Origin of the sequence: Paraburkholderia atlantica, from assembly GCF_009362785.1 — a bacterium.
Lineage (GTDB): Bacteria > Pseudomonadota > Gammaproteobacteria > Burkholderiales > Burkholderiaceae > Paraburkholderia > Paraburkholderia atlantica.
Genome location: NZ_WHNQ01000012.1, coordinates 57,009 through 168,970, shown reverse-complemented (window position 1 = coordinate 168,970; position 111,962 = coordinate 57,009). Strand labels below are relative to the sequence as shown.

The window sequence follows — 111,962 nt, the reverse complement described above, 5'->3', positions numbered from 1 at the left end:
GCGCGCAGGTCCGGCAGTTCATGCCGAAGGGCCTGCGACGGCGCGTCGAAGTGCGGCTGCCCGCGTTGATCGCCGTCCATCCGCTCGCGAACGCCGCGACTTCGTACGCGTATGCGCGGCTGCGCGAAGGCACGATCGAGCGCACCACCGCGCCCGGCGCCACCGCGCCGCAAGGCATTACTCCCGAACAGTCCGCATGGACCATCGGCCCCGCCACCGCGAAACCGGTGCGGCTCGCCGCCGCCGAAAAGCGCTCGGGCCACGCGCGCATGCTGTCGGCGACGACGACCGAGAGCCGCGGCGGCAGCGTCGTAATTGAAGGGAGTTCCGTCGAAAAAGCACAAGTGATCCTCGCGTATTTGCGCGAGCATCAACTGGTGGATTACTGAATTCCGGCTCGGGCCAGCATGCGACCAGGAGGGCCTGGCGCGGCGCCAGACGTGACACGCAACGGAGCACACAATGAAAGTTTCCGCAGACGTTCGCGCAATGATCGAACGCCGCAAGCAGAATTACACGCTGGAAGCGCCGTTCTATACGAGCGAGGATATTTTCGCGCTCGATATCGACGCGATTTTCCGCCAGCACTGGATTCAGGTAGCGGTCGAGCCCGACGTGCCCGAGCCGGGCGACTACGTGACGGTCGAGATCGGCAACGACTCGATCCTGATCGTGCGCGACGACGACATGCAGGTGCGCGCGTTTCATAACGTCTGCCGCCATCGCGGCGCGCGTCTGTGCAATACCGGCAAGGGCTCGCTGGGCAATATCGTCTGTCCGTATCACAGCTGGACGTATAGCCTCAATGGCGACCTGATGTTCGCCGAACACATGGGCGAACAGTTCGACCGCTGCAAACATAGCCTGAAGGCGGTGCATGTCGAAAATCTCGCGGGGCTGATTTTCATCTGCCTCGCCGAGCAGCCGCCCGCTGATTTTTCCCTGATGCGCGCCGCGATGGAACCATATCTGTTGCCGCACGATCTGGCCGGCTGCAAGATCGCCGCGTCGATCGACATCATCGAGGATGGCAACTGGAAGCTGACGATGGAGAACAATCGCGAGTGCTATCACTGCGTCGCGAACCATCCTGAGCTGACCATCTCGCTGTACGAGTACGGCTTCGGTTATCAACGCTCGCCGGCGAACGAAGAAGGCATGGCCGCGTTCGAGGCCACCGTCGCGCGCCGCACCGCGCAGTGGGAGGCGATGCAGTTGCCGTCGGCGGAAATCGAGCGGCTCGCCGATCTGGTCACCGGGTTTCGCACGCAACGTCTGCCGCTCGATCGCGACGGTGAATCGCAGACGCTCGACGCGAAGGTCGCCTCGAAGAAACTGCTCGGCGGTTTCAAGGAGGCCGATCTCGGCGGCCTGTCGTTCTGGACTCAGCCGAATTCGTGGCATCACTTCATGAGCGATCACATCGTCAGTTTCTCGGTGATTCCGCTGTCGGCAGGCAAGACGCTGGTGCGCACCAAATGGCTCGTGCACAAGGACGCGCGCGAAGGCATCGATTACGACGTCGACAATCTGACCGCCGTGTGGCGCGCGACCAACGACCAGGATCGCGCGCTCGTCGAATATTCGCAGCGCGGCGCGACGAGCAGCGCATATGAGCCGGGTCCGTATTCGCCGTTCACCGAAGGACTCGTCGAAAAGTTCTGCGAGTGGTATATCGGCCGTCTCGCGGATTACGACGCGAACCCGCGAGCAGCGCACGACGAGAAAGTCGTGTCGTTCGCGCGCTGAGTGCAACACCGCAATGACGAGCGGGGGGACAACCATGATGCGCGATCAGGCCATGTTTCAAGCGGACATCGAGCAGACTTCACAGAATCCAGCGGGCGCATTGAGCCGTGTGACGCAGCCGCGCTTCTGGGACGCGCTGCCGGCACGCTGGAACAGTGACTCCGACGACACGCTGGAGTGCTGCCAGGTTCGCAGCGAAACGCACGACGTGAAGAGCTTTTTCTTCCGTGCGCCATCGGGGCGGGCATTCGTGTTCGAGCCGGGGCAGTTCATCACGCTGGAGCTGGAGATAGGCGGCGAGACGATCAATCGCTGCTATACGATCTCGTCGCCGCCCACGCGGCCCCATACGATTTCGATCACCGTCAAGCGCGTGCCTGGCGGCCCGGTGTCCAACTGGCTGCACGACCATCTGCACGCGGGCATGCAGGTGCGCGTGCTGGGGCCGGCCGGCGAATTTACCTGCGCGCGGCATCCGGCGCGCAAGTTCCTGTTTCTGTCGGCGGGCTCGGGCATCACGCCGCTGATGTCGATGAGCCGCACGCATCATGAACTCGGCGAGGACAGCGATATCGTCTTCGTGCATAGCGCGCGCACGCCGGACGACATCATCTTCGCGCGCGAGCTCGATCTGATCGCCGCCAATCAGGCGCATTTCCGCACCGCGTTCGTCTGCGAGCGCGTGGGCGCGCGCACCAATTGGCCCGGCATCACCGGCTTTCTGACGCTGCCGCTGCTGAAACTGATTGCGCCGGATTTTCTGGAGCGGGAGATTTTCACCTGCGGGCCCGCACCGTACATGCAGGCGGTGCGCAATCTGCTCGACGAAGGCGGCTTCGATCGCCAGCACTATCACGAGGAAAGCTTCTCGTTCGAGACCGTCAGCGAAGTCGCCGCGCAATCGGCCGAAGCGCATGTCGCCGACGCGCTGCGCGATGCGCCCGCCCCGGCGGAAACCGCGACGCGTTTCAAGGTCAGCTTTACGCGCAGTCATCGCGACATCGAGTGCGGCGGCAACCAGCATGTGCTCGAAGCGGCGAAGCAGGCGGGCGTGCGGCTGCCAGCGTCGTGCACGCAAGGCATGTGCGGCACCTGTAAGGTGAAGCTCGTGTCCGGCGAGGTGGCGATGAAGCACGCGGGCGGTATCCGTCAGCGCGAGATCGATCAGGGCATGGTGCTGCTGTGCTGCAGCAAGCCGCTGAGCGATCTCGTCGTCGACAAGTAATACGTAACACCACAAGAACGCGGCAAACACTGGGCGGATTTGCGTGGAAGTCGCATGCGGACAACTGCATGTCGCAAAACAACGCTACCCGGCAATTCTGGTTGGCGATTCTAAATGCGCGGTGTGCGGTTCGATGGCAAACGCGTCAATGGGCAAATGGATCAACGGGAGAACGTCGATGAGACTGATCGGAAAGGTAGTGGTGGCAAGCGCGTTGGGGGTGATGCTGGCGGCGGTCAGTGCGGGCGTGTCGGCCGATTCGAAGCCGACCATCAAGATCGGTTACGTGGAGGGCTGGGACGATAGCGTTGCGACGTCGAACGTGGCCGCCGAAGTGATCGAAAAACGCCTCGGTTATCAGGTGCAACTGGTGCCGGTCGCGGCCGGCGTGATGTGGCAGGGCGTGGCGCGGGGCGACCTCGACGCGACGCTGTCCGCATGGCTGCCGGTCACGCACGGCGCGTACTGGAACAACTTCAAGGACAAGGTGGTCGACCTCGGGCCGAACTTCAACGACGCGAAGATCGGGCTGATCGTGCCGGACAACGTGGACGTGAAGAGCGTCGGCGATCTGCAGGCGAAGAAGTCGGAGTTCGGCGCGCGCATCGTCGGCATCGACGCCGGTGCGGGCGTGATGCAGAAAACCAGCGAGGCGATCAAGGCCTATGGGCTCGACTATCAGCTGATGCCGAGTTCAGGCAGCGCGATGACCGCCGAGCTGGCGCGCTCGGAGGCGGCCAGCAAGCCGATCATCGTGACCGGCTGGAAGCCGCACTGGATGTTCGCGAAGTACAAGCTGAAATTCCTCGACGATCCGAAGAAGGTGTTCGGTGAAGCGGAGCACGTCGATAGCGTGGTGAATCCGGAGCTCGAGAAAAAGGCGCCGACGGTGGTCGCGTTCCTGAAGAAGTTCCAATGGAAGCCGGGTGAGATCGACACGGTGATGTTGGCCACGCAGAACGGCGAAAAGCCGGCCGCGGCGGCCGACGCGTGGATCAGCGCGCATTCCGACCGCGTGGATAGCTGGGTGAAGTAAGCCGGCAAGCGTCGGCGCAGCCTGATGAAAACGCCGCTTTTCAGCGGCGTTTTTCTGTTTACCGCAGCACGACGGTGCGCTCGCCGTTGATGAACACCCGCCGCTCGACGAACGCCTTCACCGCGCGCGCGAGCGTAATGCACTCTACGTCGCGTCCGGTCGTCAGCAGCCGTTCGGGACTGTACGAGTGATCGACCGGTTCGACTCCCTGCTCGATGATTGGGCCTTCGTCGAGATCGTCGGTAACGAAATGGGCGGTGGCACCGATCACCTTGACGCCGCGCGCATGGGCCTGGTGATAGGGTTTCGCCCCCTTGAACCCCGGCAGGAACGAATGATGAATATTGATCGCGCGCCCGGCGAGCGCGCGGCTCGTTTCGGCGGACAGGATCTGCATGTAGCGCGCGAGAATCAGCAGCTCGGCGCCGGACGAGTCGAACAGGTCGAGCAGTTGGGCTTCCTGTTGCGGCTTCGTGTCGGCGGTAATCGGCAGATGATGGAACGGCAGGCCGTGCTGCCGCGCGAGCGGTTCGAGATCGCGGTGATTCGAGCCGATGCCGACGATGTCCATCTTCAGCTCGCCCATGCGCCAGCGGAACAGCAGGTCGGCGAGGCAGTGTTCGAGTTTGGACACCATGATCATGACTTTCGGCCGGATCGACAGATCGTGGATCGCCCACGTCATCCGGAAGCGTTCGGCGATCGGCGCGAATTCCTGCTTCAGCGTGGCGATCTGCAGCGCGTCGTCGCGATCGACGTGGTGAAACACGCAGCGCACGAAAAAGCGCTCGCTGAGTTCGTCGTCGAATACGGTGAGTTCGTCGACATAGCAACGATGCCGTTCGAGAAAACCGGCGACGGCGGCAACCTGGCCCGCCGCGCTCGGACACGCGACGGTGAGGACCCCTTGAGCAGGACGGGAAATGGCGGACATGAGCTCTCCACATTGACGATCAGGCGAGGCCGCGGGGCGCGGCGCGCATCGTCGCAGTAGAGCAAATCGGGCGATCGCGGGGATAGAAGCTAACCGCCGTTGCGCTGGAATGGGAACGCCAGGCGGATCTGCGGCGCTATTCCGCAGGGTCCGCCGCGAGCCTTCGCTTCAGCGTATCGATCAAGGCGCGCACTTTCGCCGGCGGGTGACTCGTCGGCGGAAACACGGCCTGGATGCTCGCCGGCGCGGTTGCCCATTCGGGCAGCAACCGGATCAGCCGTCCCGCGGCGACGTCGTCCGCGATCGAAAAATCCGTCAGCAGACCGATGCCGCCGCCCGCGAGCGTCGCCGCCCGGCAGGCATTGGCCGTGTTGACACGCAACGCGGACTCGCATCGCACGCTCGCGGTTTTACCGTCGACGTGCCGCAGATCGAGCGTCAACGGATGCGGCAGCACCGACAACGCGCAATAGGGCAGCGTCTCCAACTCGGCCGGCGTGCTCGGCACGCCCCACGTGCGCAGGAACTCGGGACTCGCGACGAGCCATTTGACGAAGCTGCCGAGCTTCACCGCCCGATAGTTCGAATCCGCGAGACGGCCAAGCCGAATCGCGACGTCGATGCCATCGGCGATCAGATCGACGTAGCGGTCGCTGCTCAGCAGTTCGACGTCGAGCTGCGGATGCGCGCGGCGCAATTCGACCAGCGCGGGCGTGACGACGAGCGTGCCGTAGTCGTTCGGCGCACTGACGCGCAGCGTGCCGCGTACCGGCGAGGTTTCCCCGCCGAGCGCGTTGAGCGCGTCCTCGGCGGCGCGCAGTATCTTCACGCTCGCCTCATAGAACGTGCGGCCCGCCTCGGTGACGCCGAGCCGCCGGGTGGTGCGCACCAGCAGGCTCGCGCCGACCTCGGCCTCGAGCCGCTGCATATGCGTGCTGACCATCGTCTTCGCGAGTCCGAGCCGCGTCGCGGCGGCGCTCAGCGAGCCCGCGTCGATGACCGCGACGAAGATCGCGAGGCGGTTCAGGTTCACGTTGCGCACATCGGCCATGATCGATTGTCCATTCTCGCTTAACTGTGTTTCCGGGATTATCGGGCTTCCGCGCAACAGTGCCTACGCCATATGCTGGGCGTCTCATTCAACGTATCCGGAGACCTCCATGTCCGCCACCCGACCCGCCCAGCCTATCAAGCTGTATACGACGCGGCTTTCAGGCCACGGTCATCGCGTGAAGCTGTTTCTGACGCTGCTCGATCTGCCGTTCGAGGTGATCGAGCTGGACATGACGGCGGGCGACAACCGCAAGCCCGACTACCTCGCGCTGAATCCGTTCGGTCAGGTGCCCACGATTCGGGACGGCGAGCTCACGCTATTCGATTCGAACGCGATTCTCGTCTATCTGGCGAAGCGCTATGGCGACGCGTCGTGGCTGCCGGACGATCCACTCGGCGCCGCGGCGGTGCAGCGCTGGCTGTCGCTCGCGGCTGGCCAGATCGCATACGGGCCGTGCGCGGCGCGGCTCGTTACCGTGTTCGGCGCGCCGCTCGACCACGCGCGTGCGAAGCAGATCGCCGTCAAGCTGTTCGACGTGATCGACGAGGAGCTTGCCGGCAAGCCGTTCGTGGCCGGCGCGCACGTGACGATCGCCGATATCGCCGCGCATACGTATATCGCTCACGCACCCGAGGGCGGTGTGTCATTGCAGCCGTATCCGAACATTCGTGCGTGGCTGAGTCGCGTGGAGGCATTGCCGCGTTTCATCGCGATGCCGTCGACGAAGGCGGGTTTGCTGGCGGCGTGATTCGCGTTTAGAGCCGCGTCAGATCTTGCGAGGGAGTCCGGTCATGTCCGAATTCGTTCTGTTGAATAACTGGGGAACCGACGTGTCGCCGTTTCATGCCGGCGAGCAGGAGGCGCAGCAGCGCGCCGGTGTGCGTGACGTGGCGGAGTCGATGGGGCGTCGGGGAATTCGCCGTTTCATGCCGGAGCAGCATCGTGAGTTCTTTGCCGCACAGCCGTTCCTCGTGATCGGCGGCGTCGATGCGAGCGGACAGCCGTGGGCGACGCTGCGCGCGAGTTCGCCGGGCTTCGTCTCGTCACCGGATGCGCGCACGCTGCGCATCGAAGGCGGCGCCTTGGCTGGCGATCCGCTCGCCGCGGCTTGGCGCGAAGGCGCGCAGCTCGGTGCGCTGGGCATCGAGCTGCGCACGCGGCGCCGCAATCGGGTGAATGGCGTCGTAAGGTCCGTGCAGGGCGACACGTTGCAGGTCGAAGTCATGCAGAGTTTCGGCAATTGCCCGAAGTACATCCAGAGCCGTACGCCGTCCTTCATCGAACGGAACGCGGCCGCGACGCGCGCGCAACCAGAGATTGCCACGCATCTGAGCAGTGCCGACCGCGAATTGCTCGCGAGCGCGGACACGTTCTTTATCGCCAGCGCGAATTTGAGCGAGGAAGCGGGGGTGGGGAAGGGGGGCGACGTTTCGCATCGCGGCGGCGCACCGGGTTTCGTGCGCGTGGACGACGCAAATACGCTGACCACGCCCGATTACAGTGGCAACCGCTTCTTCAACACGATCGGCAACCTCGTGCACGATCCCCGCGCGGGCCTGCTGGTCATCGACTTCGCAACCGGCGATCTGCTTTATCTGGCGGTGCGAGCGGAGATTATCTGGGACGGCGACGAGCTCGCGGCATTTGCGGGCGCGCAGCGGCTCGTGCGGTTCCATGTGGACGAAGTGCGGCGCAGCCGTGGCGCGTTGCCGTTCCAATGGTCGGCCGTCGAACTGGCGCCGCAGTTTCTGCCAAAGGTTCGAGAAAGCGCCTGAGCCGATGCGCACGCGCGTGCGTTGGCTGGTGCGGCCGCCGTTTTAGTGCGCATTTCGGCCGAGCCGGTAAGACACGCCGAGTCTGGTGGCCAGTTGCCATACATAGACTCGCGAGTACGAAATGCCGAACTGACGGCTTATCAGCTCGCGCATGCGCGCATTGCTCCAGCCATCGGCGTCGAAGCCATAGTCCCGTGGCGAGGCCCTCAGCGCCTCGGCCAACCAGTCCAGATCCGCCACCGCGAGTGCGGAATGGCGGCCGCCGACGCTCATGTTTCTAAGCGCCTCGAGCCCACCTTGCTCCAATAGCTTGCGATAGCGCTCGACGGTGGTCTTTGCCATTCCCATCTGTTTCGCGACCTCGGCCGCAGCGACGCCATCGAGCAGTTTCTTGCCCGCTGTGAGACGCCGTGCGACGGTCGGTAAATCGTCATTCGGTCGATGCATTGGAGAACTCCGCCGTTGGGTCGCTGACCGGACTGCAATCGGTTGCTGGGATAGACAGAGAAGAGGCCACGCCACTTACAGATAATCGAAAAGTCGCCCGCTGTGTCCAAAAGAATAAAAAATCAATCGCGTCTTTCCTCTGATAGAAAAAGACCTAATCCTCGCGTAAGACGTTAGCACTATGTTTTCTTTCTGCATTCGTAAAAATCTTTCTTGCGATTGAATTTCACGTTTGCTAACCTGATTGAACTGATTTAAACAAAACATCAATCCGAACCTGTTCGCGCCGGCTGCCCGGACACCGCCAAGCCGCATAGAGCTTGAGGTCTGGAGCTTATTAGTAACGCGCGAGATGTCGGAAGACTGACTCGTTTGAATGCGTGGATTTCTGTTTTGCGAATGCCATTCGAATGCATTTTTGGATGCAGGGTGGCGTTCGCTGGAAATCTGCGAAAAAAGGGTTCTCAAGATTGAAAAAACCGTTTTTGCGGCGCTTTCCAGGCGGATTATCGAGAATGGGGACATTCGTGCGGAGTGTCGCTGTGAATCCCGACTCCAGTAACCATCTGCTTACTTTGAGTGCGTCGCTCAATATCCGGAAATATTTTTGCCGGGTACTCGATACGCATAAACACGATCAAAGATGACGGCGGGTGCCAGTGGGCATCTGCAAGCAGGCGGTAAGGAGACTGACATGAACACCGATAGGACCCGCGATATCGCCGCGATGCTATTGCGTGCCGCCAAGCGCAAGAGACTCGTGTCTTATCAGGAACTGCACGCGCTTTTCGGTCGCGAGGAACCGTTGCAAAGCCGTTATCGGGCATTGGCGGACGCGGCGCGCTCGCTGAGCGATTGTGCGTCGCTCGACTACGGCTGCCTGATGAGCCTCGATAACGGTCTGCCGGGTGATGACTTCTTTAACCGTTTCAGGCACGACAGGCCGCATGAATACGAAAAGGTGATGGGCTTCGGATCGGCGGGACGCTCGACGACCAAGAAACGACTGATCGCAGATGCCGAGCGTCTGCGGGTGTTCGAACATGCATCGCAGACCGAGGCAAACGGGAACGCGGCGAACTCGTTGTGCCCGTACGCCGCGTCGAAATGCACGTAACGCGACGAGACGCTCGCGGGTCGACAGAAAATGCGAAACGCCCCTAAGTCACAACGCAATCGCCGAGGATAAGAAATCCGCTGGAGCCGCGAGAGCGTTATTCGCGTTTGCTTCAAAGCTTATTCTCGTGGTGCACAGGGAAATATTTAACAATTGTCTAATTGCGGCATATGTCGCGCATGAATGAACCGATTTGCGCGGAGGGGCGTAATTCGGCAAGGGTGTAAATGCGCGCGCGGTAAATTTGACATTAAAATGTCGAGCCAGTTTGGTTGACGATCGCCGAACCGTGCGGGACGCATGAGACTGGGCGCTTGCGACATTTCGCGCACGCGACTGCGCATCGTCGTTCATCGGCAGAGGCAATTGTTGGCACGCCGTACGCGCACTGGCGACGGCAGCTGAAATGCCCAGTGGTGGGCCGAGGTAGACCCACACCACATTTGACATAATACAAATTATCACCAAAAAATTCGGATTTCGGGACGAAGTCATTATTTCCGCATTTCGTCAAACACCCGCGGGCATCTTTTTGCAGTCTGAGCAATTTCCAAATTCTCGTAACGAGATTAGAAAAGCAATCAGAGAAACCCGCTTTTAGATTTAATGATCGCAATCAATCACCTGAGAACTTTGTGTACGCTGCCGCACATTGTGCGCGGCTAGTAGGGAATATTTTTCATTACGGTTGTCGAACAAAAAAACGATTGGAAATTTGGGCTATGGACACCCTGACAGACGTGCGTGGGCACACTGAGACTAAGAGAATTCGAATCGACAAAAGCGTCGCCTTGAAATCTTTTGATGACGTGATTCCCCAGGAGACGATCGCCGAAATCAACCAGTTCATCGACCACCTGTTCGACACGACGGCACCGCGCTCGCAGTCCGGCGCGCAGATCGCCGAGATGCTGCGTCGCGCTCAGCCTTTTCGTGAACTCGAGCAGTCGATCTGCGCGAATGCGCGCGCGCTGGCCGCGAGGGTCGGGCAGACAAACTTACCGACCGAGCCGTTCCACGTACTGCGCTGTGCCAGCAAGACTTCGCTGGCGGAGAGCCACTGTCGCCACTACGATTCGCACCTGCTGACGCTGCTGATTCCGCTTCAGCTCGCACCCGACGGCGTTCACAACGGCGACCTCGTGATGTATCGCAAGCCGCGCCTGTCGGTCACGACGCTGACCAACCTGATCTGCAAGATGCGCCATGGCTTCCTGCACAGCCTGCCGCTCAGTTGGCGCAGTTGGCATACCCTGCATGATCTGCGCGTCGGCAACTGCCAGCGCATTCCGGTCAAACCGGGCAGCGTCTATGAATTCAACGGCTTCGCGCTTCAGCATGCGAACCTCGACGTACAGAACGGGCAGCGGCGCACGCTCCTGATTCACTATTACGACCCCGGTCACTCGCTCGGCCTGAGCGGCGTGCTGCGCCGCGGGCGTATCGGCTAAGCACACCGGCACACCGGCGCACAGCACCCCTGCCGCGCACGCCTGCCACGTCACTGCCCTATCACTCCGACAAACCAGGCGGATTTCACTTTGCTTTTAATCCGGCATAGACTGAACTCAGACTTTTTCCGTTAGACGCTTTCTTCGCACTTGCCGTGACCGTTGCCGTGCGCGGCGACGGATGTTTTTTGTCGTGCTCCGCGAGCCGATGGCAGTCTGACCGGTTCGTGCCTAATCAACACTGAAAAGGGACGACTCATCATGGCCGATACCGGTTACATGGCACGCAAATCCGTGGCTGAGATCATCGCCAGCGCCGACGTCGAAGAAGGCCGCCATCTGTCGAAAACGCTCGGCGCGACGAGTATCACCGCGATGGGCATCGGCGCGATCATCGGCGCCGGCATCTTCGTGCTGACGGGAACCGCCGCCGCGCAGTTCGCGGGGCCGGCCATCACGCTGTCGTTCATCCTGGGCGGCATCGCGTGCGCGTTCGTCGGCCTGTGTTATTCGGAGCTTGCGGCGATGCTGCCTGTGTGCGGCAGCAGCTACACGTACACGTATGCGACGCTCGGCGAGCTCTTCGCGTGGATCATCGGCTGGGACCTGATCCTCGAGTACGCCATGGGGGCCGCGACCGTAGCTGTGGGCTGGTCCGGCTATATCGTGAGCCTGTTGCGCAACGTCGGTATCGACATTCCACCTACCCTCGCCGCCGCGCCCGGCACCATCGTCAAGCTGGCCGATGGCTCGACGGTCACCGGCGTGATCAACCTGCCGGCGGTGGTGATCATCGCGATCCTGACCACGTTGCTGGTGTTGGGCACTAAGGAATCGGCGCGCCTGAACAACGTGATGGTCGCGGTCAAGCTGACCGTGGTGGTCGCGTTTATCGCGATCGGTCTGTTTTTCATCAAGCCGGAACACTGGCATCCGTTCATTCCTGCCAACACCGGCCAGTTCGGCAGTTTCGGCATGAGCGGAATTCTGCGTGGCTCGGCCGTGGTGTTCTTCGCGTTCATCGGCTTCGATGCGGTGTCGACCGCCGCACAGGAAGCGCGACAGCCGCAGCGCGACATGCCGATCGGTATCCTCGGCTCGCTTGTCATCTGCACGGTGCTGTACATCCTCGTCGCCGCTGTGCTGACCGGCCTCGTTCCCTACACCGAGCTGAACGTTCCCGATCCGATCGCCAAGGGTGTCGACACGATCGGGCTCACGTGGTTTGCGATTCTGATCAAAATCGGTGCGTTGACGGGGCTGACCACCGTGATACTCGTGCTGCTCTATGGGCAAAGCCGCATCTTTTTCACGATGTCGCAAGACGGTCTGTTGCCGCACTTCTTCGCGAAGGTGCATCTGCGTCTGCACACACCTTATCTGAGCCAGATCCTGATCGGTACGGTCGTCGCGATCGTCTCTGCGCTGACGCCGATCGGCGTGCTCGGCGAGATGGTCAGCATCGGCACGCTATTCGCGTTCGTGCTCGTGTGCGGCGCGGTGATCTATCTGCGGGGCAGCGACTCCGAGGCGGCGCGTCCATTCCGGGCGCCCGGCGTACCTGTCGTGCCAGTGCTCGGCATCCTGTTCTGCTTGCTGCTGATGGTCGGCCTGCCGCTCGTTACGTGGCTACGGCTCGTCGTGTGGCTCGTGATCGGCATGGTGATTTATCTGTCATACGGCCGCAACCATTCGGTGTTGCGGCATCCGGAGCGCAAGCATACGTGAGTGATTCGGTCACAATTGCATGCCTTTAAATAGCGGCAATTGCTGATGTCAATTGCGGGATCGCATTTGACATGTAATTGACGATTGCCATTCAACCTGCCGAACTCTCTGGACATGCGCGCTGCGTCTAGTCCCAGTCGCGACAACCAAGAATAAATTGACAAGCCACCCAGACACGGTAGGATCAACGGAAATCTTTTTCCGCGCATTAACGCGCCCACGCTCATTCCGAACAGTTAATTCGACCGCAAACCGTTAAAACCGTCACCGATCTCACGCGCAAAAAAGACTGCCTTGATCAAAGGAGTTTCTCTTGCCTTGCTCCGCATTCCGCCTGCGTAGTCGTGCCGTATCGCTGCTGATCACCGGTTTGCCGCTCCTGCTTGCCGCCTGCAACGACCGGTCCCAGACTCCCGCCACCGCGTCGATGCCGCCGCCGGTTCCGGTGCTGGTCGAAACGGTTTCCACCACCCCTGTCGCCGATGTCGTCGAGTTGCCGGGCCGCATCGAGGCCGTGCGCACCGCCGAGATTCGCGCGCGCGTCGATGGCATCGTCGAGCGCACGCTGTATCAGGAAGGCACTGACCTTCCAGCCAACGCCCCGCTCTTCCAGATCGACGCGAGCGACTATCGCGCGCAGTTGCAGCAGGCACAGGCCGCGCTCACGCGCGCGACCGCCGTGCGAGACAACGCGGCGTCGGTCGTGGAACGGTTCAAGCCGCTCGTCGGCCGTCATGCGGTCAGCGCGCAGGAATACGACGCCGCGCTCGCGACGATGCAGCAGGCGCAGGCCAATGTCTCAGATGCGCAAGCCGCGGTTTCGCTCGCGCAACTGCGGCTCGATCGCTGCATCATACGCACGCCGATCGCTGGGCGCGCGGGCCGCGCGCTCGTCACCGAAGGCGCGCTCGTCAGCGCGGGCGCGGCCACGCTGCTCACGCAGGTCAATCAGCTGACGCCGATCAACGCGGTGTTCACACAGTCGAACACCGTGATGCTCGACGTCGAGCAGCAGATCCAGTCCGGCGCGCGCAAGCCGATCAGCATGAAGCACGTCGAGGTGCAACTGATCCTCGCCAACGGCCAAGTCTACAACGAGCGCGGTTTTCTCGACTTCGCCGATCTCGTCATCGATCCGTCGACCGGCACGCAGACGGTGCGCGCGCGCTTCGCGAATCCGGACCGCACGCTGTTGCCGGGGCAGTTCGTGCGCGGGCGCATCATCGCGGCGGGCACGCTGCAGGGCATCCGTATTCCCGAGCGCGCGGTGCAACTCGACAACGGCATTGCGAGCGTCGCGCTGGTCGCCGACGACGGCACCGTGGTCCGCCGCAACATCGATCTCGGCGAACAGGGCGAAGGACGCTGGACCGTGCGTAATGGTCTGAAGCCCGGTGAGCGCCTGATCGTCGATGGCTGGCAGAAGGTGCAACCGGGTCAGCGTGTCGACGCGCGGCCCGCGCCCGAAGCTTCGTCGCCGACGGCGCAGCCGGCCGCGGCCCCCGCCCCCGCTTCTGCCGCGCACTGACGGGCGGATCGATGAATCGATTCTTCGTCGCCCGGCCGGTTTTCGCGTGGGTCATCGCCCTTTTCATCGTGCTGTTCGGCGCGATCGCGCTCGCGTTGTTGCCGGTCGAGCAGTATCCCGACGTCGCCCCGCCGTCGCTCAGCATCACCGCGGTGTACAGCGGCGCCGACGCGAGTACGCTCGAGCGCACCGTCACGTCGATCGTCGAAGACGAGATGAACGGCATCGACAATTTCCTGTACATGTCGTCGGTGAGCCGCTCGAACGGCACGATGCAGATCACCGTGGTGCTGAAGCCCGGCACCGATCTCGACGTCGCGCGCAGCCAGGTGCAGGACCGTCTGAGCCGCGTCGAGCCGCGTCTGCCGCTCGAAGTCCGGCAGGTCGGCGTGCGCGTGACGAAGGCGTCGTCGGGCTTTCTGATGCTGCTTGCGCTGCAGGCGACCGACAACGGTACCAGCGCCACCGCGATGGGCAACTTCGCGTCGAACAACATCGTCAACGAATTGCGCCGGATCGACGGCGTCGGCGATGTGCAGCTGTTCGGCTCGTCGTACGCGATGCGGATCTGGATCGATCCACGCAAGCTCGCGGGCTTCGGGCTGTCGGCGAGCGAGGTGCTGCAGGCGATCCAGGAGCAGAACAGCCAGACCGCCGGCGGCGGCCTCGGTGATCAGCCGATCGCGCCGGGCTCCGAATTCACCGCGCAGATCGTCACGCAAAGCCGCTTCACGACGCCCGAGCAGTTCCGCGAAATCATCGTGCGCGCGAATCCGGATGGCTCGACCGTACGGGTGGGCGACGTCGCGCGCGTCGAACTCGGCAACGACAGCTATGGCAACCGGCTCACCGTCAACGGCAAGGCGTCGGCCGGCATCGCGGTCCAGCTCGCCAGCGGCGCGAACGCGCTCGCGGTCGCCAACGCGGTGCGCCAGCGCATGCATGAATTGCAGTCGATCTTCCCGCGCGGCGTCACGTGGACCGTGCCGTTCGACACCACGCCATTCATCACGACCTCGGTGCAGGGCGTGATCCGCACGATGATCGAGGCGCTGCTGCTCGTGACGGTCGTGGTGTTCCTGTTCCTGCAGGACTGGCGCGCGACCGTGATCCCGACGATCGTCGTGCCCATCGCGCTGATCGGCACCTGCGCGGGGCTCTATCTGTTCGGGCTGTCGATCAACATTCTGTCGCTGTTCGGCATGGTGGTCGCGATCGGTATCCTCAACGACGACGCGATCGTCGTCGTCGAAAACGTCGCGCGCATCATGCGCGAGGAAGGGCTCGGCGCGCCGCGCGCAACGGTGAAAGCGATCGGGCAGATTTCGGGCGCGGCGATCGCGAGTACGCTGGTGCTGGTCGCGGTGTTCATTCCGATGGCGTTTTTTCCGGGCTCGACGGGCGGCATCTACCGGCAGTTTTCGGTCACGCTCGCGGTGTCGATCCTGCTGTCGACGGTGCTGGCGCTGACACTCGGCGCGGCGTTGTGCGCGGCGATGTTGCGCAGCGAGGCGGCGTCAAAGGAACGGCCGAAGAACCCGGCCTCACGTCTGCTGCACGGCGTGTTCGGCGGCTTCAATCGCGGGCTCGAAGCGGGCACCACGCGCTATATCGGCGGCGTCGATGCGATGTTGCGCTCGCCGCTGCGCTGGCTGCTGGTGTTCGTCGCGGCCTGCGCGATCACCGCGTTTTTCTTCACGCGGCTGCCGACCGGCTTTCTGCCGACCGAGGACCAGGGATACATTTTCGTCACCTATACCGGGCCGCCGGGTTCCACCGACCAGCGCACGCAGCGCGCAATCGATCAAGTCGAGGCGTTTCTGCGAACGCAGCCGCAGGTGCGCAACATCGCATCCGTGACGGGCTTCAGCTTCTTCGGCCAGGGGCAATCGGCGGCGCTGTCGTTCGTCGATCTGAAGCCGTGGGACGAGCGCTCGGGCGAGGAGAATTCGGCGAGCGCGCTGGTGCGTCGCGCGAATGCCGCGTTCCGGCAGATTCCCGAGGCGATCATTTTTGCGCTCGATCCGCCGCCGATTCCTTCGCTCGGCACCGCGACCGGCTTCACGATGAAGATTCAGGATCGCAGCGGCGTCGGCGGGGAAGCGCTGCAACAGGCCGCGCGGCGCATGATGATCGAGGCGTCGCAAAGCCCTCTTCTCGCGGGCGTGCGCGCCGAGGGCATGCCGGAGGCGCCGCAGCTGTATGTCGAGATCGACCGCGTGAAGGCGCGCGCGCTCGGTCTGCAGATCGGCCAGGTGAACCAGGCGCTTGCGCTGACGTTCGGTTCGAACTACGTGAACGACTTCGTGTTCGAGGGCAACGTGCTGCGCGTGCTGTTGCAGGCGGACGCAGAGCAACGTATGCGCGCCGAGGACGTGAGCGCGCTGCGCCTGCGCAACAACCGCGGCGAGATGGTGCCGTTCTCGGCGTTCTCGCACGTGCGCTGGATTTCCGGGCCGCAGCAACTCGAACGCTATAACGGGTTTCCGTCCGCGACGCTGTCGGGTCAGGCCGCGCCCGGCCGTTCGAGCGGCGCGGCGATCGCCGAGATGGAACGCATCGCGTCGCACGTGTTGACCGGCAGCCTGAGCTACGAATGGACCGGCACCGCGTTCGAGGAAAAACAGGCGAGCGGCCAGATCGGCATGCTGCTGGGGTTGTCGCTCGTGGTCGTGTTCCTTCTGCTCGCGGCGCTGTACGAGAGCTGGGCGATTCCGGTCGCGGTGTTGCTGATCATCCCGTTCGGCGTGATCGGTGCGGTACTGCTGACGATGCTGCGCGGACTGTCCGCGGACGTGTACTTCAACATCGGCCTCGTGACGATCATCGGCCTTGCCGCGAAGAACGCGATTCTGATCGTCGAGTTCGCGATCAAGGAGGAAGCCGAAGGAAAGGACGCATTGGCCGCCGCGAAGAACGGCGCGCAGCAGCGTCTGCGCCCTATCCTGATGACCAGCGTCACGTTCGTGCTGGGTATGCTGCCGCTCGTGCTCGCGACCGGCGCGGGCGCTGCGAGCCGGCGCGCGGTCGGCACCGGCGTGATGGGCAGCATGCTGACCGCGACGATGTTCGGTATCTTCTTTACGCCGCTGTTCTATGTGGCCGCGCGTCGCTGGCTGAGCCGCAAGAAGCGCAGCATCGATCTCGACGATGACGATCTGCCGACGGCCACGCCGGGCGAAATGGGCGGAGGGCAGCGCGATGCGTAAGCGCCTTCATCAGTGCCTTCATAAGCGCCTGCTGCTGCCCCTCTTCTGCTGCTCGCTCGGCGCCTGCAACTTCGCGCCGAAGTATCAACAGCCGTCATTGCCGATCGCCGATCATTTCGACACGACGGAGACCGCCAATCCGGCCACCGCGCATCTGGCAAGCGAAGTCGACTGGCAAACCTTCTTCGCCGACCCGCAACTGAAGCTGCTGATCGAGGCCGCGCTCGAGCACAACCGCGATCTCGCCGCGTCGGTCGCGCGCATCGAGCAGGCGCGCGCGTTCTATCGCATCCAGAACGCCGCGCGTTTGCCGCAGGTCAATGCGAACGCGGGTGCGACCCGCACGAAGGCGCCGCTCGGTTCGATCGATCCCGAGTTCGACAACACGGACATTTCGGTCCAGTTCAACCAGTACAACGTGCAGGCCGCGGTGACGTCGTTCGAACTCGACTTCTGGGGGCGCGTGCGCAACACCAGCGAAGCGGCGCGGCGCCGCTATCTGGCCACCATCGAGGCGCAACACGCGTTCCGTTTATCGCTGATCGGTAACGTCGCGTCGAACTACTACGCGATCCGCTCGGGCGATGAAGGCATCGCGCTCGCGCAACAGACGCTCGACAGCCGCCGCTATGCGCTCGACGTCGCGAAGATGCGGCTCGATGCGGGCGTCACGTCGAGCGTCGATTACGACCAGGCGGCCATTCTCGTCACGCAGGCGCAGACGCAGCTGGCGGAGCTGCAACGGACTACCGCGCAGCAACGCAATCTGCTCGAGGTGCTGATCGGCGGACCGCTGAAGGAGTCGCTGCCGCAAGCGCCGCCTATTGCCGACGCCGCGCAGTTTCGCGAACTCGACGCGGGCCTGCCCTCCGCGTTGCTGATCGACCGGCCCGACATTCAACAGGCCGAGCAGCAGCTGCGCGCGGCCAATGCAGACATCGGCGCCGCTCGCGCGGACTTTTTCCCGCGCATCGCGCTGACGGGCAGCTTCGGTTATGTGTCGCCCGAACTCGGCGATCTGTTCGTGCCGGCCAAGCAGGCGTGGTCGTTCGGCGCGCTGGTCGGCATGCCGATCTTCGATGCGGGACAGCGCCAGGCGCAACTAGCGCAGGCGCGCGCGCGACGCGACGAACTGGTCGCCGACTATCAGCGCACGGTGCAGAACGCGTTTCGCGAGGTCTCCGATGCATTGGTCGCACGACAACGCTACAAGGAGCAGATCGCGGCGCAGGAGCAGGCGGTGCAGGCGCAGCGGCAACTCGCCGAAACAGCGGAGCTGCGCTACGAAAACGGGATCTCGATCTATCTCGAGGTAGTGGATGCGCGACGCAATCAGTTTGCCGCCGAGCAGCAGCTGATCCAGCTTCGGGCGACGGCCTTGCAGAATGGGGTGTCGCTTTACGTCGCGCTGGGAGGCGGACCCGACGAACCGCCGAATGTACCGCACAGCACGTCTCACGCGGATGGGGTCCAGCCGCCCAACTGAGGCACGCGCGCTGCATCGGCGCGCCGTGCCCGCCGCCGGCATTGCACCGGCGGGTCCTACTCATCAGCCAAGCGTCACGTCGACCGACGCTTGTTCACCATCGCGCACCACGGCGACGGACACGCTGTCGTCCGCCTGCGCGATCATGCGGCGCAGTTGCTCGACGCCGCGAATCACCTTGCCGTCGACGGCAACGATGATGTCGCCCGCCTGAATGCCTGCCTCGGCGGCCGGACCGGTGGCCTGCTGTACGACCACGCCACCCGGCAGCTGCGCTTGCTGGAGTTCGTCGCGGGACAGCGGACGCACGGCGACGCCCAGACGCGGACGGTTTTGCTGCTGCGGTTGGGGCTGCTGCTCTTCGCGCGGCTCGGCCGACGCCAAGTCCGACGCTTGCTGCGTGCCCACCGTCACCGACAGCTTGTTTTCGCTGCCGTTGCGCCACACGCTGATCGTCGCTTTGCTGCCCGGCGACAGTTGCGCAACCTGACCGACCAATTCCCTGGTGTTATCGATATGCTTGCCATTCACGCCGACGATCACGTCGCCCTGGCGCAGACCGGCTGCGTGCGCGGGACCATTCGGATCGACCGAGCCGACCAGTGCGCCACCCGTCGAGTCGAGGCCGAGCGCCTTCGCCTTGTCGGCGCTGAGCGGCTGCACGGCCACGCCGATGCGGCCGCGAGTCACGTGACCGGTGCTTACGAGCTGGTCCTTCACGTGCATCGCCGCATCGATCGGAATCGCGAACGACAGGCCCTGGAAGCCGCCGGTGCGCGAGTAGATCATCGAGTTGATGCCGATCACTTCGCCGTTCAGATTGAACAGCGGACCGCCCGAGTTGCCCGGATTGACCGGCACGTCGGTCTGGATGAACGGGATCGGGCTATCGTCGGACATCGAACGCGATTTCGCGCTGATGATCCCCGAAGTCACCGTGCTGTCGAAGCCGTACGGCGAGCCAATCGCTACGACCCATTCGCCGACCTTGCTGCTGTCCGGGTTGCCGATCTTCACGGTCGGCAGATTGTTCGCGTCGATCTTGACGACGGCGACGTCGGTGGTCTTGTCCTTGCCGATCACGCGGGCGCGGAATTCACGGCCGTCGGTGAGCTTCACGCTCACGCTGCTGGCGCCGTCGACGACGTGATTGTTGGTCAGGATGTACCCGTCCTGGCTGATGATGAAGCCCGAGCCGAGCGCTTCGCCGCCGCTCTTGCGTTGACCGTTCTCGTCGATCGACGCGGCTGCTTTCACGCCGATATGCACGACCGCCGGACCATAGCGCGTCACGATGCTGGAGAAGTCGGGCGCCGACGAGCGCGAGCCGACGATATCGGACACCGCGTGCAGCGACGACGTCGAGCCCTCCGTGCTGCTCACGGATGCATCGGCACTGCGATGGCTGAGTGCATACGCGCCGCCGAACGCGAGTACTACGCAAATCGCAGCGCTACCGCTCCAGTATTTTTTCGTGGTCATAGTCAAGGGAATATTGCCGAAAATTTCAAGTTGGATGCGTAATGTAGTGGCCTCCTCTTAAACAAGGCTTAAAGATGGTGCTCGATCAAAACAGGCGAAGAAGCCTTGATTTATGGGTTATTTGCGCGTCGTGCGCGCTTGCGGCCACCGTTGCGCGTGCATCTGTCGCGCGATGTGAGGATGAATTCACGAATGGCTTATCGTGCCCCACCCGTGATTTCCCCAGGATTGACCTCGCCGAAACCGGTTCCGATAATAACCATATCGTGGACTCGATATCCACAATGTGGACATAAAGTTCTTTCAGCACACTTCGCGAGGAATTTCCGCATGCCAGAGGCAAACCGATCCGATCTGACGCCGTACCAGTTGCCGTTCCCGAAAGAAGCGCAAAAGGAAATCGTCGTGCCCTTCGCGATTCCGACCGACGAACGCGTGTGGGTCCCGCAGGCCGAAAACGTGTCGTTTCGCCCGCTGTGCCTGAACGCGTCGCAGGGATACTGGATGAATCTGCTGCGCGTGCGCCGCTCGGGTGTGCTGAGCCGGCATCGTCATCCGCAGGCCGTGCATGGCATGGTGCTCAAGGGCCACTGGCGCTATCTCGAACATGACTGGGTCGCGACCGAAGGCAGCTATGTGTACGAGCCGCCGGGAGAAACGCATACCTTGTATGTCCCCGAGGACGTCGAGGAAATGATCACGTACTTCCAGGTCAACGGCGTGATGTTCTATTGCGATCCGTATGGCAACTACACCGGCTACGAAGACGTGTTCACGAAGATCGACATGTGCCGCAAGCACTACACGGCGGTCGGCCTCGGCGAAGACTACGTCGATCAGTTCATCCGGTAACGAGCCGCGCCCAACGACTCTGCAATACCACGAGGCGCCGCAACACCATCCCCACACAGCAGGACACATTGCGCAGGAGACAAGCATGCTTCAGAAGTCGCAGCGTCTGAAACGTATCCAGGTGGTCGCCGTCGTCTTCCTGACGGTTGCGGGCATCGTCAATTATCTCGACCGCAGCACGCTGTCGATCGCGAACCATCTGGTCAGCGAGGAGTTGCATCTGTCCGCTTCGCAGATGGGGTTGCTGCTGTCCGCGTTCTCGTTGTCGTATGCGTTCGCGCAGTTGCCGGTCGGCGCACTGCTCGATCGTTTCGGCTCACGCGTGATGCTCGGCCTCGGCATGCTCGTGTGGTCGATCGCCCAGGTGGCGGGCGGCTTCATCCAGACGCTCAATCACTTCCTCACCGCGCGCGTCGTACTCGGCATCGCCGAGGCGCCGCTGTTTCCGGCCGGCGCGAAAGTCGTCAGCGAATGGTTCGCGGTACGCGAGCGCGGCACGCCGATCGGCACCTTCATCTCGTCATCCACCATCGCGCCGATGATCGCGCCGCCGCTGCTCACGGTGCTGATGCTGGCCTTCGGATGGCGAACGATGTTCGTCATCATGGGCGTGGTCGGCATCATCGTCGCGCTCGCCTGGTACGTCGTCTATCGCAATCGCAGCGAAATCGCGCTGACCGAAGCAGAAACCGCGCATCTGAACGAAGGCTCGATCGCCCAGGAAAACCCGCAGGGCCTCAGCTGGGCCGAATGGGGCGCGCTGTTCAAGCTGCGCAACACGTGGGGCATGATCTTCGGCTTCATGGGCGTGATCTACATGGTGTGGCTCTATCTGACCTGGCTGCCCGGCTATCTGGAGCGCGAGCGTCATCTGAGCATCGCGCACACCGGCTGGCTCGTCGCGATTCCCTATGTGTTCGGCACGATCGGCATGGCGAGCAGCGGCGTGATCGCCGACTATCTGTTGAAGCGCGGCATGGCGCCGATCCGCAGCCGCAAGTGGCCGCTGTGCGTCGGTCTCGTCGGCGCGGCCGCGTTCACGGTGCCGGCCGCCTACACGCCGAGCACGACGCTCGCGATCGTCTACGTGTCGCTCGCGATGCTGTTCGTGAACCTGTCGAGCGGCAGCGCATGGGCGCTCGTCAGCGTCGCCGCGCCGCGCCATCTGGTGGCGTCGCTGGGCAGCATGCAGAACTTCGGCGGCTATCTGGGCGGCTCGTTCGCGCCGGTGATCACCGGCATCGTCGTCGATCAGACCCATTCGTTCGTCAACGCGCTGCTGATCAGCGCGGCGGTTGCGTTCGCGGCGGCGCTCGTCTATCTGTTCGTCGTCAAGGAAGTGGCGCCCGCGCCGCTCGCCAGCTCGATCGAGACCCAACCCACCTGACGCGGCTTCTCACATGACATTCCAGAATCAGCTACTCGAAGGCAAGACCGCGCTCGTGACCGGCGGCTTGTCCGGCATCGGCGCGGCAATCGCCAACGCGCTCGCGCAATTGGGGGCGCACACGGTGGCAGCCGGTTTGCCGCTGCCCGAAGGCGCACCCGATACGCTCGATCGCGAGATTCCGCGCGTTGCATTGGATGTGCGCTCGGGCGACGCCGTAAGCGCAGCGGTGAACGCGTTCGAGCGTCTCGACATCGTGGTCAACTGCGCGGGCGTGATCAGCCGCGTCGAAGAACATCGGCTCGACGTGTTCGAACGCGTGATGGATATCAATCTGAACGGCACGATGCGGGTGTGCGCGGCCGCGCGCGACTTGCTGAAGGCATCGGCGGGCTGCATCGTGAACACGGCGTCGATGCTGAGTTTTTTCGGCGGCGGTCTCGTGCCCGCCTATAGCGCGAGCAAGGGCGCAGTTGCGCAGCTAACGAAGTCGCTCGCGATCGCGTACGCGGCCGACGGCATTCGCGTCAATGCCGTTGCGCCGGGCTGGATCGCAACGCCGCTCACGCAGGCGTTGCAGGACGACGATCGCCGCTCGCAGACGATCCTCGAGCGTACCCCGCTGCGTCGCTGGGGCACGCCGGAAGAAGTCGCTCAGGTCGCGGTGTTTCTCTGCACGCCGGCGGCGTCGTTCATGACGGGCGCGATCGTGCCGGTCGACGGCGGGTATCTCGTCGCGTGATCGGATCGTTGCGTGAAGCGGCGCCACCTTCGTTCGACGCCATCGATAAAGGCATAATTGCGTACCCCTGCCCTGCCTCTATGTGATGCCCGGTTCCGCTTCCAAACCCTCTTCGCGCGCTGGCGCCGCCGGCCATGATGCCGTCCGGCACGCCGAAAACAAGGCCGACTCCAAGGCCGTCGCCGGCGCCGCCGCGTTCTCGAAGTTCATCGCGGTGCTGCAACTGATCGCCGACGCGCCAACTCCGCCCAATGTCGCGAAACTGAGCGCGGCGAGCGGCTATCCTCGCCCGACCGTGCATCGCATCGTCGCCGCATTGCAGGCCGAAGGGCTGATCATCGCGAGCGGCAGCGGCAATGCCTACGGCCTCGGACCGCGCCTGATCAATCTCGCGAGCCATAGCTGGGAACGCTCGGACCTGCGGCTCGCGGCCGTCGATGCGTTGACGGCGTTGCGCGACCTCACGTCGGAGACGATCCACCTCGCGGTGCCGAGCCAGGGCGAGATGGTCTACATCGAAAAGCTCGAAAGCCCGCATGCGGTGCGCATGGCCTCGCGCATCGGCACGCGCGTGTCGCTGACGTCGAGCTCGGTCGGCAAGGCGTATCTGGCGACACTCACCGTGACCGAGCGCGAGGCGCTGCTGAAGAACGCTCCACTCGCGCGTTTCACCGAGCACACGCTGACCGACCTCGACGCCGTGCGCCGCGAGATCGATGCGACTGCGCAACGCGGCTACGCGGAGGATCGCGAGGAGAACGAAGATTCGATCTGCTGCTACGGCGCCGCGATTCGCGGCCCGGACGGCCGCGCGGCCGGCTGCGTGAGCATCAGCATGCCGACCTTCCGCCGTCGCGACGATGTGCAAGCTACTTACATCGAGCCGCTGCTTGCGGCATGCCGCACGATCGCGGCGCGGCTGGGCCCGGCGAGCGGCAGATAGCGGCAGATACTGCGGCCGCGGCCGCCGATAAACTGCTATTCTTGCTGTCGCGCCGCGTGCAAGCGGCAGACCCCGACAAGCTCCCGGCGGCGCTCACGCGCCCGCCTTCGCAAAGACAGGAATACGCATGTTCGGTTTTCTGCGCGGCTACTTTTCCAACGACCTCGCGATCGACCTCGGCACGTCGAACACGCTGATCTACATGCGCGGCAAGGGCATCGTTCTCGACGAGCCGTCGGTCGTATCGATCCGCCAGGAAGGCGGCCCGAACGGCAAGAAGATCATCCTCGCCGTGGGCCGCGAAGCGAAGCAGATGCTCGGCAAGGTCCCGGGCAACATCGAAGCGATCCGGCCGATGAAAGACGGCGTGATCGCCGATTTCAACATCACCCAGCAGATGATCAAGCGCTTCATCCAGATGGCGCATGAGTCGCGACTTTTTGCACCGTCTCCGAGAATCATCATCTGCGTGCCCTGCGGTTCGACCCAGGTCGAGCGTCGCGCCATCAAGGAGGCCGCGCATAGCGCGGGCGCCTCGCAGGTCTATCTGATCGAGGAACCGATGGCCGCCGCGACGGGCGCCGGCCTGCCGGTGTCGGATGCGACCGGCTCGATGGTCGTCGATATCGGCGGCGGCACCACCGAGGTCGGCGTGATCTCGCTCGGCGGCATCGTGTACAAGGGTTCGGTGCGCGTCGGCGGCGACAAGTTCGACGACGCCATCGTCAACTACATCCGCCGCAACTACGGCATGCTGATCGGCGAGCAGACCGCCGAAGCGATCAAGAAGGAAATCGGCTCCGCGTTTCCGGGCTCCGAGGTCATGGAGATGGAAGTCAAAGGCCGCAACATGTCCGAGGGCATTCCGCGCAGCTTCACGGTGTCGAGCAACGAAATTCTCGAAGCGCTGACCGATCCGCTGAACCAGATCGTGTCGTCGGTGAAGATCGCATTGGAACAGACGCCGCCGGAACTCGGCGCGGACATCGCCGAGCGCGGCATCACGCTCGCGGGCGGCGGCGCCCTGCTGCGCGATCTCGACCGTCTGCTCGCCGAGGAAACCGGCTTGCCGGTGTTCGTCGCCGAGGCGCCGCTGACCTGCGTCGTACGCGGTTCGGGCATGGCGCTGGAGAGGATCGAGAAGTTCGGCAGCTCGTTTTCCTATGATTGACGCGCGCGCCAGCCACTGAACGATGACGACCCTGCCCGCCTACGAGCCGCCCGTCGATGAAACCGAGTTGCTGTTGAAATGGATTCGCCGTGCGCGCGAATCGCAGATGAGCCATTACGACATGGCGGATCTGCTGTCGGCGCGGGAGCGCCGCATGGGCTGGCTCGTGACCGCGCTGACCGCGTTCGTCGGCACGGCGGTGTTCGCGTCGTTGAGCGTGCCGCCGGTGTCGTTCGAAATGCGGATATTCGTTGGTCTCGTCAGCGTGACGGCGGCGATTTCGGCCGCGCTGCAAACGTTCCTGCGCTATGCGGAGCGTGCCGAGAAACATCGCGCCGCCGGTGCTCGCTACGGCGCGGTGCGCCGGCGGCTCGAAGCGGTGTTTGCCGGCGACGCGGACGCGCGCGAAGCGCACTACCTCACCGCGATCCGTACCGAACTCGACCGTCTCGCCGAAGACTCGCCGAACGTGCCGCCGCGGATCTTCTATCGCACGCAGCGCACGTTGCTGGCGGACAGGCCGCGTCGACGCGACGCATGAAACGTACGGGCTCTTCGTTTCTGTTTCCGCCTTCGCTGCGGATCACAAATCGTCGGCGCTGATACCTAGCTCGGCCGCCATGCGCCGCACGACGGCCTGCAGACGGCTGACTTCATCGGCGAGACGCTTCTGCTCGGCCTTCAGCGCCTCGAATGCGGACAGCGGCACGCTGTCGTCCTCGGCGACCGCCGACTGCGCGGCTTCGCTGATGCTGACCTCGCCGCACAACAGATGCATCCAGCGATTCTCGCGCTCGCCCGCCATGCGCGGCAGCCGGACGACGCGAGGTGGATCGTTCGCGGCCAACTCGTCGAGAAACGCCTCGACCGACGAGATATCGGCGAAACCATGCAGACGCGCGCTGTTCAGGCGCAATTCGGCGGCCGTTTGCGGGCCGCGCAGCAGCAGCGTGGTCAACAGCGCGATCGACTGTCCCGGCAGTCCGAGTACGCGGTTCATGTTGTGCTCGAAGCGCGGCACCCGGCTGCTGCTGCCCTCGAACACGAGGCTCAGACGTTTCAAGCCGTCGACGGCGGTCAGCACCTCGGCCTCGGTCGCGTTCATCACCGGCGCGCGGCCGGTCTTCTGATTGCAGCCGAGCGTCAGCGCGTTCAGCGATAGCGGATAACTGTCGGGTACTGTGTTCTGTTTTTCGACGAGCACACCGAGAACACGTCCTTCGAGCGCGGTCAGCGCGCGCAGCGAAGGTCGGGAAGGAGCGTCGGGAGTCGAATTCATGGGGATGCGTGGTCTCGTGGAAGATGCGCGCGCCGTTCGCGGCTGGACGGCGCGTTCTGTCAGGTGGCCACTATGATAAACGCGGCGCGGCCCGCGCGGTGGGGGAATCTGCGCTGCCGGCGCCGTCGCGCGTCAGGCGGTCTTCGAATACTTGAAGGTGCCCTGCGCGCTCGCGATCAGCAGCTTGCCGTCCACCCACGCTTCCGCGCGCGAAAAGAAAATCGAGCGGCCCGAGCGTTCGAGAAAGCCCTTCGCGGTGACCGTCGCGCCGAGCCCCTTGTCCAGATAGTTGGTGGTCAGCGACAGCGTGAAGCCATGCCGCGCCGGTTGTCCCGGCTGCGCATACAGGCCCGCGTAGCCCGCGGCGGCATCGAGCAGCGTTGCGATCGCGCCGCCTTGCAGCACGCCCTGACGATTGAGCTTGCTCGCGTCGATCGGCATCAGCAGCTCAGCGTAGCCGTCGCGCCATTGCGTCAGCCGCACGCCGAGCGATTCGAGAAACGGGTTGTCGATGGGAAAGTCGGACATGATTCGGGCCTTGGCTCGGTCGTAACGAACCGTGAGCATACCCGCGATCACGCGGCGGCAGTGGCCAGGCGCGCACGCGGGCAAATCCCGCCGCATCTGCTAGTGTGAAGGGATGGACATTCTGTTTCGTGGAGACTCCATGCGCTCCGCTAGCTCGAAATCTGGCGAGTCTGCCCGCCTGACCGACGCGCAGATCGCCACCGAGGCGGCGCGCCGTCTCGCGTGGGACTCGGCCGTGCCGCCGCGCGCCGTGCGCGTGAAGGTCGCGCACGGACGCATCACGCTGTCGGGCGAGCTTCAGAGCGAAGCTCAGCGCACCGCGATGCTCGAAGACGTGACGCGGTTGTTCGGCGTCACCGGCATCGCGGACCGGACCGTTATCAAGTCGGCATAACACGGCTCAAACGGGTCAGCTCTCCCCGGCTTGCAGCAGTTCCCGGCAATGCCGCGCGATCTGCTTCTCCTCCTCGGTATGCAGCACCCTCACCTTGCCCGCCGGATCGCCCTCGACGAGCCCAAGAAACGCAAGCCCATCGCATACGCGCCGCCGAACCTCGGCACTGTGCTCGCCGATCCCGCCGGTAAACACGAGTAGATCGATCCCGCCAAGCAGTGCCGCGTATCCGCCGATCGTCTTGCGCACTCCGGTCGCAAACGCATCGAGCGCGAGCGACGCGTGCGCATCGCCGTTCGCCGCGCTTTTTTGCAGCGCTTGCATGTCGCTTTCGCCGTCCGCGTAACCGGCCAGACCGCTCTGGCGATTGAGCAGCGTGTCCAGCGCATCGGCGTCGAGTCGTTCCGCGCGCATCAGATACAGCAGCACGCCCGGATCGAGGTCACCGCTGCGCGTGCCCATCGGGATGCCGCCGGTCGGCGTCAGGCCCATCGTCGTGTCCACCGAGCGGCCGTCGAGCAGCGCGCACAGGCTCGCTCCATTGCCGAGATGCGCGAACACCGCGCGCGACGGCAACGCCGCGCCGAGCTGCTTGACCAGCGATTCGTACGACAGCCCGTGAAAGCCGTAGCGGATCACGCCAGCGTCCGCATAACGGCGCGGCAGCGGGAGTTGCGCGGCGCGCGGCGGCAGCGTCGCGTGAAACGCGGTGTCGAAGCACGCGTAATGCGTAGCGTCGCGGAAAATCTGCGTGGCTTCGTTGATCAATTCGAGTGCCGGCGGGATATGCAGTGGCGCGAAGTGCAGCGCGTCGAGCAACTGACGGCGCACGTCGTCGGTGATGCGCTGGTGCGTGCGCAAGCGCGGGCCGCCATGCACGACGCGATGCCCGACCGCCGAGGGCCGCGCACGATGCTGTTGCACGAGCAGCTGCGAAAGCTGTTGCAGCGCCTCGGTCTGCGAGCCGAGCTTCTGGTCCTGTTGCAACAGCACGCGACCATCGGCCGCCTTGATCCGCAGTCGGCCGTCGGTGCGGCCGATGCCCTCGGCCGCGCCTTCGAGCAGCAGCGTTTCGTCGTCGGCCGAAGGGGCGAAAAGCCCGAACTTCAGCGACGACGACCCGCTGTTCAGCACCAGAATCGTCCGTTCCTGATCGTGGTCGTGCATGGTGTCCCCCTCAGCCTTTCCACGTCCAGTTGCGGATTTCCTCCTTGTCGATCCCTTCCTCGTGCGCATACGCGAGATGCTCGATGATCTGCCCGCGCAGCCACTCCTTCGTATGATCGCCGACGCCCCGCAGCGTCGGTACGCGATCGATCGCATCGATCGCCAGCGTGAAGCGGTCGACGCCGTTGATGATCGCGAGTTCGAGCGGGGTATTGATGTTGCCCCTCTCGTTGTAGCCATGCACGTGCATGTTGCCGTGGTTCTTGCGGTTGTACGTGAGCTTGTGCACGAGCGCCGCATACGCGTGGAAGTTGAAGATCACCGGTTTGTCGGTCGTAAACAGCGAATCGAAATCGCGGTCGGACAGTCCATGCGGATGCGCATGCTCGGGCATCAGGCGGAACAGATCGACCACGTTGACGAAGCGGATCTTCAGCGTCGGGCAGTGCTCCTTCAGGATCTGCACGGCGGCGAGCGCTTCCATCGTCGCGATGTCGCCCGCGCACGCCATCACGACGTCGGGCTCGGCGCCCTGATCGGTCGACGCCCAGTCCCAGATGCCGATACCCTTGGTGCAATGAATGACGGCCGCGTCCATGTCGAGATAATCCAGATGCGGCTGCTTGTCGGACACGATCACGTTCACGTAGTCGCGCGAGCGCAGGCAGTGGTCGCCAACGCTCAGCAGACAGTTAGCATCGGGCGGCAGATAGATGCGCACCACATCCGGGCTCTTGTTCGTGACCACGTCGAGAAAACCGGGGTCCTGGTGCGTGAAACCGTTGTGATCCTGGCGCCACACGATCGACGTGATCAGCAGATTGAGCGACGGCACCGGCTGCCGCCAGCCGAGCTCACGCTTGGATTTTTCGAGCCATTTCGCGTGCTGGTTGAACATCGAGTCGATCACGTGCACGAACGCTTCGTAGGTCGCGAAGAGCCCATGACGGCCGGTCAGGTTATAGCCTTCCAGCCAGCCTTCGAGCGTGTGCTCGCTGAGCATCTCCATCACGCGGCCGTCGGCCGACAGGTGGCCTCCGTCGGCGTCACTCGGTTCGAGGGGATCGAGCCAGGTCTTGCCCGACACTTCATAAACCGCATGCAGCTTATTGCTTGACGTTTCATCGGGACCGAACAGCCGGAAGTTCGACATGTTCTTGCGCATCACGTCGCGCAGGAAGGTGCCGAGCACCGCGGTCGGCGATGTATACCCCGCCGCCGGTTTCTTCACGGCCACCGCGTAATCGCGGAACGACGGCATGTCGAGCATCTTGCACAGCAGCCCGCCGTTCGCGTGCGGATTCGCGCTGATGCGGCGCGCGCCTTCGGGCGCGAGCGCGCGCAGTTCTTCGACGAGCCGGCCGTTCGCATCGAACAGGGTTTCAGGACCGTAGCTGCGCAGCCAATCCTCGACGATCTTCAGACTCTTGCGATTGGTCACCGCATCGGCCACCGGCACCTGATGCGAGCGCCAGGACCCTTCCACTTTGTGACCGTCCACTTCTTTCGGCCCGGTCCAGCCCTTCGGCGAGCGCAGCACGATCATCGGCCAGCGCGGCCGCGTGGTGTCGTTGTTCTGCCGCGCGTTCTGCTGGATCGCACGAATGTCGCTGAGGCATTGTTCGAGCGTCGCCGCCATCTGCTGATGCATCGTGTCGGGATCGTCGCCTTCGACGAAATATGGCTTGTGCCCGTAGCCGACCATCAATGCCTCGAGCTCTTCATGCGGAATGCGCGCGAGCAGCGTCGGATTGGCGATCTTGTAGCCATTCAGATGCAACACCGGCAGCACCGCACCGTCGCGGATCGGGTTCAGGAATTTGTTCGAATGCCACGAGGTGGCGAGCGGCCCGGTCTCCGCTTCGCCGTCGCCGATCATCACGGTGACGATCAGCTCGGGATTGTCGAACGCGGCGCCGTAGCCGTGCGACAGGCAGTAGCCGAGTTCGCCGCCTTCGTGAATCGAGCCCGGCGTTTCAGGCGTGCAATGCGAACCAATGCCGCCCGGGAACGAGAATTGCCGGAAAAAGCGCCGCATGCCGTCTTCGTCCTCGCTGCGGTCCGGATAGACCTCCGAGTAGGTGCCTTCCAGATAGCAGTGCGCGAGGCTCGCCGGCGCGCCGTGACCGGGTCCGGACAGAAAGATCATGTCGAGATCGTGTTTGCGGATCAGCCGGTTCAGATGCACGAGCACGAAGCTCTGGCCGGCGTCTGAACCCCAGTGGCCGAGCAGCCGGTTCTTGATGTGCTCGGGTTTCAGCGGTTCGCGCAACAGCGGGTTGTCGCGCAGATAGATCATGCCGACCGACAGATAATTGCATGCGCGCCAGTAGCGATCGAGGTTGCGCAGCGTATCGGGGTCCAGAACTTGCGGCGGGGTGGGATGCGAGGTTGCTTCGGCCATGGCGTCACTCCTCGAAAAGAACTGTCAAGCTGGTTGGCGGATGATGCGGTGCACTCGAAACGAAGCCGTAGGGCACGGGTCGAATGTACTAAGCTGCTCAAACCGGGGCGAATGTTGCTAGCCCTCGCAGTATCTCGCGCTGAATGTGGCATTCGTACTGCAATTGCCTTGCGCTGTCTGCTTTCTTTTCGTGATCCTCTGTCTCAGGTCAATGGCCGCCATGTCGACATCTCCCAGTGCGCTCAAAGTGCTTAAGGTTCTGGTCCTTACGCTCGTGTTGACGTTCGTGGCGGTCGGAATACCGATAGGCGTATTCGGGCTGCTGGTCAAGCTGTTCAGCCACGCCTAGCACAGCGGCGCCGCTGGCAGCACGCGGACGCGAGCGCCGCGGAATGTGTATGCTCTCTGAAAGACCGGGCGCGACATTTGCATCGCGCCGCTCATTCAACGCAAGGAGAGAGCCTTGACCAACCACAGCGACCACACCAACAACCCACCCGCTTCGCAACCCGATCCTGATTTGCAGGCGCTCGCCCGCGAAGTCTTCGACCTCGCGCGACGCGGCGATGCGACGATGCTTGCCGCCGTCATCGAAAAAGGCGTGCCGCCGAATCTTCGCAACGAACGCGGCGACAGCCTGCTGATGCTGGCGAGCTACCACGGCCACGTCGACGCGGTGCGCACGCTGCTCGAACAGGGCGCCGATGCGAACCTGCGCAACGACGCGGGACAGACGCCGATCGCGGGCGCCGCGCTCAAGGGCTTCGATAAAGTGATCGAAACCTTGCTCACGCATGGCGCCGACGTCGAAGGCGCATCGCCCGATGGCCGCACCGCGCTGATGATCGCCGCGATGTTCAACCGCACCGCAATCGTCGATCTGCTGCTCGCGCACGGCGCGGACCCGCATGCGCGCGACGCGAACGGCGTCAGCGCCGCCGATGCCGCCGCCCGGATGGGCGCCGCCGATACCCAGGCGCGCCTGAAAGCGCTCGGCGCCTGATCCCGCGACTTCACCCGCGGCTTCACCCATGAGGCGGCGCCCGCACATCGCACGCGGCGCCGCCTAACTGCCCTTCGCGCTGCGCAACAGCGTCTCCACGTCGATCTCCGCCAACTCGCCGATTCGCCCGACGCTCACGTCCGCGGGCGGATTGTTCGCGATCTCCTTCGCATCGAATGCATAGTGTCCCTGGCGCGGAAACACGGTCGTCAGCTCCGTGCCCCAAGCCTTCTTCATCGCGCTCAGAATCCGCAGCTTGTCGTCGACCATCACGTAATGGCGCGCCGGATAGCAATCCATCACCTGATCGAGCATCAACTCCTTGTGGATGTAGATCAGCACGCGCCCTTCGACTTCGTCCCACAGGCCCGAGCGCGAAATCTTGCGCGGCTGGAACACCACGTCGCCATCCGACAGGATCACCGTCGGCCCGTACTTGCCGACATGCCGGAGCGCGTCGAGCGCGCCCGGATAGAGCCGGTTCGCAAACGGATACTCGATCAGGAACGACGACATCAGCAGCAGGCGCGTGTCGCGTGGATGCTCGGTCCGGTAGCGCTGCAGCGCGCCGAGGTAGTCGGCGTAGCCGAGTTCGGTGCGCAGGTTCTCGAAGATTTCCCAATAGCGGGCGCTGTTCTCTTCGCCGAATTGCCCCATCATGTGCGCGCGCAGGTCCTGCAGCACGTGATCGTTGTCGAGCAGCGTGTTATCGCAATCGAACAGAAACACGACATCGTGCGGCGTGGCGGAGGTGACTGGCATTGCGGTTCCTCGTGGCAGGTTCGTGGATCGCCTCGGCTACTTCAGCCCGCCGTCCGGCGCGACGGGTTTTTCCGCGTGGCCGCCGAAATCGTGCCGCATCGCCGACAGCACGCGGTTCGCGAAATCGGCTTCTCCGCGCGAACTGAAGCGCGCGAACAGCGCCGCGCTGAGCACCGGCGTCGGCACGCCTTCGTCGATCGCCGCCGCGACGGTCCAGCGCCCCTCGCCGGAATCCGATACGCGGCCCGCGTAGCCCTTCAGGTCGGTGTCGCTGGCGAGCGAGCCGGCGATCAGGTCGAGCAGCCACGAGCCAATCACGCTGCCGCGCCGCCAGACCTCCGTAATATCCGCGAGATTCAGATCGTACTGATACAGCTCGGGGCGGCGCAGCGGCGACGTTTCGGCATCGGCTTCGCGCGCGTGGCGGCCGGCGTCGGCGTGGCGCAGCACGTTTAGACCCTCGGCGTAGGCGGCCATCAGCCCGTACTCGATGCCGTTATGAACCATCTTGACGAAATGCCCCGCGCCTTGCGGGCCGCAATGCAGAAAGCCCTGCTCGGCGGTGCTCGCGCCCGCCGCTCGGCCCGGTGTCGCGCTTGCGGTGCCCACGCCGGGCGCCAGCGCCGAGAAGATCGGCTCGAGCCGTTTGACGACCTCGGCCTCGCCGCCGATCATCAGGCAGTAGCCCCGCTCGCGCCCCGCGACGCCGCCGCTCGTGCCGACGTCCACATAGTGAAGCTGGCGCGTGCCGAGTTGCTGGCCGCGGCGGATGTCGTCGTGATAGTAGGAGTTGCCGCCGTCGATCACGATGTCGCCCGGTTCGAGCAGCGGCACGAGTTTGTCGAGCGTCGCGTCGACCACCGCGGCGGGCACCATCAGCCACACGGCGCGCGGCCTGGCGAGCTTCGCGACGAGATCTTCGAGCGAGCTCGCGCCGGCCACGCCTTCCTGCTTCAGCCTGTCGACCGCCGCCGGCTGCACGTCGTACACGATGCATTGCTGAGCGCCGCTGGTCAGGCGCCGCACCATGTCGGCGCCCATCCGTCCCAATCCAATCATGCCTAGCTGCATAGCTCGCTCCGAAAGATGCTGCGTTGCGCTGTCCGATTTTCTGGTCGTCGTGTCGTCGTGTTGCGGCGGCGTGGCTGCCCTTAAGCATAGGCGCTATGTCGCGAGCTACGCCGAATGTATCGAAGGAAGCCGCACTTTTTTGCAGCCGGGCGGCGCGGCTCGAAGTTTCACGCGGCTGGCGACGCGCCGCATCCGCGCGAAAGCGAACGCGGCGGCATCGGGCGTCATTCGCTGCGCTCGGGCAAGCGCGTGCCGCGGCGCGCGGCCAGCTTCGTGTATTGCTCAGCCGCGAAGCGCTTGACCGCGCGCCACATCACCGGATAGCGATAGCCGGGCACCGCGAACAGCACGAGCGCGCACAGCCCCAGCAATCCGCAAAACAGGAACGTGCCGCGATAGCTGAACGCCTGTACGAGCAGCCCGGACAGCACCCCCGACAGGATCGAGCCGACCCGCGCCGCATTGAAGAACAGCGCGGTCGCGCGCCCGGGCGAGTGCGGCATCAGATCCTGCACGTAGGTCATGCCGAGGCATGAGGTCACGGCGACCACGAACGCGTTCAGCATCTGCATCGGGATCAGCACGCTGACGCTGCCGGCCAGCGACATCGCGACGAAGTACACCGCATGCACGGCCGCGCACGCGGCAAGCCAGTTCGGCTTGTGCAGCGACGACGACTTCGCGCCGAGCGCGAGCATCATCGGGATCTCGGTCAGCGCGCCGAGACCGAGCATCACCGACACGTCGAGATGCGTGCCGTTCAGCCCGTGCACGATGTACAGCGGCAGCACGATCATCGTCGCGTTCGCGGCGAGGCCGAGCAAGGTCAGCGCGGTCACCGAGCGCAGGATGTCGTTCGCCGACGCGGCCGGCAGCGTTTCGTGCGCATCCTCGCCGGGCTGCCTCAGCGGCGGCACCGTGATCGATGCGGACGGCTCGGAAGCGGTGTCTTCGACCGTGTGATCGCCGAGATGGCTCTGCGGCTCCTGCATGCGCCAGACGATGAAGCCGCAGGTCGCGAAGCTCGCGGCCGCAAACAGGAACAGCCCGGTGAAGCTGGTCGCGGCGAGCACCAGCGCGCCGACCGACGGCCCGAACACCCATGCGGCCGACAGGATCGTGCGCAGCGTAGCGCTTGCAAACACGCGCTCGGCGGGGTCCGGCACCGGCAGCGCCGCGCGGCTGAACGAGAACACCATCGAAATCGCCGAGCCGCCCGCGCCGATGAACACGATACCGACCACCAGCAGCAGCCGGTAATCGCGCACCACGCACAGACACAGGTAGCCGAGCGCGGCCAGGATCAGCGCCGCCAGCAACAGCGGCCGATGCCGCCCGCTCCTGTCGCTCCAGCGCCCGGCGGCCGTGCTCGCGAGCACGCCGCTCGCGGCGATCAGCGTCATGAATACGCCGAGCCGGAACGGCGTCATGCCGGCGCGTTCGATGCCGAATAGAGACAGATACGGAGCGGTGAAGGACATCGCCACACCGAGCATCAGGGTGGCGGCAGCGAGCGGCTTGAAGCCAGGAATGCGAAGCAGGTCGAAAAAACGCGCAGTTTTCAACACGGGGACGGAAGGTCAGGTGGAGCGGGCCGCGTTGCGCTTCAATGCGCTCGACGGCACGTTAGACGTCGCGGGCTCGGGCCAAAACGACCGGGGCATTATCGACCCGGAGCGCGGCTCGCGTAAACCCGCTCACCGGCCGTCCCAAATGCGGAATGCGCTCGCGCGCATCGGACTGCTCGCGTCGTGCCATGGCGATGCGTGCCGTTAGCGGCAAGCTGCCGGCACGCTCGCCGCTACTTGCCCTCAGTTGCGCGCATTTGCTGCGCCTGCGCCTTGTAGTCGTAGGTCGGATAGAACTCGGTGTGATAGCCGCCCCACGCGGTCGATTCGATCGCGCGGTTCACTTCGCGCAGCCGGCTCGCGGGCACGCGCAGCGTCACCACCTGTCCGATGCCCATCATCACGTACCACGACACGACTTCGATGCCGGGCGGTGGGAAGGTCTTGAAGAAGCCCTGCTCGCGCAGTTGATCGTTGATCTTCGGCAGCGGCTTCGATTCGTCGTGGCGCAGGAAGATCGTCAGCAGGAAGGTGTCGTCGGCGGGAGCGGACGTGGGTGTGGCTGGGGTGGCCGCGATCGTGGCGGGGGGCGCCGCGTTGGCGGCGTGGGCGAGCGGCGCGATCGCCAGGAACCCCAAGGACACGGTGAGACCAGCGACTGTCGATGCAATGAGCATGAAACGCCTCCATCACGGATTGAACTCAGCTTCGATCACACGCCAGCGTGCAGCAATCTCCACTCCAGCGAACGCATCACACTACAACGTAGCCGCGCTGTTCGAGCGTCCACCGATGCCACCGGTTGCCATACGCGCCACACACGAACGCGAACACGATCGACAGCACGAAGCCGATCAGATCGGCCGTCTCGCCCCACACACCGATGCCGAGCAGGATCACGTTGATGCCGAGCATCACGAACGCGGCGAACCACATTCTCTTCGACAGCGCCCAGATGAAGCCGAGCAGGCACGCGCCCCAACTGAAGCCGGTCGCGACCGCGATAGCGTCCTTGTGCTGCGGATGTTGCAGATAGATTCGTGCGTTCATGTTTTGCGAGGTTCGGTGCGATAAGGCGGCGCGTCGATCGATCGAGCACGCGCGCACCGCTTTTTAACATGCCGCGGCGACATCACGCGCATCGGCTGCATACGGCCGCTGCGCTGACGATCCGCGGCATAGCTGCTACGCTTGGCAGATCACGATCACGAGCGGAGCACGCATGACCTCCCCGACACCCTATTCCCCGAAAGCCCCGTCCCGCGCCGAGCTCGACTCGCTGCCCGGCGCCACCGTCGTCGAATTCGGCACCGACTGGTGCGGCTATTGCCAGGGCGCGCAGGCCTCGATCCGGCAGGCGCTCGCGCCGCACGCGGGCCTGCGGCATCTGAAGATCGAGGACGGTCCCGGCCGCCCGCTCGGGCGCTCGTTCAAGGTCAAGCTGTGGCCAACGCTCGTGCTGATGCGCGACGGCGCCGAGGTCGCGCGCGTGGTGCGGCCACGCAGCGCCGAGGACATCGAGGACGCGTTCGCGTCGCTCTGAGATTCGAGTTCCATCATGCGCCAGGTCATCCATCATCTGAGTGTCCAGGCCCGTGGCCGCGGCCTGGTCGAATTTACCGACGACGCGCGCTGCTTCGTCGACGATACGGACATCCGTACAGGTCTGCTGACGGTGTTTTGCCGGCACACGTCGGCGTCGCTGCTGATTCAGGAGAACGCTGATCCATCGGTGCGGCGCGATCTGCAGCGCTACTTCGAGAGCCTCGCGCCCGAAGATGACACGCGCTACGAGCACGACACCGAAGGTCCCGACGATATGCCCGCGCATCTGCGCACGGCGCTCACGCAGGTGCAGCTATCGGTGCCCGTCGAGCATGGAAGGATGGTGCTCGGCACATGGCAGGGGCTCTATCTGTTCGAACATCGGCGTCACCCACAGCCGCGCGATATCGTGCTGCATCTGCTCGGCGAATAAAGTCTGCTTTCGCACCCACTCGTCACGCAAAGGAAACTGTCACCGGCATTTCTCCGCACACCGCATCGTACGGAGCCTACCCAAGGGAGCACACCTCATGGACACCCGTAGCGAGCTGCAAGCCACCGTCAAGGCGATGGTTCAACCGGGCAAGGGTCTTCTCGCCGCCGACGAAAGCGGCCCGACGATCGCCAAACGCTTCAAGACGATCGGCCTCGAATCGACCGAAGAAAACCGTCGCGCGTATCGCAACCTGCTGCTCACGACACCCGGCCTCGGCGAGTTCGTGAGCGGCGTGATCCTCTACCAGGAAACGCTCGGCCAGAAAGCCGACGACGGCACGCCGTTCCCGCAAGTGGCCGCGGCGAACGGCATCGTGCCGGGCATCAAGGTCGACCTCGGCAAGGTGCCGCTCGCGCTCGCTCCCGGCGACGAGATCACCGAAGGCCTCGACGGTCTCGCCAAACGCTTCGTCGATTACAAGCGGCAAGGCGCGCGCTTCGCGAAGTGGCGCGCGGTCTACAACATCACGGACAGCCTGCCGAGCCGGCTCGCGATCGAGGCGAACGCCGATTCGCTCGCACGCTACGCGGCGATCAGCCAGGAAGCCGGCATCGTGCCGATCGTCGAACCCGAGGTGCTGATGGACGGCGATCACACGATCGAGCGTTGCGCGGAAGTGACCGAGGCCGTGTTGCACGAGGTGTTTCATGCGCTGCATCGGCATCGCGTAGTGCTCGAACATATCGTGCTGAAGCCGAGCATGGTGCTGGCCGGCTCCGAGCATCAGCAGCAGTCGAGCACCGCGCATATCGCGGCGGCGACCGTGCGCGTGCTGATGCGCACGGTGCCCTCTTCGGTGCCGGGTCTGGTGTTCCTGTCGGGCGGACAGTCGCCCGAGGAGGCCACCGCCAATCTCAGCGCGATGAACCGGCTCGGCGCGCTGCCGTGGAATCTGAGCTTTTCGTATGGGCGAGCGTTGCAGGAGCCGCCGTTGAATGCGTGGCGTGGCCAGCCGGGCAACGTGAAAGAAGCGCAGCAGGCGCTGCTCAAGCGCGCGCGTCTGAATGGCGCGGCCGCGCTCGGCAAGTACGACGCTTCGATGGAAAAGGATTGACGCTGGCGGGCGAAGCGCAAATCGGCCGTCATCACGCTTTTGTACAAAAAGGCCGGAGCCGACACGCCGGATGAGACCCGACGCGCGACTCCAGCCGCCTTTGTGCCTCGATACGCCGCGCTTACTGCCCCTTCGTATCGCTGCTCGCGTCCGCTCCCGGCGTATTCGTCGAGTCGGTCATGGGCTTCTTCGACTTCGAATGCTTCTTCATGTGATGTTGGGTCGCAGGTGTGGTCGTCGCCGCCGGACCTGCGTCGCCGCCCTCGCGTGTCGAGGTCGCGGCGTTGGTGTTCGGGTCGTTGCCGGCCGGCCCCCCGCCGCCACCGGCGCCACCGCCGGCGCCTTGGGCTATCGCGAGCGACGAAGCCGCGAGCAAGGTGGAAACGAGCACTGCGTGTCTGATCTTCATGGCGATTCTCCTGGGTGTCGAGAGTGTCGAAAGGAAGTGGGCGCGCGGCAACCGCACGCGCAAACCTCGCACTTTTTTCAGCAAGGGCTGTGCCGCAGCACAACACGACAGGAAAAGCCCATGGACCCGCTGCGCGAACGGTGTGCCGCGGCTTCAGGTGCCGCACGCCACCAGCGCATGCAATTCGTCGATATTGAACGGCTTCGCGAGTATCGCGATGCCGAGCCGGCGCGCGCGGTCGAGCTCGTCGGCGTAACCGGTCATCAGCGCGATCTTCTGCGACGGCCACGCGCTGCGGATCTTTTCCGCCAGATCGATGCCGTTCAGCTTGCCCGGCATCTGGACGTCCGACAGTACGAGCTCGAAACGCGAGCCGGCGCTCAGCACGTCGAACGCCTGGTCGGCGGTCGGCTCGTGATGCACCTCGCAGCCGAAGGTTTCGAGCACCGCGGTCACGCCGGCCGCGACGTCCTCGTTGTCCTCGACGAGCAGCACGGCCCCGGCCGCTGTCGGCAGCGGCTGGCGCGCATCGACGCCGGCCGTTGCGGCGCGCTCACGATAGCGCGGCAGAAACATGCGTACCGTCGTGCCGCTGCCCAGCACGCTGTCGATCTTCGCGGTGCCGCCGGCCTGCTCGGACATCGACAGCACCTGGGCGAGCCCGAGACCGGTGCCCGAGCCGCGCAGCTTGGTCGTGAAGAGCGGCTCGAACGCGCGTCGCGCCACCGATTCGGGCATGCCTTCGCCGTCGTCGGAACAGGCGATCAGCACGTATTCGCCGTCCGGCAGTTGCGTGTCGCTGCTGACCAGCCGATTGTTCTGGCAGCGGATCACGAAGCGCCCGCCGTGCGGCATCGCATCACGCGCGTTCATCGCGATGTTCACGATCGCGAATTCGAGGTCGGTCGGATCGACGAGCACCTGCCACAAGCTCTCCGGTATGCGCAGCGCCAGCTCGATCGTGTCGCCGAGCGCCGCGTTGATCAGCGGCACGGCGGCCGGTAGCCAGCGTGCAAGCTCGACGGGTTCCTGCTTCAGCGGCTGCTTGCGCGCGACGCTGAGCAGTCGCCGCGTCAGCGCTTCGGCCGTGGCGGTGGCCCGCTCGACCGCATGCACCTCCTTCTCGAGATCGTTGTAATGCTTGAGCCGCGCGAGTTCGGTGTTGGCCGACACTACCATCAGCAGGTTGTTGAAATCGTGCGCGACACTGGCGACCAGATTGCCGAGCGCGCCCATGCGCTGCAGCTGCCGGCTCGACGCCTCGGCCGACAGACGCATCGCGACCTCGCCCTGCCAGCGCTCCCACGCGCGCCGCTCCGCTTCGAGCTGGCGCAGCGAATACAGCACGAGCATCCAGATCGCGATACAGGGCACCGCCGTCAACGCCGCGATCAACAGAAAGTGCGTGCGCCACGCCGCCACGATCGACGACGTCGCGTACGCGCTCATCACATACAACGGAGAGTCGCCGACGCGGCGAAACGCGAGCAGCCGCTCGACGCCGTCGACGCTCGAATTCAGACGCACGTGGCCGAACAGCTGTTTGTCGCGCAACGCGGACATGAACGCGCTGTGCATGGACAGCCGAGCGCCGGCCGGCCAGGGCGGATAGCGCACCAGCAGATTGCCGTCCTGCCGGTACAGCGCGAGCGCGAGCGATGGATCGCCGTTGGTCAGCTCGTGATAGAAGCGCGAAAAATATTCGTTGCGCAGCGCCACCGTGACCGCGCCGAGAAACCGACCGTCCGCGCCCGAGCGGCCGATCGCGGTCGTGAATACGTCGACCTTCGACAGCGTGCCGAACATCGGCAGCGAGAAATACGGCTGCGGACGCATCGCCTTCGCGGCAAGAAAGTCGTCGCGCTGGCCGATCGCCACCGCCGGGGCCGGATACGCGAGGCTCGACACCAGCAGCTCGCCGTTCACGCCGAGCAGCGAGATCGCTGCCACCTGCGGGAAGTCGCCGCCAATGCCCTGCAGACGCTCGTGCAATTCGCGCTCGCGTGCACGAATCTGCGCATCGTCGGAATCGCCGAGCAGCTCGATCACGCGCGAGGCCATCTGCCGGTTCAGATCCAGCACCTTGACGGCCTGCTCCTGCGCCACGCGCGCGAGGCGGTCGATCATATCGTTCGCATCGGAGATCCGGCGCTGGTAGTCGAAGTAGCCGTAGCCCACGAGGCAGGCCAACGGAAACAAGATCGACACGGCCAGCACGATCAGCAACATGCGCCGTGTCGCCGCGAAGTTGCGTGACGGCATCGGCACATCGACTGCGACACGTTCTGCACGCTGCACGGTCACCTGCTCCATCAAAGTTGCATACGGTCAGGGAAGGCTGTGCCTGCGAATTCGCACGCTGCTGTTCGCGCGCTAATTCCCCTGCCTCGAAATTTACCGCAACTCGGCCTATCTTCCCAAGCGGGTTCGCTGCATCACTTCGCTCACGCGTGCGGGCACACGGATTGCTGCCTGATCGCTGCTTGATCGCAAGCCCAGTTCCGTTCCCTGCTCGCGACGCGCTTGCGTGCGCTTCGCGAGCCCTTCCTTGCGCGAGGCCTCACGATGTCCACGACTGCCCGCCGCGTTGCGCGGCTCTCGGAATTGCCGGCGGACCGCGCGGTGCGCGTCACGGTGGACGACACGCCGATTCTGCTCGTGCGCGACGGCGACACCGTGCGCGCGTACACACCGGATTGCCCGCATGCCGGGGGCCCGCTCGAAGAGGGCGCGCTGTGCCACGGCCGCATCATCTGTCCGTGGCACAAGGGTACGTTCGATGTCGCGACCGGCAATGTGCTGGAGCCGCCCCCGCTGCTGCCGCTCGATCGCTACCCGGTCACGCTCGATGGCGACGACGTGCTGGTGTCGGCGGAAAAAATCGCCGCGCCGGCACCGGCCGCGCACACGCCGCCGCTCGATGCCGCCGCGCAACGCAAACACTATGTGGTGATCGGCGCGGGCGCGGCAGGCGCCGCCGCCTGTGCCGCGTTACGCGAGTTCGGCTTCGAGGGCCGCATCACGCTGATCGGCGACGAAGCGCACGCGCCCTACGACCGCACCTCGCTGAGCAAATTCGTTCCCTCGTTCGAAATGCCGCCCGCCGACGTGCCGCCGCTGCTGCCGTCCGACTGGCTGCACACGCACGGCATCGAGCGGATCGTCGCGAAGGTCGCGCGGCTCGACGTGCCCGCACGCACGATCCATTTCGAAGCCGGCGCGGGTAATAGCGAGCAGAGCATCGAACCGCTCAAATACGACACCGCGCTGCTCGCCACCGGCAGCGTGCCGAAAGTGCCCGACATTCCCGGCTGCGAACTCGGCGGCGTGCACGTGCTGCGGCACCTCGACGATGCCGCCGCGTTGATCGACGCGCTCGGCGACGATGCATCGCAAACCCGTGTCGCGATTCTCGGCAGCAGCTTCATCGGCCTCGAAGTCGCATCCGCGTTGCGCAAGCACGGCGTGCCCGTCACCGTGATTTCGCGTGACAAGGTCCCATTCGCGAAGCAGTTCGGCGAGCGCGCGGGCCAGATGTTTCGCGCGCTGCACGAAAGCAACGGCGTGAAGTTCTATCTCGACGCGAAGGTCGCGTCGCTCGAGGGCGAGGAAGGCAACGTGCATACGGTGATGCTCGACAGCGGCGAGGCCATTGCCGCCGATGTCGTGCTGCTGGGCACGGGGGTTGCGCCGGCTACAGGGTTCGTCGAAGGACTGCCGTTGCAGAAGGACGGCGGCGTGGTCGTCAATGCCGGCATGAGCGCCGCGTGCGGGCTGTATGCGGCCGGCGATATCGCCGTGTTCTCACTGCACGAGAACCAGGAGCCGCTGCGCATCGAACATTGGCGCGTCGCGCAGCAGCATGCGCGGATCGCCGCGCAGAACATGTGCGGCGTGCGTACTCGCTATGCCGACGTGCCGTTCTTCTGGACCTATCACTACGGCAAGAACTTCGAATACCTGGGGCACGCGAGCGAGTGGGATGAGATCGTCGTCGAGGGCGACTTCGATCATCACCAGTTCATCGCGCTGTACGTGCGCGACGACAACGTCGACGCGGTCTTCGCCTGCGAGCGCGAAGCGCTGACCGCGCGACTTTCGGACGCGATGCGCGGCGGGCTGTCGCGCGCCGACGCGCTCGCGATCATCGGCGCAACGGCCGGCAGCGCGCCGCAAGCGGCGTCGTCGTGAGCCATCGCCTTGCCGTTCAACCTTGCAGAAAGGAGCCACCATGACGACACATAAGGAACAGCATCCGCACCCGGAAAAGAGCGAACAGCAGATCGACGAGCAGGTCGAGGACAGCTTCCCGGCTAGCGACCCGCCTTCGACGGGCGGCACCACGAAGATCGAGCCGGAGCAGGACAAAGCAGAGGCCGGGCACGACAAGCCGGCCGGTCAATAGTCGCGAGGCAGCGCGGTACGCGCTGCCCGTGCGGCTGGCAGAGCGATGCGGATGCGGCGACGCCGCCAGGCAGTGGCGGATAACCGGCCGCGATGCGGCGAGGCCGCAAAACAGCAAGGCCGCAACGCCTCAGCCATGCTCGAACTGCGGCTCCGCAATCACCGTGCGCGTCGCATTGAGGTGACGGCACGCGGCTAGCATCTGCTGCAACGACGTCACTGCGCAATCCGCTTCCAGCGACTCTTGCTGTTCCGCGCTCCACTGCTGCATCTCTTCAGGTGCCCACAGGCCGACCACGATCGACACGTTCGGCAAGCGCGCGCGAATGCGCCGGATCAGATTGCGCAGATGCGACGGAATGCCGTCGATCTGCAGATACAGAAGGCAGACGATGCCGACGTCGTCCGCCTCGAGGCTGTCGATCGACGCGCGCGACACCGCCTCGTGCGGCAGCGAGCGTGCCGCGAAGCCGTGCTTGCCGAGCAGCTGCAGCAGGATGACCGTCGCGAGTGCATCGAGCGGACCACGGCCCGGCAGGCACAACACGCGGCTCGTCAGCGCATGCCACGCGAATACGGGCGCGGCAACGGACGGTTCGCTGCTCGGCCCCTGCTGCGGGCCGTGAGTCTGCTCTGGCGTGACCGTCCTGGTGCTCACGCCACTGCTCGTGGCGTCGACCGATCGTGGCATCGTCCGCGCGGGCTGCGTTTCGTCGGTGGGCGCCAGCGGCCCCAGCGCGCCCCAGCTCTGCTGCGTCGGGAGCGGTGCGGGCTCGCGATCCTCGTAGCCGTCGAGGCCGTCGACCAAGTCGTTGGTCGTCGATTCGATGCGTGCGAGCTGCGCGCTCGTCACGCTGCCGCTCGTTACGTCGCTGGCGGCGAGCCGCAAGCCCTTGATCGCGACTTCGTCGTAATAGGCCGACAACGAGCGATCACGCAGCAGCACTTCGGCCTGCTCGATCGCTTCATCCGGATCGCCGGCGAGCGCGCGTTGATAGAAGTTTTCGACCGGCGTCAGCGGAGGCTGATCGCCGAGCAGCACGTCGAGAAACTCGAGACGCCGCACATGGCGGCCGATCACCAGCAGACACAGCGTCAACGGAGTCGACAGGATCAGACCGATCGGCCCCCAGATCCAGCTCCAGAAGATCGCCGCGACCACCACCGAAAACGGCGACAGGCCAGTGCTGCGCCCATACAGCAGCGGCTCGACCACCTGCCCCACCGCCAGCTCGGCGACCACGAACAGCACCAGCGACCAGATCGCCATCTCCCAGCCGGGACTGACCGCGGCGGCAAGCGCGGTGGGCAGTATCGCCGCGATCCAGATGCCGACGTAGGGTACGAGCCGCAGCAGCGCCGCGAGAATGCCCCACAGGATCGGGCTCGGCACGCCGATCAGCAAGAGCCCCGCGCCGATCACGACGCCGACGCCGGTGTTCACGCCGAGCTGCGACACGAAGTAGCGGCTCAGACGCCGCGCGGTCTCGTCCATCACCGTGGTCGTGCGATGCAGGTCGCGCGAGCCGAACAGCCGGATCGCGCGATCGCGCAGGTCGTCGCGTTGCAGCAGGATCACGATCGTGACGACGAAAACGATGAACGCGGTTTCCAACGGACTGATGGCAGGCGACAGCACGCGCCGCGCGAGCTCGAACGGCGTCGGCACCGGTTCGCGCACTTCCACCGGCACCGCCGTCGATGCCTGCGGGCTCACGGCGGCCGCCGCGCCGCTCGGCGCTCTCAACTGCGGCGGCTCGATCGTCGCGCGCTGCAACGCCTGGCCTGCCTCGCTAGCGAAACGGTTCAGCTTGCCGATCGTCAGACTGTGCACGGTATCGAGCTTGTGCTGGATAGTTGCCTGATAGCGCGGCATGCCGGCCGCGAGATCGGTCAACTGGGTGGCGATCACCGCGCACAACAGCGCGATCACCGACACCGAGATCAGCACCGCCGCGCACACCGACGCGACATGACCGAGTTTTAGCCGGCACAGTGCATCGGCGAGCGGCGCGACGAGAAAACTCAGCAGGATCGCGAGCGTGATCGGAATCATCACCGCGCTCGCGAAGTACAGGCATGCGACCGCGATCACCGCCACGACGAACGTGACGAGGCCCTCGATACCGAATGCGGCGGACGCCGCCTGAATGCGCGCGGCGGGGCTGGTGGCGCGCGGCTCGGGTGTGTCGTTCATCTCGTGGAGGAAGATCGGGCATGGGAAAGCGGTCCCTGAGCCGCGCGCGATGCGCCGGCTCAGAGTCTCGTTACTCAGGAAGGTCGAGTAACGCCTATTTCATCGTATCGCCCGACACCGGCCCGCTCTCGACCGGTGGTGCCTCTTTCTCGATCTCACTGCGCGCCTGCTCCCAGTATTGCTCGGGCGTGCCCTTCGGCTCGGCCGCCTGCTCCCACAGATAGTAGGCGCGCATGCGGATCTGCTCGTCGACGCTCGGTTCATGTTCCATTTGTTCACCCCAGCTTGGCTGTTTGCGTGCGCGCGCCTATCGTCGCGAAGATCGGAGACGCGTGCGTGTCGTCAACAACACAGGGAGCAAACCTTGTACCCGAGCTGCGGCCCGCTCGTGCAACGGAACTGGCATTGCTCGCCCACTTCGACTAGCCCGGCGCCGAGTCGCCTTCGTCGGAAGTCAGTTGCTCTTCGAGGCGGTCGAACACGCGCTGCGTCGCGCGGCTCGGCGCTTCGAGCGCGAACAGCAGCAGCGAGCGACCCGTCACCTGGTAGGCATCGCCCGCGCTGAATTGCGGCAGCTCGGCGCGCACCGGCATGTTGGTGTCGACGAGACAAGTCCAGCGCTCGCCCTCGGGAATGTCCGGCAACGTGAAATTGACGACGTCGTGATGCGCGTTCAGCACCAGCAGCAAGGTCGCGTCGGACGCGAGACGGCGAATGCCGCTCGCCTGCGCGCGGCCGTCGATCACGAGGCCGAAGCAGCGCATCGCCGGATCGGCCCATTGTTCATCCGTGATGTCGGTGCCGTCCGGCGATAGCCAGCGCGTGTCGGTCACGTCGAGCGTCTCGTTGTATTCGCCGGTCAGGAACCGGCCGCGCCGCAACACCGGCAAACGGTGGCGCAGCGTGGTCAGCTTGCGCACGAACTCGGTCAGCGCGCGGCCGTCGTCGTCGATCGCATCCCAATCGACCCAGCTGATCTCGTTGTCCTGGCAATACGCGTTGTTGTTGCCCTGCTGCGTGCGGCCGAACTCGTCGCCGGCGAGGATCATCGGCGTGCCCTGCGACAGCAGCAGCGTCGCGAGCAGATTGCGCTTCTGACGCTCGCGTTGCTGGCGGATGTCGGCGTCGTCGGTGGGACCTTCGGCGCCCATGTTCCACGACCGGTTGTCCGCATGGCCGTCGCGATTGTCCTCGCCGTTTGCGTCGTTGTGCTTGTCGTTGTACGAGACCAGATCGTTCAGCGTGAAGCCGTCGTGAGCGGCGATGAAGTTCACGCTCGCCCACGGCCGCCGGCCGCGGTGATTGAACTTGTCGCCCGACGCGGTGATGCGTGTCGCGAGATCGGCGGCGGTGCCCTCGTCGCCCTTCCAGTACGCGCGCGCGGTGTCGCGGAAGCGATCGTTCCATTCGGCCCAGCCCGGCGGAAATCCGCCCACCTGATAGCCGCCGGGGCCGCAATCCCACGGCTCGGCGATCAGCCGGATGCTGGAGAGCACCGGGTCCTGGCGGCAGCTGTCGAGAAAGCCGCCGCCTTCGTCGAAGCCGTGCTCTTCGCGGCCGAGGATCGTCGCGAGATCGAAGCGGAAGCCGTCCACTTTCATTTCGGTGACCCAGTAGCGCAGACTGTCGGTCACCATCTGCAGCACGCGCGGATGCGACAGGTTCAGCGTGTTGCCGGTGCCGGTGTCGTTGATGTAGTAGCGCGGCTCGTCGGGCATCAGCCGGTAGTACGACGCGTTGTCGATGCCCTTGAACGAGATGGTCGGGCCGCGTTCGTTGCCTTCGGCCGTGTGGTTGTACACGACGTCGAGTATCACTTCGAGGTCGGCCTGGTGAAAGCGGTCGACCATCTCCTTGAACTCGCCGACCGAATCGGTCGACGATGCGAAGAAACGCGGATCGGCCGCGAAAAAGCCGATCGTGTTGTAGCCCCAGTAGTTCGTCAGACCCTTGTCGAGCAGATGTTTGTCGTTGACGAAGGTCTGAATCGGCATCAGCTCGACCGAGGTCACGCCGAGGCCGCGGATGTGGTCGAGCACCGGCTGCTGCGCCAGACCCGCGAACGTGCCGCGCAAACCCTCGGGCACTTGCGGATGACGTTTCGTATAACCGCGCACGTGCGTCTCGTACAGAATCACGCGCTCCCACGGCAGCGCGTTACGCTCCGGATGACTCCACGAAAAATTCGCGTCGACCACCTTGCATTTCGGCACGAAGGGCGCGCTGTCGCGTTCATCGAATGACAGGTCGAGCTCTTCCGAACCGAGCGTATAGCCGAAAATTTCCGGCGCCCATTTCAGTTCGCCGATGTGCGCCTTCGCATACGGATCGAGCAGCAGCTTGTTCGGATTGAAGCGATGCCCGTTCTGGGGCTCGTAGGGACCATGCACGCGATATCCATAGACGGCACCCGGTTTCAGATTGGGTACGAACACATGCCATACCTCGTCGGTGTATTCGGGCAGCTCGATGCGTTCGAGTTCATGCTGGCCGGATTCATCGAACAGACACAGTTCGACTTTCGTCGCGTGCGCGGAGAACAGCGCGAAGTTCACGCCGCTGCCGTTCCATGTCGCGCCGAGCGGAAATGGCGTGCCTTCGGAAATGCGCGTCGAGTAGCTGGCTGGGGATGACATAGGTGTTCTCAGTGGATGCAAGGAGGTTCGTATCTCGGGGTCATGCATGTGCTTTTTTTCAACTGCCTTTCCACGTATTCCTGGCTGCTCGTTATTCCAGTGTAGGCATTTGGGGCGAACGCGCCGGACATTGCACAGCGCGCACCGCAGGCCGGGTTAGACAGCAACTTATGGGCCTGATCGCTCTTCCTTTCCGTCCGGTCAAAGTCGCGGCATGAGATTTGCACCACAGCGGCAAGGCGCACGCGTTTCGCGCCATCGAAACGCCACGACAGCAATCAGGGAGAACACAGATGATGCGCAACACGCAGATCAAACCGCTGGCCGCTTCCGCATCGCTTCTCGCCGCCATTACGCTGATTTCCGCGTTGGGCACAGGCGGCAGCGCGTTCGCGCAAGGCGCGCCGCAGGCGATCACCGAAAAACGCACGGACGTCGTGCAGCTGGCGAGCGGCTATCGCGCGTCGAAGCTGTCGGGCGCGGACGTGTACAACCGCAACAAGGACAACATCGGCACGCTCGACGATCTGATCGTGTCGCCGGGCACAGAGCGCACCACCTACGCGATCCTGTCGGTCGGCGGCTTTCTCGGGCTGGGAAAGCATCTGGTCGCGGTGCCGTTCAATGATCTGCAGATCGACAACCGACGTATCGTGCTGCCCGACGGGACGAAGAAATCGCTCGAGGCGTTGCCGGAGTTCAAGTACGCGGATTGAGCACGGCGTTGCCGCGTCGAATCGATCGACGCGGCAACGGGCCGTCAGCCGAGCAGCTTGTCGGGCGTAATGGGCAAATCGCGGATACGTTTGCCGGTCGCATGCCAGATCGCGTTGCAGACCGCCGCGGCCACGCCCACCACGCCGATTTCTCCGACGCCTTTGACGCCGAGCGGATTGACGATGTCGTCGCGCTCGTCGACGAACAGCACGTCGATCTCGTGAATATCGGCGTTCACGGGCATGTGATATTCGGCGAGGTTGTGATTCATCTGCCGTCCGAGCACGTGATCGAACTGGCCGTGCTCGTGCAACGCCATGCTGATGCCCCACACGACGCCGCCCGCGACCTGATTGCCCGCCGTCTTCGGATTGACGATGCGCCCCGCCGCGACCGCGCTGACTACGCGCGTCACGCGCACGATGCCGAGCGTTTCGTCGACGCGCACTTCGGCGAACACCGCCGAATGCGTGCCCATCGAATACGCCTGCTGCTTGACGTGCGGCTTCACGCTCGCCTGCTCTTCGAGTTCATCGAGTCCGGCGCGTTCGAGCAGCGTCGCGATCGCGATCGAGTCGTCCGCGTGCGGGCCGCACACGAGCTGCTTGCGCTCGCGTCGCACTGCTTCGCGATCCGCCGACGCGAAGCGCGCACCGCCATATTCGCGCGCCAGTTCGACCAGACGGTTGTGCAGGCGCGTGCAGGCCGCATCGACTGCGCTGCCCACTGACGACACCGTCCACGATCCGCCCTCGATCGGCGCCTTCGGCAGCCGCGTATCACCGAGTTCGAAGCTGACGTCGGCGAGCGGCACGCCGAGCGCATCGGCGGCGATCTGCGTCATCGCGGTGTAGGTGCCGGTGCCGATATCGGCGGTCGAGCTCGAGACTCTGACGCGCCCGTCTGGCGTCAGCACCGCGCGGGCGGCCGCTTTGTTCTGCATCGCGTCCCACGCGCCGGTCGCCATGCCCCAGCCGATCAACTCGTTGCCTTCGCGGCGTGCGCGCGGTTCGAGCGGCCGCCCGGCCCAGCCGAAGCGGGCCGCGCCTTCGCGATAGCAGTCGCGCAGCGCCTTGCTCGAAAACGGCAGGTTCTTGTTCGCGTCGCGCTCCGCATAGTTGACGAGCCGCAATTCGAGCGGGTCCATTCGCAATGCCTCGGCGAGTTCGTCCATCGCGACTTCGAGCGGAAAGAGCCCTTGTGTCGCGCCGGGCGCGCGCATGTCGGCCGGGGTCGGCACGTCGAGCTTCGCGACCTTGTAGCCCATCGACACGTTGTCGCTTCGATACAGCTGCCCCGCCCAGTTGACCACCACGTCGCAGAACTCCTCGTAGCGCGAGGTCTCCGACACCGCCTCGTGGATCACCGCCTGCAGGCGGCCATCCGCGGACGCGCCGAGCGCGACGCGCTGCACTGACTGCGGCCGATGCGCGAAGGTGAACATCTGCTGCCGGGTCAATGTGACGCGTACGGGCTTCTTCAGTTCGCGCGCGGCCATCACCGCGAGCGCCAGATGATATTGCGGCCGCAAGCCGGAGCCGAACGCGCCGCCGACGAACGGCGACACCACCTGCACTTCGTCGTCTTTCAAACCGAACACGCGCTGCAGATAGCCCTTCGTATTGACGACGCCCTGAGTCTTCTCGTAGACGGTCAAGTGTCCTCGTGCATCGGGCACCACGGTACAGCCGTGCATTTCCATCGGATTGTGGTATTCCGCGGGCGTCGTGTAGAACGCGTCTACGCGCACCTTGGCATCGGCCAGCGCTTTGCGCGGGTCGCCACGCTCGGGCGGCGGCGGATCGAAGCCGCCCTTCCCGGCCGACGGCGGCACGGCGCTCATCAACGCCGCCTCGATGTCGGTCTGATGAGAAGCGGCTTCGTAGCGCACCCGCACCAGCGACGCCGCGTAACGCGCGAGTTCGAGCGACTGCGCGACCACCAGCGCGACCGGCTGCCCGCTGTACCACACGCGCTCGTCCCACAGCGGCCTCAATGGCGTGCCGCTCGGCGCGATCATGTCCTTGAACGCGTCGGCGTCTGCCGGCAGCGCCGGGCGCTTGCGATGGGTGAGCACGAGCAGCACGCCGGGCAGCGCCTCGGCGGCCGTGGTATCGATCGACACGATCTTGCCCGTCGCGATCGTGCCCGACACGACCACGCCGTACACGAGCCCTTCGGCACCAAACTCGGCCGCATATTGCGCGGCACCGGTCACTTTGGCCGGTCCGTCTACACGTGAATGCGGCACGCCGATCGCGGGCTTCGGGTTGCCTGTCGACGGCAAGGTTTCGGCACGGTTCATCGCGCGGCCTCCTCGAACGAACGTTGTGTGGCCTCGCCGAAGGCGCGCACGATCACGCGCGCCGCGAGTTCGATCTTGAACGCGTTGTCGCGCTGAGCGCGCGCATCGCGCAGCAGCGCCGCCGCGAAATCGCGCAAGGTCCGCGCGTTCAGCGTCTCGCCGCGCAGTGCGGCTTCGGCGGCGGGATCGCGCCACGGTTTGTGCGCGACGCCGCCGAGCGCGCAGCGCGCGTCGACGATACGCGAGTCGTCATCCAGTTCGACACCGACCGCGGCCGACGCCAGCGCGAACGCATACGATGCGCGGTCGCGCACCTTCACATATGCGTGATGCGCGGCAAATCCTTGCGGCGGCAGTTCGATCGCGCTCACCAGTTCGTCGTCGCGCAAGTTGGTGTCGATATGCGGTGTATCGCCAGGCAGCCGGTGAAAATCCGCGAACGGCAGCGTGCGCGCGCCGTCGTTGCCGATCAGATGCACGGTGGCGCCGAGTGCCGCCAGCGCCACGCACATATCGGACGGATGCACGGCGATGCAGTGTTCGCTCGCACCGAGGATCGCGTGAATGCGGTTCACGCCGTGCAGCGCCGGACAGCCGCTGCCGGGCTCGCGCTTGTTGCACGGCGTGCCCACGTCGTAGAAGTAGTAGCAGCGCGTGCGTTGCAGCAGATTGCCGCCGACCGTCGCGACGTTGCGAATCTGCGGCGACGCGCCCGCGAGGATCGCTTTCGCGAGCAACGGGTAGCGCGTCGCGACGGTATGGTCATACGCGAGCGCGCTGTTCGTTACGAGCGCGCCGACCATCAGGCCGCCTTGCGCCGATGCTTCGATCCGCCTGAGCGGCAAACGGTTGATGTCGACGAGCAAAGCCGGCCGCGCCACGTCTTCGCGCAACAGGTCGACGAGATTCGTGCCGCCCGCGATAAACGCAGCGGCCTTGTCCGAACGATGCCGTTCGAGCGCATCCTGCACCGCCTCGGCGCGCGTGTAGGAGAAGCGGTTCATGGCCGCGCTCCGCGTTCATTGGCGACCGGATCGTCTTGCCTTGCATCGTCGCCGCCGAAATGCGCCGCGTCGAGAATCGCGGCGACGATATTCGTATACGCGCCGCAGCGGCACAGATTGCCGCTCATCTGCTCGCGCACGTCGTCCGCGCAGCGCGCATGGCCTTCTTCGAGCATCGCGTACGCCGAGCAGATTTGCCCCGGCGTACAGTAGCCGCACTGGAACGCGTCGTGTTCGATGAACGCCTGCTGCAACGGATGCAACGTATCGCCGTTCGCGAGACCTTCGATCGTCGTGATCGAAGCGCCGTCGTACACGACAGCGAGCGCGAGGCAGGTATTGATCCGCTGACCATTGACGAGCGCCGTGCACGCGCCACATTGGCCGTGATCGCAGCCCTTCTTGGTGCCGGTGAGGTGCGCATGCTCGCGCAGCAGGTCGAGCAGCGAAGTCCACGCTTCGACGTCGAAGCGATGCGTCTCGCCGTTGATGTCGAACGTCAATGCATGCGACGCGGGCGCGTCGGCCCGCGCGATTTCAGCATCGGGGGTAGCCATCGGATTTCCTCCTCACAAGGCGTCGCGCAAACACCGCGACGCGCGTCGAAACTCCCTGCAACTCGAACCCATGCGAAGCGGCGGCAGCGCGCGAGCGCGATGCCGCCGCGGCGTCCGGCGCGTCGCGAGCCAGCTCGACGCGCTCGACTGAACGCTTATTGCCCCGCCCCGCTACCCGCGCGCGGCGGCGTCGCGCCTTTGAAGCGCTTGGTGGTGGTGGCGCGGCCATTGCCGCTGCCGGCGACACCATTGGTCGCGCCCCCCGACTCGCCGACATTACCGTTCGCGTCGTTTGCGCTGGTCGTATCCGGCGTGCGCGATTCTTCCAGGCTTGCGCCGGGTTTTGCGGCGGACTTGCCGTGTTGCGTAGACGGATTGGAACCGGTCTGCGCGAAGCCCGCCTGCGCAAAACCTAGCGCGAGGCAGCCCGAAACGAGCGCGGCACCCAGTTTGACGGATACATCGATCTTCATGGCACTCTCCCTTATGACGTTATGGAAACCACTGCGAGAAGCTGCTACGCGGTCGCCGGCAGCCTCGCCTCCTTAGATTCGACAACCTAAATAATCGGCGCGCCGCCTGTCACGGCAATCGTCGCGCCCGAGATGTAGCTCGCTTCGTCCGACGCGAGCATCACATACGCGGCCGCGAGCTCCGCCGGTTGTCCGGGGCGCTTCATCGGCACCTGCTTGCCGAACTGCTCGACCTTGTCGGGCGGCATCGTCGAGGGAATCAGCGGCGTCCAGATCGGTCCCGGCGCCACGCAGTTCGCGCGAATACCCTTTTCCGCGAGCAATTGCGCGAGGCCGCCGGTGAAGTTCTGAATCGCGCCCTTGGTGGTCGCATATGCGATCAGGCCGGGGTTCGGATGATCGGCATTGATCGACGACGTGTTGATGATCGCGCCGCCCGGCTTCATATGGCGGACCGCCGCGCGCGTGATCCTGAACATCGCGCCGATGTTGGTATCGAAGGTCTTGTCCCATTCTTCGTCGCTGATCGCGTCGAGCGACGGATAGCTCATCTGATACGCCGCGTTGTTGACCACCACGTCGAGCCGGCCAAATGCCTCGATCGCCTTGTCGACGATCGCATCGCAATGCCGGCGATCGCGGATATCGCCGCCGACCAGCACCGCCTTGCGACCGGCGTCCTCGACCCAGCGCGCGGTCTCGCGCGCATCCTCTTCTTCGTCGAGATAGGCGATCAGCACATCGGCGCCTTCGCGCGCGAACGCGATCGCGACCGCGCGGCCAATGCCGCTGTCGCCGCCGGTCACGATCGCTGCCTTGCCAGCGAGACGCCCCGAACCTTCGTAGGTTTTCTCGCCGTGGTCCGGTTGCGGGTTCATGCCGGCCGTGCGGCCGGGCGTCTGGTCCTGCTGCTGTTCAGGAAACGGCGGTGCCGGACGTTGCCTGTCGCTCATGTCGGATCTCCCTCGTTGCGAATGGTCAAGGGCGGCGCGCACCAGCGCGCCGCGTCATCGGTCTTTCAGCAACGAGTGGGCCTGCGTGTGCGAGCGAGATGAATCCCCCGGGTGAACCGCAACGCAGGGGCTCGCACGGCTAAAGAGAAGCTGCGATGGACAGAACAGTGGCAGCCAGATGGCAGACAAATGACAAACGGATTCGCACAGCGCCGCGTGCGATTTTTGGCGACGACCTTGCAGAAATGACAGAACCGACAGGAAGTTTTCGCTAACAACCTGATTCAGATGATGGCTCCGCCGCATGCAACGCGGCCGCCGATTCGAGTACGCGCAGCAGACGCTCGGGTGTCAGCGGTTTCGCGCAATGCGCGTCGAAGCCAGCCGCCTTGGCGAGCGCGCGATCCTCACGCGACGCGAACGCAGTACAGGCGACCAACAGCATGTGCCCAGTCTGCGGATGCGCGCGCAGACGCCGTGCGAGTTCCAGCCCGTCGAGTCCCGGCATCTTGATGTCGAGCAGCACCGCAAACGGCTGCCATTCGCACGCGGTCTGACACACGGCATACGGATCGTCGAGCGCACGACACTCGAAGCCGTCGGCCGTCAGTAGCATTTGCAGCGCGTCGGCTGCTTCCCGGTAATCGTCGACTACCAGCACGCGACGATGCGCGGCCATCGCATAGCGGATGGGCCGCCATACGAGCACGTCGTCGCTGCTGTCCACGTTGTCGTTGAACACAGTCATTTTTTCTCGCCTTTTTACATTCGCCCTGGAGGGCATCCCGCGCCACGCGCGCAAGATTCGATCCCATTGCGTCTGCCGGACTACAGCCAGGTGTCTGTTATTTCCGCTTCATTCGGACGATGCCGCGTCCGGCACGCCTGACCGCGCACTCCAGCGTTGCAATCACCTGGTATGCGGGATTCAGCGTGTCCATACATCACGGCGGTTGAATGACGGCGCCTGCAATGTGCGCACTGCGCAACATCGATTGACGCTCTGTCCTTGTGCAGTCCGCCTCGCTCAGGGGCGTCGCACGACATCGGTATTTCAACGGATCGAGGGGGCCACGCAATGCATGCCGCTAGCGCTCTTTTGGCGCCGATCGATGACGCGGTCATAACCAAAGGATAAGCGACGATGCCGATAAAAAAATCCTCGACGCGTTAGGGGTTTGTGCTCTACGGGTTATCCCGCACGATTATCGATAAAGCCTTTCAGCATCGCGAGCGTATCGGCGTCGTCGATATGTTTGTCGGTACGCCAGCGCAGCATGCGTGGAAAACGCACGGCCACGCCGGACTTATGGCGCGAACTCGCTTGTATGCCTTCGAAGCCGATCTCGAACACGAGCGTTGGCGTCACGCTGCGCACGGGTCCGAATTTATCGACGGTGGTCTTGCGCACGATCGCATCGACCCGATGCATCTCTTCGTCGGTGAGTCCTGAATAGGCCTTCGCGAACGGCACGAGCGTGCGCACGCCGTCGGCTTCGTCCCACACCGCGAACGTGTAGTCGGTGTAAAGACTCGCGCGACGGCCATGACCGCGCTGCGCGTAAACAAGTACAGCGTCTACCGCATACGGCTCGATCTTCCATTTCCACCACGTGCCCGATGCCTTGGTACGGCCGACGCCATACATCGACTCGCGCTCCTTCAGCATCAAGCCTTCGACGCCGCGCGCGCGGCTCTCCTCGCGCAACGCCGCGAGCGCGCTCCAGTCCGCGCCGCTGACGAGCGGCGATACGCGCAGCAGACCGCGCGCGAGCGTGCCCTCGACCGAAGCGCTCAACGCATCGAGCCGCGCGCGCCGATCGGCGAGCGGGCTCATGCGCAGATCCTGCCCGTTCGCTTCGAGCAGGTCGTACGCTAGCAGCGCTGCCGGTGAATCCGCGAGGATCTTGCGCGTCAGGGTCTTGCGCGCGATGCGCGGTTGCAGCCGCGCGAACGGCAACGGCGTGGCCGCGCCAGGCTCCCACGCGAGAATCTCGCCATCGATCACATAGCCATCGGGTAAGGACTCGCCCAATGCCGCGACTTCGGGGAAACGATCGGTAATCAGATCCTCGCCGCGCGACCACAACCACACGCGGCCGCCGCGTTTGACGAGTTGCGCGCGTATGCCGTCCCACTTCCATTCGATCAGCCAGTGCGCGGGGTCGCCGAGCGTTGCCGGATCGGTCTGCAACGGATGCGCGAGAAAGAACGGATACGGCAGGCCGAGGTCGCTGTCGTGTTCAGGCGCGTGCGCTTGCGTATCGTCGTCGGTCTGCGGCGCGACCAGACGCAGATAGCGCGCCGCATCGGGCTTCTGTTGCGAATCGGTCCAGCCGACCATTCGCTGCGCGATCCGCTTGTGATCGACGCCGGCCACTTCGGCGAGCGCGCGCACCACCAGTTGCCGCGCGACGCCGACACGAAAGCCGCCGCCGATCAGCTTGGTCAGCAGGAAGCGGCCGCCCCAGTCGAGTTCATCCCAGTAACTGAGTAGACGCGTGCGCAACTCGTCGGGCGGCAGGCCGCGCAATGGCAGCATGCGTTGCTCGATCCATTGCGTGAGACCCAGCTCGGAGTCGCGCGACGCGGGCGGCAGGATATGCGCGATGGTCTCGGCCAGATCGCCGACCGCGTGATACGACTCCTCGAACAGCCACTCGGGCAAGCCGGCACGCTCGCGCGCGATGTCGGTCAGCAAACGCGTCGGCACCAGCTGACGCGGCTTGCCGCCAGCGAGGAAATACGACGCCCATGCCGCGTCTTCGGGCTCGGCCGCCGAGAAATAACTGGTCAGCGCCGCGAGCTTATCGTGCGTCGACGTGGTCGCATCGAGCGCGGTGTAAAGGGCTGCGAAGCGTTTCATACGGTGTCCGTCATGATTCGCTCGTCGCCGGCGCTTCGTCGGCGCCGGCCGCATCGGCTTCGACGGTATCGTCGCCGTATTGCGTGTCGAACGCACTCGCCTGCAAGCCCTGCTCGTTGAGCCAGCGCACCATCGGTTCGATCGAGCCATGCGTGACGATCACGCGCGAGGCGCCGCTCTCGCGAATCGCCGTTTGCAAACCCGGCCAGTCCGCGTGATCGGACAGCACGAAGCCGCGATCGACGCCGCGCCGGCGACGCGCGCCGCGCAGGCGCATCCAGCCCGACGCGAACGCATCGCTGTAATCGCCGAAGCGCTTGAGCCACGCGCTGTTCTGCGCGGACGGCGGCGCGACGATCAGCGCCTGTCTGAACACGGCCTTGTCTTTCGCGGCGATCTCGCTGACGAGACCGATTGGCGGCAGACGCACGCCAGCGTCGCGATACGCGCGATTGAGCGGCTCGAGCGCGCCGTGGCAGAAGATCGGCCCGATCGCCGCATCGACGCTCGCGAGCACGCGTTGCGCCTTGCCGAACGAATAGCAGAACAGCACTGACGCGCGCGCTTCGGATGCGTTGTGACGCCACCAGGAATCGATCGAATCGAACACGCTTTGCGGCGTATCCCAGCGATAGATCGGCAGGCCGAACGTCGATTCGGTGATGAAGGTATCGCAATGCACCGGTTCGAACGCGGCGCAGGTCGGATCGGCTTCGAGCTTGTAGTCGCCCGATGCGACCCATACGCGGCCCGCGTGTTCGATGCGCACCTGCGCGGAGCCGAGCACGTGCCCGGCCGGATGCAGCGACACGCGCGCCGCGCCGATCGTCAGCGGCTCGCCGTAGTCGAGCGTGTGCAGCGCGATGCCGGGCAGCCGCGACAGCAGCACGCTCGCGCCCGCGCGCGTGGCCAGATAGCGCTGATGACCGAAGCGCGCATGGTCGGAATGCGCATGCGTGATCACCGCGCGTTCGACCGGCCGCCATGGGTCGATGTAAAAATCGCCGGCCGGGCAATACAGTCCCTCCGGCCGCGCGACCACCAGATCGCTGGCTTGCGGCGCGGTGCTCGTCTGACGGGGCGGCTGATCCATCGGCTGTCCTCGAGGATGGCGGGCTATCTTTCGAACGCGGCCAAGCAAACTGTATGCCGCGCCATTGATGGCCCCGTTTCTGCTTACGGTATATAAAGCACACAGGCGTGTCGAGAGCGGCTGCCATCCGGCAGCGCCCGGCGCGCACCGCGAGGCCTCATGCCGATCCTGCTCGACCAGCATGCGCTGTTTATCGCCAGACATCCCGGGCGCTTCCTGCTGCAAACGCTGAAAGCGTTTCGCGCGAACCAGGGTCTGCTGCTCGCGGGCGCGGTCGCATACTACGCGTTGCTGTCCATCGTGCCGCTGCTGATCCTCGTCGTCATCGTGCTGTCGCGCGTGGTGCCGCAGCAGCTGGTGCTCGAAGCGCTGTCGCATCTGCTGCGCTGGCTCGTGCCCGGGCAATCGGCCGCGCTGGTGCGTGAGCTGTCGAACTTTTTGGAGCATCGCGCGGTGATCGGCTGGGTGCTGCTGCTGACGATGCTGTTCTTCAGCTCGCTCGCTTTCACCGTGCTCGAAAACGCGATGTCGCTGATCTTCGTGCACCGCGTCGTCGTGAAGCGGCGCCACTTCCTGGTCTCGGCGTTGCTGCCCTACTGCTACATCATGTTTCTCGGCGTGGGCCTCTTGATCGTCACGTTCGTATCGAGCGCGCTCGACACGATCGGCGCCGAAGGTCTCCAACTGTTCGGACTGCATGTGTCGTTGCGGGGCTTCACGCGAGTAATGCTGTATCTGCTCGGCCTCGCCGGTGAAATCTTCGTGCTGACCTCGGTGTATCTGGTGATGCCGGTCGGACGTCCGTCGCTCAAACACGCGCTGATCGGTGGCGTGGTGGCCGGCGTGTTGTGGGAGGTCACGCGGCACGTGCTGGTCTGGTATTTCGCCACGCTGTCGCAGGTGAGTCTCGTCTATGGCTCGCTGACGATGGCGATCGTGATCCTGCTCAGCTTCGAATGGCTCGCCACCCTGCTGTTGTTCGGCGCGCAGGTGATATCGCAGTACGAGCGCTTCGGCACCGAAGCGCTCGACGCGCCGCAGCCGAAGATCAAAACCGGCTAAGCAAGCCAGTCGCAAGGAACAACCCTTGCTCGTTCGAAACCGACCATAGCCGCCCATTTCACGCGGCGGCATCGACTGGATATCGAGGGAGCGAGGATCATGGCTGAAACCGTTGGCGATTTCATCATCGAGCGGCTGCATGCTTGGGGCGTGCGGCGTATCTATGGCTATCCGGGCGACGGCATCAACGGCGTGTTCGGCGCGTTGAACCGCGCGCAGAGCGAAGCGAAAAAACGCCATAAAGGCACGGATCAGCCGGGCCCGATCGAATTCATCCAGGTCCGCCACGAAGAAATGGCGGCCTTCATGGCCGCCGCGCATGCCAAGTTCACCGGCGAACTCGGCGTGTGCATCGCCACTTCGGGGCCCGGCGCATCGCATCTGCTGACGGGCCTCTACGACGCGCGCATGGATCACATGCCGGTGCTCGCGATCACGGGTCAGCAGGCGCGCGCGGCGCTCGGCGGACACTATCAGCAGGAGCTCGATCTGCCGTCGATGTTCAAGGACGTCGCCGGCTCGTTCGTCGGCTTTGCGACGATGCCCGCGCAGGTCCGTCATCTGGTCGATCGCGCGGTGCGTATCGCGCTCGCCGAGCGCGCCGTGACTGCGCTGATTCTGCCGAACGATCTGCAGGACATTCCGTACGAGCCGCCGGGGCGCAAGCACGGCACGCTGCATTCGGGTATCGGCTATGCGCGCCCACGCGTCGTACCGAGCGATGAGCAGTTGCGCCAGGCCGCCGACGTGCTGAACGCGGGCCGCAAGGTCGCGATCCTGGTCGGCGCGGGCGCACTGCACGCGACCGATGAAGTGATCGCGGTCGCAGAGAAACTCGGCGCCGGCGTCGCGAAGGCGCTGCTCGGCAAGGCCGCGCTGCCCGACGATCTGCCGTGGGTGACCGGCTCGATCGGGCTGCTCGGCACGAAGCCGAGCTACGACATGATGACCCATTGCGATACGTTGCTGATGATCGGCTCCGGCTTCCCGTACTCGGAGTTTTTGCCGAAGGAAGGCGACGCGCGCGGCGTGCAGATCGATATCAAGGCCGACATGCTGAGCCTGCGTTATCCGATGGAAGTGAACCTGGTCGGCGATAGCGCCGAGACGCTGCGCGCGCTGCTGCCGCTGCTCGAGCAGAAGGAGGATCGGCTGTGGCGTGAGCGCATCGAAGGCTGGGTGTCCGACTGGTGGAAGACGCTGGAAAAACGCGCGCACGAAACTGCAAAAGACGGCCTGAATCCGCAGCTGTCGGTATGGGAGCTGTCGAAGCGCATTCCGTCGAACGCGATCGTCACCAGCGATTCGGGTTCGGTCGCGAACTGGTACGCGCGTGATCTGCAGGTGCAGCGCGGCATGATGTGCTCGCTGTCGGGCGGGCTCGCGTCGATGGGCGCGGCCGTGCCGTATGCGATCGCCGCGAAGTTCGCGTACCCCGAGCGGCCCGTGATCGCGCTGGTCGGTGACGGCGCGATGCAGATGAACAACATGGCCGAGCTGATCACGGTCGCGAAGTACTGGCAAGGCTGGAGCGATCCGCGCTGGATCTGCATGGTGCTCAACAATGGCGATCTGAATCAGGTCACGTGGGAGCAGCGCGTGATGGAAGGCGATCCGAAGTTCGAGGTGTCGCAGGACATTCCGTCCGTGCCGTATCACCGCTTCGCGGAGCTGATCGGTTTGAAGGGCATCTATGTCGACCATCCCGAGCAGATGGCGACTGCCTGGGACGACGCGCTCGCGTCGAATCGCCCGGTCCTGATCGAGGTGAAGTCCGATCCGAATGTGCCGCCGCTGCCGCCGCACGTCACGCTCGCGCAGGCCAAAGCGTTCGCCGAGACCTTGCTGAAGGGCGACCCCGACCAGGGCAACGTGGTGGTCGAGACGGCGAAACAGGTGCTCGGTGCGGTGCTGCCGGGGCATCACGACAAATGACGCGGTAGAGCCTCGGCGACGTGTGCGCGCGCCAACGGTTCGGCAAAGAACGTGACTGGTAAAATGGCGCGCGCTTCGTGCTCGCGCTCATTGGGCCTGCTTCAACGCAGGCCATCACGTCGCCCCTTATCTCATGCTCACACACGTCCTCGCCGTTTTCACGGCGGCCCAGCGTGCGTCATTCGCGCAGGTCGCATCATTCGCGTCATCAGGCATGGACGCCCTCGCCCATGCTTGACGAAACCCGCATCGCACGCGCGCTGACCGCGCGCGGCATCACGCCCGATCCACGCCAGCGTGAGGCCATCGGCGCGCTCGTCGGGTTGCTCGGCGCGCAGCAGCGCGCGCGGCATGCATGGTCCACCGTCGCGTTCGGCCCGCAAGGCGTCTACTGTCACGGTTTGCCGGGGCGCGGCAAGAGCCTCGTCGTCGATACGCTGTTCGAGCTCGCGCCATGCCGCAAACGGCGCCTGCATTTCCACGAGTTCCTGCGCGAGATGAACCGCCGGCTCGTCCAGGCGCCGCGTGGCGACGACCGGCTTGGCGACGTATCGCGGCAATGGCTCGACGGTATCGAGCTGCTGTGCTTCGACGAATTCCATGTGCACGATATCGCCGACGCGTTCCTGATGGGCCGCTTTCTCGACACCGCGATCAACCTCGGCACGCGTATCGTGCTGACGTCGAACTACGCACCGGACGATCTGCTGCCCGACCCCGAGTTTCACGAGCGCTTTCAGCCGACCATCGCACAGATCAAACGCGCCTTCACGGTGATCCATTTCGACGGCGCGCGCGATTACCGTTTCGGCGGCGAAGCGGCCGAGGTGCCGCGCTTTTTCGCGCCGCTGGATGCGTCGAGCGAGGCCGCATTGCGCGATATCTTCACGCGCCATGAAAGCGACACTGGGATCGAACCGGTCAAGCTCAGCGCGGCGGGCCGGCCGCTCGAAGCGCGTGCGGCCGGCAGTGCGCTGCTGTGGGCGGACTTCGAGCAGCTGTGCGTCGCGAGCCGCTCGCACCTCGACTACCTCGATCTCGCCGAGCAATGGCAAGGCTTGATCGTCGATCGTCTGCATACGGACGCACTGAGGCAGTCGCATACGCTGCAGCGCCTCGTGTGGCTGATCGACATCTTCTACGACCGCAAGCGCGCCCTCTTCATCGCGTCCGATCAGCCGATCGAGACCGCGTTGATCGGCCTCGAAGGCGCGCATGATCTGTCGCGTACGCTGAGCCGGCTCGCCGAAATGCAGTCGCGCGCATATCGCAGCACGCTCGCGCGAGGCGGCGCGGACGAAGCGCAAGACGGCATCAACGCCGAAGCTTGATAGCCGGGCATCTGACCCGCGCCCATTTCTGGAATTCTTGCAAGGCAGCGGTAAAGCGTGCCAACGCCCTATCGCGCCGACGAACGCGCCGCGGCGCCGCGCGCTGCGCCGCAGCGACAACGAAGCGGGACCCGACGCGGCTCGCCGCTTGCGCGGGAATGGGCTCTGCTACCGCCGAGCGCAGACCCCATTGTTCAGCGGATTACCTCCGCTCGCGCCCCGCCCATGCTCAGAACCGCCTCCGTGACCGCCGCGTTGTGCGCGGCCTGCCTCACTTCCGCCTGCGTGCATATCGGCCCCACGCGTCTGAAGGCCGATCAGGTCGACTATGCGCGCGCGCTCGGCGACGCGAAGAAGCGCGCGATCCTCGCCGCCGTGATCGGTCTGCGCTACGGCGATGCGCCCGCGTTCCTGACCGTCAGCAGCATCATCGCCGCCTACACGTTCGACACCACCGGCGGCGCGACGCTCAACGCCGGCTCGGGCACCATGCCGAACTACGCACAGGCGACCGGTAGCGTGTCGTACTCGAACCGGCCGACCTTCACGTTCACGCCGACCACCGGTGAAGCGTTCGCGTCCGCGTATATCCGGCCCCTCGCGCCGGCGCTCGTGTTGCCGCTCGCCGAGGGCGGCGTGCCGATCGATCTGCTGTTGCGCATCACCGCGCAGTCGATTGGCGGTCTGCGCAACGGCGATGTGCTCGGCGGCAACAACAGCGCGGGCGCACCAGGATTCTTCGAATTGCTGCAGGCGTTGCGTCGCCTGCAATTGGCGGGCGAGCTGAACATCGAGACGCGTCAGCTCGATGCGAAGGCCGATCTGAAAGGCGGCCAAAGCCCCGCATTGGCCGTATTCCTGTCGATCGGCGCGACCGGCAGCGGCGAGTCGCCGGGCACGGCCGCCGATGTCGCCCGCGTGCGCAGGCTGCTGCATCTGTCTACGAAGACACGTAGCTACGAGGTCGTGTATGGGCCGTCGTCGGCTTCTGCGAAGGGCGACCGCATTACGATGGTCACACGCTCGGTGCTCGGCATCCTCAGCGATCTCGGCGCGCAGGTGCAGGTGCCGCAGGAGCGTATCAGCGACGGGTCGACGAAGCCGACCGTCGGGTTGATCGGCGGCGAAACGAGGCCGACAATCATCGTGCACTCGGGCAAGGCCGCGCCGGCCGATGCTTATGTGTCGATCGCATATGGGCCTTCGGTGTATTGGGTCGAGCGCAATGATTTCGACTCGAAATACGCGTTTACGGTCGTGCAGAATCTGATGGCGCTCGCGGAGGCGGATACGAGCAGTAAGGCGCCGGTGGTGACGATTCCGGCGAATTGAGTTCGATGGGCGTGAGCGGACCTGTTCGTTCTTCATCGCGCCGCTCTGTCGCGGCAAAGGAGAAGTCATGGAAAAGATCCCAGTTACCACGGCCTTGTTCATCGCAGGCTTTGGCCCGATTGTGATCGAGGCCCAGGCAAGCCGCGATCTCTACGGCCGGGCTTTCGGTATCCCCTTCAAGGAAGAGAACGGCGGCTATCTCCATACGGAGAGTCTGAACGGGGCAAACTCTTTCGCGTTGTGGCCGCTCTCCCACGCTTCTCAGTCGTGCTTCGGCACGGAATCGTGGCCTCGCGACGTACCCATTCCGCAAGCCTGATCGAATTCGATGTCGACGACGTCGAAGCGGCGACGGCAGAACTTGAAGCGCAAGGGTATCGAATGCTGGTCAGAAACCGGAAAGAGCCTTGGGGCCAGACTGTCAGCCGCTTTATCGGGCCGGAAGGATTGCTGGTCGGCATCACGTTTACGCCATGGATGCGGGACCAGAAGTGATGGCGGCTACAGTGCAGATTGGGGGGACCAGCGCGCCCTGGTTAATTCCGCAAATCGATATTCACCATTGTGAATAATGCGCATAACTATCAGCCTTCGCTTTCCTAAACTTGGATTTCGCGACGCTGACGCAAACGTGCGAGAGCATCGTTTGCGTCGGAATCGCAGTCCATTCAAGGAGAAGCGCTTCATGAACAAGGCAACCAGCACATTGATCGCGGCCGTCGCCGCACTGATGCTGTCGGGCGGCGCCTATGCACAAAGCAACAACACGCTGGCGACTCCGTCCACCAAGTCGCCGGCACCTGCAACGAGTGGCTACGGCACGCCGGGCGCCACCGGCTCGGACAGCGGCTCCGCGTCGCCGAACGCGGGCCAGCCGATGAGCACGATGAGCACGGACAGTAGCTCGACGTCCCGCCAGCCCGCTTACGGGGTCAACAACTCGTTGGCGACCCCATCCACGAAGTCTCCTGTCGGCCAATAAGCGCAATCAAGGCTGGCAACCACGCGCGGTAATTCGAACGTCGCCTCTGCCCGGCATGCGGTCGTTCGATCCGCGAATCCGTGCACTCGTTGCAGGCGACTTCGGTGGACGCTGATCTAGAATAAAAGCATGGTCGCGACCCCACAAGGAGGCTGCCATGACACTCACGCTAACGTCGCAAGCTTTCCGACAGAGCGGCGAAATTCCGGTGCAGCATACCTGCGAGGGTGCCAATGTATCCCCGCCGCTCGCGTGGTCCGGCGTGCCCGCGAACGCAAAAAGCCTGGCGCTGATCGTCGACGACCCTGACGCGCCGGACCCGGCCGCGCCGAGAATGACGTGGGTGCATTGGGTGCTCTACAACATCCCGCCGACAGCGACCGGGTTGCCCGATGGCGCCGATGCGCAGGCTTTGCCGGGCGGCACGCTCGAAGGCACCAATGACTTCAAGCGTGCCGCTTACGGCGGCCCGTGTCCGCCCGTGGGACGCCACCGCTATTTCCACAAGCTGTATGCGCTCGACACCGTCCTGCCCGACCTGAAAAGCCCCAGCAAGGCCGCTCTCGAGAAGGCCATGCAGGGGCACGTACTAACGCACGCCGAACTGATCGGCACCTATCAGAAGCGATGAGCGCTGGCATCGTTTCGTCAATCGAACTTGCTGACGAAAAAATCCAGCAGTGCCAGTGCGCCAAAATCAGTGCGACGACACATAAGCCGTATCAGCGAATACTGCCGGGATCGCGAAGCTCTCGCGCATACGCTTAGCCTCCGCGGCCGGCGTCAGGCCAAACAGACGCCGGAATTCCCTGCTGAACTGGGACGGGCTCGCGTAACCCACGGCGTGGCCCGCCGCCTCCGCGGTCAGGTCCTGGCGCACCATTAACAGGCGAGCCTGATGAAGGCGCGTCGACTTCAAATATTGCATCGGCGACACCTGGGTAATTGCCTTGAAGTGGCTGTGGAAGCTCGGAATGCTCATACCCGCTTCGTCGGCCAGTTGACTTACGTCGAGGGGCTGCGCATAGCTTGCATGAATCAGGCGGAGCGAGCGGCCGATCTGGCCGAACTGTCCTCGCATCGCCAAAGCCTCGCGCAACGAGCTTCCCTGGGCTCCGGTGAGCACCCGGAAATACAGTTCACGCAGCAGCCCGGCGCCCAACACGGCAGCTTCCAGCGGCCGATGCATCGCCTCGAGAAAGCGCAGCACGGACGCTTGCATCGCGTCGTCCATCGGCGTCGACATCATGCTCTGAGGTGCTGGTGCGCGCTGCGCCACGCCTTCTCGGTCGATCCGCTCCGCAAGCTCGGCGGCCAATGCGAAATCGAGGTGCAGATATAGCGCGAGCAGTGGACGCTGCTCGGTTGCGTCGGTCTCCATGCTGAACGGCACAGGCACGGATACGGCCAGATAGTGACGCTCGTCATACAGGTAAAGCTGGTCGCCGAAATAGCCTCGCTTGCGGCCCTGGCAGACGATCACGATACCGGGGTCGTACAGCACGGGCGTGCGCGAGAGCGCCCGGTTCGACCGCAAGATGCGGACGCTCGGCAGTGCCGTGAGGTTGTAGCCCTCGTCGGGCGCCAATGAGCGCAGCAGGTCAACCATGCGTTTCTGGCTTCGCGAGGATAGAGCTGGGTGTCGGGTCGAAGCGCGTATCGTGCTCATAGTTTTGTGCAAGAAAATCAGCGGAATTCGGCTTATTTTGCGTCGGTTGTCAGATTAGTATGCACTCTCCAATCGACATTCGGGAGAGGCTTCAATGGCATCCAGCAAAACTCTGCTCATCACGGGCGTCAGCAGCGGCTTTGGCCGCGCGCTCGCACAGGAAGCGCTGGCGATGGGTCACAAGGTCGTCGGTACGGTGAGAACCGTCCGGGCAAAGCGTGAATTCGAGTCCCTATCCGCGAACGCCGCGTGGGGACGTGTGCTCGACGTTACCGCGTTCGACGCGATCGACGGCGTCGTGGCGGAAATCGAGGCCAGCGTCGGACCCATCGATGTGCTGGTCAACAATGCCGGCTACGGTCACGAGGGCATCATGGAGGAATCGCCGCTATCGGAGATGCGCCGGCAGTTCGATGTGAATGTATTCGGTGCGGTCGCGATGATGAAGGCCGTTCTGCCATTTATGCGTGAGCGCCGCCGCGGTCACATTGTGAATATCACATCGATGGGCGGCTACATCACGATGCCGGGAATCACTTATTACTGCGGGAGCAAGTTCGCTTTGGAAGGCATCTCCGAGGCGCTCGGCAAAGAGGTCCAGCCCTTCGGTATCGCCGTGACGGCGGTGGCGCCGGGCTCGTTTCGCACTGACTGGGCGGGGCGCTCGATGACGCGGACGCCCCGCTCGATTTCGGATTACGACGATATTTTCGATCCCATCCGCCAAGCCCGAGAGGAAAAAAGCGGCAAGCAATTGGGAGATCCCAGCAAAGCGGCGCGCGCAATGCTCGCCGTCATCGCAGCGGAACATCCGCCTACACGTCTTTTACTCGGTAGCGACGCACTCGGGCTCGTTCGAGCCAAACTGTCGGCATTGAAAGCGGAAATCGATGCGTGGGAGGCCACCACCGTCTCGACGGATGGCTGATGACAGCCGAGGCGGAGCATCTGTCGCGACGCGATTTGCATCTCGTTGCATTCACCACCGCTGCGCGGTGCGCGAATAGTCGATGGATTCATGATTAGCGTGCAAAGCTGCATTTGTGAGCGACGCGCGACGTGGCCTACACTTCGTCTCACTCGCTCGAGTGATGCAGATAGAACCCGTTCCTCGCCGATCGGCACGCGCAGTCTTCACCCTCTGGAGCTCGAATCATGAAATACGATCCCACCGACACCGCCGTTGTGTTTATCGATCCACAAATCGATGTGCTCAGCCCTTTGGGTAAGAACTGGGGCGCGGTTGGAGCCAGCGTGACGGAGAACCGGACCGTCGAAAACATGCTGCAGATATTCAAGGCGGCGAAAGCTGAGAAATTCAGTGTTTTCATCTCGCCGCATTACTTTTATCCGACCGATCGCACGTGGAAATTCAATGGCCCGCTGGAGACGGACGAGTTTGCGACCGGCACTTTTGCTCGCACAGGCGCACTGAATCTGAGCGGATTCGAGAAATCGGGCGCTGACTGGCTGGAGGAGTTCAAGCCGTTCATCGACGATGGTGAAACCATCGTCGTGAGCCCGCACAAGGTCTTTGGTCCTCAGACGAACGACCTGACGCTGCAGCTTCGCAAGCGCAACGTACAGAAGGTCGTGCTGGGCGGCATGCTCGCCAATATGTGTGTCGAGGCTCACCTGCGCGACCTGCTCGAACAGGGCTTCGAAGTGTCCGTCGTCGCCGATGCCACAGCGGGACCGCGGCATCCGGTCTGGGGCGACGGTTATAAGGCTGCGTTGACCAACTTTGCGTTTCTTGCTCACGCCGTCGTCAAGACTCAGGACGTCGTCGACGCAATGACCCGACGATAGTCGACCCGGCAAGATCGACGGCATCAAGGTGCTTGCTGACGCGCCAACGAACCGCCTCACTTCGGTACTGAATGCCGTCCACACAGCATCTGGAGGACTTTTACCATGTCTGAACCTATCGATCCTGCTGCCGATACCGGAGCAAGCGGGTTTCAAGGCGTCACGCGACGCGTGCTAGAACGTATGCCGATGCCTGGAAGTAACCAGGAACTCGTTCTGACCGAGGTGACCTATCCGCCCGGTGGCGTGGCCCCGCTGCACGCGCATCCCGTTGGTGGAATCGTCTACATACTGGAAGGTGTAGCCGAGTCTGCATACGGCAGCGACGCTCCCCGACGGTACTCGGCTGGCGCGTCTTTGCAGGACAGGACGGACGTGCCACATACGCTCTTTCGCAATTGCGACCCGGAACGCCCACTTCGCTTTCTGACAATTTGTGCGCTGGAACCCGGCCAGTCATACGTCATCAAGGTTTGAAGATCAGTTGCGCTTCGAGCGCTTCAGTGGCATTGTCACCCTCGACGCTGGCCGAAGTTGCCGCCGAATCAGGCATACGAGGGCAAGCATCGGAGGTGATTCGCGAACGCTTCGAATATGTGCGATAGCGCACCAAATCGTGCCGACATTCGGGGGAGCATTCCGAGGCACTCTCTACCCACCGACCGGCGCCGCCGGTTTCGGGTAATCGCGTGTTGTTGTGGCGTCAGGCTCCTCACATAATCCTGTGCAGGTTGCTACGGAATCGAAATTCAAATGCTGAACATCGATCTCAGGTCACAACTGCAGACGTATCTGCGAAACCTTCGCAGACCGGTCGAATTGATCGTGTCGCCGGGCGGCAGCCAAAGATCGCACGAAATGGTGACGATGCTGAACGAAATTGCGTCATTGTCCGATCTGGTAACGGTAGTCGAGGAGCAGCACGACGACGAGCGCAGGCCATCGTTTTCAATCAGGCAGGTCGGAGCAAATGCCGCCATTCAGTTTGCCGCCACGCCAACAGGGCCTGAATTTTCGTCCCTCGTCCTTGCAATACTCCAGGTCGGAGGACATCCCGTTGTAGCCGACCGTACGACCATCGAACAGATTCGAACCCTGCAACGAGACTACTATTTCGAGACCTATATTTCGTTGTCGTGTGGCAGCTGTGTGGACGTAGTGCAAGCGCTGAACATGATGGCGGTGATCAATCCACGGATTCACAACATTACGATCGACGGCGGAATTTTTCAGAGTGAGCTGTCCGCACGTGATATTAGCGTCGTGCCGACGATCTACATGAACGGCGAGGTATTCGGCGAGGGGCGCAGCAGCTTCGTGGAGCTCGGCGCGAAACTCCTCGACATAGAAATGAGCATGAGAGCGGCACTGCGCGCGGCTGGCAAGTCGTAGCACCGGCCTGCAGGCCGGGGACAACACGACGCGCCGGTCGCAACGCTCAGCGGGGGTCGCGACGCTCTGCCATCTACCACTGTGCCATGTAAGGACGACAATTGTTGCCGGGCGAGCCTTTCGAACCGCCCGGGACGACATCATGGCCAAGAAGTTTCCGATTAATCCGCTGCACCCGGAACGCGTGTGCTGGGGCTGCGACCACTACTGCCCGGCCAACGACATGCGCTGCGGCGACGGGCAGAGCCGCGCGCAGCATCCGGCGGAACTGCTACGGTCTCCATGAACCATTATTTCGCCGTCATCGATCAGACACACGACGTCGGCTAGTCTTGCTCCGAGCGTTTCCCGTAAGAATCCGGGCAAAACCTGTAGAAGACATCAACGCATCACCCGGCTGCCATTACGCGCAGCACCGGATGTCCGTCTACGTTCTTCAGCGGGAAATACGAGTGATGTGTGGCAGGGTCGACGGCGACGACATGCGCGTTTGGACCGATCCGGCCGTCGCCGATTTTGGCAACGTTCGGGCCCTTGACATTGAAGATAGAGACAACGCCATCTTCGCCGGCGACATAGACCCTCCCCAGACCGGGATCAAACGCGAGCACGTCGGGGTCTTTGCCGACATGGAATGACCGGACGACTCGCCGTGCTTCCATATCGAAGACGAGCAGCTTGTCGTTGCCTTGACAGGCGATAAAGGCAAGCCGGTCTGTCGAATCGATCAACAGTCCATGGTTGTGGTCGGCCCCAGGGAGGGGAAACCGGGCGACGATTCTGTCGACTGTCGGGTCGATTTCAACGAGTTCATTGCGCGTCTGCACGTTGACAAAGATGTGATGCGATTGCGGATCGTATTGCGTGTTGCCAACCTCTCCACCAAGCGGAATGGTCGTGACGCGCTGGTTGGTCCGGACGTCAACGACTGTCTCTGTGTTCCCGGTCTCATCTGATGCGTAAAGCTTATGCACATCCGGCGCATAAGCCATCCCGTCCGGATAATGTCCGCCAGGCATGCGCGCGACGATCTTGAGTGTTGCTTCATCGATGGCCACAATCTCGTCCGTTCCCGTCGCCGAGGCGTACACGCGCGACATCCCGGGAATGGCAAGCACGCCATGCACCGATGAAACATCGGGAATCCGTGCGACCACGCGCGAAGCATTCACATCGACGACAATCACCTCTCCGTCGCCGAGGTGCGCGATGAACAGCAGATGGCGATCGGGATCGTAACTTTCGTAGTCAAGGCGCGTGGCGCGACCCGGCAGCGGAATATCAACGACGTGTGTCAGTGGGAGATTGCTGGCCTCCTGCCCGGCAGCGGGCGGAATCAAGTGCACCAGAACGCCCAGGGCTGTACACAGTCCGAGTAGGACGAGGTACAAGAGCACCGCCGGGCGCAAACGCAAAGGTTGAAAGATTTTCATGAAACCCTCCTGCGGCACGACTGCCACCGCTACGCGCATAGGGCGGCTGCGGTGGCGTCGCCTCCTTGAACGGAGTGCATCAAGTACGCAGCATTTTTGTGATCTTCGAGAACTGCGCTCTGTCCGGTTTCCTCCCGCCTGCGTGGTGGAACTGGTCCCGGTCGTTTCGTTCAGCGATCCGGTTTGACGTGACGGAAGACGAAAAGTAGCGAAAGGTCATAAGCGATCTTGAGCGCGCCGCAGGCGACAAGCGGCGCGCCAAGCCACCCGATGCCAATCAGGACGCCCGCCAGAGACGGTGCGAGCGATGCAGCAAGGCTTCGCGGTACCGAAGTGAAGCTTGCAGCTGCAGGCCGCTCGGCCGGCGTAACGACGGCCATCACGTAGGCGGTGCGCGTGGGAACGTCCATCTGCGACAACGCGCTGCGTGCGAGCAGCAGCGCCAACGTCACTGGCAACGAAGCAGTAAAGGCCGCGGCGATGAGGCACAGGCTTGCCGGGATGTGCGTGAACACCATCGTATTGAGCAGCCCGATCTTGCTGGCAAGTCGCGGTGCAGCAAGCTGGGAGAGAGCGGTAAGCAGCCCTGCCCAGAAAAAGAACTGGCCCGCTGCGCCCACCGACAGGCCGAAGCGTTGCATGAGCCACAGCGACAGCAGGGAATTGACGACCAGGCCGCCGGCAAACGCATCGACGCTGAACAGCAACGCGAGACGCGTCACGATGCGCCGTGACTTGCCGAGCGGTGCGCTCGGGCCAGAAGGGTGTGCGCCAGAAGGCGGCAAGCGACGATAGAGCAGCCAGATCGCACCGCCCGTCGCCGCATACACGATGAACATCGTACGCATGGCCGTCAGTTCCGCCATGTGTGCATGTGCTCCCAGCCATGTGGGCACGCCCGCTGCGAGTGAACCGACCGCTGCCGAAACGGCACCGATCAGGCTGTAGCGGGCGAATAGCGCCGTTCGTGCATCGCCCGTCGCCATCCCGGCAAGCTGTGATTGTTCGAGGGGGAGAAAAAGACTGACATCGCCAGAGCTCGGGTTGAGCGTACCGACAAAGGCGACGATGAGCAGGGGCAGCAGCGACGATAGTCCCGCAAAGCCAAAGCCAGTCGCGACCATCAATACAGCGGCAAAAATAAACATCCGGCGTGCGGCGACGCGATTGGCAAGCACACCGACCGCAATCGTCGCCACCGCGGAGCCGACCAGCGTCGCGGTGCTGATCAGGCCGACGTCGACTTTGGCGAACCCGAGCGCAAGCAGATACGCGGGTAACAGCACCGCGATGAAACCGTCACAGAGGCCCCGCAATCCACGGCTTACCAGCAGCAGTTGCGCCGCGCGGTCAGCTCCCGCTGGCAACACCCTTCTAGACATCCGTGCTGCCAGCGAAACGGTGCGACCTTCCTCACGTGCGTTCATTGCTGCTCTTGCACCAGGCATACAGCGCGTCGTAGACGATCATGCCGTGCCGCAACTGTTCATGATCGTCGGTGAAGACGCGTGACAGGCCAATCGAGATGGCATAGAGCCCGGTCGCCTCAGGAGCGAGATCGAGCCGGTCGGTGTCGGCACCTCGCACGATGCGAGCGAGCCTGATCAGCGCGGGTTCGTCCAGTTGATATTTCTGCAGGAAGGCATCGAAACTGCAAAGTTCGCCGTCGTGACCGAGTTCGACGTCGGGCACATCGAAGGGAATCGCCCCTGTTTCCTGAGCGAGACGCATAACTTCATCGCGAGGCACGTAGAGGAACTCCGGTTCCTTGTCGATGAAACGGGCAATCAGCCACGGGCAGGCGATGTGGTCGACTTTGGGTCGTTCGCGCGTAATCCATTTCATAACGCTGCTCCTCCTTGAACACCGCTGTGACAAAACGCTGGATCAGTCGTCGTCTTCCTCGTCGCCACCCGTCGCGACGACCTTTCCCGCCTCGTCGAGAATCAGTGTCTGTTTCTGGTCGCCAGAACCCAGCGTGACGTCACGTTCTGTATGAACGCGTCACCAACTCGGCGCACCTTGAGGCGGGCGCATTCCCTCGTGGGTTTGTTCGAGCATCGATTTCATTAGCCGTGCGCATGGATGAGCGGGTACACAGCAAGACCGATGAGGGCCGCGGCGATGACGATGATTGGCTCCTGCAGCTTCTTGAACCGCCACAACAGCAGCACGGTTGCGAGCGCGAGCAGAATAGTCGGCAAGTCGACGATCGAGCGCCGTGCAATCACGATCACCGAGCCGGTAATGGCGCCTACGGCGGCGGCAGTAATGCCGTCGACGAATGCCTTGACGGCGGGCAACTTGCCGTACTTCTTGAAGTACGGCGCCGGCAGCACCGTGAAGAGGTAACAAGGCAGGAAGGTGCCAAGGGCTGCCACACAGGCGCCCGCGAGTCCCGCGACCAGATAACCGATGAAACCAACCGTGATCACGACGGGTCCGGGCGTAATCATCGCGACGGCCACGGCATCGACAAACTGTTTGTCATTGAGCCAGTGATGCTCGGTGACCACACCGCCGTAAAGGAACGGGACGATTGCCAGCCCGGAGCCAAAAACGAAAGCACCCGCCTTCATAAAGAACAGTCCGATCTGACCGAGCAGCGGCCAGTCAAGACCACTGAGCACGCCGCTCGCAGCCGGCAGTTGTGCCGCTGCTGCGGCATTCAGTCCGCCCCTGCTTAACCATTTCGGCGGAGCAACGACGAACCAGTTGATGAGCCCGCCCGCAATGAAAAGCCACGCGATCTCCGACTCGGTGATGACGGTCACCGCCGCGAGTGTCAGATAGATCGCCCACAGGAGCCTGTTCCTGCCGATGGTCTTCGTGGTGAGCTTGTACGCGCTCATCGCGATGATCCCCACGACTGCGGCCCCCACCCCATAGAAGGCAGCCTGCATCCATGAGAGGCCGCCAAAGTGAGCATAGGCCCAGCCAAGGCCAACCACCATCAGGAATGACGGCAGCACGAAGGCGATACCGGCGAGCGTTGCACCCACGATGTGATAGTGCACGTGGCCCATATAGATGCCGAGCTGTGCCGCAAGTGGTCCGGGCATCATCTGCGCGAGCGCCAGCCCCTCACGGTAATCCGACTCGCTGATCCAGCGGCGCCGCTCGACGAGGTCGCGGTGCATGTAGCCGACGAGCGCCACAGGTCCGCCAAATCCGAACGTGCCAAGCTGCAGCATGTACAGGACCAGTTGGCCGAGCGTGTAGCCTGGTGCCGTCGCCGTCGTCGTGCTCACGATCGTCCTCCGGCGCCACGGCCTTTTGCAGTGGAGAGGAAGTGCGTGTAGAGCGAATCGAGCACGCGACTCATTTCATCGAGCAACTGATCGTCGTCCGACGCGCGCTCCCTGGCGCCTGCCATCACGGCTTCGAAACCAATGGCTTCGGGCACGGCGGCACCACCAACGTCGAGTGCGTGGACCATCTCGCCGAGCCGCAGGAGAGCGGGGTCCTTGTCGAGACCGAAGCTGACGAGCAGCACTTCGAACGTCACGCGCTCGCCGACGTGGGTGAACGCAGCGCCGTCGAAGTCGAAACCAAGCACGTTGGATGGGCAGGCACCGGGCGATGTGAGCCAGATGAAGTGCGCATCGCGATCGATGAAGCGCCGGATCAGCCACGCGCTTGCGACGCGGTCGACCCACATGTGTTGCCGTGTGGCCCACGTTCGCCCCTGATAGTCGCTGACTGACAGGCTCCGGATGGGCCGCTCGGCGGAATGGGGTTCACCCGGCGAAAGCACGGTGTCGACCAGTCCGATGAAGTCCTGCCACGCCGCCTCGGCACGGGTTGCGGAGTCGCCCGGGAAGAAGTCAATCGCGACAATCGTTTCGTAATCCTTGCGCAGACGCCGAAGCAGCTTCGTGAGATCAGTCGCTGACTGGCCGGAAACCGTCTTGCGTGCGTCCTTCAGCGCGCGCACGAACTCCGCATGGTCGTCACTGCGGTCGAAAAGCCCCCGGAATTCCTCTTCCTGCGCGGCATCGAGGCTAGCCGCGCGTAGCAGGTGCGCCGTGCCACCACTATCAGCGATGGCCCCCGCGAGTTCGCGCAGCACCTGCTCGCGCTCCTCCGTGTGAGGCAGCAGATAGATGCCGTCCCGAAGTACAGCGCAGCCACGGGCCTTCAGCGCACGCCAGTAACGCATCCGCGCGGTAGCGTTCTCTGTCGGGAGAGTCAGCACCAGTAGCGACCAGGTTGACAAGGTGTTCATGTAGACAACGTTACATTGCAGTAACGCTGCCTACAAGTTAACTTTTGCTCTGTACGCCGAGTTTCACGCGTGAATCGAGCAAAGGGGTCTGTAAACTGTCCCTTCTGCAGCAAACATGAGGTTGGAGTGGTGAGATCCGGATACGGCGCGATATTCACCGCCTTGGCCGCCGCCGCGCTGTTCGGCGCCGCGACTCCGCTGGCCAAGGCGCTGCTCGGCACAGTCAGCCCATTCATGCTCGCAGGCCTGTTTTATCTCGGTAGCGGCCTGGGGCTGGGCGTCGGCATCGCGTGGCGCGCCTTCCGATCGCGCGGGCTCCAGTCCGGCGCGCACCACCGCATCACCCAAGGCGAGCTGCCCTGGCTGATCGGGGCGATAGCGATGGGTGGCGTCGCCGGGCCCGCCTTGCTGATGCTGGGCCTGTCCACCACACCGGCGGCAACCAGTTCGTTATTGCTCAACCTCGAGGGCGTGTTGACCGCAGTGATTGCCTGGGTGGTGTTCCGGGAAAACGTCGACGTTCAGGTTTTTCTCGGCATGGTGGCGATCGTTGCGGGCGGCGTGCTTCTGTCGTGGCATCCGGGACAGGCAGGCGTGCCGGTGGGCGCGATACTGATCGTCGGCGCGTGTCTGTGCTGGGCAATCGACAACAACCTGACGCGCAAGGTCTCGGCGAACGACGCGATGGTGATTGCGTGCCTCAAAGGGTTGGTGGCCGGTCCCGTGAATCTCGGCATCGCGATTGCGGCTGGCGCTTCGCTGCCGTCAGCAGGAACCATGACGGCAGCGATGCTGACCGGGCTCGGCGGTTACGGCATCAGCCTCGTGCTGTTCGTTGTCGCGCTTCGCCATCTCGGTACGGCGCGTACAGGTGCGTACTTTTCGGTTGCGCCGCTTTTCGGTGTGATCCTTTCGCTGATCATATGGCCCGCCCTACCCCACCTGTCTTTCTGGATTGCCGCGGTCCTGATGGCGCTGGGTATCTGGCTGCATGTGCGCGAGCGGCATGAGCATGAGCACAGTCATGAGTTTCTCGAACACACGCATCGGCATCGCCATGACGAGCATCATCAGCACGAGCATGATTTTCCTTATGCCGGTGACGAGCCGCACACGCACCCTCACGTGCATCTGCCTATTACCCATTCGCACGCGCATTTCCCCGATATTCATCATCGGCATCAGCACTAGCGGTGAGCCAGAGGCGTCAGTCCGACCGATTGCTGGAATGCGCGTAAAAGCCGAAACGGCGGAACGCCCGACGTCGCCGCCAGTTCCTCCGATGATCCCCCGCGTACTCTCTGCGACGATCATCGCATTCGCGATCAGTGGGACTGACGGGGCAACGCGTGCCGAACAGCGCGGTTTACCGCTGCTCGTGCGCATCCGGCTGAACGCTATCCTCCGGCGACGTTTCGATGCCATTGTCAGGCGCCGACTGCACGTTTTCTTCCGGAAATGACTCGATACTCTGCACGGCAGGCGGCTGCACGCGTTCGACCACGACCGGCGGACCGGCACTTGCCGCTGGCGCCTTGCTCTGCACGTTGCTCGAAACGCTGCTGAGGCCCGTGCCTACGGTCGAGGTCGTGGTACTTGCGCTCTTGAGGATGCCCTGCGGGCCGAACATGAACACGGCTGCGGAACTGTGTGTGTCGGAGCCGCCGACCAGCGACCCGATGAACGGAAGAAAGTTTTCCGGGTGGGGCCGCGAGGTCACGTAGGTGTAGACGAGCAGCGTCGAGCCGTCGTCCAGCGCGCTCTCTACCGACGCCGGACCGAGCGCGGCCACCACTTCTTGCAGCGTTGTTACGCCCGGCTTGAAGCTCGATATCTGTTCGGGTCTCACTTCGACGCCGGCCGACACGCATCCGGCAAGCACTGCGCCGCAAATGAGCCCAACCACCCGATCACGCTTCATGGCTCCTCACCACGCTTCACGGCGCCTCCTACCAATCATTCTAGGTCGCTGGTTTCATTGCGGGGAGGCCCGAGCCTCCACCGCTGCCGCCTCTGTCAAAACCGGTGCCGCAACCCCGCCAGCACCGCAATCTGACTATTCCGCCCTGCCCCAGCCGGTCCGAAGAAGTTGATTGCGACGGTGCTCGCATCGCCGGCCAGACGCTGATAGACCATCGACATATGCAGATCGGTGCGCTTCGACAGCAGGTAACTGATGCCCGCGTCCACCTGATGCCATTTCGGCCGGTCGCCGGTTGCGAACGACGTCGCGCCGGTACCGGTATAGCCACCGCCATCGGTGAAGATGTAGCCGAGCCCCGCCATCAGCGCCGGCGTGAAGTAGTAGCGCCCGTTGATCTCGTAGTTGTTGACACGCAGGCTGTGGCCGCCACGATAGTCGAGCAGCGTGTTGGTGAAGATGAAGTTCACGTTTGCAGCGCCGAACGTATAGCCGGCGCCCAGCGCCGAGATCCGCTGGCGCTCGACGAAACCCGCGTTATAGAAGATGCTGGTCGAGCCGCTGTACTCGTCGCCGATCGCGCCGCTCGGATTATTCCCCGACGCGAGCCCCGCCGACGGATTGTTCAATTGCAGGTAGCTCGCAACCAAATGCAGCGGCCCGCGCAGGTAGTCGACCCCGAAGCCGTACGCGCGATTGTTCGCGAAGCCCTGGCCGGCGTCGCCGCCCGCCTGGTTGCTGAACGCGTAGAGCGCGCCGAGCTTCAGACCCGTGAGCGGACTCACCTCGTACTTGACGCTGTTGTTCAGGCGAAACGTCTGGAAGCTGTCGTCGACGTCGCCGATATGCGCGCCGTAGATGCTGCCGAACATCAGCCAGGACATCAGCGGCGCGACGTAGTCGAACGTGTAGTCGTACTGGCGGCCGAGCGTCAGCTTGCCGTACTGCTTGCTCGCCAACCCCACGTACGCCTGCCGCCCGAACAGCCGGCCGCCCTGCGACGACGTGCCGTTCAGTCCGCTGAAGCCCGCTTCGAGCTGGAACACCGCGGACAGGCCGCCGCCGAGGTCCTCGCGTCCGAGGAAGCCGAAGCGGTCGCCGCTGCCCCAGCCGGTCGCCATCGACCAGCGCGAGGCGCCCCGCGCCTTGATCGACGACGCGACCGTATTCGTCCAGGCAATGCCGTTATCGATGATGCCGTACAGCGTGACCGAGCTTTGCGCGTCGGCCGTGAGCGGCGCCGCGAAGGCGCAAACCACCGCAGCAGTGCAGACTGCTGTTTTCATTGTGCTTCTCCGGTTTCGATGCAATTGGATGATGCGGATGAAAGGCGGCGGCAGCGCGCCTCGTGCGCGACCGCGCGCCGCGCACGGCCGGCCCTACCGCTGCTGCTAGTCCTACCGCTCGGCCGCGGACAGCGGCGGCTCGGCGCCCGCGAGATCGAGGTCGGCGAGATCGTCGTCGTGCGCATCGCCGGGCCGGTACATGCGACCGAGCACGAACATCAGCGCCGCGACGGTGACGACCGGCAGCGCCGCGACCTGGAACAGCTCGCGCACCGGCAGATGTCCGGCAAGCAGCATCCCGCCGATCATCGGGCCCGAGATGGAGCCGATCTTCGCGACGCCGATCGCGGTGCCGGTGCCTTTCGAGCGGAAGCTGGTCGGATAGACGATCGATGCGACCGCATTGAGACCCGCCTGGGTGCCGGCCACGCAGAAGCCGACGCCGAACACGGCGGCGGTCAGCAAAGCCGTATTCAGGTCCATGCCGAGCACCGCGACGAGCGGAAAACCGAGCAGCGGCAGACAGGTGACGAGCCGCACCCCATGTCGATCGATGAAGCGCATCAGCACGAGGCCGCCGAGCGTGCCGCCGACCGAGAACAGCGTCGTCATCAGCGCGGCGCGATGCGCGGCGACGCCGGTCGCCTCGATCAGCACGGGCAGCCAGTTCTGCAGGAAGAACAGCGCCATCGAATTCGCGATGTACGCGAGCCACAACGCGGACGTCACATAGCGCAGGCGGCCGGCGAACAGCATGCGTGGCGAGAACCTGGCGACGCGGCGCTCGTCGGTCACGACGAACTGCGCACCTGCCGGCAACGCGAGATCGGGCCGCACGCGCGCGGCGGTCGCCGCGATGCCGTCGCGGGGCCAGCCCTTCAGCACCTGATAGCGCAGCGACTCCGGCATCACGAACGACAGCCCGGCCGCCACCACGAGCGGCGCGAGCCCGCCGACCACGAATACCGCGGGCCAGCCATAGTGCGGCACGAGCCACACGGCAACGCCGCCGCCGAAGCCCGCGCCGAGCGTGTAGCCGGTGAACATCAGCGTGACCCAGGTGGCGCGCAGCCGCCTCGGGGCGAATTCCGACACCAGCACGAACGCGTTCGGCACCGCGCCGCCGATGCCGATGCCCGCGGCAAAGCGCAGCCACAGCAGGTGGTCGACACTCGCGGCCCATGCGGTCGCGAGCGTGATGAGCCCGTACCAGCACGCGCCGAGCAGGATCGCGCGCTTGCGGCCGATCCGGTCGCCGATATAGCCGAACAGGATCGAGCCGATCATGATGCCGAAGATGTTGGCGCCGAACACCGGACCGAGCACGCTGCGCTCGATATGCCACGCACGAATCAGCGACGGCGCGGCGAACGCCAGCGCACTGAGCTCGTAGCCGTCGGTCAGCATCACGAGCCATGTCGACGCGATCAGCAGGATCGCGAAGCGGCCGATTCTCTGTTCGTCGATCAGGCGCGACACGTCCACCGTGCGCGCATCGGGCAGGGTTTGAATCATCGTCTCCTCCAGAGGTGCCGCGTCGGCGGCCGGGCAAATCCCGGCGCGTCGCGCGGTTCCGTCATATCGTCTCTGGCCGGCGCGGCAGTGGGCGCTCATCGCGAGCCTCCTCGCGGAGCTCGCGCTGCACCTCTTTGGTATTTCCGCGCCGCCGGCGGGTCGTGCGTCAGTTCTTCAGATGCGGCGGATCGATACGATCGACGTTGTCGGCGAGCCGCTCGCGCAGCATGCCGCGATCGATGTCATGGACGCTGCCGCCATCGGCGAGATCGAACGCATGCGCGGCCGCCGCGCCCATCGCGATGCACGGCCCCATCACCCGCACGCTCGACAGCGCGGTCGCATCCGCGTCGATGCAGCGGCCGGCCGCGATCAGGTTGTCCGCGTCCTTCACGACGAGGCTGCCGAACGGCACGGTATGCAGATGGTCGTCGCCGAACGGCTTCCATTCGTAGCCTTCGGCGCGATCGTGCAATTCGATCGGCCACGACGTGCGCGCGACCGCGTCGGGAAACTGCCGGGCGGCGATCACGTCGTCGGAGCTCAACTGTTGCGCGCCGACGATCCAGCGGGTCTGCCGAATGCCCGGCAGGCCATAGCTGCGGATGTGCGCGTTGCGATAAATGTGCGGATACTCCGCGCGCAGAAACTCGAACGCGCGGTCTGCCTGGTCGCGGCCGACCAGCGCCGTGCGGGACGCCGCCATCGGTTCGAGCGGCGTCTCGATGTGCGTCATGTTCGCGATGCCGATATTGCGGCCACGGAAATAGAACACGAGCCCGTCCTTGCGCTCCAGCCCATACGCGTGCGCCTTTTCCTCGACGCGCTCGCGAAACGCGGGCGGCGTCGGCAGATCGGTTTCGTCGAGGTTCTCGAGCACGATCATCTGCGTGCCGCGAATCGGCGTTTCCGGCTCCTGGCAGTCGAAGCCGGCCAGCCAGGTGAGCGCCGCATCGCCGCTCGCATCGACGAAGCCGTTCGCCGCGATGCGCACGTCGCCGTAGCGCGTCGCGACTTCGAGCTCGCGCACCCGCCGCCCTTCGCGCACGACGTCGCGCAACACCGCGCCGAGTACGACGGTGATGCCGGCATCGAGAATCTTCTGCTCGATCCAGCGCGCGAGCGCGACTTCGTCGTACAGCACGACGGTCGTCAGCGGCCCTTCCTTGTAGTGCAGCGCGCCCTTGTCGCCGAGATCGCGCAGGATGCCGTCCGCGATGCCGTGCGTGACCTGGAAGCGCTGCGGCCCGTTCGAGAACAGCCCGCAGAACGTGCCGATGATCGAGTTGACCGCCTGGCCGCCGAGCGCGGGCAGGCTATCCACCAGCACGACCTTGCGGCCAAGCGCGGCCGCTTCGAGCGCAGCCGACGTGCCGGCGATGCCCGCGCCGACGATGCACACGTCGGCGTCGAGTTTCCAGCCCGTCGGTTGGCCGCCGCGGCGGACGATACGAGTACCAGTCTTCAAAACATTTCCTCCTTGAGAAACCATCGCGGTTGCGCGCGGTGCTGCCCGCGCGGCGAAATCAGGCGCGGCTGCGTTTGAGCACTTCGACGACGCCACGCTCGGCATCGACGCGAACCCAGTCGCCGGTTTCGATCACGTCGAGCGGATCGATGTCGAACTCGGTCAGCGACGGCGCATGGCTCACCACCGCGCCGAGCGCGATCTTCGTGGTCATTTCGTTGAACAGCATCGCGGCCGGCGCAGTGCCGGCGATCCGCGCGATATGGAACTGGCTCGACCAGCCCGACGAACCCTTCGCGCCGGGAAACACCAGCACCTTGTTCGCGAAGCTCTGGCCGCGCAGTTCGTGACGGGTCTCGATGATCGTGCCGGTGCGCGGGTCGATGCCGCCCCAGCCGGAAATGCGATCGCGCGTGACGAGCGCCTCGCCCTCGACACAGCCGCCGACCACCTTGCGTCCGCGCAACACGATCGGTGCGGCCGGCTTAGGTGCGGCCGGCTCAGGTGCGGCCGGCTCAGCTGCGGCCGGCGTCGGTGTGCCTAACGTGCCATTCGTCTCGTGGTTCGTGCTCATGCGGCCAGCCCTCCAGTCCAGCGGCCGCTCACCGCGGCCTCGATGCAATCGGCGGTGGTGCCGAACCAGGCCTGCACGCCCATGATCGCGGGCAGGTAGTGCGCCTGCTTCGCCGAGTCGAGCGCGACGACGCGCGTGCCTTTCGGCATCACGCGGCCGATCGCCGAGCAGGTGTCGGTCATCAGCACACCGCCCGCATCCTCGATCAGCTTCGTATAGCCGGCCTGGTCCGCGAGCTGACGGGTCGCGCGCGCGGTGAAGATCCACAGTTCGGTATTCGCGCCGATGCGGCGGCCTTCGAGCAACTGGCAGACCTCCCAGATCTGCTCGATCGAATAGTGCGGGCAGCCGAGCATCACGAAGTCGACCTGCGCGTCTTTCGCGGTGGTGTTCACGCGCTCGTATGCGAGGCGCCGCTCGGCCGCGCCATAGCGAATCGTCTCCAGAGGCTTGCGGCCGCGGAACGCTTCGTCGCGCGTGCGCGCCTCCGGCGTCTGGCCGACGATGTGGTACATCTCGACGCCGCCCGAGGACGCCGCGGCCGCGCCGAAGTGCTTGAGCTTCGGCAGGTTCGGCACGCCGCGCAACCCGTCGATCACCGGAATCCGGTCCTGCACGAGCTCGCCGACGTAGTAGCCGAGCAGTCCCCAGTCCTGCACCGTCTTCACGTCGATGTCGAGCTCGATCAGATGCGTGCCGCCGCGGTTTTCGTCGAGGTGCAGACCCCAGTACGGAATCTTGCCGGTCAGCATCGCGGCGCCGGTGCTCTCGCGCCCTTCCGCGTTGGTACGCGCGCCGAGCACCGCGTTGATGTAGATGACCGCCGACGACTCCATCCACGCGCAATGCTCGCCGCGCACCGGCACGTTACCGGTCAGATACGGCGCGCAGGTGTTCAGCGGCTGAATGCCGAGCCGCCCCGTGAACGCCTCGCCCTGGCGGTACAGCTTCACGACCTCGCCGTCGATGCCCTGACGCTGCGCATGCTGCGGGTCGAGCCCCTGCTGCAGATGGCTGCTGAACACCTTGGCCTTCGGCACCTCGACCACCTCCGGACTATCGAGGTTGAATTCGGAAAACACCGCGTCGAGGCCGCCGTGCTTCGCGGCGTAATCGCGCAGGAACGGCATCGTCGCGCCGACCGTGCCGCATACGTTGTTCGTGTCCACCAGCCGGGGCGCGCCGAGCGCTTCGCCGTAGCGCACCAGCAGATCCATCGCGCGCTGCACGGCCGGGCCGTCGCGGCCGTCGAGCATCGCCCGTTCGTCGTCGTTCAGCTGCATTTAGCGCACTCCGTGGGCAGGTTCGAGTTGCTCCGCTTGCGACGCCGCGTGCCGGTCGATGTCGACCGTCGTCGCGCGCCGCAGTTCGCGGCGCACCGATAGATCGTGGCGGCGGCCGCGGTGCAGCGTGCAGCGGTTGTCCCAGATCACGAGGTCGCCGGGCTGCCAGCGATGCGAATACACGAAGCGGCGCGCGGTCGCGTGTTCGAGCAGGTCCATCAGCAGCACGCGTCCTTCGGCAAGCGTGCGATCGGCGATATGCGTCGCGTGTGCGCCGATGAACAGGTGCCGGCGTCCCGAACCGGCGTGCTCGCGCACCAGCGGCCAGCGCACCGGCGGCAATGCGTTGCGCTGCTCGTCGCTGTAGTCGGTGTCGCCGAGCAGGAAGCGCGAGTGCAGCGCGTAGTGCTCTGCTTCGAGCCCTTCGAGTTCGCGCTGCTCGCGCGGTTCGAGCGCATCCCACGCGGCGCGCATGTCCGCGTACTCGGTTTCGCCGCCCGACTCCGGCACGACCACCGCGTGCAGCATCGAATAGCGCGCGGCCGGCTGCTGGAACGAGCTGTCGCTATGCCACAACTGGTTCGCCAGATTGCCGACGATGCGCCGGTGCGCGCGGTCCGCGATCTGTCCGGACTCGTCGACGTTCGAAATGTCCGCGAGCTCCTGGTACGCGAGCCGCGCATGCGGACGCGCGACGCGCTTGAAACCGAGGTCGAGCGGCCCGAGCGAGCGCGCGAACGCCAGCTGCTGGTCCTGAGTAAGCGGCTGACCGCGGAACACCAACACGGCGTAGCGGTTCATCGCGGCGTCGATCGCACACGCAAGCTGTTCGGAAACGGGCGCCGTCAGATCGATGCCGCTGGCGAGGCCAACGAAATCCGGATGCGCGGCGTCAATGGGAACGACTTCAAGCGACATGGGCTGCTCCTGTTTGAGGGTTGTCCGGCGCGGCATCGTCGCGGCGACGATGCAGACGGCCGAGAGCGAACGCGAGCACCGCGACGAACGCGACCGGCACCGCGCCGAGGAAGAACAGTTGCTCGACCGGCAGATGCGCGGACATCAGCATCCCGCCGATCACCGGCCCGGCGATCGCGCCGATCTTCTGGATGCCGACCGCCGCGCCGGTGCCCTTCGCGCGCAGCGCGGTCGGATAGACGAGCGCCGCGACCGCGTTCAGGCCGAACTGCGTGCCGACCACCGTGAAGCCGGTCAGGAACACGGCCGCGACCAGCATCGGGCCGGGCAATCCGGTGCCGAGCAGCGCGACGAGGGGCGTGCCGACGAGCGGCAGCGCGGTGATGATGATGGCGCCGCGCGTGTCGACGAAGCGCATCAGCGCGAGGCCGCCGAGCGTGCCGCCAAACTGGAACATCGTCGATACGAGCGCCGCCTCGCGCGGTGCGAGGCCGACGCTTTCGATCAGCACCGGCAGCCAGCTGCTGAGGAAAAACAGCGCCATCGAGTTCGCGATGTACACGCCCCACAGCACCGGCGTCAGCGCGCGCAGCCGTCCCGCGAACAGCAGTCGCAGCGAGCCGTCGCCGCCGTCGCCATGCGCGTCACCACGCGAAGCGCCGCCCGTCACGAAGCGCGCACCCGGCGCGACGGCGAACCCCGGCGCGATACGTGCAACGATTCGCGCGACTTCCGCGTGACGGCCCTTGAGCGTCAGAAAGCGGATCGACTCCGGCACCGCGAACCACAACATCGCGCTCGACACGAGCGGCGCGATGCCGCCGATCACGAACACCACCTGCCAGCCGAATTTCGGCACGAGCCACGCGGACACGAGGCCGCCGACGCTGCTGCCGATCGTGTAGCCGGTGTACATCAGCGTGACCCAGGTGGCGCGCCAGCGCTTCGGTGCGAACTCGGTCGTGTACGCGATCGCGTTCGGCACCACGCCGCCGATGCCGATGCCCGCGAGGAAACGCAGCACGAGCAACTGGTCGAGCGCGGTGGCCCGCGACGCCGCGAGCGTGAACCCCGCGAGCACGACGCTGCCGATCACGATCATCCGCTTGCGGCCGATTACGTCGCCGAGATAGCCGAGCACGAACGCACCGATCATCGTGCCGAACACGAATGCGCCGAACACCGGGCCGAGCACGCCGTGCTCGAGATGCCACGCGCGGCTCAGCGCCGGGGCCGCGAAGGCCATCGCGGCGAGGTCGTAGCCCTCGGTCATCATCATCACGCCCATCGCGACGATCAGCAGCACGCCGAAGCGGTTCGTCTGCTGCCGCTCGATCACCGTGCCGATGTCAATTACGGTTTCGTCGCCCATCTCAGCGCCCCCGCGCCGGCCGGTCCGCGCCGAGCACCGCGCCTTGCGGCATCGTGCCGACCGTCGCGCGATAGATCTTCAGCCAGCCGGTGTCGTTGACCGGCGCGGGACGCTGCCATGCGGCGCGCCGGCGCGACAGCTCGGCTTCGTCGACCTTCAGATCGCAGACGCGCCGCTCGAGATCGATCTCGATCGTGTCGCCGTCCTCGACGTACGCGAGCGGTCCGCCGGTCGCCGCTTCCGGCGACACTTCCGCGACCACCAGCCCCTTGCAGACGAGGCCCGACAGATGCCCGTCGGTCAGCATCGCGACCTGCTCGGACAGGCCCGCGCCGTCGATCGCGAACACCACCCGCGACGCGCCGCCGCCCATCGCCGGGCCGCCGCACACGCCCGCGCCGCGCATCACGACGACCTTGCCCGGTTGCACGCGACCGTCCTTGATCGCCGCGATCGCATCGTCGGAGGTCGAGAAGCAGATCGCCTCGCCGGTGAACGCGCGCTGCTTGGTCGGCGAGATGCCGAACTTCACGATGCCGGCCTGCGGCGCCAGGTTGCCGCGCACCAGCACGATGGCCGGATGATTCGCGAACGCGCGCTCCGGCGGGCGGATCACGTCGTCGTCGGCGATCCGGACATCGGCCAGGTTGTCCTTCACCGTGCGCCCCGTCACCGTCAGCGCGCCGGTGTCGAGCCACGCTTCGAGCCGCTTCATCACGCCGCGCCCGCCGCCCGCCGCCTCCAGTTGCTCGATCGTGTGCGAGCCGACCGGACGCACGCCGGTCAGCACCGGAATCTGCGCGGCGAATTCCTCGAACAGCGCGTACACGTCGACGTCGAGCTGGCCCTCGGCCGCGACCGCCTGCAAGTGCTTGACCGTGTTGATCGAGCCGCCGACCGCGAGCACCGTCTTCACCGCATTCGCGAACGCGCCGCGCGTGAGGATGTCGCGCGGCTTCAGGTCGTCGCGCACCATCTCGACGATGCGCGCGCCCGCTTCGTGCACGAACGCGAACATCCTGTCGCTGTTGGCGGCGACCGGCGTGCTGCCGGGCAATGACATGCCGAGCGCCTCGCTGACCATGTGCATCGAGTTCGCCGTACCGAGACCCGAGCAGACGCCCGGCCCGCGAATCGCGTTCTGGCTCATGCCGATCAGGTCCTCGACCGGCAGCGTGCCGGTCAGCGTATGCATCGCGCCGACGAACACGTCCTCGATGTCCACGTGCTCGCCGCGGAATTCGCCGCTCGGCTGATAGCCGCACGCGACGACGATGCTCGGGATGTTCAGCCGCGCCGCGGCCATCAATTGGCCCGGCACGGTCTTGTCGCACGAAGCGAGGCACACCATGCCGTCGAGCTGCGCGCCTTCGACGGCCACTTCGATGTCGTTGGTGACGAGGTCGCGCGCGGCCAGCATGTAAGCGCCGCGCGCGCCCGCGCCGGTGATGAAGTCGCTCGGCGCCGCGGTGCGGATTTCGAACGGCAGCGCGCCCGCCGCGCGGATCGCCTGCTTCAGTTGTGCGGCGATGCCGTCGAGATGGCTGAAGCAGGTCGCGAGTTCGGACGAGGAATTGACGATGGCGATTTTGGGCTTGTCGAGGTCTTCCTCGCTGATGCCGAGATTGCGCCATTGGGCGGCGCGCACCGCGCCGAGGTAGGAACCGCGCGGGAAATTGCTGCGCAACGGGCGTTGCGGCTTGCGTCCATCGGACATGGCGTCTCACTCCTTTGTTGTGGAAACGATGTTAGGAAGCACGATAAAATCCGTCAATTATGTGACATCGATAGGCATCATCCAAACCATGGATATTCGTCAGGTCGACCTGAATCTGCTGAAAGTGTTCGATGCGCTGCTGAAAAAGCGGCATGTGACGCAGGCGGGCGTCAGCATCGGGCTCAGCCAGCCGGCAATGAGCTACGCGCTATCGAAGCTGCGCGAGCTGTTCGAGGACCCGCTGTTCGTGCGCACGGGCCGCGGCATGGAGCCGACGCCGCGCGCGCAGGCGCTCGGTGATCCGGTCGCGCGGCTGCTGGATCTCGTGCAGACGGAAATCCTGCCGATGCCCGAATTCCGCCCGGCCGAGTCGTCGCGCAGCTTCGTGCTGTGTATGTCGGACATCGGGGAAATGGTGTTCCTGCCGAGGCTGCAGAACTTTCTCGACAAGACCGCGCCGCACGTGAGCATCAAGACCGTCGCGCTCAGCATGCCGGAGCTGGAGGAAGGTCTGGCGAGCGGCGACGTCGATCTCGCGATCGGCTACTTTCCGGGTTTGAACAGCGAATCGCTGAAGCGCAAAGCGCTGTACCGGCATTCGTACGTGTGTATCGCGCGTGAAGATCATCCGGAAATCGGCGACACGCTGTCGCTCGATCAGTACCGCGCGGCCGCGCACGTGATGATTCATCCGGAAGGCCGCGAGCAGGACGTGCTCGCTCGCACGCACGAACGCCTCGGGATTCGCATCAACGTGCGCTTCAGCGTGCCGCGCTTTATCGGCGTGCCGTTCGTCGTCGCCGGCTCGGACATGATCGCAGCGGTGCCTCAGGCGGTCGGGCGGCGCTTCGCGGAGTTCGTGAACGTCAAGCTGCTGCCGTTACCCTTCCCCGCGCCCAAGTACGATTTTTATCTGCACTGGCATCCGCGCTTTCATCACGAGCCGGCCAACCGCTGGATACGCGACGCGATGAGCGAGCTCATCAAGGGGCCGATGCAGCACGAGCCGTTGCCGAATACGAAACGGACGCGCCTGAAGGCGGCGCTGTAGTCCGCGCTGCTGCGGCGCTACGCGCTCATGATCCGGAATCGGCGTCGCTCGCGTGGATGAGCAGCAGTGGCGTTTGCGTAATTTGCAAGACCCGCCCAGCGACGCTGCCGAGTATCCAGCGCGTGATGCCGCGCCTGCCGTGCGTACCCATCACGATCAGTTGCGCGTCCCAGCCGCTCGCCTCGCGCACGATCGCATGAGCAACGTCATCGTTGGTCCGGTTGGTCCTGACGAGCGCCGTCGAGACCCGCGTCGACGCGCGCGCCAGCACCGGCTCCGCAGCGGCAAATGCATCCTTGCCTTCGCCGACGAACGAGTCCTCGAGCGAATCGATCGGAATCCAATCGGAGAGTCGCACGGCGCGATCGATCACATAGACTGCTCGCAATTCAGTGTCGGACGCAGCGAAGCGTATTCCGTACTGCAATGCGGACATCGACTGAGAACTTCCATCGACCGCGAACAGGATGCGCTCGGGCAACTCGCTATGCGTCGCGCTGTAGCTCTGCGGGACGACCAGCATCGGGCAGCGCAGACGTCTCGTCAGCGGTTCGGACACCGTACCCTCGGCCCAACGCTGCAACCCCTGGTGTTGACGCGCGCCTACCACCATCAGGTCGGCTCGCCATGTGTCGGCCGCATCGATCAGCGCATCCACGACGTCGTTGCCGCGCTTCGCGAGGTCGATGACTTCCGTGTCGATATGTGCATCACACGCGGCCAGCGATCGCTTCGCCCGATCGAGCGCTTCGACTGCATCGCGGAGCAATTCATCGCGCGCCAGATCCAGCATGTGGCCGACGCGCCGACCCGTCGGAAACAGCGTGTGGGGATTCTCGGCCACGCTCACGAGGCGGACGTCGCATCCGGACGGAAGGAGGTTTCGCGCGTAGTCGAGCGCCTGTCGAGATGCGTCCGACGAATCGACTGCGATCAGCACTCTGCGCGGCAGCGTCGACATGCCGTCGACTGGATGGGGGGAATTCATGGTTGGCTCCGAACTACGGCATGTTTATCTACGAACGGCTCGCCGGCGCGAAATCGGTCAGCTCGGCGCTGAGTTACCTGTTTGGCACCGCTTATCCGGAGCCCGGCGTAGTGGTGACGAATGGCGTCGACTACGAGATCTACGCGAAACGCGACGCCTGAGCGGCTCCCTCTGCGATGCCCCGCTCATCACAGAGGGCCGTTCGCATTCAAGCCCGTGGCGCCTGCCGTTCTTCCGACGTCGTCATTTCCCCAGGGCGGCGCAACATCTTGTCGACCTCGCCCGCGTGCATCTCTTCGACGTGGATCATCTGACGGGCGAACTCCTCGAGTGCAACCGAGCGGTCTTCCACCAGCGCCAGCAGGTCGCGATACAACTGCAACGCGACATTCTCGGCTTGCAACGACTCGCGGAGGATCGAAGCGATATCGAAGGTATGCGAGTCGAGCAGAGGACCGATCGCCAGCGACGGATAGGCGCCCAGGGTGGTGATCCATTCGCCGGCCTGCTGTGCGTGCAACAACGATTCGTCCGCCTGAGCGCGCAACCACTCCCGGATCGGGATGCGCCCGAATCCGAAAACAAGCAACGAATAGTGCGTATAACGGACGACGCCGGCCAACTCGGATTCGAGAATCCGGTTCAGCACCGCAACCACGTCCTCCTTATTGATCTCGGCCATTTGAAATCTCCTTTCACTCAAACCGTCGCCGCACGCTCAAGCACCCTTCCCCTGCTTCACCCGCTCGATCTGCTGCTTCGCCGCCTGATACACCGCATCAGGCGTGAAACCGAACTTCTTCTTCAGATCCGCAATCGGCGCCGACGCGCCGAACGTATGCATGACGACCTGCGCACCGAGCCGCCCCGTATACCGGTCCCAGCCGAGCGACGCAGCCTGCTCGACCGCGACGCGCGCTTCGACGTCCGCCGGCAGCACCGACTCCTGATACGCGCTGTCCTCGCGCTCGAAGATGTCCCACGACGGCATCGACACGACGCGCGCCGCGATGCCCTCGCTCTTCAGCTTCTCGTACACGTCGGCGCAGATCGACAGCTCGCTGCCGGTCGCCATCAGGATCACTTCGGGCTTCTTGCCATCGGGCGCATCGGCGAGCACATACGCGCCGCGCTTGACGCCGCTCGCTGACGCATAGCGGCTGCGGTCGAGCGTCGGCAGCGGCTGGCGCGACACGACGATGCACGCCGGCCGATGCGGCTGCGTCAGCGCGACCCGCCACGCCTCGGCCGCTTCGTTCGCGTCGCCGGGACGCAGCACCGTGAGGCCGGGCACGCCGCGCAACGATGCGAGCTGCTCGATCGGCTGATGCGTCGGACCGTCTTCGCCGACGCCGATCGAATCGTGCGTGAACACATAGATGGCCGGCACTTCCATGATCGCGGACAGGCGGATCGGCGGCTTCATGTAATCGCTGAAGATCAGGAACGTCGAGCCGTACGCGCGCAGATTCGATAGCGCGAGCCCGTTGACCACCGCGCCCATCACATGTTCACGAATGCCGAAGTGCAGATTGCGGCCGCCATAGCTATCCGCCTGGAAGCTGCCGGCGCCTTCGAACTTCAGGTTGGTTTTCGTCGACGGCGACAGGTCGGCCGCGCCGCCGATCATCCACGGCACGCGCGCGGCAATCGCATTGAGCACCTTGCCCGACGATTCGCGCGTCGCGATGCCCTTCGCGTCGGCGTCGAAGCTCGGGATGTCGCTGTCCCAGCCCTGCGGCAATTCGTGCGCCTGCATCTGCGCGAATTCGCGCGCGAGATCCGCGTACTGCTTTTTGTAGCTGTCGAACTTCGCCTGCCATTGTTCGCGCGCCGCCTTGCCGCGTGCGCCGATGCCTTGAGCGAAACGTTCGTGCACGCCCTCGGGGACGTAGAAGAACTTGTCCTCGGGCCAGCCGTAGAACTTCTTGGCCAGCGCAACTTCCTCGACGCCGAGCGCTTCGCCGTGCGCGGACGCGGTGTCCTGCTTGTGCGGCGCGCCCCAGCCGATGATGCTGTGGACCACGATCAGTGTCGGCCGGTCGGTTACCTTCTTCGCTTCGACCAGCGCCTTTTCGAACGCGGCGGTGTCGTTCGCATCGCCGACATTCAGCGTGTGCCAGTTGTAGCCGTGAAAGCGGCTTGCCACATCGTCGCTGTACGCGAGGTCGGTATGGCCTTCGATCGTCACGCGGTTGCTGTCGTAAATCCAGATCAGGTTCGACAGCTTCAGATGCCCCGCGAGGGAGGCCGCCTCGTGCGAGATGCCTTCCATCATGTCGCCGTCGCCGCACAGCGCGTACACGCGGTAATCGAACAGCGGCGCGTCCGCGCGGTTGAAGTGGTTCTCGTACCAGCGCGCGGCCATCGCCATGCCGACGCTATTGCCGAGACCCTGGCCAAGCGGTCCCGTGGTGGTCTCGACGCCGGTCGTCATCCGGTACTCGGGGTGGCCCGGCGTATTGCTGTCGATCTGGCGGAAATGCTGGATGTCGTCGAGCGATACGGCCGGCGCGCCGGTCGGCTTGCCGTGTTCGTCGACGGCTTTCACGTTGGCCAGATGCAGCAGCGAATACAGCAGCATCGATGCATGCCCGACCGACAGCACGAAACGGTCGCGATTCGGCCACAGCGGCTCGTCAGGGTCGTAACGCAGATGGTGTTGCCACAGGTGATAGGCGATCGGCGCGAGCGCCATCGGCGTGCCGGGGTGGCCGGAATTGGCTTTCTGCACGGCGTCCATCGACAGCGTGCGGATCGTGTTGATGCACAACTGATCGAGGGCGGGATCGTTTTGCATGGGACGCTCCTTGTTCGGCAATTCGGGAGACGGCCGACGCACGCCGCTGAGCGCGCGGACGGCTCGGCGCATCGTGTCGACATGGAAAACGCGCGCGTCCGGGCGTGTCGCCAGGGACGCGAAGCCGCACGTGGAACCGCACACGTGCCGACGTTACTGCCGAAAGCGCGCAGGAAAATCGCGGCGAAGCCCACAGATGATGCGCCTAACCGCGCAACTCTGCACGCCACGCCGCAGCAGACCGGCTGCTTCGCGAACGACGAAGTTCAGGCCGCCTGCAGCCAAAGCTCGACCACCGGACCATGCTTGCCGTCGATCGGATCGAGCGGCGGAAACGGCAGCGCCAGCATGTCGGTGAGTTCCTGCGGCGTCAGCGCTTCGCGGCGAATGTCCCACTGCTGCCCTAACGGATAGCCCGCCACCACCTGAAAATGCGGCTCGAACGATTGCAGGCAATGGCCGGTGCCGGCCGGCAGCAGCAGCACGTCGCCCGCATGCAGCCTCACCACCCGCCCGCCCGGTCCGCCGACGATCACCTCGGCGCTCGCGTCGATCACACCGAGCACCTCGTGCGCGGTCGCGTGGAAGTGATGGAAGTCGAAGATGCTGTTGCGCCACTGCGCGGGCCATGCATTGCGCTCGAACAGGATTTCGAACGCGGCGGCCAGATTGCCGCTGCCGGGCGACAGCGCGCGGCGGTACAGCACGACCGGCAGCTTGCTGTTGTTCGGCACCCAGCCGTGCGGTTCCAGCATGAAAGCTTCGTATTCGGTCTGCGCGGCGTCGAAGCCGTGCTTTGACTCGTTGAACATGATTGCTCCTGGCTTGTGATGCGGTTGCCGCGAACCGGCGTCCGAGCACCGGCTAGCCGCCGCCGATGCCTTGCAGCACCTTGCCTGTGCCGCCGCACACGGTGCAGCGGGCACCTTCGACCTTGCCCGTGCCGTGGCAGGCGCGGCAAATGTCCTCGCCCGCGCCGGGTGTGTTGGGCGGCGCTTCGTCGCCGGGGTTCATCGTTTCGGTTGAATTGTCCGGTTGCATACGCTTTCTCCGGTTGGATGTTGACGGATTGGATGCATGGGCTCGCTCGCGACGCGCCGCGTCATTGCTCGCCCGGCTGCTTGCGATGCGATTCGCGCCCGCCGCCCCCTGGCGGTTCGGCGTGCTCGCCGGTGCCGAGCGGCACTTCGGCGCCGTGCCGCGGCCGCTCGCTCGAGCGGGGCGGATTGGTCGCTTTATCCACGCCGGTCTGCACGACCGGTTCGATGCCGAGCGGACTCGGCTCGACGTAGTGCGTGCCGCTCGGTTTGTTGCGGGCTTTGACTTCGTCGGACATCGCGGGCGCGGCGCGCTCTTCCGGCCGCGCGGACTGCTCGCCGGCCGGCGTCTCGCCCTGCTGCTGAGTGTTGGTGTTGGTCGATTGGGGATCTTGCATCACGCCCTCCTCGTTTGTTCCGCCATCGATGCGCGTCGTGACGCGCTATCTCGAACGGGCACCTGGTGAGTGCAGCAACATTCGAGCCTTGCCGATGAAGTCCGAGCGCAGCGCGACAGGCACGGCCATTGCGAACTCGATGGCAGTACCACCGCACGTTCGCTTTGTAAAAAGGAGAACCCAAAGGAGAACCCCATGAGCATCACGACTATCCGCGTTTCCGATACCGAGGTACAGGTCGAGCGCACGCTGTACACGTTCGCGCAAAAGAGCGACGCCGATGCGTTCCAGAACTGCGTCGTCGATGGTTCGGTCGACACCTGCTATCGCGATCATCCGCCGCTGTCGGCACGTCCGACCGTGCCCGACGAACATCCGGACGATCCCGCGCGTGGCAGCACGATTTCGCCGTCGCTCGGCGGTATGCCTTGATCGCGTTTGCACGTGCCGCGGAATCGGCACCACACTGGCTGCGCGCGCTCAGCCTTCGGGCGCGGCGCGATCGGCCGCGACGATCTCGCGGCCATATGCAATCGCGGCACGGCGAGCTTCGTCGGCGGTCGCATAGGGGCCGATCTGCGGTGCGCCGTCGAACGGGAACAGAATCCGCCTGTCCGCTTTCCTCACCACCTTCAGTCCACCGATATATCGGCCGTCGCCTGTTCCGTGATAGCTGGCGAAGATCTCGAAGTCGTCGTCAGCAACGTCGGCCTTGTGTCGCGCCATATGCGTTCCTCGTCGTGTGCTTTCTGTGAGTGATGTCCAATGCGAGCCGGGCGCGCCCGGTCATCGCGATGCGGCGCGTGTGCGGGGATTCAGCAAGTGACGTTCCACGCAACGACACGCGTCGCCGTGCGGCACGCGCATTGCGCGTCTGAACGAAGACTTTGTGGAGACCCTGATGGATTTACCTGACACGAGCCGGCAAGCGCCCCGTGCAATCGGCACATTCGACCTGAACGCAGCAACCCTGGCGCAGATGTCGATGCGGTCGTTGCCGCTGCATCTGCACGTGCCGACGCCGCCCGAGGTCGACCCCGAGATCCCGCCCAAGACGCCGCCGCCGAACATCGACCCCGATCCGATCCCGGACGATCCGCTCGACGATCCCCACGAACCACCGGAAGGTGATCCACCTGCCGCGCCGCCGCCGTTGCACGCATCGCAACGGCGGGTGCCGTGCATCGGGCTAAGGGACGCGCCGCCGCCGTTACGTTGCTGATCGACCGCAGCGGCTCGATGTCCGGCCGCAAGATCGAACTCGCGCGGCTGTGCGCGAGCGCGCGGTGCGATGCGCTGACGCAGTTGTCGTTCGATTGCGAAGTGCTCGGCTACTGCCCGCTCGAATCCACGCCGATGAAGCAGCTCTACGAGCGGCAACGCGGCCGGTGCGGATTTACGGCGGCACAACCGCTTCGTCGAGCGGCTCGATCTGAAGGTCTACAAGCGCTTCGGCGCGACCGACCTGAGCGGCATCGCCGACATCGACTGCGGGCACGAGAACCCGGACGGCGAAGCGCTCGCCTGGGCCGCGACGCGCCTCGCCGTCATCCGGCCGGGCGCCGCATCCTGATGGTGTTTCCCGACGGCTATCCGTCGACCAGCGACGGCGACCCGCAGGTGTTGCGCAGCGACCTGCGCGAACGTGTCGCGGCGATCGCGAAGCGCGGCATCGAACTAGTGGGGATCGGCGTGCTAACCGATGCGGTCGACGACTTCTATCCGCGCAACATGGTGGTGAGCCGCCTCGCCGAATTGCCGTCGACGGTGTTCTCGGTGCTCGGTTCGATGCTGCTCACTCGTTGAGCATGGGTTGAATGCAGCGACGCGGTGCTACGGGGTTGCCGCCCGCATCGTCGCGATCGGAGTCAGGAATTCCGATACGCCGGTCAGGATGATCTGCACGCCGATGCACAGCAGCAGGAAAGCCGACACCCGCAATGCGACCTTGGTGCCCTCGACGCCGAGATAGCGCGCCAACACGGTCGCGCGGCTATAGATCAGATATACGCAGACAGCCACCGCGAACGTGATCGCGACCGACGCGATGCTCGACATCACGAATGCCGACAGCTTGTGCGTGCGATTCGCGGACAGCGCGATCGCGGTCGCGATCGAGCCGGGCCCGGTGGTCAACGGCACGGTGAGTGGAAAGAACGCACGGGCCTTCGCGGTCTCGGCATCGACGCGCTTCACGTCCGTCTGCTCGGCCGGCGTGTCGGGCGCATTGAGCATCTGCCAGCCGCCGACGGCGAGCGCGAGCCCCCCGCCGATGCGCAACGCCTCCATCGAGATACCGAAGAAGTGCAGGATCGGCGTGCCGATGAAGAACGCTACCAGCAGCACGCAGGCAGCGTTGATCGCAACCTTGCGGGCAAGCGCGTCGCGCTCGTCGAGCGTCAACGATGCGGTCCGATCCAAAAAAACGAATGCGCCGCCGAACGGATTGATGATGCTGATCATGCCGATGAAGCCAAACATAATGTCCGAGATCAGACTTTCGACCATGTGCGTGTCCGTGTGTCTACTTGTGCGGGTTCGCGCATGGGCGCGCTGGCGGTCATGAAGCCGGCACGCATCGCGCGGTCCGGAAAATGCTGCAATGCTCGCAGATCATATCGCGGCGCGCCAGTCGCCCTGCAAAAAAGCCGCGCGATACCTGGCACGTCACGTCGCGTCGCGCTTTGCAGCGCAGCAATCGGTGCGGGAAAGATGAAATTGCAACGGTCGGAACCCTCACATTTATTTTGACCGACTTTACGGGAGCGAAGTATCAGGCATACAGTCTTCAGCGAAGCCGGAATTTCAACGACACATAACTACTAGTTCGAGGAGTTGCCCGCATGCTTCTTCGTATACTTGCCGCGTTGCCGTTCATCGGCATTCTGGTCGGCGTTACGTTTGTCAATCGGGTCGAGCCCATCGTGCTCGGCATGCCGTTCGTGCTGGCCTGGATCGTCATGTGGGTGGTGTTGAGCGCGATCATCATGGCAATCGTCTACAACCTCGATCCGTCCAACCGGCGCGTCGCCACCAATGGCGAGGAGGTTCGCCCATGAGCGCACTCGTCATCATCGCCGCCGTTACGCTATTCGCGCTGTTCCTCGGCGTGCGCGCAAGGCGCGGCCACGACATGAGCCTCGAGCAATGGAGCGTGGGCGGCCGCAGTTTCGGCACCGCATTCGTGTTCCTGCTGATGGCCGGCGAAATCTACACGACCTTCACGTTCCTCGGCGGCAGCGGCTTTGCGTACGGCAAGGGCGCGCCCGTCTACTACATCCTCGCGTACGGCACGCTCGCGTACATCCTGTCGTACTGGATGCTGCCGCCGATCTGGCGCTATGCGAAAACGCACCGCCTCGTGTCGCAGCCGCACTTCTTCACGCGCAAATACGAGAGCCCGGCGCTCGGCACGCTGGTCGCGCTGGTCGGTGCGGCCGCGCTGATTCCGTATCTGGTGCTGCAGTTGAAGGGTCTCGGCATCATCGTCGCGACCGCGTCGTACGGCGTGATCTCGTCGACGGCGGCGATCTGGATCGGCGCGATCGTCGTGACCTCTTACGTGATCGTGTCGGGCGTGCGCGGCTCCGCGTGGAACTCGGTCGTCAAGGACCTGCTGATTCTCGCGATCGTGCTGTTCCTCGGCATCTATCTGCCGCTGCATTACTACGGCGGTTTCGCCGCGATGTTCCGCACCATCGACGCCGCCCGTCCGGGCTTCCTGACCTTCCCGGCGCACGGTTCGAGCGTCGTGTGGTTCCAGTCGACGGTGCTGTTGACCGCGCTCGGCTTCTTCATGTGGCCGCATACGTTCGGTTCGATCTTCACCGCGAAGGACGAGCGGATCTTCCGCCGCAACGCCGCGATTCTGCCGCTCTATCAGCTGATCCTGCTGTTCGTGTTCTTCGTCGGCTTCGCGGCGACGCTGCGCGTGCCGGGCCTGAAGGGCGCCGACATCGACCTGTCGCTGTTCCGCCTGTCGCTGCAGACGTTCGATCCGTGGTTCGTCGGCGTGATCGGTGCGGCCGGTATCCTGACCGCGCTGGTGCCCGGCTCGATGATCCTGACCTCGGCCTCGACGCTGCTCGCCAACGACGTCTATCGCGGCATGGTGAACCGCAACGCGTCGGATGCGTCGGTCGCGATGATCGCTCGTGTTCTGGTGCCGGTCGTGGCGCTGGTCGCGGTCTTCTTCACGCTGAACGGTGGCGAAACCATCGTCGCGCTGCTGCTGATGGGCTACAGCTTCGTTACGCAACTGTTCCCGGCCGTGATCTGCAGCCTGTTCCCGCACAACCGCGCGACCCGGCAAGGCGCGTTCTGCGGCATCGTCGCGGGTGTCGCGGTGGTCACACTGACCACTACGCTGCACTGGAGCGTTGGGCAGCTGATGCCGTTCCTGCCGGAGGCGCTGAAGGACGTCAACATCGGCTTTCTCGCGCTTGCCGTGAACGTGATCGTGTTCGTGATCGTCAGCGCGGTGACGCAGCCGAGCGCGGCCGAGCAGGAGAAGCACGCGTCGGCGCATTGAAAGATAGCTACGCCTGATGCATCTGAAGGGGCTGTTCGCTTCGGCGACAGCCCCTTATTCTTTCGGTTCACGGTTCGACCGCTCATCCCTCGATCCCCGGAGCCCCGACATGTCCTACGTTCTCTACTACTCGCCCGGCGCGGCCAGCATGCCCGTGCATTGGATGCTGCTCGAAATGGGCGTGCCGTTCGAAGCGCGCCTCGTCGATATCGACGCGGGCCAGCAGCACGATCCCGAGTATCTGCGCTTGAACCCGGCTGGACGCGTGCCGACGCTGGTCGTCGATGGCGTGCCCCGGCATGAATCGGCCGCGCTGCTGATGCTGCTCGCCGAGCGTCACGCCGACGCCGGGCTCGCGCCCGCGCCCGGTACGCCCGCACGCGGCGAATGGCTCGAATGGATGATCTACCTCGCGAACACGCTGCTGCCCGCGATGCGCGACTGGTTCTACGCCGCAAGCGACGGCGACCCGGCCGGCGCCGACGCGGTGCGCGCGCTCGCGCAACGCCGCATCGAAGCAGCGTGCGCGCGGCTCGACGCGCATTTCGCCGGTGGCCACGCGTACCTCGCCGGCGACAAGCTCAGCACCGCCGATCTGCTCGCGCTCGTGCTGATGCGCTGGACCCGCAACATGCCCCACCCGGCGACGGTGGGCTGGCCGCATCTCGCGGCCTACATCCGCAAGCTGCGCGCACGGCCGGCGTTCATCGAACTCAACGAGCGCGAGAAGCTGACCGAGTGGCGCAACGACGCTCAGTGACGCTCGACAGGCTCGAGCTTCACATTGCCGCTTCCCTGCCCGTCTGCGCGGCGAACGCGAAGCCGTTCTTGCCGTCGCGCTTGACCTGATACATCGCGGCATCGGCGGCGGCGATCAGACGGCGGTGATCGTCGACGTCGTCGGGATAGCTCGCGATCCCCACGCTCGCCCGCACGCGGCCGATTCCCATCTGCTCGTCGGTCTCGACCACGCAGGCCATCAGCCGGCGCGCGATCTCGGCGAGCTCGTCATCGCCGGCGAAGGTGCGCACCAGCACCGCGAACTCGTCGCCGCCAATGCGCGCGACCAGATCGCCTTTGCGCACCGACGCGCGAAAGCGCGCGGACACCGCGGCGAGGAATTCGTCGCCGGTGCGATGCCCGAACGAATCGTTGACCTGCTTGAAACCGTCGAGGTCGATATACAGCACGGCGAGGCGCTGCTCGACGGCCAGGGTCCGCGCGTTTTTGGCGGCGGCGTCGAGCGCGGCCAGCAGCTTGCGGCGGTTCGACAGGCCGGTCAGCGAATCGTGCAGCGACGCCAGCTCGAACTCGTGCGACTGCCCCGCGAGCTGGCGATTGCGCTTCGCGTACATGCCGAGCGCCGTGATCAGCATGCAGAACAGCAGCGCGGCGAGCGCGATCAGCGTGCGCGCGACGTGCGCGACCCGCAGCCGCACGTCGGCGCTCGACGCGTCGCGTTGCGCGCGCCAGTAGGCCGAGACGCTGCCCAGCACCGTCGCGACGGCTTCGGGCGTCGCCTGGGTCGGTGACATCGACGGAATGGGCGGCGCTGGCGACGGACTCGCGTTGACGAGCGCCGCGAGCGACGCGAAACGCCGCGCGAGTTCTGCGCGCGCCGCCTCATAGGCCGGCACGAACGACGCGTCGTGACTCGCCGGAGTGTCGGCCATGCGCTTCCACGCGGCCAACTGTTCGCGCGCGCTGTCGACGCGCTCGGCGGCTTCGAGCACGAGGCCCGCGTACTCCTGCTTCAGCTGATCGGAAAACACCGTGCGGATCTGGATCGCCACATACAGCAGGCCGAACAGCAGACACAACAGCGCGGCCACGGCGACGCTCGCGGGCCCCGGCCGGAAGCGCCACACCGGCCCGCGCGCGTGTGCGGCGCCGCGCAGCCCGGCTTGCCCTGCTGACCCGGCGACCGCGTGCTCAGGGATGGGAGTACGGATCTTGTTGCTGTCGGCCGTTGTCATGTTGACGATAGCTCACGCGTCGAAAGAACTGTCCGATCCGCGCAAACAGACCGCCCCTGTGCTGCGACGACGCGCGCCGCTCCTGCTGCGCGACGCGCGTTTCTTTCGCGTCGTGACCGCCCGCGGGCTTCGCGGTCGAATTGGCGACGTGCCGCGTCGAGCGCGGCGGTGGCGTGGGAACAATCGGGGCCGTGGGTGGATGGGTCGACAGATCCGCCGACAGGTCCGCCGATGTATCGACCGGCGTATCGGCCAGCGCGGCGGTGAGATTCGGCTCAGGCGTACTCGGGTGGATCTGACCGGACCACACGGCCGGGTTGGTGTCCTCGAAGCCGCCGTTCGCGCCGGCCGTTGCGAGCGCGACGTCTGAGGCGGTGGCTTGCGTGGCCGACTGCGCGATGGAGGGCGTGGCGGCCTCCTGCGGCGCGTGCGCGACGGCCACCGTCGGCACCGCGGGCGCCGACGAACCGAGCGCCTGGCGTGCGCCCGCAATGGCATCCGCGTAGGTCTGCTGATCCTGGTTGAACCAGACGCCGTAGGCGACGGTGCCCATCACGCCGAAGGTCAGCGCACCGGCCGCCGCGAGGCACAGCGCGAGGCGGCCGAAGCGCGGCGGCGGCACGCCCGATTCGTCGGTGCCGTCGGGTTCGAAGGAGGAACGGCCGTCCGTTGTGGAATCACGCAAGTCGGTATCGTCGGGATCGGTAGCCATCGCAATACGCTCCGGGTATGCCACTTCCTGCTGACAAGCTGGCGCACTGACGAGTCGCCGCGTAAGCCGCGCTCGCTGGCTGCCGCCGCACGCAATGCTCAATGAATGTAATCCTGTCGCGAACGGCCGACAACACAGCAGCGTTGCGTTTCCGCCTCGCTTCCAGGGTGCATCAGACGACGCCGCCAGACACCGCATGAGTTGGCAAAAAAGCGTGCAAATTTGGTAAAAACTCCCACCTCGCTAACAGCGACTCAGCCAGCCGCGCGCCTGCCGTCACCGCGACGCCCGATGCGACGCGGGTTCCGCGAAACGCGCCAACGCGGTCGCCGTTTCGCACGCAACATCCGGGCCTGATGGCGCACCGATGCCCGACACCCGGAGCATCGCTTGAAACCCGCGTGGGAGTAAGCGCCGCGCGCCTTGAGCAGTATCCCGCGAACCTGGTACCGTGCGAATTCCCGAAACCGTCCGCGCGTGGTGGTAAGGTCACCTGCGCATGTCGCGAACGCGCGCCGTGCCGCACGGTGCCCGGCCCTACGTCATCGGTCAGCATAAAAATCATGTCGAACAGGTATCAGCACAAACCCCTCACGCCGTGGCACCGCGCGCTCGCGCGCTTCTCTCTTTCGGAAACCGCCAAATACACGAAGCTGACGCTCGGCCTGTGGATCGGTTTCGGCATCCCGTACCTGCTCGGTTTTCCCGACGCGGCCGTGCCGCTCGCCGGTTCGACGATGCTGACGCTGGCGCTCGGTAGCTCGATTTCGGCGGCGCGAAGCTACTTCTACAAGCGGGTGTTTTCCAACGTGGTGGCGATGCCGATCGGCACGCTGCTGATCTGGCTGACCGCGCCGCACCTGTGGATGGGCGCGGCGCTGCTGCCGCTCGTGATCTTCAGCATCGTCGCGCTGCGGCCGTCACTGTTCCAGATGACCAGCATTACGGTGCCGATCACGCTCGTGCTGTATACCGGCGAACATCTGCCACTGCTCGAACAGCGTCTGATTGGCGTGGTGCTGGGCATGTTCCTCGGCTTCGTGATCCAGCAGATCGCGTTTCCGCCCGATCACGGCTACTGGGCGAATACGCTCGTCAACGACGGCAACGAACAGGCCACCGACGTCGTCGCGCAACTGGCCGCAGGTCAGCTCGACAAAGCGCAGATCAAGCCGGCGGCCTCGAAGCTGCGCACACTGAGCACGAACCTGAAGCAGGCGCACCTGCTGCTGAAGACCGACCTCGAGCAGGCGTGGGTGTCGCCGCATCTGAAGCGCAACGCGGCAAGGCTGCCGGTGTTCGCGTGCTATCAGGAGACTTTCGATTCGCTGGTCAATTTTCTCGAAACGATGGACACGTTTCACGATCAGTTCGCCGCGCTCGATGCCGCGTGGCGCGAAATGTTTCTCGCGCGGCTCGCGCGCCTCGTCAACGCTCACCGGCAGTTGGCCGAGGCGGCGGACCTGCGCGTCGAGCGTCCGCCGCTCGGCGCCCCGCCTCTGCATATGGAGGACCTGCGTCAGCTGACCGAGGACCTGCCTGCGTCGAACGTGTTTACGCGCGTGTACCTCGGGCATCTGACCGGCTATGGGATTCTGCTATGCCGGTTGAGCGAGCTGCATACCGCGTGAGCGGCGCGGGTTGTCCGATTCACCGCTCATTGCACGGCTCATTGCACGGCTCATTGCACGGTAATGGTGGCCCGCATGTTCGGATGGATGCCGCAGAAGATCTTGTACACGCCCGGTTTATCGAACTTGAATTGATAGGTATCGTCCTGATCGAGTGCGGCCGAGCGGAACAGGCCCGCATCGTTGACCACCGTGTGCGGCTCGCCGTCGAGATTTTTCCATGTGACCGTCGTGCCCGCCTTGACGGTCAGCTCCGTCGGCGTGAAATTAAAGTTCTTCATGAACATCGCGTTAGGCGTCGACGCAACGGTCTGTGGCTGCGCCGCCTTCATCGGCATCTGCATCGGCATCGGCATGGTGGTTTGCGCGAAGCCGAGCCCCGCCGACATCGCCAGAATCGCGGCACTGCCGAGCGCAACTGCGAGTGCCCGGCCCTTCAGGTTGGTTGGCATCATTGATCTCCTCGAGCTTAAAAGTAGCGCGTGCCGTCAGGCGAGCGTCGTGTCGTCGAGCGTCGCCTTCAGCGGATGACGCGCGATGCTGACGCTCGTCACGCCGAGCATCTTCGGCAACTGGTCGCTCGCGACCTTCAGCGGCCCCGGGCCTTCGCCCTGGCCGGCGGTCGGTTGCGGATAGGCGGTCGAGCGGGCGGTATGGAACGTCACGTTGCCTTCGACCTTCGTCACGATCTGATGAATGTGACCGTTCAGCACCGTCACCGAACCGAAGCGCTTCAGATAGTCCATCGCCTGTCCCGCGTCACCCGTGCCCCAACCCCACGGCTCGTAGATCGTCCACATCGGCATATGCGCGAACACGACGACCGGGGTGCTCGACGCGCGGCCTTTCAGATCGTTTTCGAGCCATTCGAGCTGCTCGCCGCCGAGACCGCCGAGGCCGTTCGGCTTGAAATTCATCACGTTGACGAGGCCGACGAAATGCACGCCCTGGTGATCGAAGCTGTAATAGCCGCGGTTATCCGACGCCTTGCCGAAGCGGCTGAAGTACTCGGTGCCGGGGCCATCGGTGACGTCATGCTCGCCGGGGACCGTGTGCAGCTCGGTGATCTTCAGTCCCGACATCAACTGCGCGGCCAGATCGAATTCCGCGGGCTTCGACAGGTGCGTGATATCGCCGGTGTGAATCGCGAGCGGCGGCCGCGACGGCATCGCGTTGACGTAATCGATCGTCTGTTTCAACGTGCCCGCCACGTCGGGATTCGCTTCCTTGTTGAAGCCGATATGCGTGTCGCTGATCTGCAGGAAAAGCGGCGTGCCCGCCGCTGGCGTCGCGGTCTTCGCGTCGGCCGCGAGCGCGAGTTCGACCGGCGTCAGCACACCGCCCGACAGCATGAACACGGTGCCCAGGCCACCGAACGCAAGACACTTCAGCGCGCCGCGACGCGCCGGATCGAATGAATGTTGTGACGACATGATGACCTCACGATAGGGATTCGTCGAACCGAACCCGGTTCGTGAGGCATGACTGTCGGGTGGCGGGTTTTATTCCCGCGTCGTGCGGCGTTTGTGGGAGGCGGCGCGTGTATGCGAACAGAAAGCGGCCAGTAAACGCCGTGACGGATTACACATTGGATTGAACATTACGTCAGCCGCCGACCGCCGCGATGATCCGCGCGCGCATCGCTGCGTCGGGCAGCGGTCCCGATCCCGCGCGCACGTTGTCCGCCATGTATTGCGGCCGCCCGGTGCCGGGAATCACGACCGTCACCGCCGGCTGCGCGAGCACGAATTTCAACAGGACCTGCGCCCAGCTCGTGCAGCCGATTTCGGCGGCCCATGCGGGCAACGGCGTTTTCATCACACGCGCGAGCAATCCACCGCCGCCGAACGGCTGGTTGATCACGACGCCGATGCCGAGTTCGGCCGCGAGCGGCAGGATGCGTTGCTCGGCCGCGCGACCGTCGGCGGCGTAGTTGATCTGCACGAAGTCGGGCTTCTCGCTGCGCATCACCGCCGCGACCTGGTCGAACGCGCTCGATGTGTAATGCGTGATGCCGAGATAGCGAATCCGGCCGCGCGCCTTCCAGTCGCGCAACGTCGCGAGCTGCGTGCGCCAGTCGAGCAGATTGTGGATCTGCATCAGATCGACATGCGGCTGCTGAAAACGCCGCAGCGATTCCTCCATCTGCGCGATGCCGGCTTCGCGTCCCTCGGTCCAGACTTTGGTGGCGACGAAGGCCTTGCGATGCGCGTCGAGCTGCGTGAGCAGCGCACCCGCGACCGCTTCCGACGAACCGTACATCGGCGATGAATCGATCACCGAGCCGCCCGCTTCGAACAGGATGCGCAGCACGTCGGCGAGTTGCGCACGCGCGGCGTCATCGTCGCCGACGTCGAAGGTGCGCCACGTGCCGCAGCCGATCACGGGCAGCGCTTCGCCGGTGGACGGGATCGCGCGGCGGTTCATGCGGGGTAAGGTGGTATCGGGTTGCGCCGGTTTGTTGGTTTGCCCGGACGTGATGCGCGACAACGCGAGTGTTGCCGGTAATCCGAGCGCCGCGCGCAGAAGGCGGCGGCGGTGAGCGTGGTTGGGAGAAAGTGCCATAGCGGATACGGTGCCATCGTGCATGGGAGTTCGATCGTCATCGCAGCGGCTAAAGCACACCCCGCCTCGCGAATTCGACAGCCAGACCATCCGCATCGACGAACCGGTAGCCCTGCAAACCAGCCGCGAGCGCGCCGTCCACGTTGGCCTCGCTGTCGTCGATGAACAGCGTCTCCGTTGCGGCCGCGCCGAGCCGTTCGACGCAGCGCAGATAGGTTTGCGTGGCGGGCTTCGCCGCGCCGAACGCCGCCGACGAATAGACGTGCGCCCCGAACAGCCGCGCCACGGGCGGATTCAGATAAGCGATGTGATCGGTCAGCAGGCGGCAGTTGTTCGTCAGTATCGCGATGCGGCAACGCTGCGACGCGCGCGACGCCAGCGCGAGCGCCGTTTCGTTTGGTGTGATCGACGCGAGCCGTGCGTCGAGCCATTCGGCGCGGCTCACCGGATAACCGAGCAGCGCGCCGAGTTCGCGCAGATATTGGTCGTCGCCGATTTCGCCGCCATCGGCGCGCGCCTCGAGTCCCGAGCCCCAGATCGCATGACGCACGGTCTCTTCCGTGCAGCCCGCGATCGCCGCGAGACGCTCGACACGCGCGGCGCGGTCGTAGTGCGACAGCACACCTTCCAGGTCGAACAGAAGCAGCGTGACGGGTGCGCTCATGCTGTCGGTCTCGCGGGTTGAATATTGAGCCATACACCATGCGCCCTTTGCGCGTTACGCTCCGGGCCTAACGTGTTTTCTGCCGCAACGGCCTGAAGAACTTCCGAATCTCGGCCGCCAGCAAGTCAGGCTTTTCCATCGCCGCGAAGTGCCCGCCGGCCGGCATTTCGCTCCACTGCACGACGTTGAAGGTTCGTTCGAGCCAACTGCGCGGCGGATGATTGATCTCCTTCGGAAACAGCGCGAAGCCGACTGGCGTGTCGATGCGCTCGCCGTCGGAGAAACGCATCGGCTGCAGGCGGTTTTCCCAATACATCTGCATCGCCGGGCCGATGCACTGCGTGAACCAGTACAGCGAGATATTGGTCAGCAGCTCGTCCTGCGAGAACACGCTTTCGACGTCGCCGTCGCAATCGCTCCACGCGCGAAACTTTTCGCCGATCCATGCGGCGAGCCCCACCGGCGAATCGTTCAGCGACGCGGCGACGGTCAGCGGTTTGGTGCTGTGCTGATGCGCGTAGCCGCCTTCGAGTGCGGCCCAGTCGTTCTTCTCGCGCAGATAGTCCCGCTCGGCCGGGGTCAGCTCCCGCTGCGCCGCGCCGATCGCCGGCTCGTAAGAACTCGGCAGGAAGTTCAGGTGGATGCCGTCGACCACCCGCGGATGATGCGCGGCCAACGCGATCGATACGCCCGCGCCAAGATCGCCGCCCTGCGCGCCGAAGCGCTCGTAGCCGAGCCCGCGCATCAGCGACACCCACAGGTCCGCGACCTGGAACGCGGACATGCCGGCCTGCGCGGGCGCAGGCGAAAACGCGAAGCCCGGCAGCGACGGCGCGACGACGTCGAAGGCGTCGGCGGGATCGGCGCCGAACGCGGCCGGGTCGCACAACTGATCGAGCAGCGCGTGAAACTCGAAGAACGAACCGGGCCACCCATGCGTGATCACGAGCGGATAAGCCTGGAAGCCCGGCGTAACGCTCGCGGCGCGCCGATGCGCGAAGTGCACGGTCTGGCCGTTCACGTCGGCGAGAAATTGCGGCAACTGGTTCAACTTGCGTTCGGCCGCGCGCCAGTCGAATTGCCCGGCCCAATAGGTCACGAGTTCGCGCAGCCAGGCCGGGTCGACGCCCTGCTGCCATGCGGGCGCGGGCGTCGCGGGCGCCCAGCGGGTGGCACGGATGCCGCGGCGCAGATCGTCGATGTCCTGATCGGCGATCGCAATTTCAAACGGGTCGATCTGCATGGCGGGGCGTCCTGGGTCGGTTGGCGGCTCCCCGTCATCGTACGCGCGTCGAATGAAAGCCGGATAATGGGCGTCCTTTCCATCCGATTCATTGACCGACCCACAGGAGATTGACGCGATGTCCGCTTACGAATCCAAGGTGCCGCGAGTGCTGCTGACGAACGACGACGGTATCGACGCGCCCGGCCTCGCCGTGCTCGAAGCGGTCGCCGCCGAGCTCGCGCACGAAGTCTGGGTGGTCGCGCCCGAGCACGATCAGAGCGGTACGTCGCATTCGATCAGCCTGCATTCGCCGCTGCGCGTGAGCCGCCAGGGCGAACGCCGTTTCGGCGTGACCGGCACGCCCGGCGATTGCGTCGTGATGGGCGTGCGTCATCTGATGCGCGAGGCGCCGCCGTCGCTGGTGCTGTCCGGCGTCAATCGCGGCGGCAACCTCGGCATCGAAACGATGTTCTCGGGCACGGTCGGCGCGGCGATGACGGGTCTGCTGCTCGGGCTGCCGTCGTTCGCACTGAGCCAGGTGTTCACCGACCGCGAGCGCGTGCGCTGGGACACCGCGCGCACGCTCGCGCCCGGCGTAATCCGTCAGTTGCTCGCGATCGAGCATGCGGCGCCGACCTGCCTGAACATCAACTTCCCGGACGTCGACGCCGCCGACGCCGGTCCGCTGACGCCGACGCGCCAGGGCGTCGGGCTCGTCAGGGACATCGAGGTGCTGCCGGAAGTCGATCCGCGCGGCATCGCGTATCACTGGCTGCGCTTCGATCGCGGCCCGCGCGAAAACGATGCCGACAGCGAAACAGCTACGGTGGCGGCGGGTCGCGTATCGGTCACGCCGCTTGCGTTCGATCGCACCGACGAAGCCACCTTCGCGCGGCTCGCCGCGTCGTTGATCTAACGGTTGGCCGGGACGCGGCGCGACGCCTTTTCAATGCGCCCCTGGTCCCAGGGGTCCGGGTCTGCCGAACGCGGGCATCGTCCCGTTCTCGCGCGCGCGCACGAGTTCGGCCTCGACCTCGGCGCGGGTTTTGGGGCCGCTGTTGGCAACCGCTTGAGTTGCGGCCTGGCTGCTCTGCCCCGCGCGCGGCATCGACCATGCCGATTCGACGCCTTGCGTTGCATATTGCGCCTCCGGCACCGCGCTAGCCACTTTCTTCCCAGAGCGCTCGGCAGTGGAACTTTTCCGGTGGCTGCCGCCCCGCGCATGATTACCCGATGCCGTTCCAACGCTTTGCGCTGAGCGCGGTTTCGTCGGGGGACCCGACGCAACGCGGCTATGGTGTGCGTGCCCGGTCTTTGCCGCCGGCGGCGCCTGGGTCCGGTTCGAAGCGACCGCAGGCTGCGGCGGCAAACTCGTCGGCTGCGGCTGCGGCTGTACCTGCGGTTGCGGCTTGTTCGACTCCCGCGCGAACTGCAGCGCCGCGATGGCCAGAGCGTCGCCCGCCTGCGCTCCGATCGACGCGGCCGGTTTAGACCGCAACGCAGTCACGTCGTCGCGCAGCGCATGGTGCCGCGTTGCCGCCGCGCCGCCCGGACCTTCGCTCAGTCCCGCCGCCGCGTCCGTTGCGCTGGTGCCCCGTCCGCCATTGGCGACGAGGCTGACGTCCTGGCCGGACGACCAGTCGTTGTCGAGCTGCGATACGTAGGCCCCAATCGTCACCGCGCCGAAGACGAGGCCCGTCAACACGATCATTCTCGGTTCGCTATACAAGGCACGCTCTCCATTCCGACAGATCCACGACCCTTTAGTCAGTGTGGGCGATCCGAATCAGAGTGTTTTCCTTTTAGACCCAACCACTGACGAATCGGCGGATCTGGTCGTGGATGTGTCCGAAACTGACAGGTATTCTTCTGTTCTAACGGGCCCTTTAATCGGAGTCTCAAAGCAACTTTTCCAGCGCCCTTCGCGACCCTGTTTTCGGCGCGACGCGAAGACGTCTCAGACGAGCGGCCCCTCTTCAGGCTTGCGGCGCATCGCGACGGCAACCGAACTGCCGACGATCAACGCGATACCGAGCATCGATATCCCACCGATCGTCTCGCCCCACACCAGGTAGCCGAACAGCGCGGCCCACACGATGCTCGTGTAGTTGTACGGCGCGAGCGCGCCCGCATCGGCATCGCGAAACGCCATCGTCATCAGCAACTGTCCCGCCGTCGCGAGCGCGCCGAGCAGCGCCATGATCGCGAGCGCGTCGAACGACGGTGTGCGCCACGCGAAGATCAGCGAGGCGCCCATCACCGCAGTGCCGACCAGCGTGAAGTACAGCACCGTCGTCCCCGAATCGTCGCTGGCCTTGATGCGCTTGATCTGGATGATCGACAGAGCACCGCACAACGCACTCGCGATCAGCAGCGCCGGGCCGAGCCAGCTGGAATGCGAGCCGTCCGGACGCACCACCAGCAGCATGCCGGCGAAACCGACCGCCGCGGCCAGCGCGTCGCGCGGCTTCAGCGTTTCGTGCAACAGCAGTGGCGCCAGCACGATCACGAGCAAGGTCTCCGAATAGACGATCGCGACCGCCTCGCTGAGCGGCATATACGGCAACCCGGCAAAGAACAGACCCGATGAGCCGAGCAGCGTCAGCGCGCGCACGGTCTGCCCGCGCACGTCCAGTTGCCGCAAGCGCGTGGCGAGCGGTTTGCCGCGCAGGCACATCGCGACGGCCGGGAACAGACCGAACAGCATGCGGAAGAACGTGACCTCGTTGGCCGGATAGGCAAGCGCGAGCGATTTCGCCAACGCATCGACGAGCGCGAAGCAAAGCATCGACACGAGGATCAGCGCGACGCTGCGCAACGGTACGGCGCTCGGGCGGACAGCGGCGACAGGCGGCATGGACGGTTCGGTGAACGTGATTGATGGGAAACAGGATTATGCCCGCGCTCGCGCGCGCTCTCGCGCTTACGCCGCGCGACCCACTCGACCCGCGCATCGTCTTCTGGGCGCCGATGAACGAGCCGGGCTGCAGCGGTAACGGTTCATTGCAGAACACGCGCGCGGTGATGATGAACGATGCGCCGGGCGGCGCAGTGGGATCAAAGCCGCGCCGCAAGCGCCGGCCAACTCCAAAAAGCAAACGCGGCGCAGCGGAAAAATCCGTTGCGCCGCGTTCGTTTTATGCAAGCCTTTTAGCAAGTTCGGGCAGTTAATTTCTCAAACAAAAAGCCCGCCTTAAATGCCGCTTCATCCCGCATAAATTTCCGGATTGTCCGCAAGCGGCAAAAAATTACCGGTCTGCCCATCGAGCGCGAGCATTTCGCCGCTTTCGATATTGAAGATCCAGCCATGCAGCCGCAGCGTCTTGTTCACGAGCCCGACCGCCACCGACGGATGCGTGCGGATATTGGCAAGCTGCGCGATCACGTTGTCCTTGACCAGCGCCGCGAGACGCTCCGCATCCGAGCAATAGTGACGCGACGCGTTGATCGCTTTAGCCGCATCCGCGTGACGCAGCCAGCTCGCTACCGCCGGCATGTGCTCCAGATTCGTGCAGGACGAGATCGCCGTCATCGCGCCGCAGTTCGAATGGCCGCAGATCACGATGTCGGTCACGCCGAGCACGGCGATCGCATATTCGACGGTCGCCGACACGCCGCCCGGCTCCGGACCGTACGACGGCACGATGTTGCCCGCGTTGCGGATCACGAACAGCGATCCCGGCTCGGTCTGCGTCAGCAGTTCCGGCACCACACGGCTGTCCGAACAGGTCACGAAGAGCGTGCTGGGATTTTGCGCGGTCGATAAACGCTTGAAGAGCGCGCTTTGCTGTGGAAAGACCTCGCGTTGAAAGCGGATCAGACCTTCGATGATTTCCTGCACGATTTTCTCCAGAGAATCGAAGAGACGGATTTAAAGTTTGCCGCGACTATACCGCAGCCTTTCAATCGTCGCGCGAATCACCGTGCTAATCGTCGGACGCTCCAGCGGCGAATTGCCAGCCTGATAATGGTGTGCCTGGACGCGCCATAAAAAAAGACCCGGCTGCCGGCAGCCGGGTCCAACTCTCTCGCTCACACGCATGAAGCAATGTGTGCGTCGATACTGTAGCCGCGCCGGCGGCGCGGATATAGTCGCCGCGGTGGAAGAGTCCTTTCCACCGCGGCGCGAATCTGTTGACCCGATACGAGCAAGCGGGCTGCTCAATCGAAGTCGCGCGTCTCGAGTTCCACGGACCGTCCCCCGTTTCGTTCGAGCACCCGCCGCGTAGCATTTTCAATGCGGGCGCGGTTCGCCTCGAACGTTCCCACCAGATCATGAGCGGACGGGGCGCCGTTGCCGAGACTGCCGTTGCCAAAATGGTCATTGAGCGCGTCGAGCGACACGCTGCACCATACGTCCTTCCCGTCCACATTGGCCTCGTAGGCGACGCGCGCAGCAGCCACCACTTCCCGCCGTCCGGTGAATTCGATCCTCATGATTGTCCTCCGTGTGTCAAAGGGAAATCCGAATACGCAACGCTCGTGCCCATACCGGCCGGCTGGCCGGCTGCGCGGGCGCGAGCACGCATTCCGCGCAAGGTGCATACTCCTGGGCGGCCGTCATGCGCGGCCGCGCCGATGTGCCGCAGCAAGGCCTCCTCCGGGCCGGCGACGCAGTCGACATACCGATACTACGCCCTTCATGTCGCGCAATACTCAATCTTCACGCCCGCTCGTGATCGCCGCCGTGATGGCCTCGATGGCGATGGTCGCGATCGAAGCGACCATCGTGTCGACCGCGATGCCGCGGGTCGTTTCGCAACTCGGCGACCTGCGTCGCGACCGGGCCGTCATGGCGAACGCATAGCACGTCGAGCGGCGCGAGTTCGGCGACTTCGACGATGGTAATGCGGGGGCGTTTTGGTTTTCAGCGTATTCGTCACGCTGCGCGATGCGCGCTTGCGCCGTGCGCCGCGCTCGCGCCGAAGCCGCCGGATTCGCCACCAGATGCCGCTG

The 111,962-nt window shown here is 64.7% G+C and carries 110 protein-coding genes and 2 pseudogenes (1 of these 112 only partly in view); 52 read left to right on the top strand and 60 right to left on the bottom strand.

Going from position 1 to position 111,962, the window contains the following annotated elements:
• The 4 genes from GCT19_RS19165 to GCT19_RS19150 form a co-directional block, all read left to right on the top strand.
• A protein-coding gene (locus GCT19_RS19165; protein WP_152852797.1) for an electron transfer flavoprotein subunit beta/FixA family protein crosses the window boundary here: on the top strand, window positions 1-389 show its 3' end. The gene continues 391 nt to the left of window position 1, outside the view; 389 of the gene's 780 nt are visible here — the last part of the coding sequence; its start codon lies off the left edge, out of view; the stop codon is at window positions 387-389.
• 73 nt (window positions 390-462) lie between these two features.
• Window positions 463-1,749 carry an aromatic ring-hydroxylating oxygenase subunit alpha gene (locus GCT19_RS19160; RefSeq protein ID WP_152852796.1) on the top strand — a complete coding sequence of 429 codons (1,287 nt, stop codon included), beginning with the start codon at window positions 463-465 and terminating at the stop codon, window positions 1,747-1,749.
• 34 nt (window positions 1,750-1,783) lie between these two features.
• Window positions 1,784-2,974, top strand: a complete 1,191-nt coding sequence (locus GCT19_RS19155) for a hybrid-cluster NAD(P)-dependent oxidoreductase (RefSeq protein ID WP_018438017.1) — start codon at window positions 1,784-1,786, stop codon at window positions 2,972-2,974.
• Between the two features lie 178 nt (window positions 2,975-3,152).
• On the top strand, window positions 3,153-4,010 hold the full coding sequence (locus GCT19_RS19150) for a glycine betaine ABC transporter substrate-binding protein (RefSeq protein ID WP_013091671.1): 858 nt from the start codon (window positions 3,153-3,155) through the stop codon (window positions 4,008-4,010).
• Window positions 4,011-4,068: 58 nt separating this feature from the next.
• Here GCT19_RS19150 and purU read toward each other — a convergent pair whose 3' ends face one another.
• Both purU and GCT19_RS19140 read right to left on the bottom strand, forming a co-directional pair.
• On the bottom strand, window positions 4,069-4,944 hold the full coding sequence (gene purU / locus GCT19_RS19145; protein WP_013091672.1) for a formyltetrahydrofolate deformylase: 876 nt from the start codon (window positions 4,942-4,944) through the stop codon (window positions 4,069-4,071).
• A 136-nt stretch (window positions 4,945-5,080) separates the two neighbouring features.
• Entirely contained in the window at window positions 5,081-5,995 is a 915-nt protein-coding gene (locus GCT19_RS19140) for a LysR family transcriptional regulator (RefSeq protein WP_018438019.1), read from the bottom strand.
• Window positions 5,996-6,104: 109 nt separating this feature from the next.
• Here GCT19_RS19140 and GCT19_RS19135 point away from each other — a divergent pair, with 109 nt between their 5' ends.
• A complete protein-coding gene (locus GCT19_RS19135; RefSeq protein WP_152852795.1) occupies window positions 6,105-6,746 on the top strand; it encodes a glutathione S-transferase family protein in 642 nt (213 codons plus the stop codon).
• 43 nt (window positions 6,747-6,789) lie between these two features.
• Window positions 6,790-7,773 (top strand): pyridoxamine 5'-phosphate oxidase family protein, encoded by a 984-nt coding sequence (locus tag GCT19_RS19130; RefSeq protein ID WP_152852794.1) that lies wholly within the window; start codon window positions 6,790-6,792, stop codon window positions 7,771-7,773.
• A gap of 42 nt (window positions 7,774-7,815) precedes the next feature.
• On the opposite strand, the gene GCT19_RS19125 is transcribed toward GCT19_RS19130, so the two are convergent.
• A complete protein-coding gene (locus tag GCT19_RS19125; protein WP_018438022.1) occupies window positions 7,816-8,220 on the bottom strand; it encodes a helix-turn-helix domain-containing protein in 405 nt (134 codons plus the stop codon).
• Window positions 8,221-8,914: 694 nt separating this feature from the next.
• Here GCT19_RS19125 and GCT19_RS19120 point away from each other — a divergent pair.
• From GCT19_RS19120 to GCT19_RS19095, 6 genes are all read left to right on the top strand, one after another.
• Complete coding sequence (locus GCT19_RS19120) at window positions 8,915-9,337, top strand: hypothetical protein (RefSeq protein ID WP_152852793.1); 423 nt, start codon at window positions 8,915-8,917, stop codon at window positions 9,335-9,337.
• Window positions 9,338-9,972: 635 nt separating this feature from the next.
• The gene (locus GCT19_RS19115; protein WP_321576829.1) at window positions 9,973-10,788 is read left to right on the top strand and encodes a hypothetical protein; all 816 of its coding nucleotides are present in this window, start codon (window positions 9,973-9,975) and stop codon (window positions 10,786-10,788) included.
• A 261-nt stretch (window positions 10,789-11,049) separates the two neighbouring features.
• Complete coding sequence (locus GCT19_RS19110) at window positions 11,050-12,516, top strand: amino acid permease (protein WP_152852792.1); 1,467 nt, start codon at window positions 11,050-11,052, stop codon at window positions 12,514-12,516.
• 313 nt (window positions 12,517-12,829) lie between these two features.
• Window positions 12,830-14,044, top strand: a complete 1,215-nt coding sequence (locus tag GCT19_RS19105; protein ID WP_152852791.1) for an efflux RND transporter periplasmic adaptor subunit — start codon at window positions 12,830-12,832, stop codon at window positions 14,042-14,044.
• 11 nt (window positions 14,045-14,055) lie between these two features.
• Window positions 14,056-17,253 (top strand): multidrug efflux RND transporter permease subunit, encoded by a 3,198-nt coding sequence (locus GCT19_RS19100; RefSeq protein ID WP_152852790.1) that lies wholly within the window; start codon window positions 14,056-14,058, stop codon window positions 17,251-17,253.
• Complete coding sequence (locus GCT19_RS19095) at window positions 17,246-18,739, top strand: efflux transporter outer membrane subunit (RefSeq protein WP_176136145.1); 1,494 nt, start codon at window positions 17,246-17,248, stop codon at window positions 18,737-18,739. Before GCT19_RS19100 ends, GCT19_RS19095 begins: the two co-directional genes overlap by 8 nt.
• A 63-nt stretch (window positions 18,740-18,802) precedes the next feature.
• On the opposite strand, the gene GCT19_RS19090 is transcribed toward GCT19_RS19095, so the two are convergent.
• The gene (locus GCT19_RS19090) at window positions 18,803-20,221 is read right to left on the bottom strand and encodes a trypsin-like peptidase domain-containing protein (protein ID WP_152852788.1); all 1,419 of its coding nucleotides are present in this window, start codon (window positions 20,219-20,221) and stop codon (window positions 18,803-18,805) included.
• 330 nt (window positions 20,222-20,551) lie between these two features.
• Here GCT19_RS19090 and GCT19_RS19085 point away from each other — a divergent pair, with 330 nt between their 5' ends.
• The 6 genes from GCT19_RS19085 (at window position 20,552) to GCT19_RS19060 (ending at window position 25,857) form a co-directional block, all read left to right on the top strand.
• Window positions 20,552-21,073 (top strand): 2,4'-dihydroxyacetophenone dioxygenase family protein, encoded by a 522-nt coding sequence (locus tag GCT19_RS19085; protein ID WP_013091684.1) that lies wholly within the window; start codon window positions 20,552-20,554, stop codon window positions 21,071-21,073.
• 85 nt (window positions 21,074-21,158) lie between these two features.
• A complete protein-coding gene (locus GCT19_RS19080) occupies window positions 21,159-22,460 on the top strand; it encodes an MFS transporter (protein WP_018438030.1) in 1,302 nt (433 codons plus the stop codon).
• 13 nt (window positions 22,461-22,473) lie between these two features.
• Complete coding sequence (locus GCT19_RS19075; protein WP_152852787.1) at window positions 22,474-23,202, top strand: SDR family NAD(P)-dependent oxidoreductase; 729 nt, start codon at window positions 22,474-22,476, stop codon at window positions 23,200-23,202.
• Window positions 23,203-23,287: 85 nt separating this feature from the next.
• Window positions 23,288-24,145, top strand: a complete 858-nt coding sequence (locus tag GCT19_RS19070) for an IclR family transcriptional regulator (protein ID WP_152852786.1) — start codon at window positions 23,288-23,290, stop codon at window positions 24,143-24,145.
• 127 nt (window positions 24,146-24,272) lie between these two features.
• The gene (locus tag GCT19_RS19065) at window positions 24,273-25,316 is read left to right on the top strand and encodes a rod shape-determining protein (protein WP_013091688.1); all 1,044 of its coding nucleotides are present in this window, start codon (window positions 24,273-24,275) and stop codon (window positions 25,314-25,316) included.
• A gap of 22 nt (window positions 25,317-25,338) precedes the next feature.
• The gene (locus GCT19_RS19060) at window positions 25,339-25,857 is read left to right on the top strand and encodes an SLATT domain-containing protein (RefSeq protein WP_013091689.1); all 519 of its coding nucleotides are present in this window, start codon (window positions 25,339-25,341) and stop codon (window positions 25,855-25,857) included.
• Window positions 25,858-25,899: 42 nt separating this feature from the next.
• Here GCT19_RS19060 and GCT19_RS19055 read toward each other — a convergent pair whose 3' ends face one another.
• The gene (locus tag GCT19_RS19055) at window positions 25,900-26,595 is read right to left on the bottom strand and encodes a YceH family protein (RefSeq protein ID WP_018438033.1); all 696 of its coding nucleotides are present in this window, start codon (window positions 26,593-26,595) and stop codon (window positions 25,900-25,902) included.
• A gap of 132 nt (window positions 26,596-26,727) precedes the next feature.
• A complete protein-coding gene (locus GCT19_RS19050) occupies window positions 26,728-27,123 on the bottom strand; it encodes a PaaI family thioesterase (protein WP_152852785.1) in 396 nt (131 codons plus the stop codon).
• A 139-nt stretch (window positions 27,124-27,262) separates the two neighbouring features.
• On the opposite strand from GCT19_RS19050, the gene GCT19_RS19045 reads away from it, so the two are divergent.
• Window positions 27,263-27,517 (top strand): BON domain-containing protein, encoded by a 255-nt coding sequence (locus tag GCT19_RS19045; protein ID WP_018438035.1) that lies wholly within the window; start codon window positions 27,263-27,265, stop codon window positions 27,515-27,517.
• Between the two features lie 15 nt (window positions 27,518-27,532).
• On the opposite strand, the gene GCT19_RS19040 is transcribed toward GCT19_RS19045, so the two are convergent.
• Together GCT19_RS19040 and GCT19_RS19035 are read right to left on the bottom strand one after the other, a co-directional pair.
• The gene (locus tag GCT19_RS19040; protein ID WP_152852784.1) at window positions 27,533-28,684 is read right to left on the bottom strand and encodes an acetate/propionate family kinase; all 1,152 of its coding nucleotides are present in this window, start codon (window positions 28,682-28,684) and stop codon (window positions 27,533-27,535) included.
• A gap of 10 nt (window positions 28,685-28,694) precedes the next feature.
• Window positions 28,695-31,088, bottom strand: coding sequence for a phosphoketolase family protein (locus GCT19_RS19035; protein ID WP_152852783.1), 2,394 nt, complete (start codon window positions 31,086-31,088; stop codon window positions 28,695-28,697).
• A gap of 220 nt (window positions 31,089-31,308) precedes the next feature.
• Between GCT19_RS19035 and GCT19_RS44395 the strand changes: the two genes are divergently transcribed.
• Together GCT19_RS44395 and GCT19_RS19030 are read left to right on the top strand one after the other, a co-directional pair.
• Entirely contained in the window at window positions 31,309-31,437 is a 129-nt protein-coding gene (locus tag GCT19_RS44395) for a hypothetical protein (RefSeq protein ID WP_013091695.1), read from the top strand.
• A 114-nt stretch (window positions 31,438-31,551) separates the two neighbouring features.
• The gene (locus GCT19_RS19030; protein ID WP_152852782.1) at window positions 31,552-32,091 is read left to right on the top strand and encodes an ankyrin repeat domain-containing protein; all 540 of its coding nucleotides are present in this window, start codon (window positions 31,552-31,554) and stop codon (window positions 32,089-32,091) included.
• A 63-nt stretch (window positions 32,092-32,154) separates the two neighbouring features.
• Here GCT19_RS19030 and GCT19_RS19025 read toward each other — a convergent pair whose 3' ends face one another.
• The 3 genes from GCT19_RS19025 to GCT19_RS19015 all read right to left on the bottom strand — a co-directional run bounded on the left by GCT19_RS19025 (window position 32,155) and on the right by GCT19_RS19015 (window position 35,492).
• Complete coding sequence (locus GCT19_RS19025) at window positions 32,155-32,853, bottom strand: HAD family hydrolase (protein ID WP_018438040.1); 699 nt, start codon at window positions 32,851-32,853, stop codon at window positions 32,155-32,157.
• 36 nt (window positions 32,854-32,889) lie between these two features.
• Window positions 32,890-33,924 (bottom strand): phosphogluconate dehydrogenase (NAD(+)-dependent, decarboxylating), encoded by a 1,035-nt coding sequence (gnd, locus tag GCT19_RS19020; protein WP_152852781.1) that lies wholly within the window; start codon window positions 33,922-33,924, stop codon window positions 32,890-32,892.
• 224 nt (window positions 33,925-34,148) lie between these two features.
• Window positions 34,149-35,492 (bottom strand): sugar efflux transporter, encoded by a 1,344-nt coding sequence (locus GCT19_RS19015; protein ID WP_184128095.1) that lies wholly within the window; start codon window positions 35,490-35,492, stop codon window positions 34,149-34,151.
• Between GCT19_RS19015 and GCT19_RS42820 the strand changes: the two genes are divergently transcribed.
• Window positions 35,395-35,700, top strand: a complete 306-nt coding sequence (locus GCT19_RS42820) for a hypothetical protein (RefSeq protein WP_176136063.1) — start codon at window positions 35,395-35,397, stop codon at window positions 35,698-35,700. The genes GCT19_RS19015 and GCT19_RS42820 overlap by 98 nt on opposite strands.
• Before the next feature lie 25 nt (window positions 35,701-35,725).
• On the opposite strand, the gene GCT19_RS19010 is transcribed toward GCT19_RS42820, so the two are convergent.
• Window positions 35,726-36,169 (bottom strand): hypothetical protein, encoded by a 444-nt coding sequence (locus GCT19_RS19010; protein ID WP_152852780.1) that lies wholly within the window; start codon window positions 36,167-36,169, stop codon window positions 35,726-35,728.
• A 76-nt stretch (window positions 36,170-36,245) separates the two neighbouring features.
• Entirely contained in the window at window positions 36,246-36,542 is a 297-nt protein-coding gene (locus GCT19_RS19005; protein WP_018438046.1) for a DUF2628 domain-containing protein, read from the bottom strand.
• A 172-nt stretch (window positions 36,543-36,714) separates the two neighbouring features.
• Between GCT19_RS19005 and GCT19_RS19000 the strand changes: the two genes are divergently transcribed.
• The 3 genes from GCT19_RS19000 (at window position 36,715) to GCT19_RS18990 (ending at window position 38,587) form a co-directional block, all read left to right on the top strand.
• Complete coding sequence (locus GCT19_RS19000; protein WP_013091702.1) at window positions 36,715-37,035, top strand: thioredoxin family protein; 321 nt, start codon at window positions 36,715-36,717, stop codon at window positions 37,033-37,035.
• Window positions 37,036-37,050: 15 nt separating this feature from the next.
• Window positions 37,051-37,470, top strand: a complete 420-nt coding sequence (locus GCT19_RS18995; RefSeq protein ID WP_152852779.1) for a secondary thiamine-phosphate synthase enzyme YjbQ — start codon at window positions 37,051-37,053, stop codon at window positions 37,468-37,470.
• Between the two features lie 97 nt (window positions 37,471-37,567).
• Entirely contained in the window at window positions 37,568-38,587 is a 1,020-nt protein-coding gene (locus tag GCT19_RS18990; RefSeq protein WP_018438048.1) for a class I fructose-bisphosphate aldolase, read from the top strand.
• 121 nt (window positions 38,588-38,708) lie between these two features.
• On the opposite strand, the gene GCT19_RS18985 is transcribed toward GCT19_RS18990, so the two are convergent.
• Together GCT19_RS18985 and GCT19_RS18980 are read right to left on the bottom strand one after the other, a co-directional pair.
• Window positions 38,709-38,996: a hypothetical protein gene (locus tag GCT19_RS18985; protein WP_152852778.1), complete on the bottom strand. Its 288-nt coding sequence runs from the start codon at window positions 38,994-38,996 to the stop codon at window positions 38,709-38,711.
• Window positions 38,997-39,149: 153 nt separating this feature from the next.
• Window positions 39,150-41,309 carry a hybrid sensor histidine kinase/response regulator gene (locus GCT19_RS18980; RefSeq protein ID WP_152852777.1) on the bottom strand — a complete coding sequence of 720 codons (2,160 nt, stop codon included), beginning with the start codon at window positions 41,307-41,309 and terminating at the stop codon, window positions 39,150-39,152.
• A 252-nt stretch (window positions 41,310-41,561) separates the two neighbouring features.
• Between GCT19_RS18980 and GCT19_RS18975 the strand changes: the two genes are divergently transcribed.
• Window positions 41,562-43,187 carry an FAD-dependent oxidoreductase gene (locus tag GCT19_RS18975; RefSeq protein WP_152852776.1) on the top strand — a complete coding sequence of 542 codons (1,626 nt, stop codon included), beginning with the start codon at window positions 41,562-41,564 and terminating at the stop codon, window positions 43,185-43,187.
• Window positions 43,188-43,227: 40 nt separating this feature from the next.
• Window positions 43,228-43,401: a hypothetical protein gene (locus GCT19_RS42815; protein ID WP_193727421.1), complete on the top strand. Its 174-nt coding sequence runs from the start codon at window positions 43,228-43,230 to the stop codon at window positions 43,399-43,401.
• Between the two features lie 129 nt (window positions 43,402-43,530).
• Here GCT19_RS42815 and GCT19_RS18970 read toward each other — a convergent pair whose 3' ends face one another.
• From GCT19_RS18970 to glgX, 3 genes are all read right to left on the bottom strand, one after another.
• Window positions 43,531-45,597, bottom strand: a complete 2,067-nt coding sequence (locus GCT19_RS18970; RefSeq protein ID WP_152852775.1) for an AI-2E family transporter — start codon at window positions 45,595-45,597, stop codon at window positions 43,531-43,533.
• 94 nt (window positions 45,598-45,691) lie between these two features.
• The gene (locus GCT19_RS18965; protein WP_018438053.1) at window positions 45,692-45,868 is read right to left on the bottom strand and encodes a DUF2934 domain-containing protein; all 177 of its coding nucleotides are present in this window, start codon (window positions 45,866-45,868) and stop codon (window positions 45,692-45,694) included.
• A gap of 151 nt (window positions 45,869-46,019) precedes the next feature.
• The gene (gene glgX / locus GCT19_RS18960; RefSeq protein ID WP_018438054.1) at window positions 46,020-48,233 is read right to left on the bottom strand and encodes a glycogen debranching protein GlgX; all 2,214 of its coding nucleotides are present in this window, start codon (window positions 48,231-48,233) and stop codon (window positions 46,020-46,022) included.
• A 293-nt stretch (window positions 48,234-48,526) separates the two neighbouring features.
• Between glgX and GCT19_RS18955 the strand changes: the two genes are divergently transcribed.
• On the top strand, window positions 48,527-48,949 hold the full coding sequence (locus tag GCT19_RS18955; protein ID WP_013091712.1) for a PRC-barrel domain-containing protein: 423 nt from the start codon (window positions 48,527-48,529) through the stop codon (window positions 48,947-48,949).
• A 44-nt stretch (window positions 48,950-48,993) separates the two neighbouring features.
• Here the strand turns inward: GCT19_RS18955 and GCT19_RS18950 are convergent, their stop codons facing one another.
• The 8 genes from GCT19_RS18950 to GCT19_RS18915 form a co-directional block, all read right to left on the bottom strand.
• Entirely contained in the window at window positions 48,994-51,255 is a 2,262-nt protein-coding gene (locus tag GCT19_RS18950; RefSeq protein WP_152852774.1) for a xanthine dehydrogenase family protein molybdopterin-binding subunit, read from the bottom strand.
• Window positions 51,252-52,259, bottom strand: a complete 1,008-nt coding sequence (locus tag GCT19_RS18945) for an FAD binding domain-containing protein (RefSeq protein WP_018438056.1) — start codon at window positions 52,257-52,259, stop codon at window positions 51,252-51,254. Before GCT19_RS18945 ends, GCT19_RS18950 begins: the two co-directional genes overlap by 4 nt.
• Entirely contained in the window at window positions 52,256-52,816 is a 561-nt protein-coding gene (locus GCT19_RS18940; protein ID WP_018438057.1) for a (2Fe-2S)-binding protein, read from the bottom strand. Before GCT19_RS18940 ends, GCT19_RS18945 begins: the two co-directional genes overlap by 4 nt.
• A 155-nt stretch (window positions 52,817-52,971) precedes the next feature.
• A complete protein-coding gene (locus GCT19_RS18935; protein ID WP_018438058.1) occupies window positions 52,972-53,289 on the bottom strand; it encodes a hypothetical protein in 318 nt (105 codons plus the stop codon).
• Between the two features lie 86 nt (window positions 53,290-53,375).
• On the bottom strand, window positions 53,376-54,242 hold the full coding sequence (locus tag GCT19_RS18930; protein WP_018438059.1) for a glucose 1-dehydrogenase: 867 nt from the start codon (window positions 54,240-54,242) through the stop codon (window positions 53,376-53,378).
• Window positions 54,243-54,513: 271 nt separating this feature from the next.
• Complete coding sequence (locus GCT19_RS18925) at window positions 54,514-54,990, bottom strand: response regulator (RefSeq protein WP_018438060.1); 477 nt, start codon at window positions 54,988-54,990, stop codon at window positions 54,514-54,516.
• Window positions 54,991-55,434: 444 nt separating this feature from the next.
• Entirely contained in the window at window positions 55,435-57,108 is a 1,674-nt protein-coding gene (locus GCT19_RS18920) for an ATP-dependent DNA ligase (protein WP_152852773.1), read from the bottom strand.
• Window positions 57,109-57,118: 10 nt separating this feature from the next.
• The gene (locus tag GCT19_RS18915; RefSeq protein ID WP_152852772.1) at window positions 57,119-58,201 is read right to left on the bottom strand and encodes a ligase-associated DNA damage response exonuclease; all 1,083 of its coding nucleotides are present in this window, start codon (window positions 58,199-58,201) and stop codon (window positions 57,119-57,121) included.
• Between the two features lie 159 nt (window positions 58,202-58,360).
• On the opposite strand from GCT19_RS18915, the gene GCT19_RS18910 reads away from it, so the two are divergent.
• The 7 genes and pseudogenes from GCT19_RS18910 to GCT19_RS18880 all read left to right on the top strand — a co-directional run bounded on the left by GCT19_RS18910 (window position 58,361) and on the right by GCT19_RS18880 (window position 65,474).
• On the top strand, window positions 58,361-59,263 hold the full coding sequence (locus GCT19_RS18910; RefSeq protein ID WP_152852771.1) for a YihY/virulence factor BrkB family protein: 903 nt from the start codon (window positions 58,361-58,363) through the stop codon (window positions 59,261-59,263).
• Between the two features lie 99 nt (window positions 59,264-59,362).
• Window positions 59,363-61,198 (top strand): thiamine pyrophosphate-requiring protein, encoded by a 1,836-nt coding sequence (locus tag GCT19_RS18905; RefSeq protein ID WP_018438065.1) that lies wholly within the window; start codon window positions 59,363-59,365, stop codon window positions 61,196-61,198.
• A gap of 230 nt (window positions 61,199-61,428) precedes the next feature.
• Complete coding sequence (zapE, locus tag GCT19_RS18900) at window positions 61,429-62,529, top strand: cell division protein ZapE (RefSeq protein WP_152852770.1); 1,101 nt, start codon at window positions 61,429-61,431, stop codon at window positions 62,527-62,529.
• Between the two features lie 225 nt (window positions 62,530-62,754).
• Complete coding sequence (locus GCT19_RS18895; RefSeq protein ID WP_152852769.1) at window positions 62,755-63,861, top strand: hypothetical protein; 1,107 nt, start codon at window positions 62,755-62,757, stop codon at window positions 63,859-63,861.
• 67 nt (window positions 63,862-63,928) lie between these two features.
• Window positions 63,929-64,356: pseudogene (locus tag GCT19_RS43380) on the top strand (VOC family protein).
• 190 nt (window positions 64,357-64,546) lie between these two features.
• Window positions 64,547-64,843, top strand: a complete 297-nt coding sequence (locus GCT19_RS18885) for a hypothetical protein (protein ID WP_018438069.1) — start codon at window positions 64,547-64,549, stop codon at window positions 64,841-64,843.
• A 157-nt stretch (window positions 64,844-65,000) separates the two neighbouring features.
• The gene (locus tag GCT19_RS18880; RefSeq protein WP_013091727.1) at window positions 65,001-65,474 is read left to right on the top strand and encodes a YbhB/YbcL family Raf kinase inhibitor-like protein; all 474 of its coding nucleotides are present in this window, start codon (window positions 65,001-65,003) and stop codon (window positions 65,472-65,474) included.
• A gap of 66 nt (window positions 65,475-65,540) precedes the next feature.
• Here the strand turns inward: GCT19_RS18880 and GCT19_RS18875 are convergent, their stop codons facing one another.
• Complete coding sequence (locus tag GCT19_RS18875) at window positions 65,541-66,452, bottom strand: AraC family transcriptional regulator (protein WP_227749287.1); 912 nt, start codon at window positions 66,450-66,452, stop codon at window positions 65,541-65,543.
• A 154-nt stretch (window positions 66,453-66,606) separates the two neighbouring features.
• Between GCT19_RS18875 and GCT19_RS18870 the strand changes: the two genes are divergently transcribed.
• The 5 genes and pseudogenes from GCT19_RS18870 to GCT19_RS18850 form a co-directional block, all read left to right on the top strand.
• Complete coding sequence (locus tag GCT19_RS18870) at window positions 66,607-67,440, top strand: oxidoreductase (RefSeq protein WP_152852766.1); 834 nt, start codon at window positions 66,607-66,609, stop codon at window positions 67,438-67,440.
• Between the two features lie 227 nt (window positions 67,441-67,667).
• Window positions 67,668-68,321 (top strand): cysteine hydrolase family protein, encoded by a 654-nt coding sequence (locus GCT19_RS18865; protein WP_152852765.1) that lies wholly within the window; start codon window positions 67,668-67,670, stop codon window positions 68,319-68,321.
• Between the two features lie 105 nt (window positions 68,322-68,426).
• A complete protein-coding gene (locus GCT19_RS18860; RefSeq protein ID WP_035492230.1) occupies window positions 68,427-68,798 on the top strand; it encodes a cupin domain-containing protein in 372 nt (123 codons plus the stop codon).
• A gap of 276 nt (window positions 68,799-69,074) precedes the next feature.
• On the top strand, window positions 69,075-69,713 hold the full coding sequence (locus GCT19_RS18855; protein WP_018438073.1) for an alkyl hydroperoxide reductase subunit F family protein: 639 nt from the start codon (window positions 69,075-69,077) through the stop codon (window positions 69,711-69,713).
• Window positions 69,714-69,855: 142 nt separating this feature from the next.
• Window positions 69,856-69,987: pseudogene (locus tag GCT19_RS18850) on the top strand (DUF3079 domain-containing protein); the annotation flags it as partial.
• Between the two features lie 115 nt (window positions 69,988-70,102).
• Here the strand turns inward: GCT19_RS18850 and GCT19_RS18845 are convergent.
• From GCT19_RS18845 to GCT19_RS18825, 5 genes are all read right to left on the bottom strand, one after another.
• Window positions 70,103-71,146 (bottom strand): YncE family protein, encoded by a 1,044-nt coding sequence (locus GCT19_RS18845; RefSeq protein ID WP_152852764.1) that lies wholly within the window; start codon window positions 71,144-71,146, stop codon window positions 70,103-70,105.
• Window positions 71,147-71,316: 170 nt separating this feature from the next.
• Window positions 71,317-72,573, bottom strand: coding sequence for an MFS transporter (locus tag GCT19_RS18840; protein WP_152852763.1), 1,257 nt, complete (start codon window positions 72,571-72,573; stop codon window positions 71,317-71,319).
• Window positions 72,560-72,991, bottom strand: a complete 432-nt coding sequence (locus tag GCT19_RS18835; RefSeq protein WP_152852762.1) for a chromate resistance protein ChrB domain-containing protein — start codon at window positions 72,989-72,991, stop codon at window positions 72,560-72,562. Before GCT19_RS18835 ends, GCT19_RS18840 begins: the two co-directional genes overlap by 14 nt.
• A gap of 224 nt (window positions 72,992-73,215) precedes the next feature.
• The gene (locus tag GCT19_RS18830) at window positions 73,216-74,397 is read right to left on the bottom strand and encodes a chromate transporter (RefSeq protein ID WP_321576828.1); all 1,182 of its coding nucleotides are present in this window, start codon (window positions 74,395-74,397) and stop codon (window positions 73,216-73,218) included.
• Window positions 74,394-75,374: a chromate resistance protein ChrB domain-containing protein gene (locus GCT19_RS18825; RefSeq protein ID WP_026229191.1), complete on the bottom strand. Its 981-nt coding sequence runs from the start codon at window positions 75,372-75,374 to the stop codon at window positions 74,394-74,396. Before GCT19_RS18825 ends, GCT19_RS18830 begins: the two co-directional genes overlap by 4 nt.
• Before the next feature lie 129 nt (window positions 75,375-75,503).
• Here GCT19_RS18825 and GCT19_RS18820 point away from each other — a divergent pair, with 129 nt between their 5' ends.
• Window positions 75,504-76,565 (top strand): DMT family transporter, encoded by a 1,062-nt coding sequence (locus GCT19_RS18820; RefSeq protein WP_321576830.1) that lies wholly within the window; start codon window positions 75,504-75,506, stop codon window positions 76,563-76,565.
• Window positions 76,566-76,740: 175 nt separating this feature from the next.
• On the opposite strand, the gene GCT19_RS18815 is transcribed toward GCT19_RS18820, so the two are convergent.
• From GCT19_RS18815 to ilvD, 9 genes are all read right to left on the bottom strand, one after another.
• Window positions 76,741-77,295 carry a hypothetical protein gene (locus GCT19_RS18815; protein WP_152852759.1) on the bottom strand — a complete coding sequence of 185 codons (555 nt, stop codon included), beginning with the start codon at window positions 77,293-77,295 and terminating at the stop codon, window positions 76,741-76,743.
• A 95-nt stretch (window positions 77,296-77,390) separates the two neighbouring features.
• On the bottom strand, window positions 77,391-78,581 hold the full coding sequence (locus GCT19_RS18810) for a porin (protein WP_152852758.1): 1,191 nt from the start codon (window positions 78,579-78,581) through the stop codon (window positions 77,391-77,393).
• Window positions 78,582-78,692: 111 nt separating this feature from the next.
• The gene (locus GCT19_RS18805) at window positions 78,693-80,096 is read right to left on the bottom strand and encodes an MFS transporter (RefSeq protein ID WP_152852757.1); all 1,404 of its coding nucleotides are present in this window, start codon (window positions 80,094-80,096) and stop codon (window positions 78,693-78,695) included.
• 166 nt (window positions 80,097-80,262) lie between these two features.
• Entirely contained in the window at window positions 80,263-81,588 is a 1,326-nt protein-coding gene (locus GCT19_RS18800; protein WP_152852756.1) for an FAD-dependent oxidoreductase, read from the bottom strand.
• A gap of 34 nt (window positions 81,589-81,622) precedes the next feature.
• Window positions 81,623-82,138: an aconitase X swivel domain-containing protein gene (locus GCT19_RS18795; RefSeq protein WP_227749285.1), complete on the bottom strand. Its 516-nt coding sequence runs from the start codon at window positions 82,136-82,138 to the stop codon at window positions 81,623-81,625.
• On the bottom strand, window positions 82,135-83,421 hold the full coding sequence (locus GCT19_RS18790; RefSeq protein WP_152852755.1) for an aconitase X: 1,287 nt from the start codon (window positions 83,419-83,421) through the stop codon (window positions 82,135-82,137). Before GCT19_RS18790 ends, GCT19_RS18795 begins: the two co-directional genes overlap by 4 nt.
• Window positions 83,422-84,339 carry a TauD/TfdA dioxygenase family protein gene (locus GCT19_RS18785; RefSeq protein ID WP_152852754.1) on the bottom strand — a complete coding sequence of 306 codons (918 nt, stop codon included), beginning with the start codon at window positions 84,337-84,339 and terminating at the stop codon, window positions 83,422-83,424.
• The gene (locus tag GCT19_RS18780) at window positions 84,329-85,711 is read right to left on the bottom strand and encodes an MFS transporter (protein WP_152852753.1); all 1,383 of its coding nucleotides are present in this window, start codon (window positions 85,709-85,711) and stop codon (window positions 84,329-84,331) included. The genes GCT19_RS18785 and GCT19_RS18780 overlap by 11 nt, the downstream gene beginning before the upstream one ends.
• A 1-nt stretch (window position 85,712) precedes the next feature.
• Window positions 85,713-87,428: a dihydroxy-acid dehydratase gene (gene ilvD, locus GCT19_RS18775; protein WP_152852752.1), complete on the bottom strand. Its 1,716-nt coding sequence runs from the start codon at window positions 87,426-87,428 to the stop codon at window positions 85,713-85,715.
• 88 nt (window positions 87,429-87,516) lie between these two features.
• On the opposite strand from ilvD, the gene GCT19_RS18770 reads away from it, so the two are divergent.
• Window positions 87,517-88,479 (top strand): LysR family transcriptional regulator, encoded by a 963-nt coding sequence (locus GCT19_RS18770; RefSeq protein WP_018438090.1) that lies wholly within the window; start codon window positions 87,517-87,519, stop codon window positions 88,477-88,479.
• Window positions 88,480-88,504: 25 nt separating this feature from the next.
• On the opposite strand, the gene GCT19_RS18765 is transcribed toward GCT19_RS18770, so the two are convergent.
• Entirely contained in the window at window positions 88,505-89,467 is a 963-nt protein-coding gene (locus tag GCT19_RS18765; protein ID WP_152852751.1) for a universal stress protein, read from the bottom strand.
• 2 nt (window positions 89,468-89,469) lie between these two features.
• On the opposite strand from GCT19_RS18765, the gene GCT19_RS42800 reads away from it, so the two are divergent.
• Entirely contained in the window at window positions 89,470-89,628 is a 159-nt protein-coding gene (locus tag GCT19_RS42800; RefSeq protein WP_157646586.1) for a hypothetical protein, read from the top strand.
• Between the two features lie 47 nt (window positions 89,629-89,675).
• Here the strand turns inward: GCT19_RS42800 and GCT19_RS18760 are convergent, their stop codons facing one another.
• From GCT19_RS18760 to GCT19_RS18745, 5 genes are all read right to left on the bottom strand, one after another.
• Entirely contained in the window at window positions 89,676-90,149 is a 474-nt protein-coding gene (locus GCT19_RS18760) for a ferritin-like domain-containing protein (RefSeq protein ID WP_013091733.1), read from the bottom strand.
• A 36-nt stretch (window positions 90,150-90,185) separates the two neighbouring features.
• Complete coding sequence (gene tkt / locus GCT19_RS18755; protein ID WP_018438093.1) at window positions 90,186-92,267, bottom strand: transketolase; 2,082 nt, start codon at window positions 92,265-92,267, stop codon at window positions 90,186-90,188.
• Window positions 92,268-92,533: 266 nt separating this feature from the next.
• Window positions 92,534-93,079, bottom strand: coding sequence for a cupin (locus GCT19_RS18750; RefSeq protein WP_018438094.1), 546 nt, complete (start codon window positions 93,077-93,079; stop codon window positions 92,534-92,536).
• Between the two features lie 52 nt (window positions 93,080-93,131).
• Window positions 93,132-93,308 (bottom strand): hypothetical protein, encoded by a 177-nt coding sequence (locus tag GCT19_RS42795; protein ID WP_018438095.1) that lies wholly within the window; start codon window positions 93,306-93,308, stop codon window positions 93,132-93,134.
• 61 nt (window positions 93,309-93,369) lie between these two features.
• Window positions 93,370-93,702: a hypothetical protein gene (locus tag GCT19_RS18745; RefSeq protein ID WP_018438096.1), complete on the bottom strand. Its 333-nt coding sequence runs from the start codon at window positions 93,700-93,702 to the stop codon at window positions 93,370-93,372.
• Between the two features lie 195 nt (window positions 93,703-93,897).
• Here GCT19_RS18745 and GCT19_RS18740 point away from each other — a divergent pair, with 195 nt between their 5' ends.
• A complete protein-coding gene (locus GCT19_RS18740; protein WP_018438097.1) occupies window positions 93,898-94,134 on the top strand; it encodes a hypothetical protein in 237 nt (78 codons plus the stop codon).
• A 48-nt stretch (window positions 94,135-94,182) separates the two neighbouring features.
• Here the strand turns inward: GCT19_RS18740 and GCT19_RS18735 are convergent, their stop codons facing one another.
• A complete protein-coding gene (locus GCT19_RS18735) occupies window positions 94,183-94,428 on the bottom strand; it encodes a DUF6723 family protein (RefSeq protein ID WP_013091739.1) in 246 nt (81 codons plus the stop codon).
• Window positions 94,429-94,603: 175 nt separating this feature from the next.
• Here GCT19_RS18735 and GCT19_RS18730 point away from each other — a divergent pair, with 175 nt between their 5' ends.
• Both GCT19_RS18730 and GCT19_RS18725 read left to right on the top strand, forming a co-directional pair.
• Entirely contained in the window at window positions 94,604-94,924 is a 321-nt protein-coding gene (locus tag GCT19_RS18730) for a hypothetical protein (RefSeq protein ID WP_176136173.1), read from the top strand.
• Window positions 94,882-95,508, top strand: coding sequence for a cobaltochelatase CobT-related protein (locus GCT19_RS18725; protein WP_193727418.1), 627 nt, complete (start codon window positions 94,882-94,884; stop codon window positions 95,506-95,508). Before GCT19_RS18730 ends, GCT19_RS18725 begins: the two co-directional genes overlap by 43 nt.
• Before the next feature lie 27 nt (window positions 95,509-95,535).
• Here the strand turns inward: GCT19_RS18725 and GCT19_RS18720 are convergent, their stop codons facing one another.
• Window positions 95,536-96,210, bottom strand: coding sequence for a MarC family protein (locus tag GCT19_RS18720; protein ID WP_018438100.1), 675 nt, complete (start codon window positions 96,208-96,210; stop codon window positions 95,536-95,538).
• A 335-nt stretch (window positions 96,211-96,545) separates the two neighbouring features.
• Between GCT19_RS18720 and GCT19_RS18715 the strand changes: the two genes are divergently transcribed.
• The 3 genes from GCT19_RS18715 (at window position 96,546) to GCT19_RS18705 (ending at window position 98,993) form a co-directional block, all read left to right on the top strand.
• Complete coding sequence (locus tag GCT19_RS18715) at window positions 96,546-96,761, top strand: DUF3311 domain-containing protein (RefSeq protein ID WP_018438101.1); 216 nt, start codon at window positions 96,546-96,548, stop codon at window positions 96,759-96,761.
• Window positions 96,758-98,233, top strand: coding sequence for a sodium:solute symporter family protein (locus GCT19_RS18710; RefSeq protein ID WP_018438102.1), 1,476 nt, complete (start codon window positions 96,758-96,760; stop codon window positions 98,231-98,233). The genes GCT19_RS18715 and GCT19_RS18710 overlap by 4 nt, the downstream gene beginning before the upstream one ends.
• A gap of 109 nt (window positions 98,234-98,342) precedes the next feature.
• Window positions 98,343-98,993 carry a glutathione S-transferase family protein gene (locus GCT19_RS18705; RefSeq protein WP_152852749.1) on the top strand — a complete coding sequence of 217 codons (651 nt, stop codon included), beginning with the start codon at window positions 98,343-98,345 and terminating at the stop codon, window positions 98,991-98,993.
• 19 nt (window positions 98,994-99,012) lie between these two features.
• Here the strand turns inward: GCT19_RS18705 and GCT19_RS18700 are convergent, their stop codons facing one another.
• Entirely contained in the window at window positions 99,013-100,209 is a 1,197-nt protein-coding gene (locus tag GCT19_RS18700) for a GGDEF domain-containing protein (protein WP_026229197.1), read from the bottom strand.
• Window positions 100,166-100,921, bottom strand: a complete 756-nt coding sequence (locus tag GCT19_RS18695) for a hypothetical protein (RefSeq protein WP_018438105.1) — start codon at window positions 100,919-100,921, stop codon at window positions 100,166-100,168. Before GCT19_RS18695 ends, GCT19_RS18700 begins: the two co-directional genes overlap by 44 nt.
• A gap of 563 nt (window positions 100,922-101,484) precedes the next feature.
• Here GCT19_RS18695 and GCT19_RS18690 point away from each other — a divergent pair.
• Complete coding sequence (locus GCT19_RS18690) at window positions 101,485-102,552, top strand: aromatic acid exporter family protein (RefSeq protein WP_018438107.1); 1,068 nt, start codon at window positions 101,485-101,487, stop codon at window positions 102,550-102,552.
• 50 nt (window positions 102,553-102,602) lie between these two features.
• Here the strand turns inward: GCT19_RS18690 and GCT19_RS18685 are convergent, their stop codons facing one another.
• The 5 genes from GCT19_RS18685 to GCT19_RS18665 all read right to left on the bottom strand — a co-directional run bounded on the left by GCT19_RS18685 (window position 102,603) and on the right by GCT19_RS18665 (window position 107,024).
• Complete coding sequence (locus GCT19_RS18685) at window positions 102,603-103,004, bottom strand: cupredoxin domain-containing protein (protein WP_152852825.1); 402 nt, start codon at window positions 103,002-103,004, stop codon at window positions 102,603-102,605.
• Between the two features lie 36 nt (window positions 103,005-103,040).
• On the bottom strand, window positions 103,041-103,985 hold the full coding sequence (locus GCT19_RS18680; protein WP_152852748.1) for a metallophosphoesterase family protein: 945 nt from the start codon (window positions 103,983-103,985) through the stop codon (window positions 103,041-103,043).
• Window positions 103,986-104,157: 172 nt separating this feature from the next.
• The gene (locus GCT19_RS18675; protein WP_152852747.1) at window positions 104,158-105,117 is read right to left on the bottom strand and encodes an aldo/keto reductase; all 960 of its coding nucleotides are present in this window, start codon (window positions 105,115-105,117) and stop codon (window positions 104,158-104,160) included.
• Window positions 105,118-105,166: 49 nt separating this feature from the next.
• The gene (locus GCT19_RS18670; RefSeq protein WP_152852746.1) at window positions 105,167-105,781 is read right to left on the bottom strand and encodes an HAD family hydrolase; all 615 of its coding nucleotides are present in this window, start codon (window positions 105,779-105,781) and stop codon (window positions 105,167-105,169) included.
• A 67-nt stretch (window positions 105,782-105,848) separates the two neighbouring features.
• The gene (locus tag GCT19_RS18665; protein WP_152852745.1) at window positions 105,849-107,024 is read right to left on the bottom strand and encodes an epoxide hydrolase family protein; all 1,176 of its coding nucleotides are present in this window, start codon (window positions 107,022-107,024) and stop codon (window positions 105,849-105,851) included.
• A 118-nt stretch (window positions 107,025-107,142) separates the two neighbouring features.
• Between GCT19_RS18665 and surE the strand changes: the two genes are divergently transcribed.
• Window positions 107,143-107,922, top strand: a complete 780-nt coding sequence (gene surE / locus GCT19_RS18660; RefSeq protein WP_018438113.1) for a 5'/3'-nucleotidase SurE — start codon at window positions 107,143-107,145, stop codon at window positions 107,920-107,922.
• Between the two features lie 30 nt (window positions 107,923-107,952).
• Here surE and GCT19_RS18655 read toward each other — a convergent pair whose 3' ends face one another.
• The 4 genes from GCT19_RS18655 to GCT19_RS18635 all read right to left on the bottom strand — a co-directional run bounded on the left by GCT19_RS18655 (window position 107,953) and on the right by GCT19_RS18635 (window position 111,443).
• Complete coding sequence (locus tag GCT19_RS18655; protein ID WP_227749284.1) at window positions 107,953-108,735, bottom strand: DUF4148 domain-containing protein; 783 nt, start codon at window positions 108,733-108,735, stop codon at window positions 107,953-107,955.
• A gap of 228 nt (window positions 108,736-108,963) precedes the next feature.
• The gene (locus GCT19_RS18650) at window positions 108,964-109,863 is read right to left on the bottom strand and encodes a DMT family transporter (RefSeq protein WP_018438115.1); all 900 of its coding nucleotides are present in this window, start codon (window positions 109,861-109,863) and stop codon (window positions 108,964-108,966) included.
• 348 nt (window positions 109,864-110,211) lie between these two features.
• Window positions 110,212-110,847 (bottom strand): carbonic anhydrase, encoded by a 636-nt coding sequence (locus tag GCT19_RS18640; protein ID WP_018438117.1) that lies wholly within the window; start codon window positions 110,845-110,847, stop codon window positions 110,212-110,214.
• Between the two features lie 320 nt (window positions 110,848-111,167).
• The gene (locus GCT19_RS18635; RefSeq protein WP_013091756.1) at window positions 111,168-111,443 is read right to left on the bottom strand and encodes a DUF1488 family protein; all 276 of its coding nucleotides are present in this window, start codon (window positions 111,441-111,443) and stop codon (window positions 111,168-111,170) included.
• A 205-nt stretch (window positions 111,444-111,648) separates the two neighbouring features.
• On the opposite strand from GCT19_RS18635, the gene GCT19_RS42790 reads away from it, so the two are divergent.
• Window positions 111,649-111,813, top strand: coding sequence for a hypothetical protein (locus tag GCT19_RS42790; protein ID WP_157646588.1), 165 nt, complete (start codon window positions 111,649-111,651; stop codon window positions 111,811-111,813).
• The last annotated feature ends 149 nt before the right edge of the window (window positions 111,814-111,962 follow it).

Excerpts from the sequence above, each read along its gene's own strand:
- GCT19_RS19160 (WP_152852796.1), top strand. The coding sequence starts at position 463 with ATGAAAGTTTCCGCAGACGTTCGCGCAATGATCGAACGCCGCAAGCAG.
- GCT19_RS19155 (WP_018438017.1), top strand. The coding sequence starts at position 1,784 with ATGATGCGCGATCAGGCCATGTTTCAAGCGGACATCGAGCAGACTTCA.
- GCT19_RS19150 (WP_013091671.1), top strand. The coding sequence starts at position 3,153 with ATGAGACTGATCGGAAAGGTAGTGGTGGCAAGCGCGTTGGGGGTGATG.
- purU (WP_013091672.1), bottom strand. The coding sequence starts at position 4,944 with ATGTCCGCCATTTCCCGTCCTGCTCAAGGGGTCCTCACCGTCGCGTGT.
- GCT19_RS19140 (WP_018438019.1), bottom strand. The coding sequence starts at position 5,995 with ATGGCCGATGTGCGCAACGTGAACCTGAACCGCCTCGCGATCTTCGTC.
- GCT19_RS19135 (WP_152852795.1), top strand. The coding sequence starts at position 6,105 with ATGTCCGCCACCCGACCCGCCCAGCCTATCAAGCTGTATACGACGCGG.
- GCT19_RS19130 (WP_152852794.1), top strand. The coding sequence starts at position 6,790 with ATGTCCGAATTCGTTCTGTTGAATAACTGGGGAACCGACGTGTCGCCG.
- GCT19_RS19125 (WP_018438022.1), bottom strand. The coding sequence starts at position 8,220 with ATGCATCGACCGAATGACGATTTACCGACCGTCGCACGGCGTCTCACA.
- GCT19_RS19120 (WP_152852793.1), top strand. The coding sequence starts at position 8,915 with ATGAACACCGATAGGACCCGCGATATCGCCGCGATGCTATTGCGTGCC.
- GCT19_RS19110 (WP_152852792.1), top strand. The coding sequence starts at position 11,050 with ATGGCCGATACCGGTTACATGGCACGCAAATCCGTGGCTGAGATCATC.
- GCT19_RS19100 (WP_152852790.1), top strand. The coding sequence starts at position 14,056 with ATGAATCGATTCTTCGTCGCCCGGCCGGTTTTCGCGTGGGTCATCGCC.
- GCT19_RS19095 (WP_176136145.1), top strand. The coding sequence starts at position 17,246 with ATGCGTAAGCGCCTTCATCAGTGCCTTCATAAGCGCCTGCTGCTGCCC.
- GCT19_RS19090 (WP_152852788.1), bottom strand. The coding sequence starts at position 20,221 with ATGACCACGAAAAAATACTGGAGCGGTAGCGCTGCGATTTGCGTAGTA.
- GCT19_RS19085 (WP_013091684.1), top strand. The coding sequence starts at position 20,552 with ATGCCAGAGGCAAACCGATCCGATCTGACGCCGTACCAGTTGCCGTTC.
- GCT19_RS19080 (WP_018438030.1), top strand. The coding sequence starts at position 21,159 with ATGCTTCAGAAGTCGCAGCGTCTGAAACGTATCCAGGTGGTCGCCGTC.
- GCT19_RS19075 (WP_152852787.1), top strand. The coding sequence starts at position 22,474 with ATGACATTCCAGAATCAGCTACTCGAAGGCAAGACCGCGCTCGTGACC.
- GCT19_RS19070 (WP_152852786.1), top strand. The coding sequence starts at position 23,288 with ATGCCCGGTTCCGCTTCCAAACCCTCTTCGCGCGCTGGCGCCGCCGGC.
- GCT19_RS19065 (WP_013091688.1), top strand. The coding sequence starts at position 24,273 with ATGTTCGGTTTTCTGCGCGGCTACTTTTCCAACGACCTCGCGATCGAC.
- GCT19_RS19060 (WP_013091689.1), top strand. The coding sequence starts at position 25,339 with ATGACGACCCTGCCCGCCTACGAGCCGCCCGTCGATGAAACCGAGTTG.
- GCT19_RS19055 (WP_018438033.1), bottom strand. The coding sequence starts at position 26,595 with ATGAATTCGACTCCCGACGCTCCTTCCCGACCTTCGCTGCGCGCGCTG.
- GCT19_RS19050 (WP_152852785.1), bottom strand. The coding sequence starts at position 27,123 with ATGTCCGACTTTCCCATCGACAACCCGTTTCTCGAATCGCTCGGCGTG.
- GCT19_RS19045 (WP_018438035.1), top strand. The coding sequence starts at position 27,263 with ATGCGCTCCGCTAGCTCGAAATCTGGCGAGTCTGCCCGCCTGACCGAC.
- GCT19_RS19040 (WP_152852784.1), bottom strand. The coding sequence starts at position 28,684 with ATGCACGACCACGATCAGGAACGGACGATTCTGGTGCTGAACAGCGGG.
- GCT19_RS19035 (WP_152852783.1), bottom strand. The coding sequence starts at position 31,088 with ATGGCCGAAGCAACCTCGCATCCCACCCCGCCGCAAGTTCTGGACCCC.
- GCT19_RS44395 (WP_013091695.1), top strand. The coding sequence starts at position 31,309 with ATGTCGACATCTCCCAGTGCGCTCAAAGTGCTTAAGGTTCTGGTCCTT.
- GCT19_RS19025 (WP_018438040.1), bottom strand. The coding sequence starts at position 32,853 with ATGCCAGTCACCTCCGCCACGCCGCACGATGTCGTGTTTCTGTTCGAT.
- gnd (WP_152852781.1), bottom strand. The coding sequence starts at position 33,924 with ATGCAGCTAGGCATGATTGGATTGGGACGGATGGGCGCCGACATGGTG.
- GCT19_RS19010 (WP_152852780.1), bottom strand. The coding sequence starts at position 36,169 with ATGCTCATTGCATCGACAGTCGCTGGTCTCACCGTGTCCTTGGGGTTC.
- GCT19_RS19005 (WP_018438046.1), bottom strand. The coding sequence starts at position 36,542 with ATGAACGCACGAATCTATCTGCAACATCCGCAGCACAAGGACGCTATC.
- GCT19_RS19000 (WP_013091702.1), top strand. The coding sequence starts at position 36,715 with ATGACCTCCCCGACACCCTATTCCCCGAAAGCCCCGTCCCGCGCCGAG.
- GCT19_RS18995 (WP_152852779.1), top strand. The coding sequence starts at position 37,051 with ATGCGCCAGGTCATCCATCATCTGAGTGTCCAGGCCCGTGGCCGCGGC.
- GCT19_RS18990 (WP_018438048.1), top strand. The coding sequence starts at position 37,568 with ATGGACACCCGTAGCGAGCTGCAAGCCACCGTCAAGGCGATGGTTCAA.
- GCT19_RS18985 (WP_152852778.1), bottom strand. The coding sequence starts at position 38,996 with ATGAAGATCAGACACGCAGTGCTCGTTTCCACCTTGCTCGCGGCTTCG.
- GCT19_RS18980 (WP_152852777.1), bottom strand. The coding sequence starts at position 41,309 with ATGGAGCAGGTGACCGTGCAGCGTGCAGAACGTGTCGCAGTCGATGTG.
- GCT19_RS18975 (WP_152852776.1), top strand. The coding sequence starts at position 41,562 with ATGTCCACGACTGCCCGCCGCGTTGCGCGGCTCTCGGAATTGCCGGCG.
- GCT19_RS42815 (WP_193727421.1), top strand. The coding sequence starts at position 43,228 with ATGACGACACATAAGGAACAGCATCCGCACCCGGAAAAGAGCGAACAG.
- GCT19_RS18970 (WP_152852775.1), bottom strand. The coding sequence starts at position 45,597 with ATGAACGACACACCCGAGCCGCGCGCCACCAGCCCCGCCGCGCGCATT.
- GCT19_RS18965 (WP_018438053.1), bottom strand. The coding sequence starts at position 45,868 with ATGGAACATGAACCGAGCGTCGACGAGCAGATCCGCATGCGCGCCTAC.
- glgX (WP_018438054.1), bottom strand. The coding sequence starts at position 48,233 with ATGTCATCCCCAGCCAGCTACTCGACGCGCATTTCCGAAGGCACGCCA.
- GCT19_RS18955 (WP_013091712.1), top strand. The coding sequence starts at position 48,527 with ATGATGCGCAACACGCAGATCAAACCGCTGGCCGCTTCCGCATCGCTT.
- GCT19_RS18950 (WP_152852774.1), bottom strand. The coding sequence starts at position 51,255 with ATGAACCGTGCCGAAACCTTGCCGTCGACAGGCAACCCGAAGCCCGCG.
- GCT19_RS18945 (WP_018438056.1), bottom strand. The coding sequence starts at position 52,259 with ATGAACCGCTTCTCCTACACGCGCGCCGAGGCGGTGCAGGATGCGCTC.
- GCT19_RS18940 (WP_018438057.1), bottom strand. The coding sequence starts at position 52,816 with ATGGCTACCCCCGATGCTGAAATCGCGCGGGCCGACGCGCCCGCGTCG.
- GCT19_RS18935 (WP_018438058.1), bottom strand. The coding sequence starts at position 53,289 with ATGAAGATCGATGTATCCGTCAAACTGGGTGCCGCGCTCGTTTCGGGC.
- GCT19_RS18930 (WP_018438059.1), bottom strand. The coding sequence starts at position 54,242 with ATGAGCGACAGGCAACGTCCGGCACCGCCGTTTCCTGAACAGCAGCAG.
- GCT19_RS18925 (WP_018438060.1), bottom strand. The coding sequence starts at position 54,990 with ATGACTGTGTTCAACGACAACGTGGACAGCAGCGACGACGTGCTCGTA.
- GCT19_RS18920 (WP_152852773.1), bottom strand. The coding sequence starts at position 57,108 with ATGAAACGCTTCGCAGCCCTTTACACCGCGCTCGATGCGACCACGTCG.
- GCT19_RS18915 (WP_152852772.1), bottom strand. The coding sequence starts at position 58,201 with ATGGATCAGCCGCCCCGTCAGACGAGCACCGCGCCGCAAGCCAGCGAT.
- GCT19_RS18910 (WP_152852771.1), top strand. The coding sequence starts at position 58,361 with ATGCCGATCCTGCTCGACCAGCATGCGCTGTTTATCGCCAGACATCCC.
- GCT19_RS18905 (WP_018438065.1), top strand. The coding sequence starts at position 59,363 with ATGGCTGAAACCGTTGGCGATTTCATCATCGAGCGGCTGCATGCTTGG.
- zapE (WP_152852770.1), top strand. The coding sequence starts at position 61,429 with ATGCTTGACGAAACCCGCATCGCACGCGCGCTGACCGCGCGCGGCATC.
- GCT19_RS18895 (WP_152852769.1), top strand. The coding sequence starts at position 62,755 with ATGCTCAGAACCGCCTCCGTGACCGCCGCGTTGTGCGCGGCCTGCCTC.
- GCT19_RS18885 (WP_018438069.1), top strand. The coding sequence starts at position 64,547 with ATGAACAAGGCAACCAGCACATTGATCGCGGCCGTCGCCGCACTGATG.
- GCT19_RS18880 (WP_013091727.1), top strand. The coding sequence starts at position 65,001 with ATGACACTCACGCTAACGTCGCAAGCTTTCCGACAGAGCGGCGAAATT.
- GCT19_RS18875 (WP_227749287.1), bottom strand. The coding sequence starts at position 66,452 with ATGGTTGACCTGCTGCGCTCATTGGCGCCCGACGAGGGCTACAACCTC.
- GCT19_RS18870 (WP_152852766.1), top strand. The coding sequence starts at position 66,607 with ATGGCATCCAGCAAAACTCTGCTCATCACGGGCGTCAGCAGCGGCTTT.
- GCT19_RS18865 (WP_152852765.1), top strand. The coding sequence starts at position 67,668 with ATGAAATACGATCCCACCGACACCGCCGTTGTGTTTATCGATCCACAA.
- GCT19_RS18860 (WP_035492230.1), top strand. The coding sequence starts at position 68,427 with ATGTCTGAACCTATCGATCCTGCTGCCGATACCGGAGCAAGCGGGTTT.
- GCT19_RS18855 (WP_018438073.1), top strand. The coding sequence starts at position 69,075 with ATGCTGAACATCGATCTCAGGTCACAACTGCAGACGTATCTGCGAAAC.
- GCT19_RS18845 (WP_152852764.1), bottom strand. The coding sequence starts at position 71,146 with ATGAAAATCTTTCAACCTTTGCGTTTGCGCCCGGCGGTGCTCTTGTAC.
- GCT19_RS18840 (WP_152852763.1), bottom strand. The coding sequence starts at position 72,573 with ATGAACGCACGTGAGGAAGGTCGCACCGTTTCGCTGGCAGCACGGATG.
- GCT19_RS18835 (WP_152852762.1), bottom strand. The coding sequence starts at position 72,991 with ATGAAATGGATTACGCGCGAACGACCCAAAGTCGACCACATCGCCTGC.
- GCT19_RS18825 (WP_026229191.1), bottom strand. The coding sequence starts at position 75,374 with ATGAACACCTTGTCAACCTGGTCGCTACTGGTGCTGACTCTCCCGACA.
- GCT19_RS18815 (WP_152852759.1), bottom strand. The coding sequence starts at position 77,295 with ATGAAGCGTGATCGGGTGGTTGGGCTCATTTGCGGCGCAGTGCTTGCC.
- GCT19_RS18810 (WP_152852758.1), bottom strand. The coding sequence starts at position 78,581 with ATGAAAACAGCAGTCTGCACTGCTGCGGTGGTTTGCGCCTTCGCGGCG.
- GCT19_RS18805 (WP_152852757.1), bottom strand. The coding sequence starts at position 80,096 with ATGATTCAAACCCTGCCCGATGCGCGCACGGTGGACGTGTCGCGCCTG.
- GCT19_RS18800 (WP_152852756.1), bottom strand. The coding sequence starts at position 81,588 with ATGGTTTCTCAAGGAGGAAATGTTTTGAAGACTGGTACTCGTATCGTC.
- GCT19_RS18795 (WP_227749285.1), bottom strand. The coding sequence starts at position 82,138 with ATGAGCACGAACCACGAGACGAATGGCACGTTAGGCACACCGACGCCG.
- GCT19_RS18790 (WP_152852755.1), bottom strand. The coding sequence starts at position 83,421 with ATGCAGCTGAACGACGACGAACGGGCGATGCTCGACGGCCGCGACGGC.
- GCT19_RS18785 (WP_152852754.1), bottom strand. The coding sequence starts at position 84,339 with ATGTCGCTTGAAGTCGTTCCCATTGACGCCGCGCATCCGGATTTCGTT.
- GCT19_RS18780 (WP_152852753.1), bottom strand. The coding sequence starts at position 85,711 with ATGGGCGACGAAACCGTAATTGACATCGGCACGGTGATCGAGCGGCAG.
- ilvD (WP_152852752.1), bottom strand. The coding sequence starts at position 87,428 with ATGTCCGATGGACGCAAGCCGCAACGCCCGTTGCGCAGCAATTTCCCG.
- GCT19_RS18770 (WP_018438090.1), top strand. The coding sequence starts at position 87,517 with ATGGATATTCGTCAGGTCGACCTGAATCTGCTGAAAGTGTTCGATGCG.
- GCT19_RS18765 (WP_152852751.1), bottom strand. The coding sequence starts at position 89,467 with ATGAATTCCCCCCATCCAGTCGACGGCATGTCGACGCTGCCGCGCAGA.
- GCT19_RS18760 (WP_013091733.1), bottom strand. The coding sequence starts at position 90,149 with ATGGCCGAGATCAATAAGGAGGACGTGGTTGCGGTGCTGAACCGGATT.
- tkt (WP_018438093.1), bottom strand. The coding sequence starts at position 92,267 with ATGCAAAACGATCCCGCCCTCGATCAGTTGTGCATCAACACGATCCGC.
- GCT19_RS18750 (WP_018438094.1), bottom strand. The coding sequence starts at position 93,079 with ATGTTCAACGAGTCAAAGCACGGCTTCGACGCCGCGCAGACCGAATAC.
- GCT19_RS42795 (WP_018438095.1), bottom strand. The coding sequence starts at position 93,308 with ATGCAACCGGACAATTCAACCGAAACGATGAACCCCGGCGACGAAGCG.
- GCT19_RS18745 (WP_018438096.1), bottom strand. The coding sequence starts at position 93,702 with ATGCAAGATCCCCAATCGACCAACACCAACACTCAGCAGCAGGGCGAG.
- GCT19_RS18740 (WP_018438097.1), top strand. The coding sequence starts at position 93,898 with ATGAGCATCACGACTATCCGCGTTTCCGATACCGAGGTACAGGTCGAG.
- GCT19_RS18735 (WP_013091739.1), bottom strand. The coding sequence starts at position 94,428 with ATGGCGCGACACAAGGCCGACGTTGCTGACGACGACTTCGAGATCTTC.
- GCT19_RS18730 (WP_176136173.1), top strand. The coding sequence starts at position 94,604 with ATGGATTTACCTGACACGAGCCGGCAAGCGCCCCGTGCAATCGGCACA.
- GCT19_RS18720 (WP_018438100.1), bottom strand. The coding sequence starts at position 96,210 with ATGGTCGAAAGTCTGATCTCGGACATTATGTTTGGCTTCATCGGCATG.
- GCT19_RS18715 (WP_018438101.1), top strand. The coding sequence starts at position 96,546 with ATGCTTCTTCGTATACTTGCCGCGTTGCCGTTCATCGGCATTCTGGTC.
- GCT19_RS18710 (WP_018438102.1), top strand. The coding sequence starts at position 96,758 with ATGAGCGCACTCGTCATCATCGCCGCCGTTACGCTATTCGCGCTGTTC.
- GCT19_RS18705 (WP_152852749.1), top strand. The coding sequence starts at position 98,343 with ATGTCCTACGTTCTCTACTACTCGCCCGGCGCGGCCAGCATGCCCGTG.
- GCT19_RS18700 (WP_026229197.1), bottom strand. The coding sequence starts at position 100,209 with ATGACAACGGCCGACAGCAACAAGATCCGTACTCCCATCCCTGAGCAC.
- GCT19_RS18695 (WP_018438105.1), bottom strand. The coding sequence starts at position 100,921 with ATGGCTACCGATCCCGACGATACCGACTTGCGTGATTCCACAACGGAC.
- GCT19_RS18690 (WP_018438107.1), top strand. The coding sequence starts at position 101,485 with ATGTCGAACAGGTATCAGCACAAACCCCTCACGCCGTGGCACCGCGCG.
- GCT19_RS18685 (WP_152852825.1), bottom strand. The coding sequence starts at position 103,004 with ATGCCAACCAACCTGAAGGGCCGGGCACTCGCAGTTGCGCTCGGCAGT.
- GCT19_RS18680 (WP_152852748.1), bottom strand. The coding sequence starts at position 103,985 with ATGTCGTCACAACATTCATTCGATCCGGCGCGTCGCGGCGCGCTGAAG.
- GCT19_RS18675 (WP_152852747.1), bottom strand. The coding sequence starts at position 105,117 with ATGGCACTTTCTCCCAACCACGCTCACCGCCGCCGCCTTCTGCGCGCG.
- GCT19_RS18670 (WP_152852746.1), bottom strand. The coding sequence starts at position 105,781 with ATGAGCGCACCCGTCACGCTGCTTCTGTTCGACCTGGAAGGTGTGCTG.
- GCT19_RS18665 (WP_152852745.1), bottom strand. The coding sequence starts at position 107,024 with ATGCAGATCGACCCGTTTGAAATTGCGATCGCCGATCAGGACATCGAC.
- surE (WP_018438113.1), top strand. The coding sequence starts at position 107,143 with ATGTCCGCTTACGAATCCAAGGTGCCGCGAGTGCTGCTGACGAACGAC.
- GCT19_RS18650 (WP_018438115.1), bottom strand. The coding sequence starts at position 109,863 with ATGCCGCCTGTCGCCGCTGTCCGCCCGAGCGCCGTACCGTTGCGCAGC.
- GCT19_RS18635 (WP_013091756.1), bottom strand. The coding sequence starts at position 111,443 with ATGAGGATCGAATTCACCGGACGGCGGGAAGTGGTGGCTGCTGCGCGC.
- GCT19_RS42790 (WP_157646588.1), top strand. The coding sequence starts at position 111,649 with ATGTCGCGCAATACTCAATCTTCACGCCCGCTCGTGATCGCCGCCGTG.